88 protein-coding genes, 1 tRNA gene and 1 other RNA gene are annotated in these 95497 nt (G+C 67.7%); 38 read left to right on the top strand and 52 right to left on the bottom strand.

Annotated features, from left to right (window positions below; genetic code table 11):
- The 3 genes from QZ772_RS08125 to QZ772_RS08115 form a co-directional block, all read left to right on the top strand.
- Positions 1-647 (top strand): ABC transporter ATP-binding protein (locus QZ772_RS08125; RefSeq protein WP_295524548.1); only part of this gene is annotated, 647 nt, incomplete at its 5' end.
- An 8-nt stretch (positions 648-655) separates the two neighbouring features.
- Positions 656-1360: an ABC transporter ATP-binding protein gene (locus tag QZ772_RS08120; protein WP_295524557.1), complete on the top strand. Its 705-nt coding sequence runs from the start codon at positions 656-658 to the stop codon at positions 1358-1360.
- Between the two features lie 162 nt (positions 1361-1522).
- Positions 1523-1876 carry an H-NS histone family protein gene (locus QZ772_RS08115; protein WP_295524547.1) on the top strand — a complete coding sequence of 118 codons (354 nt, stop codon included), beginning with the start codon at positions 1523-1525 and terminating at the stop codon, positions 1874-1876.
- An 83-nt stretch (positions 1877-1959) separates the two neighbouring features.
- Here QZ772_RS08115 and QZ772_RS08110 read toward each other — a convergent pair whose 3' ends face one another.
- Complete coding sequence (locus QZ772_RS08110; RefSeq protein WP_295524546.1) at positions 1960-2949, bottom strand: NADPH:quinone oxidoreductase family protein; 990 nt, start codon at positions 2947-2949, stop codon at positions 1960-1962.
- Positions 2950-3066: 117 nt separating this feature from the next.
- On the opposite strand from QZ772_RS08110, the gene surE reads away from it, so the two are divergent.
- Genes surE through rlmD form a run of 4 tightly spaced genes read left to right on the top strand, consistent with a single transcriptional unit; the run spans position 3067 to position 7157 of the window.
- A complete protein-coding gene (gene surE, locus QZ772_RS08105; protein ID WP_295524545.1) occupies positions 3067-3831 on the top strand; it encodes a 5'/3'-nucleotidase SurE in 765 nt (254 codons plus the stop codon).
- Positions 3832-3854: 23 nt separating this feature from the next.
- Positions 3855-4658 (top strand): protein-L-isoaspartate(D-aspartate) O-methyltransferase, encoded by an 804-nt coding sequence (locus QZ772_RS08100; RefSeq protein WP_295524544.1) that lies wholly within the window; start codon positions 3855-3857, stop codon positions 4656-4658.
- Positions 4659-4669: 11 nt separating this feature from the next.
- A complete protein-coding gene (locus QZ772_RS08095) occupies positions 4670-5563 on the top strand; it encodes a peptidoglycan DD-metalloendopeptidase family protein (protein ID WP_295524543.1) in 894 nt (297 codons plus the stop codon).
- A 49-nt stretch (positions 5564-5612) separates the two neighbouring features.
- Complete coding sequence (rlmD, locus tag QZ772_RS08090; RefSeq protein WP_295524542.1) at positions 5613-7157, top strand: 23S rRNA (uracil(1939)-C(5))-methyltransferase RlmD; 1545 nt, start codon at positions 5613-5615, stop codon at positions 7155-7157.
- Between the two features lie 105 nt (positions 7158-7262).
- Here the strand turns inward: rlmD and ltrA are convergent, their stop codons facing one another.
- Both ltrA and QZ772_RS08080 read right to left on the bottom strand, forming a co-directional pair.
- Positions 7263-8648, bottom strand: coding sequence for a group II intron reverse transcriptase/maturase (gene ltrA / locus QZ772_RS08085; protein ID WP_295524541.1), 1386 nt, complete (start codon positions 8646-8648; stop codon positions 7263-7265).
- A gap of 456 nt (positions 8649-9104) precedes the next feature.
- Entirely contained in the window at positions 9105-9806 is a 702-nt protein-coding gene (locus QZ772_RS08080) for a Bax inhibitor-1/YccA family protein (protein WP_295524540.1), read from the bottom strand.
- A gap of 177 nt (positions 9807-9983) precedes the next feature.
- Between QZ772_RS08080 and QZ772_RS08075 the strand changes: the two genes are divergently transcribed.
- On the top strand, positions 9984-10391 hold the full coding sequence (locus QZ772_RS08075) for a heme-binding protein (protein WP_114802402.1): 408 nt from the start codon (positions 9984-9986) through the stop codon (positions 10389-10391).
- Positions 10392-10595: 204 nt separating this feature from the next.
- Here the strand turns inward: QZ772_RS08075 and QZ772_RS08070 are convergent, their stop codons facing one another.
- From QZ772_RS08070 to bfr, 6 genes are all read right to left on the bottom strand, one after another.
- A complete protein-coding gene (locus QZ772_RS08070) occupies positions 10596-10811 on the bottom strand; it encodes a hemin uptake protein HemP (RefSeq protein ID WP_295524539.1) in 216 nt (71 codons plus the stop codon).
- 239 nt (positions 10812-11050) lie between these two features.
- Complete coding sequence (locus QZ772_RS08065; RefSeq protein WP_017758513.1) at positions 11051-11464, bottom strand: biopolymer transporter ExbD; 414 nt, start codon at positions 11462-11464, stop codon at positions 11051-11053.
- Between the two features lie 4 nt (positions 11465-11468).
- Positions 11469-12185 carry a MotA/TolQ/ExbB proton channel family protein gene (locus QZ772_RS08060; RefSeq protein WP_295524538.1) on the bottom strand — a complete coding sequence of 239 codons (717 nt, stop codon included), beginning with the start codon at positions 12183-12185 and terminating at the stop codon, positions 11469-11471.
- 19 nt (positions 12186-12204) lie between these two features.
- Positions 12205-12921, bottom strand: a complete 717-nt coding sequence (locus tag QZ772_RS08055) for a TonB family protein (protein ID WP_366510556.1) — start codon at positions 12919-12921, stop codon at positions 12205-12207.
- A gap of 103 nt (positions 12922-13024) precedes the next feature.
- Entirely contained in the window at positions 13025-13297 is a 273-nt protein-coding gene (locus tag QZ772_RS08050; protein WP_295524536.1) for a (2Fe-2S)-binding protein, read from the bottom strand.
- Positions 13298-13483: 186 nt separating this feature from the next.
- Positions 13484-13960 (bottom strand): bacterioferritin, encoded by a 477-nt coding sequence (gene bfr / locus QZ772_RS08045; protein ID WP_295524534.1) that lies wholly within the window; start codon positions 13958-13960, stop codon positions 13484-13486.
- A gap of 251 nt (positions 13961-14211) precedes the next feature.
- Between bfr and ahpC the strand changes: the two genes are divergently transcribed.
- The 9 genes from ahpC (at position 14212) to QZ772_RS08000 (ending at position 24073) form a co-directional block, all read left to right on the top strand.
- Positions 14212-14775 (top strand): alkyl hydroperoxide reductase subunit C, encoded by a 564-nt coding sequence (ahpC, locus tag QZ772_RS08040; protein ID WP_017762080.1) that lies wholly within the window; start codon positions 14212-14214, stop codon positions 14773-14775.
- A 254-nt stretch (positions 14776-15029) separates the two neighbouring features.
- On the top strand, positions 15030-16592 hold the full coding sequence (gene ahpF / locus QZ772_RS08035; protein ID WP_295524533.1) for an alkyl hydroperoxide reductase subunit F: 1563 nt from the start codon (positions 15030-15032) through the stop codon (positions 16590-16592).
- A gap of 138 nt (positions 16593-16730) precedes the next feature.
- Entirely contained in the window at positions 16731-17828 is a 1098-nt protein-coding gene (locus QZ772_RS08030; protein ID WP_295524532.1) for a BMP family ABC transporter substrate-binding protein, read from the top strand.
- Positions 17829-17957: 129 nt separating this feature from the next.
- Positions 17958-19244, top strand: a complete 1287-nt coding sequence (gene guaD, locus QZ772_RS08025) for a guanine deaminase (protein ID WP_295524530.1) — start codon at positions 17958-17960, stop codon at positions 19242-19244.
- A gap of 78 nt (positions 19245-19322) precedes the next feature.
- Positions 19323-19889: a dCTP deaminase gene (dcd, locus tag QZ772_RS08020; RefSeq protein WP_295524529.1), complete on the top strand. Its 567-nt coding sequence runs from the start codon at positions 19323-19325 to the stop codon at positions 19887-19889.
- Between the two features lie 167 nt (positions 19890-20056).
- The gene (locus tag QZ772_RS08015; RefSeq protein WP_295524528.1) at positions 20057-20323 is read left to right on the top strand and encodes a hypothetical protein; all 267 of its coding nucleotides are present in this window, start codon (positions 20057-20059) and stop codon (positions 20321-20323) included.
- A 58-nt stretch (positions 20324-20381) separates the two neighbouring features.
- Positions 20382-21254 carry a neutral zinc metallopeptidase gene (locus tag QZ772_RS08010; RefSeq protein ID WP_295524527.1) on the top strand — a complete coding sequence of 291 codons (873 nt, stop codon included), beginning with the start codon at positions 20382-20384 and terminating at the stop codon, positions 21252-21254.
- Between the two features lie 81 nt (positions 21255-21335).
- Positions 21336-22808 carry a DEAD/DEAH box helicase gene (locus QZ772_RS08005; protein WP_295524526.1) on the top strand — a complete coding sequence of 491 codons (1473 nt, stop codon included), beginning with the start codon at positions 21336-21338 and terminating at the stop codon, positions 22806-22808.
- Between the two features lie 128 nt (positions 22809-22936).
- Complete coding sequence (locus QZ772_RS08000; RefSeq protein WP_295524525.1) at positions 22937-24073, top strand: aminotransferase class V-fold PLP-dependent enzyme; 1137 nt, start codon at positions 22937-22939, stop codon at positions 24071-24073.
- 31 nt (positions 24074-24104) lie between these two features.
- Here QZ772_RS08000 and QZ772_RS07995 read toward each other — a convergent pair whose 3' ends face one another.
- The gene (locus tag QZ772_RS07995) at positions 24105-24947 is read right to left on the bottom strand and encodes a symmetrical bis(5'-nucleosyl)-tetraphosphatase (protein WP_295524524.1); all 843 of its coding nucleotides are present in this window, start codon (positions 24945-24947) and stop codon (positions 24105-24107) included.
- 26 nt (positions 24948-24973) lie between these two features.
- Here QZ772_RS07995 and QZ772_RS07990 point away from each other — a divergent pair, with 26 nt between their 5' ends.
- Entirely contained in the window at positions 24974-26272 is a 1299-nt protein-coding gene (locus QZ772_RS07990) for a hemolysin family protein (protein WP_295524523.1), read from the top strand.
- 103 nt (positions 26273-26375) lie between these two features.
- On the opposite strand, the gene QZ772_RS07985 is transcribed toward QZ772_RS07990, so the two are convergent.
- The 35 genes from QZ772_RS07985 to gyrA form a co-directional block, all read right to left on the bottom strand.
- Entirely contained in the window at positions 26376-26879 is a 504-nt protein-coding gene (locus QZ772_RS07985; protein WP_295524522.1) for a thermonuclease family protein, read from the bottom strand.
- A 2-nt stretch (positions 26880-26881) separates the two neighbouring features.
- On the bottom strand, positions 26882-27916 hold the full coding sequence (locus QZ772_RS07980; RefSeq protein WP_295524521.1) for an HD domain-containing phosphohydrolase: 1035 nt from the start codon (positions 27914-27916) through the stop codon (positions 26882-26884).
- Positions 27913-31560, bottom strand: a complete 3648-nt coding sequence (locus QZ772_RS07975; RefSeq protein ID WP_295524520.1) for an ATP-binding protein — start codon at positions 31558-31560, stop codon at positions 27913-27915. Before QZ772_RS07975 ends, QZ772_RS07980 begins: the two co-directional genes overlap by 4 nt.
- A 136-nt stretch (positions 31561-31696) precedes the next feature.
- A tRNA-Thr gene (locus QZ772_RS07970) sits at positions 31697-31772 on the bottom strand.
- Between the two features lie 77 nt (positions 31773-31849).
- Positions 31850-32860 (bottom strand): class 1 fructose-bisphosphatase, encoded by a 1011-nt coding sequence (locus QZ772_RS07965; RefSeq protein ID WP_295524519.1) that lies wholly within the window; start codon positions 32858-32860, stop codon positions 31850-31852.
- Positions 32861-32887: 27 nt separating this feature from the next.
- A complete protein-coding gene (gene pepN / locus QZ772_RS07960; RefSeq protein WP_295524518.1) occupies positions 32888-35587 on the bottom strand; it encodes an aminopeptidase N in 2700 nt (899 codons plus the stop codon).
- The gene (locus QZ772_RS07955; protein WP_295524517.1) at positions 35571-36281 is read right to left on the bottom strand and encodes an HAD family phosphatase; all 711 of its coding nucleotides are present in this window, start codon (positions 36279-36281) and stop codon (positions 35571-35573) included. The genes pepN and QZ772_RS07955 overlap by 17 nt, the downstream gene beginning before the upstream one ends.
- Positions 36281-37385 (bottom strand): peptide chain release factor 2 gene (gene prfB, locus QZ772_RS07950; RefSeq protein ID WP_295524516.1). Its coding sequence is split into 2 segments (ribosomal slippage): positions 36281-37303 and positions 37305-37385, totalling 1104 coding nucleotides; the frame shifts between segments, so codons are not numbered across the junction. Before prfB ends, QZ772_RS07955 begins: the two co-directional genes overlap by 1 nt.
- Positions 37386-37431: 46 nt before the next feature.
- Positions 37432-38655, bottom strand: a complete 1224-nt coding sequence (locus QZ772_RS07945) for a hybrid sensor histidine kinase/response regulator (protein ID WP_295524515.1) — start codon at positions 38653-38655, stop codon at positions 37432-37434.
- Positions 38645-39313: a chemotaxis protein CheB gene (locus QZ772_RS07940; protein WP_295524514.1), complete on the bottom strand. Its 669-nt coding sequence runs from the start codon at positions 39311-39313 to the stop codon at positions 38645-38647. The genes QZ772_RS07945 and QZ772_RS07940 overlap by 11 nt, the downstream gene beginning before the upstream one ends.
- A complete protein-coding gene (locus tag QZ772_RS07935; RefSeq protein ID WP_295524556.1) occupies positions 39313-40095 on the bottom strand; it encodes a protein-glutamate O-methyltransferase CheR in 783 nt (260 codons plus the stop codon). Before QZ772_RS07935 ends, QZ772_RS07940 begins: the two co-directional genes overlap by 1 nt.
- A 134-nt stretch (positions 40096-40229) precedes the next feature.
- Positions 40230-43724, bottom strand: a complete 3495-nt coding sequence (locus tag QZ772_RS07930; protein WP_295524513.1) for a response regulator — start codon at positions 43722-43724, stop codon at positions 40230-40232.
- 103 nt (positions 43725-43827) lie between these two features.
- A complete protein-coding gene (locus QZ772_RS07925) occupies positions 43828-44748 on the bottom strand; it encodes an alpha/beta hydrolase (RefSeq protein WP_295524512.1) in 921 nt (306 codons plus the stop codon).
- A 64-nt stretch (positions 44749-44812) separates the two neighbouring features.
- On the bottom strand, positions 44813-45790 hold the full coding sequence (locus QZ772_RS07920; protein WP_295524511.1) for a tripartite tricarboxylate transporter substrate binding protein: 978 nt from the start codon (positions 45788-45790) through the stop codon (positions 44813-44815).
- Positions 45791-45935: 145 nt separating this feature from the next.
- A complete protein-coding gene (mnhG, locus tag QZ772_RS07915; protein WP_295524510.1) occupies positions 45936-46328 on the bottom strand; it encodes a monovalent cation/H(+) antiporter subunit G in 393 nt (130 codons plus the stop codon).
- Entirely contained in the window at positions 46325-46603 is a 279-nt protein-coding gene (locus QZ772_RS07910) for a K+/H+ antiporter subunit F (protein WP_294372460.1), read from the bottom strand. The genes mnhG and QZ772_RS07910 overlap by 4 nt, the downstream gene beginning before the upstream one ends.
- Positions 46600-47091 (bottom strand): Na+/H+ antiporter subunit E, encoded by a 492-nt coding sequence (locus QZ772_RS07905; RefSeq protein WP_295524555.1) that lies wholly within the window; start codon positions 47089-47091, stop codon positions 46600-46602. Before QZ772_RS07905 ends, QZ772_RS07910 begins: the two co-directional genes overlap by 4 nt.
- On the bottom strand, positions 47091-48800 hold the full coding sequence (locus QZ772_RS07900) for a monovalent cation/H+ antiporter subunit D (RefSeq protein ID WP_295524509.1): 1710 nt from the start codon (positions 48798-48800) through the stop codon (positions 47091-47093). Before QZ772_RS07900 ends, QZ772_RS07905 begins: the two co-directional genes overlap by 1 nt.
- Positions 48797-49144, bottom strand: coding sequence for a Na+/H+ antiporter subunit C (locus tag QZ772_RS07895; RefSeq protein ID WP_017761071.1), 348 nt, complete (start codon positions 49142-49144; stop codon positions 48797-48799). The genes QZ772_RS07900 and QZ772_RS07895 overlap by 4 nt, the downstream gene beginning before the upstream one ends.
- 1 nt (position 49145) lies before the next feature.
- Positions 49146-52112: a monovalent cation/H+ antiporter subunit A gene (locus tag QZ772_RS07890; RefSeq protein WP_295524508.1), complete on the bottom strand. Its 2967-nt coding sequence runs from the start codon at positions 52110-52112 to the stop codon at positions 49146-49148.
- Between the two features lie 166 nt (positions 52113-52278).
- The gene (locus tag QZ772_RS07885; protein ID WP_295524507.1) at positions 52279-52680 is read right to left on the bottom strand and encodes a hypothetical protein; all 402 of its coding nucleotides are present in this window, start codon (positions 52678-52680) and stop codon (positions 52279-52281) included.
- 74 nt (positions 52681-52754) lie between these two features.
- Complete coding sequence (locus QZ772_RS07880) at positions 52755-54050, bottom strand: TRAP transporter large permease subunit (RefSeq protein WP_295524506.1); 1296 nt, start codon at positions 54048-54050, stop codon at positions 52755-52757.
- A complete protein-coding gene (locus QZ772_RS07875; RefSeq protein WP_295524505.1) occupies positions 54043-54549 on the bottom strand; it encodes a TRAP transporter small permease in 507 nt (168 codons plus the stop codon). The genes QZ772_RS07880 and QZ772_RS07875 overlap by 8 nt, the downstream gene beginning before the upstream one ends.
- A gap of 15 nt (positions 54550-54564) precedes the next feature.
- Positions 54565-55533 (bottom strand): TRAP transporter substrate-binding protein, encoded by a 969-nt coding sequence (locus QZ772_RS07870; RefSeq protein WP_295524504.1) that lies wholly within the window; start codon positions 55531-55533, stop codon positions 54565-54567.
- Positions 55534-55679: 146 nt separating this feature from the next.
- Positions 55680-55994, bottom strand: a complete 315-nt coding sequence (locus tag QZ772_RS07865; RefSeq protein WP_366510554.1) for a helix-hairpin-helix domain-containing protein — start codon at positions 55992-55994, stop codon at positions 55680-55682.
- 114 nt (positions 55995-56108) lie between these two features.
- Positions 56109-57263, bottom strand: a complete 1155-nt coding sequence (gene lapB / locus QZ772_RS07860) for a lipopolysaccharide assembly protein LapB (RefSeq protein WP_295524502.1) — start codon at positions 57261-57263, stop codon at positions 56109-56111.
- Positions 57253-57570, bottom strand: a complete 318-nt coding sequence (locus QZ772_RS07855; protein WP_295524500.1) for a lipopolysaccharide assembly LapA domain-containing protein — start codon at positions 57568-57570, stop codon at positions 57253-57255. Before QZ772_RS07855 ends, lapB begins: the two co-directional genes overlap by 11 nt.
- A 169-nt stretch (positions 57571-57739) precedes the next feature.
- Positions 57740-58030: an integration host factor subunit beta gene (locus QZ772_RS07850; RefSeq protein ID WP_017761062.1), complete on the bottom strand. Its 291-nt coding sequence runs from the start codon at positions 58028-58030 to the stop codon at positions 57740-57742.
- A gap of 60 nt (positions 58031-58090) precedes the next feature.
- Positions 58091-59800: a 30S ribosomal protein S1 gene (rpsA, locus tag QZ772_RS07845; protein ID WP_295524553.1), complete on the bottom strand. Its 1710-nt coding sequence runs from the start codon at positions 59798-59800 to the stop codon at positions 58091-58093.
- A gap of 185 nt (positions 59801-59985) precedes the next feature.
- Positions 59986-61995: a bifunctional 3-phosphoshikimate 1-carboxyvinyltransferase/cytidylate kinase gene (locus QZ772_RS07840; RefSeq protein ID WP_295524498.1), complete on the bottom strand. Its 2010-nt coding sequence runs from the start codon at positions 61993-61995 to the stop codon at positions 59986-59988.
- A 97-nt stretch (positions 61996-62092) separates the two neighbouring features.
- Positions 62093-62962 (bottom strand): prephenate dehydrogenase/arogenate dehydrogenase family protein, encoded by an 870-nt coding sequence (locus QZ772_RS07835; protein WP_295524497.1) that lies wholly within the window; start codon positions 62960-62962, stop codon positions 62093-62095.
- Positions 62963-62972: 10 nt separating this feature from the next.
- The gene (gene pheA / locus QZ772_RS07830) at positions 62973-64094 is read right to left on the bottom strand and encodes a prephenate dehydratase (protein WP_295524495.1); all 1122 of its coding nucleotides are present in this window, start codon (positions 64092-64094) and stop codon (positions 62973-62975) included.
- Between the two features lie 21 nt (positions 64095-64115).
- On the bottom strand, positions 64116-65237 hold the full coding sequence (gene serC / locus QZ772_RS07825; protein ID WP_295524494.1) for a 3-phosphoserine/phosphohydroxythreonine transaminase: 1122 nt from the start codon (positions 65235-65237) through the stop codon (positions 64116-64118).
- Positions 65238-65300: 63 nt separating this feature from the next.
- Positions 65301-65912: a DUF2059 domain-containing protein gene (locus tag QZ772_RS07820; RefSeq protein WP_295524492.1), complete on the bottom strand. Its 612-nt coding sequence runs from the start codon at positions 65910-65912 to the stop codon at positions 65301-65303.
- The gene (gene gyrA, locus QZ772_RS07815; protein WP_295524490.1) at positions 65912-68557 is read right to left on the bottom strand and encodes a DNA gyrase subunit A; all 2646 of its coding nucleotides are present in this window, start codon (positions 68555-68557) and stop codon (positions 65912-65914) included. The genes QZ772_RS07820 and gyrA overlap by 1 nt, the downstream gene beginning before the upstream one ends.
- A 230-nt stretch (positions 68558-68787) precedes the next feature.
- On the opposite strand from gyrA, the gene ompA reads away from it, so the two are divergent.
- The 4 genes from ompA (at position 68788) to ssrA (ending at position 71348) form a co-directional block, all read left to right on the top strand.
- A complete protein-coding gene (ompA, locus tag QZ772_RS07810; RefSeq protein WP_295524489.1) occupies positions 68788-69447 on the top strand; it encodes an outer membrane protein OmpA in 660 nt (219 codons plus the stop codon).
- A 99-nt stretch (positions 69448-69546) separates the two neighbouring features.
- Entirely contained in the window at positions 69547-70275 is a 729-nt protein-coding gene (gene ubiG / locus QZ772_RS07805) for a bifunctional 2-polyprenyl-6-hydroxyphenol methylase/3-demethylubiquinol 3-O-methyltransferase UbiG (RefSeq protein ID WP_295524488.1), read from the top strand.
- Positions 70272-70949, top strand: a complete 678-nt coding sequence (locus tag QZ772_RS07800; protein WP_295524487.1) for an HAD-IA family hydrolase — start codon at positions 70272-70274, stop codon at positions 70947-70949. The genes ubiG and QZ772_RS07800 overlap by 4 nt, the downstream gene beginning before the upstream one ends.
- Before the next feature lie 13 nt (positions 70950-70962).
- Positions 70963-71348, top strand: a transfer-messenger RNA (tmRNA) gene (gene ssrA / locus QZ772_RS07795).
- A 167-nt stretch (positions 71349-71515) separates the two neighbouring features.
- On the opposite strand, the gene QZ772_RS07790 is transcribed toward ssrA, so the two are convergent.
- Positions 71516-71701 (bottom strand): hypothetical protein, encoded by a 186-nt coding sequence (locus QZ772_RS07790; protein WP_295524486.1) that lies wholly within the window; start codon positions 71699-71701, stop codon positions 71516-71518.
- A 253-nt stretch (positions 71702-71954) separates the two neighbouring features.
- Between QZ772_RS07790 and icd the strand changes: the two genes are divergently transcribed.
- On the top strand, positions 71955-73220 hold the full coding sequence (icd, locus tag QZ772_RS07785) for an NADP-dependent isocitrate dehydrogenase (protein ID WP_295524485.1): 1266 nt from the start codon (positions 71955-71957) through the stop codon (positions 73218-73220).
- A gap of 145 nt (positions 73221-73365) precedes the next feature.
- Positions 73366-73863 (top strand): ferritin-like domain-containing protein, encoded by a 498-nt coding sequence (locus QZ772_RS07780; RefSeq protein ID WP_295524484.1) that lies wholly within the window; start codon positions 73366-73368, stop codon positions 73861-73863.
- A gap of 179 nt (positions 73864-74042) precedes the next feature.
- On the opposite strand, the gene QZ772_RS07775 is transcribed toward QZ772_RS07780, so the two are convergent.
- The 4 genes from QZ772_RS07775 to QZ772_RS07760 form a co-directional block, all read right to left on the bottom strand.
- Positions 74043-75083 carry a VWA domain-containing protein gene (locus tag QZ772_RS07775; protein ID WP_295524552.1) on the bottom strand — a complete coding sequence of 347 codons (1041 nt, stop codon included), beginning with the start codon at positions 75081-75083 and terminating at the stop codon, positions 74043-74045.
- A 14-nt stretch (positions 75084-75097) separates the two neighbouring features.
- Positions 75098-76096, bottom strand: a complete 999-nt coding sequence (locus tag QZ772_RS07770; RefSeq protein WP_295524483.1) for a DUF58 domain-containing protein — start codon at positions 76094-76096, stop codon at positions 75098-75100.
- The gene (locus QZ772_RS07765; protein ID WP_295524482.1) at positions 76097-77113 is read right to left on the bottom strand and encodes a MoxR family ATPase; all 1017 of its coding nucleotides are present in this window, start codon (positions 77111-77113) and stop codon (positions 76097-76099) included.
- A 92-nt stretch (positions 77114-77205) separates the two neighbouring features.
- On the bottom strand, positions 77206-78201 hold the full coding sequence (locus QZ772_RS07760; RefSeq protein ID WP_295524550.1) for a trypsin-like peptidase domain-containing protein: 996 nt from the start codon (positions 78199-78201) through the stop codon (positions 77206-77208).
- Positions 78202-78289: 88 nt separating this feature from the next.
- Here QZ772_RS07760 and QZ772_RS07755 point away from each other — a divergent pair, with 88 nt between their 5' ends.
- The 12 genes from QZ772_RS07755 (at position 78290) to QZ772_RS07700 (ending at position 91054) form a co-directional block, all read left to right on the top strand.
- Positions 78290-79132 carry a TatD family hydrolase gene (locus tag QZ772_RS07755; protein ID WP_295524481.1) on the top strand — a complete coding sequence of 281 codons (843 nt, stop codon included), beginning with the start codon at positions 78290-78292 and terminating at the stop codon, positions 79130-79132.
- A 197-nt stretch (positions 79133-79329) separates the two neighbouring features.
- Positions 79330-79839, top strand: coding sequence for a hypothetical protein (locus QZ772_RS07750; protein ID WP_295524479.1), 510 nt, complete (start codon positions 79330-79332; stop codon positions 79837-79839).
- A gap of 130 nt (positions 79840-79969) precedes the next feature.
- Positions 79970-80500 (top strand): DNA-deoxyinosine glycosylase, encoded by a 531-nt coding sequence (locus tag QZ772_RS07745; RefSeq protein ID WP_295524478.1) that lies wholly within the window; start codon positions 79970-79972, stop codon positions 80498-80500.
- The gene (locus tag QZ772_RS07740; protein ID WP_295524477.1) at positions 80497-81261 is read left to right on the top strand and encodes a spermidine synthase; all 765 of its coding nucleotides are present in this window, start codon (positions 80497-80499) and stop codon (positions 81259-81261) included. The genes QZ772_RS07745 and QZ772_RS07740 overlap by 4 nt, the downstream gene beginning before the upstream one ends.
- A complete protein-coding gene (locus QZ772_RS07735; protein ID WP_295524476.1) occupies positions 81258-83099 on the top strand; it encodes a GspE/PulE family protein in 1842 nt (613 codons plus the stop codon). The genes QZ772_RS07740 and QZ772_RS07735 overlap by 4 nt, the downstream gene beginning before the upstream one ends.
- 115 nt (positions 83100-83214) lie before the next feature.
- The gene (locus QZ772_RS07730; RefSeq protein WP_295524475.1) at positions 83215-83703 is read left to right on the top strand and encodes a tripartite tricarboxylate transporter TctB family protein; all 489 of its coding nucleotides are present in this window, start codon (positions 83215-83217) and stop codon (positions 83701-83703) included.
- Between the two features lie 13 nt (positions 83704-83716).
- Positions 83717-85228, top strand: a complete 1512-nt coding sequence (locus QZ772_RS07725; RefSeq protein ID WP_294378600.1) for a tripartite tricarboxylate transporter permease — start codon at positions 83717-83719, stop codon at positions 85226-85228.
- A 223-nt stretch (positions 85229-85451) separates the two neighbouring features.
- A complete protein-coding gene (locus QZ772_RS07720) occupies positions 85452-86417 on the top strand; it encodes a tripartite tricarboxylate transporter substrate binding protein (protein ID WP_234195050.1) in 966 nt (321 codons plus the stop codon).
- A 43-nt stretch (positions 86418-86460) separates the two neighbouring features.
- On the top strand, positions 86461-88077 hold the full coding sequence (locus QZ772_RS07715) for a gamma-glutamyltransferase family protein (RefSeq protein WP_295524474.1): 1617 nt from the start codon (positions 86461-86463) through the stop codon (positions 88075-88077).
- A 1-nt stretch (position 88078) separates the two neighbouring features.
- Positions 88079-89002 carry a DMT family transporter gene (locus QZ772_RS07710; RefSeq protein WP_295524473.1) on the top strand — a complete coding sequence of 308 codons (924 nt, stop codon included), beginning with the start codon at positions 88079-88081 and terminating at the stop codon, positions 89000-89002.
- A 171-nt stretch (positions 89003-89173) separates the two neighbouring features.
- The gene (locus tag QZ772_RS07705) at positions 89174-89971 is read left to right on the top strand and encodes an SDR family oxidoreductase (protein WP_295524472.1); all 798 of its coding nucleotides are present in this window, start codon (positions 89174-89176) and stop codon (positions 89969-89971) included.
- A gap of 87 nt (positions 89972-90058) precedes the next feature.
- Positions 90059-91054 (top strand): quinone oxidoreductase, encoded by a 996-nt coding sequence (locus QZ772_RS07700; RefSeq protein WP_295524471.1) that lies wholly within the window; start codon positions 90059-90061, stop codon positions 91052-91054.
- Between the two features lie 30 nt (positions 91055-91084).
- Here QZ772_RS07700 and QZ772_RS07695 read toward each other — a convergent pair whose 3' ends face one another.
- Positions 91085-92002, bottom strand: a complete 918-nt coding sequence (locus QZ772_RS07695) for a LysR family transcriptional regulator (RefSeq protein WP_295524470.1) — start codon at positions 92000-92002, stop codon at positions 91085-91087.
- 69 nt (positions 92003-92071) lie between these two features.
- Here QZ772_RS07695 and QZ772_RS07690 point away from each other — a divergent pair, with 69 nt between their 5' ends.
- On the top strand, positions 92072-93085 hold the full coding sequence (locus QZ772_RS07690) for a bile acid:sodium symporter family protein (RefSeq protein ID WP_295524469.1): 1014 nt from the start codon (positions 92072-92074) through the stop codon (positions 93083-93085).
- A gap of 140 nt (positions 93086-93225) precedes the next feature.
- A complete protein-coding gene (locus QZ772_RS07685) occupies positions 93226-93783 on the top strand; it encodes a DUF924 family protein (RefSeq protein ID WP_295524468.1) in 558 nt (185 codons plus the stop codon).
- Positions 93784-93871: 88 nt separating this feature from the next.
- Here QZ772_RS07685 and QZ772_RS07680 read toward each other — a convergent pair whose 3' ends face one another.
- Complete coding sequence (locus QZ772_RS07680; protein ID WP_295524467.1) at positions 93872-94540, bottom strand: NAD(P)H-dependent oxidoreductase; 669 nt, start codon at positions 94538-94540, stop codon at positions 93872-93874.
- Between the last annotated feature and the right edge of the window lie 957 nt (positions 94541-95497).

Genomic DNA, 95497 nt, shown 5'->3' with positions numbered 1-95497 from the left:
GCCCCAATGGCGCCGGCAAGACCACGCTCATCAACCAGCTCACCGGCGTGCTCACGCCCAGCGAAGGCCGCATCCGCCTGCTGGGCGAGGACATCACCCGGCTGGCGCCGCATCGGCGCGTGGCGCGCGGGCTGGTGCGCACCTTCCAGATCAACCAGCTCTTCGACAGCATGACGCCGCTGCAGACGCTGGCGCTGGTGGTGGCGCAGCACCGCGGGCAGGGCGCTCGCTGGTGGCAGCCGCTGGGCCGCGATGCGGCGGTGGCCGAGCGGGCCGGCGAGCTGCTGACCCAGTTCCACCTCGCGGACGTGGCCCATGTGGAGGTGCGCCATCTGGCCTACGGCAAACGCCGTCTGCTCGAGATCGCCATCGCGCTGGCCTGCGAGCCGAAGGTGCTGCTGCTGGACGAGCCGGTCGCCGGCGTGCCCGCCGGCGAGCGCGAGGAGCTGCTGCAGACCGTGGCCGCACTGCCGGCCGATGTCTCCGTCCTGCTGATCGAACACGACATGGATCTCGTCTTCAGCTTTGCCCGCCGCATGACGGTGCTGGTCAACGGCGCTCTGCTCACGGAGGGAACGCCCGAGGAGATCGCGGCCGACCCGCGGGTGCGCGAGGTCTACCTGGGCCAGACGGAGGTGCACGCATGAGTGGCACGATGAACGCGCTGTTGCAGATCGAGGGCCTCAGCGCCGGCTACGGCGAGGCGGTGGTGCTCAACGATGTCTCGCTGTCGCTGGGGGAAGGCGAGACGCTGGCCCTGCTGGGCCGCAACGGCACCGGCAAGACCACGCTGATCAACACCCTGGCCGGCGCCACGCGCCAGCATGGCGGACGCATCCTGCTGGGCGGCCAGCCGCTGCACACGCTGCCGGCTTACCGCCGGGCCGCCGCCGGCATCGGCTGGGTGCCGCAGGAGCGCAACATCTTCAAGTCGCTCACCGTGCACGAGAACCTCACGGCGGTGGCGCGCCCTGGCCGCTGGACGCCGGCGCGCGTGTACGAGATGTTTCCCCGCCTGGCGGAGCGCAAGGGAAACCTGGGCACGCAGCTGTCGGGCGGCGAGCAGCAGATGCTGGCCGTGGGCCGTGCCCTGGTGCTCAACCCGCGCCTGGTTCTGCTGGACGAGCCGCTGGAAGGCCTGGCGCCGATCATCGTGGAGGAATTGCTGCGCGCCATCCGCCGGCTGACCCGCGATGAAGGATTGACCGCCATCATCGTGGAACAGCATCCGCAGGCCATTCTGGCGATTTCGGACCGGGCGGCGGTGCTGGACCACGGTTCGGTCGTACATCGCGGCGCTGCGGCTGAATTGCTGGCGCAGCCCGCCTTGCTGGATCGTCTGTTGGGATTGGCCCGCTGAGAAGGTCAATGGCGGCGCGATGCCGTCGGCATTCGTTATTGACACGCGAATACCCTTGTAGTCCGGGGGTATTCATTTGTCATGCGCCGGCCACGGCTTGCGGCGTTCAATTCTTGAATTAGAATTGCGCCCACTGCTTTCTCAATACAAAGGAATCGAGCAATGGCAACTTTGGCAGAGATCACCGCGCAGATCCAGCAGCGGGACCAGGAAATCGCGGAATTGCGCCGTCAGGCCGAGGAGCTGCGCAGCCATGAGCGCGCCGGCGTGATCGAAGAACTGCGCAAGAAGATCGCCGAATACGGGATTACCGCTGCGGACCTCAAGCTGAATGGTCGCGGTGCCGGTGCTGGCACCAAGCGCAGCGTTTCGGCTGCTCCGGCCAAGGCGGCGGCGGTCGTCAAATACCGCAGCCCCACGGGCGAAACCTGGTCGGGTGGCCGTGGTCGCAAGCCCCGTTGGGTGACCGAGGCGCTGGCGGCTGGCAAATCGCTGGAAGAGTTCGAGGTCAAATAATCAATACACAGCTGCACTTGCTGTAGCATGAACAAACAAAAATCCCGCGCATTGCGCGGGATTTTTGTTGACGGGTACACGCCCTACGAGTTCACCATCACCAGCTTGCCTTTGACCCCTCGCGAGCCCATGTGGGCGTAGGCCGCCTTCAGCTCGCTCATGGGCATCGTGCGGTCGATCACCGGCTTGATCTTGCCTTGGGCATACCAGGTCGCCAGCTCCTGCATCATGCTGGCGTTCGCCTTCGGCTCCCGTCGCGCGAAGTCCCCCCAGAACACGCCGACCAGCGACGCGCCTTTCAGCAGCGTGAGATTCAGTGGCAGTGACGGAATGGGGCCGGAGGCGAATCCGACCACCAGATAGCGGCCACGCCAGGCGATCGAGCGAAATGCGGGTTCCGCGAAATCGCCCCCCACCGGGTCGTAAATCACGTCGGGGCCCTTGCCATCGGTGGCGTCTTTGATCGCGTCACGCAGACCTTGTGGCACCGCATGCTTGCTGTAATTGATCGTCGCATCCGCGCCGACGCTTTTACAGAGTTCGCATTTCTCGTCGGTGGACGCTGCCGCGATCACGCGTGCGCCTGCGGCCTTGGCGATCTGGATCGCGGAAGTTCCGACGCCTCCAGCCGCGCCGAGGACCAGCACGGTTTCACCCGCCTTGAGTGCCGCACGATCGATCAGTGCATGCCACGACGTCGCATAGATCATGATGAAAGCGGCCGCATCCACCATGTCGAATTGCGGCGCCAGGGGCATGCACGTGGCCGCGGGCGCCAGCGTATGCGTGCCGAAGCCGCCGGTGCCTGAAAGACAGGCAATGGGCTGGCCGACCTTCAGGTGGGTCACGCCTTCGCCGACGGCCTGCACAATGCCCGCATATTCCGAACCAGGCACGAAGGGCAGCTTCGGCTTCATCTGGTATTTGTTCTGCACGATCAGCAGGTCGGGAAAGTTCAGGCTGGCCGCCTTGATTTCCACCAGCACTTCACCCGGACCGGGTTCCGGGGTGGGTAATTCCTTCCAGATCAGCGCATCGACGCCCACCGGGTTTTCGCAAAGCCATGCGTGCATGGAATCAGTCTCCGTCGTCATTGAGTCGCAGGCATGATAGGGGGCCGCCTCGCGGCGTTCTTGTCTCTGCGGCGACCCCCTTTCCGAGGGACTTCGCCTCCTAAAATCCCGCCGCCCATGAAGATCCTCATCTCCAATGACGATGGTTACCAGGCCCCCGGCATCGTCGCCCTGCACGACGCGCTGCGCGAGGTGGCCGATGTCGAGGTCATCGCCCCCGAGCACAACAACAGTGCCAAGTCCAACGCCCTGACCCTGGCGGCGCCGTTGTACGTGCACCGTGCCCACAACGGCTTTCGCTACGTCACAGGCACCCCGGCCGACTGCGTCCACATCGCGCTCAAGGGATTGCTTGATTACCGGCCAGACCTGGTCGTCTCCGGCATCAACAACGGCGCCAACATGGGCGACGACACCATCTACTCGGGAACCGTCGGTGCGGCCATGGAAGCCTACCTGTTCGGCATCCCGGCGATCGCCTTCTCGCAGACCGAAAAGGGTTGGGCCCACATCGACGCCGCCGCCCAGGCCGCCCGGCGGCTGGTGGAGCGCATCCAGCGCGAGCGCATGCACGAGCAGCCGGCGTGGCTGCTGAATGTCAACATTCCCAACCTGCCGGCCGAGTCGCTCAAGCCCATCAAGATCTGCCGCCTGGGCCGCCGTCATGCGGCCGAGAAGGTCATCACGCAGCAGAGCCCCCGCGGTGAGACCATGTACTGGATCGCTGGCGCAGGCGGCGCCAAGGACAGTGGTGAAGGCACCGATTTCCACGCGACCGCCGCTGGCCATGTGGCGGTCACGCCGCTGCAGATCGACCTGACCGACCACGCCAGCCTGGACGAGTGGCGCGAGGCCGTGCGCCGGCTCGACGCCAGCGACTGAGCCGGACCGACGCAGGAGTCCCGGTGCCGCAGCCTCCACGTTCCCGCCCCACCTTTCCGGTCACCCTTCAGCGCCCGTCCGTCCCGGCAGCGCCTGCACCGAGCCGGACCAGGGCCGCTGCCTCTGCGCCCCCGTCCCCGCCGCCGCTCAGTGCCACGCCCTCGATGGCCTCGGAAGCCGTACGCCAGCGCATGGTGCAGCGGCTGGCGGCGCAACAGGGCATTGCCGATGAGCGTGTTCTTCGCGCAATGGGCGCCGTGGCGCGCCATGCCTTCGTCGATGGCGCGCTGGCGGCGCAGGCTTATGAGGACACGAGCCTGCCCATCGGGCTGGGTCAAACCATCTCCAAGCCAAGTGTCGTGGCGCGGATGATCGAGCTGCTGCTGGCGGCTCCCGCACTGGCCGACCAGCCGCAGGGCCGACTGGGGCGGGTGCTGGAGATCGGCACCGGCTGTGGCTACCAGGCGGCGGTATTGAGCCATGTCGCCAAGGAGGTCTACAGCATCGAGCGGCTGCGCGGCCTGCACGAGAAGGCGCGCGCCAACCTGCGGCCCCTGCGGTTGGCGACAGTGCATCTGCTGCTCGGCGACGGCATGCAGGGATACCCGGCGGGCGCACCCTATGCCGGCATCATCGCTGCTGCAGGGGGGGCCGACCTGCCTGCGACCTGGCTCGACCAGCTGGCCCCGGGAGGACGCATCGTTGCTCCAGTACAGTCTGGAAATGCGGGCCAAGCACTTGTCATCATTGACAAAACGAACACGGGTGTCGAGCGCCGGTTTCTTGAGGCCGTCAACTTCGTGCCTTTAAAATCGGGAATTGCATGAAGGAAAGACATATGCAGGGTTCTGGTCGCTGGCACAGGCTGGCTTGGGTAAGCGCTGCGGTGACCTGCGTCGTGTTGGCAGGCTGCGCCTCTTCGCGCGGGCCGGCGCCGGTGGAGGATCGCGCCCCTGGGGGTACCACGGGCACGGCGCTCCCGCCGGCCTCCTCGGGGCTCCCCACCACGGACGCCAACGGCAAGCCGCTGCCGGGCATCGAAAACCTCGGCAAGCCCGGCTATTACGCCGTTCGGCCGGGAGACACCGTGCGGCGCATTGCGCTGGATACCGGGCAGAGCTGGCGCGACATCGTCCGCTGGAACAACCTCGAGAACCCCGATCGCATCGAGGTCGGCCAGGTGCTGCGGGTCGTGCCGCCCGTCGCGGGTGGTGCACCTGCTGCGACGGCCCCTGTCGCCGGCGCCACGACGCCGCCGCCGGCTGCGGCTGCGAGCGCGCCTGTGCCTCCGGCTGCGAACGCCGCGGGCGCGACGCCCCCCGCCAAGACCGCCGGCAACCCTCCGGCCGCCAGCGGCGAGGATGATCTGGGTTGGATCTGGCCTGCCCAGGGCGCGCTGATCGCGGGTTTCGACGACGCCAAGAACAAGGGTCTGGACATCGCCGGCCGCGCGGGCGACCCGGTGCTCGCGGCGGCCGATGGCAAGGTGGTGTACGCCGGTGCCGGCCTGCGCGGCTACGGCAACCTGATCATCCTGAAGCACAACAACACCTTCCTCACCGCCTATGCCCACAACCAGACGCTGCTGGTCAAGGAAGACCAGTCCGTCCAGAAGGGCCAGAAGATCGCCGAGATGGGCAACAGCGACGCTGACCGCGTGAAGCTGCACTTCGAGATCCGTCGCCAGGGCAAGCCTGTGGATCCCTCGCGCTACCTGCCGGCCAGGCCCTGAGCGTGCTGCGCTGGCCGTCCGGATTCGGACGGCCGGCGACAATCGGGGGATGATGGATTCCCTCGACAACAAGGACACGCTCCCCACGTCCCTCGCTTCTGCCGACGCCACTCGCCCCGCTGGCGCTTCGGCCACCTCTTCCTCTCCCCTCGACCTTCCCGCGGCTTCCGGCCGCCCGGCCCCCGTCGCCAGCGCGGCGCTCGAGCCGGGCTGGCTGGCGGTCGAGTCGCTCGATCTGGAGGCTCAGGGCGTCGCCCGACGCGAAGATGGCAAGGTCGTCTTCATCGATGGTGCCCTGCCCGGCGAGGTGGTACGGGTCAACGTGCACCGCAAGAAGAACAACTGGGAGCAGGGCCAGCTCACCGACATCCGGCGCGAGTCGCCGCTGCGCGTGAAACCCGGCTGTCCGCACTTCGGCCTGCATGCAGGAGCCTGCGGAGGCTGCAAGATGCAGCACCTGCATGCCTCGGCCCAGGTCGCCGTGAAGCAGCGCGCCCTCGAAGACAACCTGTGGCACCTGGGCAAGGTGCGGCCCGATACGCTGCTGCGCCCGATCGAGGGCCCGGCCTGGCACTACCGCTACCGTGCCCGCCTGTCGGTGCGCTACGTGCAGAAAAAAGGCACGACGCTGATCGGCTTTCATGAGCGAAAGAGCCGCTACGTCGCCGACATGGAAATGTGCCCCGTGCTGCCGAAGACCGTGAGCGACATGCTCATGCCGCTGCGCGCCCTGATCGATTCCATGGATGCGCGCCTGACCTGTCCGCAGATCGAGGTGGCCTGTGGCGATGCCTCCGGAACCACGCAACTGGGGGTGATCGCCCTGGTGCTGCGGCACCTGGAGCCGCTGAGCGAGCCCGATCTCGGTCGCCTGCGTGCCTTTGCCGCCGCCCACCCTGGCGTGCAGTGGTGGCTGCAACCCAAGGGGCCTGACACCGTGCGCCTGATGGACGAGGGCGTCCCTGCTTTGGCCTACGAACTGCCCGAATTCGGCATCACCATGCCCTTCCGGCCCACCGACTTCACCCAGGTCAATCCCCATATCAACCGGGTGCTCGTGACTCGCGCCCTGCGCCTGCTCGACGTTCAGCCCGGGGAGCGCGTGATCGACTGGTTCTGCGGCCTGGGCAATTTCACCTTGCCGCTGGCCACCCAGGCGCGAGAGGTGCTGGGCATCGAAGGCAGCGAGACGCTTGTGGCCCGGGCCCGCGACAACGCAGCGGCCAATCGGCACGTTGCCGTACGGCCCTGGGGTAAGACGGACTTCGTCGCCCGCAACCTGTTCGAGATGACACCGGAGATGCTGGTGGCCGATGGCCGTTCCGACCGCTGGCTGGTCGATCCGCCGCGTGAGGGGGCATTTGCGCTCGTCAAGGCGCTGGCCGATCTGCATCAGCAGCCTGAGTTGCGCAAGGGTGGCTGGCTACCGCCGAAGCGCATCGTCTATGTGAGCTGCAATCCTGCCACGCTGGCGCGGGACGCAGGACTGCTCGTGCATCAGGGTGGCTACCGCTGCAGCTTCGCCGGCGCGGTGAACATGTTTCCGCACACCGCGCACGTCGAGTCGATCGCGGTCTTCGACCTGGCGGAGTGAGCGCCGTCCATCGTCCAATCGGGATAGGGGTCCGTCATTGTCGACGGAGCCCCTCCCACACCACCCGGCATGCGGGTCCGCACCGGGCGGTTCGAGCGCTTGAGGTCATGAGAGACGGGGCAAGCCCAGCCGGTCGAACCAGGAGATCGTGATAGCGGTGTTCAGCGCCTTGGCACTGTTGCGCCACCAGCGACGGCTGTTGGCCGCCACCTGTCGCGCAACGCGAGGCGTCGCCCCCAGCGCCAGCAGTTCGCGATACATCGTCGTGCCCCGCCTCCACTGCTTGAGCTGCAAGGCCCTGAGTCGGTGGCGCAGCCATTCGTCCAGCACGCGCCAGACCTTGGGGGTCTGCGCCAGTGCGAAGTACCCCTTGCAGCCCAGCAGGTAGGGCGTGAGCCCTTGCACCGTCTGCGCCATGCTGCGCCCGTTGGAGCGCCCCGTGAGTTGCCGCATACGCCTCTTGAAGTCGCCCAGGGCCTCCTGAGCCACTGCGTATTTCACTTCTCCTGCCTTGGCCATCCACAGCTCGTAGCCCAGGAACTTGCGCCCCAGGGCGCTGCTCACCGCACTTTTGGCTTCGTTGATCTGAAGCTTCAGCCGGCCGTACAGCTTTCTGAGCCATGCCATCACCCGCTCGCCTGCCTTGTTGCTGCCCACGTAGACGTTGCAGTCGTCGGCATACCGCGCGAAGCTGTAGCCCCGCGCCTCCAGTGCCTTGTCCACTTCGTCGAGCAGCACGTTGGCCAGCAACGGGCTCAGGGGCCCGCCTTGCGGCGTGCCTCGGTCTCGCTCCACCTTGACCCCGCCGTCCATGATGCCGGCATCCAGGTACGCACGGATCAGCCGCAGCACGGCTGTGTCCGCGATGCGTCTGCCGAGCCGCTCCATCAGGATGTCGTGGTTGACCCGGTCGAAGAATTTCGCCAGGTCCACGTCCACCACCACGCGCTTGCCGGATTGGACGTACGCTCGCGCGGCCTTCACCGCATCGTGCGCACGCCTGCCCGGGCGGAACCCATGGCTGTGGTCGCTGAAGGTGGGGTCGATCAGCGGTTGCAGCACCTGCAGCAGTGCCTGCTGGATCAGTCGATCCGTCACCGTCGGGATGCCCAGCTCGCGCTGGCTGCCGTCGGATTTAGGGATCGTGACCCTGCGCACCGGCTGTGGCCGGTACTTACCTGACAGCAACTCCTGGCGGATTTGCAGCCACGTCGTTTGCAGCAGACGGTGGGTCTGCTCGATGTCGAGCCCGTCCACGCCGGCCGCGCCCTTGTTGGACTTGACCCGCTTCCATGCGGCTTGCAGGTTCTCTCTCGTCAGCGCCGCCTCCAGCAGGGTGCCAGCCCCTGTCATCGGCATCGCCGACCCTGTGCCCTGGTGTTGCCGGGACGGGCCGCAAGCTTCGTCGCTGGCAGGCTGCCGGGCGGCTTCACCGCACGCGCTGCCCACCCGCCCGCATCGCTGCGGCATCTGACGCATGGCCTTCGACATTCCCGCAATCCTCGGTCACTCGCTCTCGTTCGGTCCTTTGCCTCTCGCTGGCGGCTTCGGCGGCCCCGCTACCCGGCTACTACGACCTCTGCTGACTTCTCGCTCCGGCACCGCCGTCGCCCTTTCAGGCGCAAGGCGAGATCTCCCCAGGTAAGAACGCACTCCTTCGCTGCACAACCGCCGGATTTACACCGCCTCGCCTTGATCACGAGAGCTTCGTGGCTCTTTGCCCACTCGCCCTGCTCGGCACTGCCTTCTATCCGGTTCTTGTTCATCGGCTCGCAGCTTCGCTCCACGCTTCCTCCCCACACTCGGTCGCCCTCGTGCAGTTGCGCTTCACTTCGTTCGTCGTGATCAACTTACGGCGGGACTTGCGCCCGCAAGAGTGCGCCCATGCTGGGCGCACAAAGCAAAGGGGCCCGAGGGCCCCTTTCTGCTGCACTGCGCTACGCGGCGTCAATCGCGCTCGCCGCCAAAGATGCCCAGAAGGGCCAGCAGGCTCTGGAACACGTTGAACACGTCCAGGTAAAGCGCGAGCGTCGCGCTGATGTAGTTGGTCTCGCCGCCGTCGATGATCTGCTTCAGGTCGTACAGCATGTAGGCCGAGAAGATGCCGATCGCTGCGACCGAGATCGCCATCATGCCGGCGCTGGAGCCGATGAAGACGTTGATGATCGAGCCCACGAAGAGCACCAGCACGCCCACGAACAGGAACTTGCCCATGCCGCTCAGGTCGCGCTTGATCACCGTGGCGAGCGAGGCCATCACGAAGAACACGCCGGCCGTGCCGGCGAAGGCGGTCATTACCAGCTCGGAGCCGTTCTTGAAGCCCAGCACCATCGCGATCAGGCGGGACAGCATCAGGCCCATGAAGAAGGTGAAGCCCAGCAGCACCGGCACGCCGGCGGCGGAATTCTTGGTCTTCTCGATGGCAAACATGAAGCCGAAGGCACCTGCCAGGAAGACTACGAGGCCGAGGCCGCCGGTGAGCGCAGCCGTGATGCCGGTGGCCACGCCCAGCCACGCGCCCAGCACGGTGGGCACCATGCTCAGTGCGAGCAGCCAGTAGGTATTGCGCAGAACGCGGTGGCGCTCTGCCTGGGGCAGCACCTGACCGTAGCCGGCCGGTGTGTCGAAGGTGGGGGCTCTGTCGTTCATGGCAAAACTCCTGAAAGGGTTGAGGGGACTGCTTGACGGGCAGTTGCAGGTCATTCTAGGAAAGATCAAGGGCCGCGCCGGCATATCCGGATGGCGCGTCGCCCTTTGGAACCATGGGGTTTTGGCTGCAGACAAGGGTGCGCGACACACGGAACGCATCCTGTATTCTTCGCCCCCATGAAGACCAAGCACTTTCTCGAACTCGAAGACGTCAAGAAGATCGCCGCCGCTGCCGAAGCGGAGGCCGTCAAGAATCAGTGGGCCGTGACCATCGCGATCTGCGACGACGGCGGCCATCTGCTGTGGCTCCAGCGCCTGGATGGCGCCGCGCCCGTGTCGGCGCACATCGGCCCGGCCAAGGCGCGCACGGCCGCGCTCGGTCGTCGCGAGAGCAAGGTCTATGAAGACATCATCAACGGTGGTCGCACCGCCTTCCTGTCGGCGCCCACGGTGGACGGACTGCTCGAAGGCGGCGTGCCGATCGTCAAGGACGGCCAGGTGATCGGCGCGGTGGGCGTCAGTGGGGTGAAGTCCAACGAGGACGCGCAGATCGCCAAGGCAGGCATCGCGGCCATCGGCCTGTAACAAAGACGCCGGGCGGCCGTCGCCGCCTGCCAATGAAAAGCGCCCCGTCGGTCATACCGACGGGGCGCTTTCGTCTGGACGTCAAGACGCGTTCAGCGCAAAAAAAGGCGTGGCTGGTCGAACACTGGCTGGCCAAAAAACGACCCTTGGAGAGTCAGATCTCCTCGAGTCGCCCCACGATGAACGGTCGGGGCAGGGGCTGCATCACTTGGTGAGGATGAGCTTGCCGAGCTTGGTGGCCTGCAGGCGATAGAGCGCGCCGTTGTGCAGGATGCCAATGGTCTTCTGGCCCTTGAGCAGTTCACTGCTCTGCAGGAGTTGTGCCGGGGAGAGTGTGCCCTGTGTCGAAGCGCCGCTTCCGCCCTGGTCGAGCGAAGGATGGCTGAGCACTTTCTGTGAATGCGAGGAGTGGGCTTGCACGGTGTGGTCCTTTCGAATCGGATCGGTGAAGCAGATGAGCAAATGATAACTATTCGCAATCTTAAAATCAATCGTCGCCATCAGTTTTTTTGGGAGGGAATGCTCATGTCTGCCGACCGAGCCCGATGCGTTTCTGTGTCCGTCGGCCGTGGCATCGCCTTTGCCAACGTGCCAAAGAAAAAGCCGGCTGTCGCCGGCTCGTAGGGGATAGGTGCGCGCTCAGAACGCCTTCGAGACGGCTATTGGGGTGTCGGATCCGTGATGAAACCGATCTTGCGCACGCCGGCCTTCTGGGCTGCGGCCATCGCCGTGGCTACACGCTCGTAGCGCACGTCCTTGTCGCCGCGGATGTGCAATTCGGGCTGCGGATCGCGCGCGCCTTCGGCCGCCAGGCGCGACACCATCGTCGCGTCGTCGATCTTCTCCTGGTTCCAGAAGTAGCTGCCATCGGCGGCCACGCTCAGCTGGATGGTCTGCGGCTTGGTTTCCTCGCGCTCGTTGGTGGCACGCGGCAGGTCGATGTTCACGGCATGCTTCATCACCGGCACCGTGATGATGAAGATGATGAGCAGTACCAGCATGACGTCCACCAGGGGCGTCATGTTGATCTCGTTCATGACGTCGTCGGCTTCGTCCTGGGTTCCGAAGGCCATGGCATCAGCCCTTCTTCAGCGGGAGGATGGTGGCGGCTTCGCCATTGGCATGCACCCGGCCGCCGGTCACGAAGTAGGCATGCAGGTCGTGGGCGAAGCTGTTGAGCTTGTTCAGCACGAACTTGTTGCCGCGCACCAGCGCGTTGTAGCCCAGCACGGCTGGAATGGCCACGGCCAGCCCGAGCGCCGTCATGATCAGCGCCTCGCCGATCGGGCCGGCCACCTTGTCGATGGTGGCCTGGCCCGCGGTGCCGATGCCCAGCAGCGCGTGGTAGATCCCCCAGACGGTGCCGAACAGGCCGATGAAGGGCGCCGTGGAGCCCACCGACGCCAGGATGGCCAGGCCGCCCTGCAGGCGCGCTGTGAATTCGTCGATGGCATTGCGCAGGCAGCGCGTGATCCAGTCGCTCACGTCGAGCGCGTCGTGAAGGTGCGCCTTGGTATTGCGATGGTGGGCGGCGGCCTCGCGGCCTTCGAGCGCGAGTACGCGGAAGGGGTTGCTGTCGTCCTTGCCCAGCTTGTCCAGCGCCGCGGCGAAATCCTCGCTGTGCCAGAAGTTGCCGGACTGCCGTGCCATGCGCTTGTAGCGCACGATGTCGATCGCCTTGACGAGGATGACGATCCACGATGCGAGGGACATGCCCAGCAGCAGCAGGGCCACGGCCTTGGTGACGAAGTCGCCCTGCGTCCAGACGTGCATCAGGCCAAATTGGGAATCCATAAATACTCCAGCGAAAAGATCAGTTCAGGACGAAGTTGAAGGGGGCCCGCAACAGATAGACGGTCTGGGCGTCGCCCCCGCCCAGTTGCCGGAAGGGGGTGACCTGCGCGCTCATGGCCGCATTGAGCGCAGCCTGGTCCAGCCGCTCGTAGCCGCTGGACTTGGCGATCTCGGCGCGCTTGGCCGTGCCGTCGGCGTTGAAATAGACGGCCACCACCACCGTGCCCGTCTCGCCCAGCTTGCGGCTTATGGTCGGGTAGGTCACGCGCGGTTCGCGAACGTAGGTGGTCTGTCCCTGGCTGATCTCGACCAGCCGAGGCGCCGGCGGTGCGACCGGTGCGGGCGGCGCGACCGGGGCGGCGGGTGCCGGCGGTGCGGGAGGCATGGGCGCGGGGGCGGTGACCGGTGGTGGCTCCACCACGCCGGTGGGTGCATTGGGCGCCGGCACGGGCTTGGGCTCCCGGATCGCAACCGGCCGCGGCGGCGGCTTGGGTGCCTGCTTCTGCGGCGGAGCGGGCGGCGGCGGGGGTGGCGGGGGTGGTGGAGCCGGCCTAGGGGGCTCGATGATCTGCGCCAGGATCTCCACCGGCACGATCACTTCGGCGGCCTTGCGGATGAGCCCGCTCTGCAGCGCCCACAGCGCCGCGGCATGGAAGAGCACTACGCCACCGACGATCAACGTCGTGCGGGAGACGCCGAGGGGAGAAGAAGGAGGAGATGAAAAGCGGCTCGACACGGTCAACCCAGAAACACAGCCCGGCCTGGATGCAGGGCCGGTGAGCGTAGATCAGAAAAGGGGATCTAGCGGCGCAGGACCCACCAGACCGAGCCGGCGAAGATCAGGCTGCCGACAAGGGCGGCGACGAATTCCATGCTTTGCTCTCCGTGATGGCAGTGGCAAGCTGGATCGCGCGGGGTTCGATGTCGCTGTGGAGAGCGGCAACCGGATGCGACGCACTGCATTGCGCCACCACGTCGCGGGCACAGGTTTCGCAGCGGCCGCACTGGGTGGCCACGCCGAGTTCGAATTGGATCTCGTCGAAACTCATGCCTGCACGGGCATGCCGCACGATCTCGCGGTCCGACACTCGGCGGCATACACAGACGATCATGGCGGTGGCTGCAGTTGGCTGGCTGTGAAGAAGAAGTGCGAAGATTATAAATACGAATTTCTCGCATTCGCAATTTCTATCCGCGCTTGCAACAGGGTTGGCCCACCAAGGCGCCAAAAACGAAGGGCCCCGATGGGGCCCTTTCTGAGGTAGCGTCGGTTTCGGGGCACCGCGCCGCTGAGCGGCTCAGTCGGCGTCGCCCATCTGCGACTGCAGATAGTTCTGCAGGCCCACCTTGCCGACCAGATCGATCTGCGTCTCCAGGAAGTCGATCTGCTCTTCCGTGTCTTCGAGGATGTCCTCCAGCAGGTCGCGCGAGACGAAGTCGCGAACCGATTCGCTGTAGGCGATGCCCGCCTTGAGCGTGGATTGCGCGCCCTGCTCGGTGCGCAGATCGCAGTCGAGGATCTCGGGCACGTCCTCGCCCACGTTGAGCTTGCCCAGGTCCTGGAGGTTGGGCAGGCCATCCAGCATGAAGATACGGTCCATCAGCTTGTCCGCGTGCTTCATCGCTTCGATGGATTCGGAATATTCCTTCTTCGCCAGCCTGTCGAAGCCCCAATGCTTGAGCATCCGGTAGTGGAGGAAGTATTGGTTGATGGCGGTCAGCTCGATCTTGAGCTGGGCCTGGAGATGATCGATGACTTGGGGATCGCCTTGCATGTTCTCGTCCTCGGACCGGAGGGTCCCGAAGCGGCGGATTGTGCGGGCGCACCCCAGTGCCCACAAGCCAAAACCCGCCCGCTCTGGTCTGCATGCGTTTGATCGTGAGAGGCGTTCGTATCGATCGGGGCGCGCCACCCACTTCCCATAGCCACCGGATTCCTGATTGATAGTGTTTATCTATCAATTTCCTGTAGCTCATGCATATACTAGAGCCTCGCAAGTTTTTTCGACCTCAAGAGGAACCGCACATGTCCGTGATCAACACCGAAATCAAGCCCTTCAAGGCCACCGCTTACAAGGATGGCAAGTTCGTCGACATCTCCAGCGACGACATCAAGGGCAAGTGGGCCGTCTTCTTCTTCTACCCGGCCGACTTCACCTTCGTCTGCCCGACCGAGCTGGGCGACGTGGCCGACCACTATGCCGAGTTCCAGAAGCTGGGCGTGGAGATCTACTCGGTCTCGACCGACACCCACTTCACCCACAAGGCCTGGCACGACTCGTCCGAGACCATCGGCAAGATCAAGTACACGATGATCGGCGACCCCACGCTGGCCATCAGCCGCAACTTCGAAGTGCTGCGTGAAGACCAGGGCCTGGCCAACCGCGGCACCTTCATCGTCGACCCGCAAGGCGTGATCCAGGCCCTGGAAATCACCGCTGAAGGCATCGGCCGTGACGCGAAGGATCTGCTGCGCAAGGTCAAGGCCGCCCAGTACGTGGCCTCGCATCCTGGTGAAGTCTGCCCCGCCAAGTGGGAAGAAGGCGCCGCCACCCTGAAGCCTTCCTTCGACCTGGTCGGCAAGATCTGAGCATGCCCTTCGCCCGGCTGGCGTCAGGCGCCGCGCACCGTGTCCGGTCCCTTGAGAAAGGGTGGACGGCGCACGCCTGAACCTGCCTGCCGGGTGGCTGCGCAGCAGCTGCCCCCGAGCCCGGGGCACCGACGTGACCCGGGCTTTTTTTATTGCCGGCCCGTCCCTAGATGTTGGAGACGAGCCCGTGCCGCCGGGCCAGCGCCCCGAGGCCCATCTCCCATTGAAGAACCGAACGCCTGAAAGACACCACCATGCTTGACGCCGCCACCAAAGCCCAGCTTTCCAGCTACCTGGAGCGCATTTCCCAGCCCATCGAGATCGTGGCTGCGCTGGACGACTCGCCGGCGTCGGGACAGACGCGCGAGTTGCTCCAGGACATCGCAACGACCTCGAAGCTGGTCACGGTGATCGACCGCGCCGAGAGCAACGACCGCAAGCCCTCTTTCTCGATCAACAAGCCCGGCCAGACTGACGGCCCGCGCTTCGCTGGCCTGCCGATGGGCCACGAATTCACCTCGCTCATCCTGGCCATGCTGCAGCAGGGCGGCTATCCGCCCAAGGTCGAGCAGGCCATCCTCGACCAGATCAAGCAGATCGACGGCGACTTCGAGTTCGAGGTCTACGTCTCCCTGACCTGCCACAACTGCCCGGACGTGGTGCAGGCGCTGAACCTGATGGCGGTGCAGAACCCCCGCATCAAGACCACCATGATCGAAGGCGGCACCTTCCAGAAGGAAATCGAGGACCGCCAGATCATGGGCGTGCCCACGGTCTTCATGAACGGCCAGATGTTCGGCTCGGGTCGCATGAGTCTGGAAGAGATCCTGGCCAAGATCGACACCAGCGGCGTCGAGCGCGAGGCCAAGAAGCTCAGCGCCAAGGAGGCCTTCGACGTGCTGATCGTCGGCGGTGGCCCGGCTGGCGCTGCGGCCGCGGTGTACGCGGCCCGCAAGGGCATCCGCACCGGCGTGGCGGCCGAGCGTTTCGGCGGTCAGGTGCTGGACACGCTGGGCATCGAAAACTTCATTTCCGTCAAGGAGACGCAAGGCCCGCATTTCGCGCTGGCGCTGGACGAGCATGTCCGTCATTACGACGTGGACGTGATGAACCTGCAGCGTGCATCGGCGCTGGTGCCGGGCAATGACCTGATCGAAGTGCGCATGGAAAGCGGCGCCACGCTCAAGGCCAAGACCGTGATCCTGTCGACGGGCGCGCGCTGGCGCAACATCAACGTGCCGGGTGAGCAGGAGTTCAAGAACAAGGGCGTGGCCTACTGCCCGCACTGCGACGGCCCGCTGTTCAAGGGCAAGCGCGTGGCGGTGATCGGCGGCGGCAACTCCGGCGTCGAGGCGGCCATCGACCTGGCCGGCATCGTCGGCCACGTCACGCTGATCGAGTTCGACACCCAGTTGCGCGCCGATGCCGTGCTCCAGCGCAAGCTCACCAGCCTGCCCAACGTGACGGTGCTGACCAACGCGCAGACCACGTCGATCACCGGCACCGACAAGGTGAATGGCCTGACCTACAAGGACCGCGCGACCGGCGAGGAGCAGCGCGTGGACCTGGAAGGCGTGTTCATCCAGATCGGCCTGGTGCCCAACACCGACTGGCTCATGGGCACGGTCGAGCTGTCGCGCCATGGCGAGATCATCGTGGACGCCAAGGGCCAGACCTCGGTGCCGGGGGTGTTCGCTGCGGGCGACTGCACCACGGTGCCGTACAAGCAGATCATCATTGCCGCGGGCGAGGGCGCGAAGGCAGCGCTCAGCGCCTTCGATCACCTGATCCGCACCAGCGCGCCCGTGGCCGCCTGAGCGCAGGCGGCGAGCCCGAGGCGGGTGCTGCGGAGCCCGCCCGCCGGGGCAAGAATCGGTCGCTCATTACAATCCGCCCGCCGCGCAGCCGCCCCGCTGCGCGGCGTTTTCGTTTCTGGGGCCATGTCGAGGAACACCATGTACAAAAACCTCGCAGCCGCGCTCGCGGCCGCCTGCTGTTTTCTTTCTTCTCCCTTCAGCCATGCCCAGCCGGCGCCATCGCAGGCGCCGCTGAAGATCGGCATCGTCTACGTCGCACCGCTGGGCGACGCCGGCTGGGTGCACCAGCATGAGCTGGGCCGCCAGGCCGTCGAGGCGGCGCTGCCCGGCAAGGTGAAGACCACCTATGTCGAGAACGTGGCCGAAGGGCCCGACGCCGAGCGGGTGATCCGCGATCTGGCACGCCAGGGCAACCAGCTCATCATCACGCCCAGCTTCGGCTACATGGCGCCGACGATGCGCGTGGCGCGCGAGTTTCCGCAGGTGCGTTTCGAGTCCATCACCGGCTATCAGCGTGCCGAGAACGTGGCGACGGCCAATGCGCGCTATTACGAAGGCCGTTACCTGGCTGGCGTGGCGGCAGGTCGCATGAGCAAGTCGCACGTCGCGGGCTATGTGGCCGGATTCCCGATTCCCGAGGTGCTGCAGGGAATCAATGCCTTCACGCTCGGCATGCGTTCGGTCGACCCTGCCGCGCAGGTCAAGGTCGTGTGGCTCAACCAGTGGTTCGATCCGGCGCTGGAGCGCGACGCCGCCATGCGGCTGATGGACCAGGGCGCGGATGTGCTGGCCTTCCACACCGGCTCCACCGCCGTTATGAAAGCGGCGCAGGACCGTGGCCGGATGGCAGTGGCCTACCACTCCGACATGCGCCAGGTGGCGCCCGATGCGCAGATCGTCGCCGTCACACATCGCTGGGGCGACTACTACGTGCAGCGCGCCAAGGCGTTGCTCGATGGCAATTGGAAGAGCACCGACACCTGGGGCGGCGTCAAGGACGGGATGATCCGTGTCGGCGACTTCGGTCCCAAGGTGCCCAAGGCGGTGCAGGACGAGGTGCTGGCGCGCCAGCAGGACATCGCGGCCGGCCGGCTGCTGCCCTTCCGTGCCGTGGCGGCCGATGTGCGCGACAACCAGGGACGTGTGGTGATCGCCCGCGGCCAGGCACTGGACGACGGCCAGATCCTCAAGATGAACTGGCTCGTCGAGGGCGTGCAGGGCCGCATCGAGCCCTGACTTGCGCTGCCGCGCGGCATATAGCCGCTATAAGCCGAGCGGCAGCCGGGGCACTTCGGCTTCCAGTACGCTCCGTCGAAGTCCCTGCCGCGGCTGGCGCCGCAGCGTCCTTCCCCCGATCCCCGAACGATGAAAAAAGCCTACCGCGCCTCGCTGCTGCGTTTCGACGACGCCGGCCGACCCCTGTTCGACACCGACGGCCTCCTGGTCGTCGCTCCCGATGACCAGGGCCGCGAGCGCGTGGTCGACGCCGGCAGCCATGGCGCGGTGCAGCCTCGCCATCCTGACGTCGAGCCCGAGCATCTGCCGGGCCGCATCCTGGCGCCAGGCTTCGTGGACATGCACATCCACTTTCCGCAGACGGACATCATCGGCGCGCCCGCCGATGGCCTGCTGCCCTGGCTGGAGAACTACACCTTCCCGGCCGAAACCCGTTTCGCCGAGCCTGCCCATTCCGCCGAGGTGGCCGAGGTCTTCCTGGACGAGCTCCTGCGCCATGGCGTGACCACCGCGCTCACCTTCGCGACCTCGCATCCGGCCTCCGTCGATGCGCTGTTCTCGGCCGCGCGGCGCCGGCAGATGCGCCTGATCACCGGCAAGGTGCTGCAGGACCGCCATTCGCCCGACGGCGTGCGCGACTACACCGAACGCAGCCTGGCCGACACCGAAGACCTGATCCGCCGCTGGCATGGTGTGGACCGGCTCGGCTACGCCATCACGCCCCGCTTCGCGCCGACCAGCACCGAGGCCCAGTTGCGCGGCGCGGGCGAACTGGCGGCCCGTTACGGCGACACCTGGATCCAGTCGCACGTGGCCGAGAACAAGGACGAGGTGAAGTGGGCACGCGAACTGTTTCCGGCCTCGCGTTCGTACCTCGGCATCTACGACGACTTCGGCCTGATGCGCGAGCGCGCGGTGTACGCCCACTGCATCCATTTCGACGACGACGACCGTCAGCTGATGCGCACCACCCGCACGGCAGCCGCCGTCAGCCCGACCAGCAACCTGTTCCTTGGCAGCGGCTTCTTCGATTTCGAGGGTGCACAGCGGGTGGACTATCTGCACGGGTTCGCCAGCGACGTGGGGGCCGGCACCAGCTTCAGCCCCTTCCACACCATGCTGGCCGCCTATTACGTCGGTCGCGAAGGGCAGACCAAGCCGGGCCAGAGCCTGGCGCCCTCGCGCCTATGGTGGCTGCACACCGCGGGCGCTGCGCAGGCGCTCGGTCTGGCGGGCATCATCGGCAACCTGCAGCCGGGCTGCGAGGCCGACTTCCTGGTGCTGAACCCGGCAGCGACGCCCCTTCTGGCGCGCAAGTCGGCCCACGCGGCCTCGCTGGAGGAACTCCTCTTCGCCCTGATCGTGCTCGGTGACGACCGGGTGGTCGAGCGTACGATGATCGGCCGGGCCGGCTGAGGTTCACCCGGGCATGCGTGCCACAATGCGGGCCCTCTTTTCCGACGCGTGCCCCGGCACGCCAGCGCGAGTCTTCCCATGAGCATCAAGAGCGACCAATGGATCCGGCGCATGGCCGAGCAGCACGGCATGATCGAGCCTTTCGAGCCCGGCCAGGTGCGCCAGCAGGACGGTCGCAAGCTCATCAGCTACGGCACCAGCAGCTACGGCTACGACATCCGCTGCGCGCCTGAATTCAAGGTCTTCACCAACATCCACAGCACGGTGGTGGACCCGAAAAACTTCGACGAAAAGAGCTTCGTCGACATCGAGGCCGACGTCTGCATCATCCCGCCCAACAGTTTCGCGCTGGCGCGCACGGTGGAGTACTTCCGCATTCCCCGCAACGTGCTGACGATCTGCCTGGGCAAGAGCACCTACGCCCGCTGCGGGATCATCGTCAACGTGACGCCCTTCGAGCCGGAATGGGAAGGCTACGTGACGCTGGAGTTCTCCAACACCACGCCGCTGCCGGCCAAGATCTACGCGGGCGAGGGCTGCGCGCAGGTGCTGTTCTTCGAAAGCGACGAGGTCTGCGAGGTCAGCTACAAGGACCGCGGCGGCAAGTACCAGGGGCAGCACGGCGTGACGCTGCCCAAGGCCTGAGCGCGGTCCTGACGCCGGCCCCCAGGGCTGATGGGTCGTTGCCCGGCGCGGCTGACAGCCGTCGCTTGGCGCCGCCTACAAGCACCTGAGTAGCCCACCGCCATGCCTCAAACTGCTCGGTAGAGATGCTCCGGCACCGGCACGGATGGACCGTGCAGGAGCCGCCGATGCATCAACACCTCGCCCCCCGTACTTCCTTCCTTTCGCCCTTCCAGTGGCTGCTCGTCGGTTCGCTCGCCGTAGTGGCGCTGTTCCTTCTGGCGGCGATCTACCAGGTGGCGCGTGGCCAGGTGCAGGCCGCCCAACTGCGTGATGCACAGGCGCGGATCGCGGTCCAGACCGCCGAAGAGGCCCGCGTCCAGCGGGCCCGGCTGACCGCCGCCTTCGAGCAGCCCGCGGGCATACAGTCCGTGAGCTATACCCTCGCCCGCTGACGACAACGCGGCGCATCGTCGCGCTGCTGGCCGGTCGGGGTGATTCGAAAGGAATGCGATGCGCTGGGAAGGCAACGAACAATCGGACAACGTCGAAGACCGCCGCGGCATGGGTGGCGGTGGCGGATTTCCCATTGGCGGTCGCAGCATCGGCCTCGGCACCGTGGCCGTGGCGGTGGTGGCAGGCTGGCTGTTCGGGATCAATCCTCTCACCCTGCTCGGTTTGCTCAGTGGTGGCGGCAGCCCGGTGGTCCAGCAACAGCAGGCGCCTTCGCATGCGCCACGCAGCGATAGGGAAACCGCCTTCGTGCGGACAGTTCTGCGCAACACGGAGGTGGTCTGGAGCGAGGTGTTCCGCGAAGGCGGTGCGCAGTACCGTCCGCCCACGCTCGTGCTCTTCGACAACAGCACGCCGACGGCCTGCGGCACCGGTCAGAGCGCCATGGGCCCCTTCTATTGCCCCGGGGACAGCAAGGTCTATATCGACCTGCACTTCTACGACACGCTGCGTGACCGGCTGGGGGCCCCCGGCGAGTTCGCTCAGGCCTACGTGATCGCCCACGAGGTCGGCCACCATGTGCAGCATCTGCTCGGCGTGACGGACAAGGTCGACGCCATGCGCCGACGCCAGAGCGAGACGCAGGCCAACGCCCTCAGCGTCCGGGTCGAACTCCAAGCCGACTGCTTCGCCGGCGTGTGGGCGCAACGCTCGCAGGAGTCCAAGCAGTGGCTGGACCCGTCGGACATCGCGTCGGCCATGAACGCCGCCGAAAAGATCGGTGACGACGCCTTGCAACGTTCGGCAGGGCGCGCGGTGGTGCCCGACAGCTTCACCCATGGCAGCAGTGCGCAGCGGCAGCGCTGGTTCATGAATGGCTACCGAAGCGGCCAAGTCAAGGCTTGCGACACCTTCAACGCGCCGACGCTCTGACGCGCGCCGGCCCGCCCGACAACGCCGTCACCCCGCTCTCACTGCCGTTTTTTGCGGCAATGCGACAATCGCGGACTTCCTATGAGTACTCTCTATTCCGACCTCGCGCTGGCGGACCCGTTGAAGCGCGCCGTGGCCGACATGGGCTACGAACACATGACGCCGATCCAGGCGCAGGCGATTCCGGTGGTGCTGTCCGGCCAGGACGTGATGGGTGCCGCCCAGACCGGCACCGGCAAGACCGCCGCTTTCTCGCTGCCTCTGCTGCATCGCCTGCTTAAGCATGAGAACGCCTCGACCTCGCCGGCCCGGCACCCGGTTCGTGCGCTGGTGCTGCTGCCCACGCGCGAACTGGCCGACCAGGTGGCCCAGCAGGTCAAGCTCTACGCCAAGTACACCCAACTGCGCAGCGCGGTGGTGTTCGGCGGCATCGACATGAAGCCGCAGACCGCCGAGCTGAAGAAGGGGGTGGAGGTGCTGGTGGCCACGCCCGGCCGGCTGCTGGACCACATCGAAGCCAAGAATGCCGTGCTGAACCAGGTCGAGTACGTGGTGCTCGACGAGGCCGACCGCATGCTCGACATCGGCTTCCTGCCCGACCTGCAGCGCATCCTGTCGTACTTGCCCAAGCAGCGCACCACGCTGCTGTTCTCGGCCACCTTCTCGCCCGAGATCAAGCGGCTGGCCTCCAGCTATTTGCAGGACCCGATCACCATCGAGGTGGCCCGGCCCAACGAGACGGCCTCCACCGTCGAGCAGGTGTTCTATGGTGTCCATGAAGACGACAAGCGGCGCGCGCTCAAGCAGATCGTTCGTCAGCGCGGCATCACCCAGGCTTTCGTTTTCGTGAACAGCAAGCTGGGCTGCGCCCGGCTGGCCCGCTCGCTGGAGCGCGAGGGCCTGCGCTGCACCGCCCTGCACGGCGACAAGAGCCAGGACGAACGCCTGAAGGCGCTGGCCGCCTTCAAGGCCGGAGAAGTCGACCTGCTGGTGTGCACCGACGTCGCGGCCCGCGGCCTGGACATCAAGGACGTGCCCGCCGTCTTCAACTACGACGTGCCCTTCAACGCCGAGGACTACGTGCACCGCATCGGTCGCACCGGCCGTGCAGGCGCCTCGGGCCTGGCCGTGAGCTTTGCCGGCGGCGGCAATGACGCCCGTCTGGTGGCCGACATCGAGAAGCTGATCAAGAAGAGGATCGAGCTGCAGCCGCTGGAGATGGACGACGAGCGTCCGCGCGGCCGCATGAACGACGGTCGCCGCCGTTGGCGCGAGGACGGCGAGACGGGCGATGCCCGCGACGCGCTCGACCGACCCCGCAGCAGCGCCCCCGCGTCGGCCGAGGGCTACCGCGCCCCGCGCCCGCAGCGCACCCACGCACCGCGTGATCCTTTCTTCGACAAGCCCTACGAGGCCGCTGGCGGTGACGAGGCACCCGCCTGGGAGCAGACCGCCAAGGCGCCGGCGCCCAAGCAGCCAGGATCGGGCAACATCCGCACCAAGCGCAAGGTGGCCGCGCTGTTCAAGTCGGCGGAGCCGCAGCAGCAGAATTGAGTGCCGCTGCGCGACCGGCCCTCGCGGGTCGGGCCGCTGCGATGGTCCCCAGGGCTGGCACGCGTGCCAGCCTTTGTTTTTCTGCCGGTCGCTGGCCGGTACCCTGCATCCACAAAAAGGAGACTCCCATGCCCGGCCTGTTGCCCCACGTCGATCCCGACGGCCTGCTCGAGTTCTCGGTCGTCTACACCGACCGCGCCCTCAACCACATGTCCAAGCGCTTCACCGGCGTGATGCAGGACATCCTGGCGACGCTGAAAGAGGTCTATCACGCGCGCACCGCGGTGCTGGTGCCGGGCAGTGGCACCTTCGGCATGGAGGCGGTGGCCCGCCAGTTCGCCAACCGCGAGAAGGTGCTGATCGTGCGCAACGGCTGGTTCAGCTACCGCTGGAGCCAGATCTTCGACGCTGGCGGCCTGGGTGGTGGCGCGGTGGTCTGCCAGGCCCGCCAGCAGGGCGAGGGGCCGCAGGCGCCCTGGGCACCCTGCCCGGCGGAAGAGGTGGCCGCCATCATCCGCGCCGAAAAGCCCAAGGTCATCTTCGCGCCGCATGTGGAGACCGCCAGCGGCATCCTGCTGCCCGACGATTACCTGCGCACCGTGAGCGCCGCTGCCCGCGAGGTGGGCGCCCTGTTCGTGCTGGACTGCGTGGCGTCCGGCGCCGTCTGGGTCGACATGCAGGCCACCGGCGTGGACGTGCTGATCAGCGCGCCCCAAAAGGGCTGGAGCGGCTCGCCCTGCTGCGCCATGGTGATGCTGGGCGAGCGCGCCCGCGAAGCCATCGATGGCACGACCAGCAGCAGCTTCTCCTGCGACCTCAAGAAGTGGATGCAGATCGCCGAGGGCTACGAGCGCGGCCAGCATGCGTATCACACCACCATGCCCACCGACGCACTGGTGCTGCTGCGCGACGTGATGAGGGAGACGCGCGACTGGGGCTTCGAAGCGGCGCGCCAGGCGCAGTTCGAACTGGGCGACAAGGTGCGTACGCTGCTCGAGTCCCGCGGCCTGCCCAGCGTGGCCGCCGAAGGCTTCAAGGCGCCGGGCGTGGTGGTGAGCTACACCACCGACCCTGGCATCCAGAGCGCGAAGAAGTTCATCGAGGCCGGCCTGCAGACCGCCTCCGGCGTGCCGCTGCAGTGTGGCGAGGGGCCGGACTTCATGACCTTCCGCATCGGGCTGTTCGGCCTGGAGAAGTGGCGCAATGTCGACCGCAGCGTGGGCCACCTGAAGGCCGGCCTGGACAAGGTGCTCGGCACGGCCTGAGCCGCCTCTGCCGCTGCGTGAGGGCGCGCGCTCAGCTCGGCGCCTGCGCCTGGGAGCAGCGCACCTCGATCCGCTCGCGCTCATCCAGTGTGGCGCCGAGGCGTACGGCCGTCAGGCAACCGCCCCATACGCAGCCTGTGTCGGTCGACAGCAGGTCCGGCCGTGAGAGCCAGCCCAGCGTCGACCAGTGGCCGAAGGCAACCACGGCCTCGGCCGTACGCCGGCCGGGCACATCGAACCAGGGCAGATAGCCCACCGGGGCCTCGGCCGCGCTGTCCTTGGCCTCGAATTCCATCGTTCCTTCCGGGCTGCAGAAGCGCAGGCGGGTGAGCGTGTTGACGATCACCCGCAGGCGCGCACTGCCCGCGAGATCGTCGGACCAGGCAGCCGGCTCGTTGCCGTACATCTCCGTGAGGAATTGGCCCAGATGCGGGCTGCGCAGTACGACCTCCAGCTCGTGCGCCCGGGCCATCGAGTCGGCCACGGTCCAGGCGGGCAGCACGCCTGCATGCACCATGAGCAGGTCGCGCCCGCCGATGCGCTCGTGCAGCGCCATCGCGCGGTGGCGTAGCCAGTCCAGCAGGGCCGCGCGATCGGGTGCGTCCAGGATGGGCGCGAGCGTGTCGCGCCGTCCGGGCTTGCGCACGCCATGGGCCACGCCGAGCAGATGAAGGTCGTGGTTGCCCAGCAGGCTGCGGGCCGCGTCGCCCAGTGCCCGCACCCGGCGCAGCACGCCCAGGGAGTCGGGGCCGCGGTTGATCAGGTCGCCGAGCAGCACCAGCCGGTCCCGGCTGGGCGAGAAGTCCAGGGTGTCGAGCAGGCGGCCCAGCGCCTCGTCGCAGCCCTGCACATCACCGATGAGATAGAGTGCCATGCCCTCATTCTCCCCTTGACCTCTCGATGGATATCCTTCTGCTGGCCTTGCTGACGACGTGCAATGCGTTGTTCGCGATGTCCGAAATGGCCCTGGCCACCTCGCGCCGAGCCCGCCTGGCGGCACTGGCGGAGACGGGCGATCCGGGGGCGGCCGCAGCGCTCAAGCTGATGGACATGCCGACGCAGTTCCTGTCGACGGTGCAGATCGGCATCACCTCCATCGGCATGCTCAGCGGCATCGTGGGCGAATCGGCCTTCGCGGGTCCGCTGGCCATCCGGATGCAGGAATGGGGGATGGGCGAAGGCCCGGCCAGCATCCTGTCCACCGCGCTGGTGGTGACCGGCATCACCTTCTTCACGATCATCTTCGGCGAGCTCGTGCCCAAGCGAATCGGCCAGCTGTATCCCGAGCCGGTGGCGCGCTGGGTGTCGCGCCCGATGCGTGCGCTGGCCAAGGGCACCAAGCCCTTCGTCTACCTGCTCTCCGGCACCACGGCGGCCACGCTGCGGCTGCTGCGCATCGATGCCACGGCGGCGCGCGCAGTGACCGAGGAGGAGATTTCCGCCAGCCTGGAGGAGGGCGTGGACGCAGGCGTCATCGAGCGTCACGAGCACCAGATGGTGCGCAACGTCTTCCACCTGGACGATCGCCGCCTGTCCTCGCTGATGGTGCCGCGCAGCGACATCGAGTGGATGCCCGCCAACCTGACGGTAGCCGAAGCCCTGCAGAAGGTGGCCGCAGCCGGCGCCATCAACCTGATGCATTCCTGGTATCCCGTCTGCCGAAATTCGCTGGACGACGTGGTGGGCGTCGTGAGCGTGGCGCAGCTGCTCAAGCTTGGGCCGTCGCACGAGGGGGCGCTGGGCACGCTGGCGCAGCCGGCGTCCTTCGTGCCGGAGACGCTGACCGGCCTGGAGCTGCTGGAGCAGTTCCGCGCCCAGGCAGGGCGGATGGTGCTGGTGGTGGACGAATACGGCGTGGTGCAGGGCCTGCTGACGCCGCGCGATCTGCTGGAGGCCATCACCGGCGAGCTGCACCCCCATGTGCCGGCGGACGCCTGGGCGATGCCTCAGGCCGACGGCAGCTGGACGCTCGATGGCCTGATGCCGGTCTCGGAGCTGCGGGCCCGGCTGGCCATCCGCGAACTGCCGGACGAGGAGCGTGGCCGCTACAACACCGTGGCCGGGCTGCTGATGTCCGTCTCGGGGCACCTGCCGGCCGTGGGCGAGCAGATCGAATGCGCAGGCTGGGGCTTCGAGGTGCTCGCGCTGGAAGGGCGGCGCATCGACCGCGTGCAAGCGCGTCCGCTGCCAGCCGCCTAGGTCCGCTGGCTTCGGCGCCTTCCTTTCAGTCGGCCGATGAAGTTGCGGGCTGCTTGGGAGGAGCACTGCCAGGTCGTGCAGGTTTCGCGCTGCGGCGCTGCGTTCAATGCCCCCGTTCTGCGTCGTCAGTATCGAGTTCTCGTTGCTCGCGGCGCCATTGCCAGGGCGGGGTCGGGTTCGCTGCCTTCCACAGTCCGACCCGTGCCCGCCGCGCCCGCGCTTCGGCGGCGGCATAGCGGCGCCGGGCGGAGGGCGTCTGCGCTTCGGCGTACTGGCGATACCACCACGCCATGCCTGCCTCCAGCATGGCTTCTCCGGCATCCACGCTGGGGGGCGCGTCCGGATCTTCCGGCGGCGGCACCTGCACGGCGCAGACCGCCCGGCCGTAGCGGTCGCGGTCCATGCAGTGCAGCGCTACCTCGCGGTGCAGCGCCAGTCGCGCCATCAGACGCCGCGCATTGCGGCCGTGGGGTTGGCCGGATTCGGGGGCATCGATGGCGTGCACGCGCACCGTCAGCGCCTCGCCGTCATCGCACTCGGCGCGCAGGGTGTCGCCATCGCTCACGGCCGTGACAAGGCACAGCAGCAGGGCCGCAGCGAAAGCCACGGTCAGTGGTCTTCCGGATCGAGCAGCATGATGTCGGCTGCGTCGTCGCCGAACTGGGCCTTGATCTCGAGGATGCGTGGCATGTTCTGCTGCAGCAGGTCCACCAGCGTGGGGTCGAAGTGGCTGCCGCTCTGGCTGCGGATCCAGGCCATGGCTTCTTCGACGGGCCACGCCGGCTTGTAGGGGCGCACGCTGGTGAGGGCGTCGAAGACATCAGCAAGCGCGACGATCCGACCCACCAGCGGAATGTCCGCGCCGGCCAGGCCGTGGGGGTAGCCGCTCCCATCCCATTTCTCGTGGTGGGTCAGCGCGACGGTGCCCGCCAGCTGGAACAGGCGCGACGGATGATTGCCGAGGATGTCGGCGCCGATGATCGGGTGGGTCATCATCACCGCGCGTTCTTCGGGGGTCAGGGGCCCGGGTTTCTGGAGGATGGCGTCGGGAATGCCGATCTTCCCGATGTCGTGCATGGGCGCGGCGTGCAGCAGGTCGTCTGCTTCGGCCGGGCCGTAGCCCGAGGCCAGCCCCAGCAGGTGCGCATAGTGGCTCATGCGCACGACATGCATGCCGGTCTCGTTGTCCTTGTATTCGGCGGCGGCGCCCAGACAGCGGATGGCTTGCAACCGCGTGGCCTGCAGTTCCTCCATGCGCACCAGCGACAGGTGGGTGCGGATGCGGGCGCGCAGGATGCCGGCGTTGAGCGGCTTGACCACGTAATCGACGGCGCCGCAGGCCAGGCCCAGCTCCTCGTTGGCCTCGTCGGCCAGTGCGGTGGCGAAGATGACCGGCACGTAACGCGTGAGTTCGTGGCTCTTGAGTTCGCGGCAGACTTCGTAGCCGGTCATGCCCGGCATCATCACGTCCAGCAGCACCAGGTCGGGGGCCGCGGCGGAGGCCAGCGCCAGCGCGCTTCGGCCGTCCTTGGCGAAGACCAGGCGATAGTCCGCGTGCAGCATGCTGCGTACCACCTGGAGGTTCAGGGGTTCGTCGTCGACGACGAGCACGGTAGGCCGCTGGATCGCGGAGAGGTCGGTCATGGGTGGGAAGCCTTCTCGCCTGCCAGGGCCGCATCGGGCGGCAACCGGTCGATCAGCGATTCTAGGAGCCGGGCGGCGGTGCCGAACTCGAAACTGTCCAGGGCCTGCCGCAATGCGTCCGCAGTCGCGCCTTCTTCCATGACGGCCAGCGTGGCGGCCAGGGCCGGCCAGTCCTCATCGCCGGCCATTTCGTTGCGGCAGATGGCGCGCAGCAGTTCTCCCAAGGCGGCGCGCAGGCGCTCGAGGTCCAGGAGGACGCGTGCGCTGTCCGGCGTGGGGCGCGGCGGGGGACGGCTGTCCAGGGCGGCCTGCACGGCGTCGAATTCGGCACTCAAGGTGGGAATGGCCTGGCGTGCCGTATCCGTTTCGCCCTGGGCCAGCGCCAGTTCGATGCGTGTGGCGGCGGCAGACAGGCCGTCGCAGGCGAGGTTGCCGGCCAGGCCGCGCAAACGGTGGGCGATCTGGCGGGCGTCGTCGAGCCGCCCGTGCTCGACCTTTTCGGCGATGGCGGCTGCGGCCGCGCCATGCTCGGCCAGCATCTTGTCCAGCGCCCGGCGCAGCGCGGATTCGTCGGTCCAGGTGCGGATCCCGCGGGCCCAGTCGATGCCGGACTGCGGGGTCACGCTGGCGGGTCGGTCCTGCGGCATCGGCAGGGCGAGCTCACCGCCGCTGCGCTGCAGGCCGGTGACGCGCGCCATCTCGGCCAGCAATTGGGCGGCTTCGAAAGGCTTGGGGACGAAGCCTTCCATGCCGGCGGCGCGCGCGGCCTGCCGGTCGGCGGGCAGCACGCTCGCGCTGAGGGCGATCAGCGGTGTGAGTGGCAGGCTCAGGGAGGCCTCGTAGTCACGGATGCGGCGGGCGGCTTCCAGACCATCGATGCCCGGCATGTGCACGTCCAGCAGAACCACGTGGAAGCGGTGCTTCATCAGCAACGCCAGCGCCTCGGACGCGTCGGCGGCGATGCTCACCTGGTGGCCCCGCTGTCCAAGTGCCAGACGGACCAGATCGCGGTTTTCGGGCACGTCGTCCACGGCCAGCACCGACAGCGGTGGCGGCTCCGCCGTGGGTTGCACCTGCATGCCCGGGTGCGTCGGGGCAGAGGCCACCTTCAGCGGCAGCAGCACGCGGAAGAGGCTGCCTTGCCCCGGCGTGCTCTGCACTTCGATACGCCCGCCCATGAGCTCGGTGAGCTGGCGCGCGATGGTGGTGCCCAGGCCGGTCCCGCCGAAGCGCCGGCTGGTGGACGCATCCGCCTGTGCAAAGGGGTCGAAGATGGCGGTCAGCCGATCGGACGGGATGCCGATGCCCGTGTCCTGCACCGACAGTTCGACCAGGTCGCCTGCGCGGCGCGCGGCGAGGCGCACCTCACCGCGCTCGGTGAACTTGATGGCGTTGCCCAGCAGGTTGGTCAGCACCTGGCGGATCCGGACGGCATCGGCGCGGAAATGCGTGTCCAGTGCCTCGTCCCAGTGCACCTGCAGGACCAGGCCCTTGCGCTCGGCCTCCAGCCCCAGGGAGGCGGCGGTCTGTTCCAGCAACTCGCGCAGGCAGACGTCGGACAGCTCCAGCTCCAGTGCGCCGCGGTCGAGCTTGGCCGTGTCCAGGATGCCGTTGAGCAGACCCAGCAGGCTCTGGGCCGACTGGCGCACGGTCTGCAGGTGGCGACGCTGCTCGACCGCCAACGGGCCTTCGAGGAGCAGCTCGGTGAAGCCGAGGATCGCGTTCATCGGCGTGCGGATCTCGTGGCTCATGTTGGCCAGGAACATGGTGCGCGCCGCCGCGGCCTGCTCGGCGCGGGCCTTGGCCTCGCGCAGGGCGCCCTCCATCTGGCGGCGGGGGTTGATGTCCTGCGCCAGGAGCACCACGCGCACCACGATGCCGTCGGCGTCGAAGATGGGGTTGTACGAGCCCTGCAGCCAGAACTCCTGGCCCTGCCGGGTCATGCGGCGGTATTCGCCGACCTCGAATTCTCCGCGGCGCAGGCGCTGCCAGAGCGCGTCGAAGGCGGTCTGGCGGCCAGCGGCGGCATCCACCAGGTCGTGGTGGTGGCGGGCGGTGAACTCTTCGAGCGTGTAGCCCATCCAGCCGAGCATGCGGTCGTTGGCCCACTCGATGCGGCCGTCCATGGCGAATACCGCCACGCCCATCACCCGCTGGACAGCCTCGGCCGTGCCGCCCTGCATCCAGTGGTGGCGCCGGGTCTCGGTGATGTCGAGCAGCACACCGTCGAGGCGTGGAGCTCCGCCCTCGCGCGGATGGGTCACCTGGCCGGTGAACCAGACCCAGCGCTCGGCGTCGCTGCGATGCAGCAGCCGGAACTCGGCCGTCACCGGCCCACCTTCGGCCAGGCCGGCCGCCAGAACCAGGGCCTGCTGGATGCGCTGCCGGTCGGAGGGATGGATCAGGTGCGCCAGGCTCCGCCTCCCCGAGGTGAAGTCGGAGGCAGGCCAGCCGGTCAGGGCGTCCACGCTGGGGCTGACGAAGAGCGTCGTGTGCGCGTCGTCGAGCAGGTGGCTGAAGGAGACCCCGGGGATGTTGTCGATGAGGGCGCGGTAGCGACGCTCACGCTGCCGGATCGCTTCTTCCTCGGCATGCTGCACGCTGATGTCGGCCAGCGCGACGATGCGCCCCGTCTCGCGCCCCGATGCGTCGTGGCCGAGGGCCGAGCGGGTGAGCCGGAGTGCCAGACTGCCGCCACTCGGCAGGGGACGCAACGCCCGGCGCTCGCCCGGGCCGGCCGGGCTGTTTGCCGGATCCTTGAGCCACTCGGAGAGGTCGGTGCCGGCAGCATCGAGCAGGGCCGGAAGCGCTTTGCCGGTCACGTCGGTTGCGCTCAGGTCCAGTAGCCGCAGCGCCTCCGCGTTCGCAGCGGTGATGTGGTGATCGCGGTCGAGAACCAGCAGCCCATCGGGCGCCAGATCGAATCGCTGCTGCAGCGCGTTCAGCCGCGCCGCCTGGGCCCGCGACTGCCGGATGCCGCACATGCCGATGTACAGAAGTGCCAGGGCACACAGTCCGAACCACTGCTGGGGCCAGGGCAGACCGTGCCAGTCGGGCAATGCCGGCTCGGTCAGGGGATCGGTCAGCGTGCCGATGGCGGCCATGGTTGCGGCCACCGGCGGCGCAGCGAGAGCCCAGACTGCAGGGTGCCATGGCCGCTGGGCCTTTGGCATCCGGGGCGCTCGCATCAGTGCATAGGCCAGCAGCATGGCCAGCGCGGCGGCGGCCAGCATCACGCTCATGAAGCCAAGGGGCGAAGAGCCTTTTCCGATGAAAAGCGCCGTGCCGACCAGTCCGACCATGGCCGCAGCGCCCGCGCGCCAGCGGGAGGATGCCTTGACGCTGGCCGCCAGTGCGGCCGCGGCTGCCGCGCCGGGCAGCAGGGGCCAGCCCCAGGCGGCCTCTTCACCGCTCATCCCATGCAGGCCGAGTCCGGCTCCGGCACGGACCGAGAGCGTCAGCCCCATGGTCCAGAGCACCGTGGCGAGCAACGCGGCCCCGCAGCGGTCGATTCGTTGGGGGACGGTGCGGCTGGCCTTGAGTGCATGCCAGCCGCACAGCAGGGCAGCAGCAGCGGCCAGCCACATGCCCGCCGCTGGCCTCAGGTGTGCGAGGGTGCCGAGCCAGTCGGTCTGCGTGGGCATTGTGCGGTCTGGGGGAAGGGGGAGGAGCTTACTGTGTCGTACAACGCGCGGCCTCGACTTGCCGCGGACGCGGCACGGCGCCTGAGTGCGTCAGCCAACAAAAAAGCCCGCAAGCATCAGCTTGCGGGCTTTGAGATGGTGCCGGCGACCGGAATCGAACTGGTGACCTACGCGTTACGAGTGCGTTGCTCTACCAACTGAGCTACGCCGGCGAAAAATTTATTCTAAAGCAGGAAGGCACTGTGGTGAGTGCCTTTGTAAGCAGCCCGAGAGTATAGCGCCTAAAAGCTCACGCCTCCAAATGGTACTTCGTCACGCGCTCGACCTCGTTCCTGGAGCCGAGGATCACCGACACGCGCTCGTGCAGCTTCTGGGGCTGGATGTCGAGGATGCGCTCGCGGCCGTTGGTGGCCGCACCGCCGGCCTGCTCGACGAGCCAGGCCATCGGATTGGCCTCGTACATCAGGCGCAGCTTGCCCGGCTTCTCGGGCTCGCGCTTGTCCCAGGGGTACATGAACACGCCGCCGCGGGTGAGGATGCGGTGCACGTCGGTCACCATGCTGGCGATCCAGCGCATGTTGAAGTCCTTGCCGCGCGGGCCGTCCTTGCCGGCCAGGCATTCGTCGATGTAGCGCTTCACCGGAGCGTCCCAGTGGCGCATGTTGCTCATGTTGATCGCGAATTCCTTGGTGTCGGCCGGGATCTCCATCTTGTCCTGCGTGAGGATGAAGCTGCCCTGCTCGCGGTCCAGCGTGAACATGGCCACGCCATCGCCCACGGTGAGCACGAGCACCGTCTGCGGGCCATAGAGGCAGTAGCCGGCGGCCACCTGCTTGCAGCCCGCCTGCAGGAAATCGCCTTCCTGCACGCCCGGGTGATCGTCCGGCTTCTTGAGCACGCTGAAGATGGTGCCGATGCTGACGTTGACGTCGATGTTGCTGGAGCCGTCGAGCGGGTCGAACATCAGCAGGTATTCGCCCTGCGGGTAGCGGTTGGGCACCACGTAGATGCTGTCCATCTCCTCGCTGGCCATTGCGGCGAGGTGCCCGCCCCATTCATTGGCCTCGATCAGCACCTCGTTGGCAATGATGTCCAGCTTTTTCTGAACCTCGCCTTGCACGTTCTCGCTGCCGGCGGTTCCGAGCACGCCGCCCAGGGCGCCCTTGTTGACCGACAGGCTGATGCGCTTGCAGGCGCGGGCCACCACCTCCAGCAGCAGGCGCAGCTGGCCCGGAATGAGGCCATCGACGCGCTGCTGCTCGACCAGGTAGCGGGTGAGTGAAATGTTCTGAGAGGCCATGGGGTCTCCTGGGAGGGTTTCAAAAAATCAGGGGGCGAGGGCGCGGCTGACGACCTCGAGCGTGTCCTTGCTCAGGCCCGGGCGGGCCGCCACGCGGGCAATGGCTTCGCGCGCGGCGCCCCGGTAGGGCTCGGCCAGCTTGTTCCAGCGGTCCAGCGCACGGGCCAGCCGGGCGGCAACCTGCGGGTTGATCTCGTCGAGCTCGATCACCCGCTCGCTCCACCACACGTAGCCGGCGGCGTCCAGGCGATGGAAGGCGCCGGGGTTCGCGCTGCAGTAGCTGAAGATCACGCTGCGCGCGCGGTTCGGGTTCTTGATGGAGAAGTCCGCATGCCGCGTGAGCTGCTTGACCAGCGGCAGCACGTCGCCGCCGCGGTCGGGCGCGCCGGCCTGCAGGCTGAACCACTTGTCGATGACCAACGCCTCGTCCTTGAACATGGCGTGGAAGCGCGCCAGGGCCTGCGCCGCCAGCGGATGACCCGCCACGACCAGCGCCGTCAGCGCATTGAAGCGGTCGGTCATGTTCGACGCGTCCTTGAAGCGCTGCAGCGTCTTGCCGGGCCAGACGGCGTCGCCCGACTCGCGTGCGGCGATGCACAGGTGCGCCAGCGCCATGCCGGCCAGCGCACGGCGGCCGGCCGAGACCGGCTCGGGCCGGTACGCGCCGGTGTCCTTGTTGTCCTCGTAGGCCTGCTGCCATTCGGCGAACAGGGCGGTGGCCAGCTGGGTGCGCATGGCCTCGCGCACGCGGTGCACGCGCTGCGGATCGACCACGTCCAGCTGCTCGGCGATGTAGACCTCCGAGGGCAGCGTCAGCACCAGTTCCTTGAAGGCGGCATCCAGCGCGCCATTGCGCAGCACCTGGCGCATGGCGCCGATGAAGGCCTCGTCCAGCACCGGTGCGTCGGGCTGGCGGCTGTCGTCGCCGATGGCGGCGAGCGCGGCACCGAGCGCCAGGCGCTGTCCGGCCTCCCAGCGGTTGAAGGGATCGCTGTCGTGGGCCAGCAGGGTCAGCAGCTGGTCGCGCGTGTAGTCGAACTGCAGCACCACCGGCGCGCTGAAGCCGCGCAGGATGGAGGGCACCGGCGCCTCGTCCAGGCCGGTGAAGGTGAAGCACTGCTCGGCCTCGTGCAGCACCAGCGTGAGCGATTCGCCGGCGGGCTGGGCCTCGCCTTCCAGCTGCAGCGGCAGTGCGCGGCCATCCGCGCCCAACAGGCCCACGGCCACCGGGATGACGAAGGGCTCCTTCACGGGCTGGCCGGGCGTGGGTGGGCAGCTCTGCGATAAGGCCAGCGTGTACGTGCGGGCCTCCGCGTCGTAGTTGCCGGTGGCGGCCAGACGCGGCGTGCCGGCCTGGCTGTACCAGCGCTTGAACTGCGGCAGACGGCGGGCCAGCTCACTCTCGGGATTGGCGTCGGCGATGGCCTGGGCGAAGTCGTCGCAGGTCACGGCCTGGCCGTCGTGGCGTTCGAAGTACAGCGTCATGCCGCGCGCGAAGCCTTCGCGGCCCACCAGCGTCTGCATCATGCGGACGACTTCGGCGCCCTTCTCGTAGATGGTGACGGTGTAGAAGTTGCTGATCTCGATGTAGCTGTCGGGCCGCACCGGATGGGCCATCGGCCCCGCGTCCTCGGGGAACTGCGCCGTGCGCAGCACCCGTACGTCCTCGATGCGCTTGACCGCGCGCGCCGACGGCTCGGCGCACAGGTCCATGCTGAACTCCTGGTCGCGGAAGACCGTCAGCCCCTCCTTGAGCGAGAGCTGGAACCAGTCGCGGCAGGTGACGCGATCACCGCTCCAGTTGTGGAAGTACTCGTGACCCACCACGCTCTCGATGTTGGCGTAGTCGGCATCGGTGGCCGTGGCCTGGCTGGCGAGGACGTACTTCGTGTTGAAGATGTTCAGGCCCTTGTTCTCCATGGCGCCCATATTGAAGTCGCTGGTGGCGACGATCATGAAGCGGTCCAGGTCCAGCGGCAGGCCGAAGCGGGCCTCATCCCACAGCACCGAGTGGATCAGCGAGTTCATCGCATGCTCGGTCTTGTCCAGGTCGCCGGCGCGCACGTAGACCTGCAGCAGGTGCTCGCGGCCGTTGCGGGCCTTGATGCGCTGCTCGCGCGCCACCAGCTTGCCGGCCACCAGGGCGAACAGGTAGGCCGGCTTCTTGAAGGGGTCCACCCACTTGGCGAAGTGGCGGCCCTCGGGCAGCTCGCCTTCCTCCACCAGGTTGCCGTTGGACAGCAGCACCGGGTAGGCCGCCTTGTCGGCGCGCAGGGTGACGGTGTAGCTGGCCATCACGTCCGGACGGTCCAGGAAGTAGGTGATGCGGCGGAAGCCCTCGGCCTCGCACTGGGTGAAGAAGGTGTTCTGGCTGACGAACAGGCCCATCAGCTTGGTGTTCTTCGCCGGGCAGCAGGTGGTGAAGATCTCGAGCTCGAACTCATCGGGCAGGCCGTCCATCACCAGCTGGCTGCCTTCCATGCGGAAGGCGGCGCCCTGGCCATTGACCAGCACGCGCGCCAGGTTGAGCTCGTCGCCGTCCAGCCGCAGCGGCTGGGCCGCCACGTCCGGGTTGCGCCGCAGCTTCATGCGGTTGAGCACGCGCGTCTTGGCCGGGTCGAGGTCGAAACACAGGTCGACGGTGTCGATCCAGTAGGCCGGCGGCGAATAGTCCTCGCGCTGGATGGCGACGGGCTGGGGCGATTGGGCATCACGAGAGAGCAACATCGAGCGTCTCCAGAAAATTTGAGCGGAGGAGAAAGTGGTAGTCGCGCACGGTCGCGATCACATGCGGACCGGCGAGTTCGTCGGCGCGGTGGGTGCTGCACACGGCCACCGCATGCATGCCGGCGCGGCGCGCGGCCTCGATGCCGAAGGGCGCGTCCTCGAAGACGATGCAGCGCGCGGGATCGGCGTCGATGCGGCGGGCCGCTTCGAGAAAGATGTCGGGTTCGGGCTTGCCGCGCAGGCCCTCGTCGCCGCCGACGATGGCCAGCGGCGGCGGGTCCATCTTCAGGCGTTCAAGGGCGAAGGCGATGTTGTGCCGGTCGCCGGCGGTGCCGACGGCGATCTTCAACTCGCGGGCTGCGGCCTGCCGCGCGAAGGCGGTGAAGCCCGCGACCTCGGCGAAGGGACCGTCGAAAAGTTCGCGGTAGATCGCTTCCTTCTCGTTGACCAGCGCCAGGCATTCGTCCGGTGGCAGCTCGCGCTCGAAGACCTCGCGCATGCACTCGGTGCCGGTGCGGCCCGTGGTGCGGCGCAGGATCTCCTCGGCCGGCATGGTGATGCCATGCCGCTGGGCAAAGGCCACCCACGACTTCGCATGCCAGGGCATGGAGTCGATCATGGTGCCGTCCATGTCGAAGATGAGGGCTTGCACGGACAGGGCGGCACCCTCGGGACGCGGGCTGCGGTCGGGCATCAGACGCCCTGTTTCAGCGAGGCTTCGATGAACGGATCCAGGTCGCCGTCGAGCACCTTCTGCGTGGCCGAGATCTCGACGCCGGTGCGCAGGTCCTTGATGCGGCTGTTGTCCAGCACGTAGCTGCGGATCTGGTGGCCCCAGCCGACGTCGGTCTTGCTGTCCTCCAGCTTCTGCTGCTCCTCGAGGCGCTTGCGCATCTCGAAGTCGTACAGACGCGAGCGCAGCCGCTTCCAGGCCACGTCGCGGTTGCTGTGCTGGCTGCGGCCGTCCTGGCACTGCACCACGATGCCGGTCGGCAAGTGCGTCAGGCGCACCGCCGAGTCGGTCTTGTTGATGTGCTGGCCGCCAGCGCCGCTGGCGCGGTAGGTGTCCACACGCACATCCGAGGGGTTGATCTCGATCTCGATGGAGTCGTCGATTTCCGGATAGACGAACAGCGAGGCGAAACTGGTGTGGCGCCCCCCCGACGAGTCGAAGGGCGACTTGCGCACCAGGCGGTGCACGCCGGTCTCGGTGCGCAGCAGGCCGAAGGCGTACTCGCCCTCCACCTTGATCGTGGCGCTCTTGATGCCCGCGGTTTCACCGGGGGATTCGTCCTCGACCGTGGTCTTGAAGCCCTTGCGCTCGGCGTACTTGAGGTACTGGCGCAGCAGCATGCTGGCCCAGTCCTGCGCCTCAGTACCGCCGGCACCGGCCTGGATGTCGACGAAGCAGTTGTTGGGGTCGGCCGGGTTGTTGAACATGCGGCGGAACTCGAGCTGCTCAATCTCCTTGCGCAGCTCCTCGGCATCGTCGGCGATGGCCTTCAGGCCCGCCTCGTCGCCTTCTTCCTTGCTCATCTCGTAGAGCTCGGTGTTGTCGGCCAGCTCGCGCTCCAGGCGCTGGATGACCAGCACCACGCCGTCCAGCGCCTTCTTTTCCTTGCCCAGCTCCTGGGCCTTCTTGGGGTCGTTCCAGACCGACGGGTCCTCCAGCGAGGCGTTGACGGTCCTCAGGCGTTCGGCTTTGGCATCGAAGTCAAAGATACCTCCGCAAGTCGGCCGTCCGGGTGCTCAGGTCGGCCAGGGTGGTGCCAATGAGGTTGATCTGTTCTGCGTCCATGGTTCGATCCTGTTCTTGCGGGTATTCGGGGAAACGCGGGATTTTCTCACGCGGCGTCTTCGGCCGAGGGCGGCTCGAAGGGCAACACCACATGGAAGGCGGAGCCTTGGCCCGGTGCGCTCTCCAGTTCGATGCGGCCGCCGTGGCCCTGCACGATCTGCTGCGTGATGAACAGACCCAGACCCAGGCCGCTGGCCACCTCGCGGCGACCCGATTCGGCGCGCTCGAACTGCTGGAAGATGCGGGCCTGGTCCTCGGGCGCGATGCCGATGCCGCGATCGCGCACGCTCATCACCGCCTCTTCGCCGCGCAGCCCGACGTGCACGTCCACCGGCTTGCCGCCGCCATAACGCAGGGCGTTGGTCAGCAGGTTGGTCAGCACCTGCTCCAGGCGGAACTCGTCCCACACGCCGGTCAGCGGCTCGGCCGCCTCCAAATGGATGGTGGTGCCCGCCGCCTCCGCCTGCTGTGCGAGCGCGGCGACCACACGGCGGGCCATGGCGCTCAGGTCGAAGGCCTGAGGGCTCATCGACAGGCGTCCGTTGCGCATGCGGGTGACGTCCAGCAGGTCGTCGATCAGGCGGACCATGGCCTGGATCTGGCGCTGGTCGCGCTCGGCCGTCTCCTTCAGCCGCTCGGGCGTGAAGAAGAACATGTGGCCGCGCGCCAGGTGCATCTTGCGCACCTGCGTTTCCAGGTAGAGCGTGTTAAGCGGCGTGCGCAGTTCGTGCGAGACCATGGACATGAAGTCGTCGCGCATGCGCACCGCGCGCTCCAGGTCGGCGCGCGCCTCGCGCAACTCGGCCACCAGCGCCTGCTGCTCGCGGTGCAGCGTGGCCAGCGCGTCCATCTCGCGCTTGAGCGCCATGCGGCCGTGGTAGAGCTCGACGAAGACGCTGACCTTGCTGCGCACCATGTGCGCGTCCAGCGGTTTGTGCAGGAAGTCGACGGCGCCGCTCTCGTAACCCTGGAAGGCGTAGTTGAGCTCGCGGCCGGCGGCGCTGACGAAGATGATCGGGATGGTGCGCGTGCGCTCGGTGCCGCGCATCAGCTCGGCCAGCTCGAAGCCGTTCATGCCGGGCATCTGCACATCCAGCACCGCCAGGGCGAACTCGTGCTCCAGCATCAGCGCGAGCGCCTCGTCGCCCGAGCGCGCCTGGAACACGCGGCGCCCCGGGTCACGGATCAGCGCTTCGAGCGCGATCAGGTTCTCCTGCAGGTCGTCGACGATCAGCAGCTTGGTTTCGATCTCGGACGGGTCAGTGGGCATGGTGCTGGGCGTCGAGCAGGATCAGCAGCCGGCGCAGGTGGGCCAAGGGAAGGACGAAATCGGGCTGGCACAGGGCCAGGGCGGATCGGGGCATCTGGGGCGCCATGGCTTCGCTCGGCGACTGTACGGCGGTGAGGCCGCCCGCCAGGCCGATGTCCGCCAGGCCGCGCGCGCCATCCTCGTTCGCACCCGTGAGCAGCAGGCCCGCCACCCGGGGCCCGTAGGCGTCGGCCGCGGAACTCATCAGGAGGTCGATCGACGGTCGGGAGAAATGCACAGGCGGCTCGCAGCTCAGCGAGAAGTGGTGGTCTGTCTCGATGAAGAGGTGATAGCCGGGCGGCGCGAAGTGCAATGTGCCGGCGGCGACCGCCGCCTTGTCCCGCGCTTCGCACACGGCCATGGGCAGGCGGTGGGCAAAGATGTCCGCCAGGCGACTTTCGCGGTCCTGCGGCAGGTGGAGAACCGCCACCAGCGGCAGGTGCCAGGGCGTGGGCAGCGCGGCAGTCAGGCGCAGCAGGGCATCGACGCCGCCGGCGGAAGCACCCACCACCACGGCGTCCACGCGCCGCAACGCGCCCGGATCGACTTCGCCGTCCTCGAGCAGGCCGCGGTCCGGTTCGGTGCCGCGCACGGTGGGCGGGTGGCGAGGCGCGGACATCAGGCGGCCTTGCGGAAGATGCGTTCCGCCCGCGCCACCGGCGCGAAGCGCTCGGCAAAGGCGGAGAAATCCACACTCTCCTTCGAGCCCAGGCCGAGGAAGCCGCGGTGGCACAGCGAGTCGTGGAACAGGCCCAGCGCGCGGTCCTGCAGCCGGCGGTTGAAGTAGATCAGCACGTTGCGGCAGGAGACGAGGTGCGTCTCGGCGAACACGCTGTCGGTGGCCAGGCTGTGGTCGGCAAAGATCACGTTGGTCCGCAGAGCGGGGTCGAAGCGCGCGCCGCCATAGGCCGCGGTGTAGTAGTCGGAAAAGGACTTGCGACCACCGGCGCGCTGGTAGTTGGCCGTGTACTCGCGCACTGCATCGGCCGGGAAGATCCCCTGGCGCGCCTTCTCCAGCGACTGCGGATTGATGTCGGTGGCGTAGATCAGCGAGCGCTCCAGCAGCCCTTCTTCGCGCAGCAGGATGGCCAGGGAGTAGACCTCCTCGCCCGTGCTGCAGCCGGCCACCCAGACCTTGATCGACGGATAGGTGTGCAGCACCGGCACCACCTGCTGGCGCAGCGCGAGGAAGTAGTCCGGGTCGCGGAACATCTCGCTGACCGGCACGGTGAGGTACTGCAGCAGTCGGCCGAAGACCTGGTCGTCGCGAAGCACCTGCTCCTGCAGCGCCGAGATGCTGCGATAGCCCATCTGCTCCAGCGCGTAGTGCACGCGCCGCTTCTGCGATGCGCCGGTGTAGTCGCGGAAGTCGTGGCTGTAGCGCAGGTAGATGGCCTCCATCAGCAGGCGCAGTTCGATGTCCGATGCGCTGGGCGGCGGCGGCGCGGGGCGGGTGGCGTCGGCTGCGGTCCCGGTGACGTCCGACGAGCGCAGACCCGTCCGACCCCCGTCGGCTTCGCCTGTGGTGTGGGCGCTCACAGTCGCTCCATGTGCGGCATCCACACCCGCAGCAGCGAGAACAGTCGGTCGAGATCGATGGGCTTGGCCAGGTAGTCGCTGGCACCCGCGGCGAGGCACTGTTCCTGATCGTCCTTCATGGCCTTGGCCGTGACGGTGATGACCGGCAGCTTGCGGAAGCGCGGATCGCTGCGCAGGCGGCGCGTGGCCTCCAGCCCGTCCATCTCCGGCATCATCACGTCCATCAGCACCAGGTCGATGTCGGGCACGGCGTCGAGCTTGTGCAGCGCCTCGCGGCCGTTGCGCGCGACCTCGATCTTGGCGCCGCGCTGCTCCAGCGCGCTGGTGAGGGCGAAGATGTTGCGCACATCGTCGTCCACCAGCAGGATGCGCCGGCCTTCGAACACGCGGTCGCGCTCGCGGGCCGTGCGCAGCATGCTCTGGCGCTCGGCCGACAGCTGCGACTCCACCTTGTGCAGGAACAGCGTCACTTCGTCCAGCAGCCGCTCGGGCGAACGGGCGCCCTTGATGATGATCGAGCGCGAATAGCGCAGCAGCTCGGCCTCCTCGTCGCGCGTGAGGTTGCGGCCGGTGTAGACGATGACGGGCGGGAAGGAGCAGATCTCTTCCGACGACATCCGCTGCAGCAGTTCGCCGCCCTGCATGTCGGGCAGGCGCAGGTCGGTGATCATGCAGTCGAAGACCCGTTCGCGCAGCAGCGCCAGGGCCTCCTCGCCGGTGCCGACGGCGGTGATGGCCACGTCGTCGTCGCCGATCAGGTGCACCACGCTTTCGCGCTGCACGTCGTCGTCTTCCACCAGCAGCACCTGCTTGACCTTCTGCGCCAGGCGCGCCTCCAGCCGCGAGAACACGGCCTGCAGCTGCTCGCGCGTGGTGGGCTTGAGCGCATAGCCCACGGCGCCCATGTGCAGTGCCGCCTCGGCCTGGTCCTGCGCCGAGACCACGTGCACCGGGATGTGGCGGGTGCCCGCGTCGTCCTTGAGCTGCTGCAGCACGGCAAGGCCTGAGCTATCGGGCAGGCGCATGTCCAGCAGGATGGCGTGCGGCTGCAGCTCCTGCGCCAGCGCGAAGCCGTCGGCGGCGCCGTGGGCCACCAGGCAGCGCCAGCCGTATTCGTGCGCCAGGTCGTACAGGATGCGGGCGAACTGCGGTTCGTCCTCGATCACCAGCACGCGCCGGACGTCGTCCTCCAGCTGGCCGCGGTCATCGGCGAAGGTCGGGGCCGGTGCCGGCTGCGGTGTGGGCGGTGCGGCCTGGGCAGGGACGGGCAGCGGCGCCAGGGCCACTGGCGCTGGCGCCGCGGTGCTGCTGCGCGGCAGCGGTGCGGCGTCGTCGCCCTCCAGGCGCTGCGCGACGTCGGCCGGCAGGCTCAGCGTGAAGGTGCTGCCCTGGCCCAGTTCGCTGCTGACGGTGAGGGTGCCGCCGAGCAGGCGCGTCAGGTCACGCGAGATCGACAGCCCCAGCCCCGTGCCGCCGTACTTGCGGCTGGTGGTGCCGTCGGCCTGGTGGAAGGCCTCGAAGATCAGCGCCTGCTGGTCCGGGGCGATGCCGATGCCGGAGTCGCGCACGTCGAAGCGCACGCCGCCCTGCGGACCGGGCTGCACGCTCAGCAGCACCTCGCCCCGGTCGGTGAACTTGATGGCGTTGGAAAGCAGGTTCTTGAGGATCTGCTCCACCCGCTGCCGGTCGGAGATGAGGTGGGCCGGCGCGTCCGGCGAGACCTCGATGCGCAGCGCCAGCGACTTGTTCTGTGCCAGCGGCGTGAAGGTGGATTGCAGCGAGTCCACCAACCGCGCCACGGGCAGGAATTCGGCATGGATGTCCAGCCGGCCGGCCTCGACCTTGGCGATGTCCAGCACGTCGTTGATCAGCGTGAGTAGGTCGTTGCCCGAGTCGTGGATCGAGCGCGCGAAGCGCACCTGCTCCTCGCTCAGGTTGCCCTGGCTGTTGTCGGCCAGCAGCTTGGAAAGGATCAGTACACTGTTCAGCGGCGTGCGCAACTCGTGCGACATGTTGGCCAGGAACTCCGACTTGTAGCGGCTGGCGCGCGCCAGGGCGTCGGCGCGTTCTTCCAGGTCGGACTGGGCGCGGCGCAGCGCCGCGTTGCGCTGGTCGAGCTGCTCGGTGCGCTCGGCCAGCTGGCTGTTGATCTGCTCCAGCTCGGCCTGCTGGTTCTCGAGGTTGACCTGGCTTTCGGTGAGGGCGCGGGACTGCTCCTCGAGCTCCTCGTTGGCCGTGCGCAGCTCTTCCTGCTGCACCTGGAGCTCCTCGTTGAGCTGCTGGGTCTCGGCCAGCACCTGCTGCAGGCGCTCGCGGTAGCGGGCGGCAGCCATGGAGCTGCCTGCGTCTTCGGCCACGTTTCGCAGCAGTTCCAGCTCGCGCGCAGAGGGCGAGGTGAGCAAACCCAGTTCGACGACGCCGTTGACTTGGCCTTCGTGCGCGATCGGCAGCAACAGCACGGTGTGCGGTGGGGCCTCGCCCAGGCCCGAGCTCACGCGCAGGTAGCCGGGTGGCACCGGCGTGACGTCCATCAGCTCGCCGCGCGCCGCCGCCTGGCCCACCAGGCCTTCGCCCGGCAGGAAGCTCTGCGACGCGGCTTCGGCCTCGCGCGAGAAGCCGTAGCTGGCCACGCGGCGCAGGCTGCCGTCGGTGTCGTGCACGTAGACCGCGCCGACGGCGCTGCGCAGGTGCTGGGCGCAGAACTCCAGCACCTGTCGCCCCAGGTGCTGCGCCGTGAGCTGACCCACCGTGCGGCTGGCCAGCTCGTTCTGGGCACCCCGCAGCCAGGCCTGCGCCTCCATGCGTTCGCCGTGTTCCGCCTGCTCGGCAAGGGCGCGGCCGTAGCGGTCGGACAACTGAAGCATCTGGCGCCGGCCCAGGATGGCGAGCACCACGCTGATGAGGGCGCTGAGCAGCAGATAGCCGGCGACCACGCCGATGGCGGCACGGTTGGCACTTCGGTTGCGCTCCGCACGCAGGATCTGCTCGGTGCCCAGGAAGGCGTCCAGCGTGGCGCGGGATTCGTCGGCCAGGCGTTTGCCGCGGCCGGACTGCAGGCGGTCGCCGATCTCTTCGCCGCGCTGCTTGGCCTCCACGATTTCGTCGGCGTAGCTTTCCCACGCGCGCTGCAGCTCGTCGAGCTTGGTGGCGCGCTGCACCTGCTGGGGGTTGTCCGAGACCAGAACGCGCAACTCGCCCAGCAGGGAATGGGCGCGGTTGCGTGCGGCGTCGGTGGGCTGAAGAAAGGCGCCGTTGCCGGTCAGCAGGTAGCCGCGCACGGCGGCCTGCATGTCGGCCTGCAGCAACTGGGTCTCGGTGGCAGTGCGGGTGACGCGGTCGGTGTGCTCCACCCAGCTGATGACCGACAGCAGGTAGCCGATGAGCGCGACGAAGACGACGGCGCCCAGCCCGCCCAGGAGCAGAGGCAACTTGACGTTGCGGCTGAGCAGGCGGCGGAACTCATCGTTGGCGATGGCGGGGCGTCGGTCCATGGGCGGTGCGTGATCGGAGCAAAACCGGTCGAGTCTGCCCGAGGATGTGCACGCCGACTGTCGGAAAACGCCGCTTGTCCCGCCCCGGCCCGGCGGGCGGGATCTAGCCCGCGGCGAAGAACGCTTCGATCAGCGACGCCACCTGTTCGGGCTGGTCGTGATGCAGCATGTGGCCGGCGTCTTCCACGCGTGCCTCGTGCCATTCGCGCAGCGCGCGAAGACGCTGGTGGAACTCGTCCAGGGTGTAGCGACCCTTCCACCAGCCATGCAGGCTGTCGTCGCTGGCCACCACGGCCAGCACCGGCGCTGTGATGGCGGCATAGAGCGCCAGGGTCTCGTCGACGCGGAAGAGGTTGGCGTTGATCACCTTGTGCGCGGCGTCTCCCTGGATTTCCCAGCGTTCGCTGCCGTCGTCCTGCCGAACCGGGCGTGCCCACTGCCGCGCGAGCCAGTCGGCCTTGTCCTGTGACAGCCGAGGGTTGGTCTTGATCAGCCGGCGGGCCACGCCATCGGGCGCGCTGTAGCCCGAGAGGCGCATGCCGCCTTCGTGCAGCCGCTTGTTCTCGTCGATCCAGCGGGCGTAGCGCTTGGGGGCCTCCTCTGGCGAATAGGCGGGCATGCCGAAGCCTTCGAGGTTGACCAAGCGCCGGATGCGCTCCGGACGCACGCCGGCATAGTGCATCGCGACATTGCCACCCATGCTGTGGCCCACCAGATCCACCGGATGGTCGCCCGCATAGTGGTCGAGCAGCCAGTCGAGGTCGGCCAGGTAGTCCGGCATCCAGTAGTTGTCGACGCCGCCGCCCTCTGTCTGGCCGAAGCCGCGCCAGTCGGGGGCGACCACGAAGCGCTCCTGCGCCAGGGCGTCGATGACGAACTGCCAGGAGGCCGCCACGTCCATCCAGCCGTGCAGCAGCACCAGCGGCGGGCGCGTGGACGACGGCGTGCCCCAGGTGAGCACGTGGTAGCGCAGGTTGCGCACGGGAACGAAGTGGGACTGCGGCAGGCGACGGGGGGCGTACATGGACGGCGATCATAGAAAGACCGCCGCCGCCGGGCAGTCCGCCACCGGACAGGCACCGGCCGCCTCAGGCCGCCTTGATGCCCCGCATCAGGATCACGCCACCCAGCGTGGTGGTGTCGCTGCGGATGCGGCGGGCCAGCGCCTCGGGCGTGCCGCCGCGGGCCTGCCAGCCGGCCTTGAGCAGGGCCTCGCTCACCTCGGGGGTGCGCAACACGGTCTGCAGCGCGCCGTTCAGCCGTGCGATCGCGGCCGGCGACTGGCTGGCCGGCGCGGCCAGCGCCGTCCAGATTTCAAGGTCGGCGCCGCGCACATCGGCTTCGCGCAGCGTGGGCATGTCGCCCGTGAGCGGGCTGCGCTCCGGCGCCGTGATGCCGATGGCCTTGAGGCGACCCTGGCGGATGTGCGGCAGCGCCAGCCCCGGCGGCAGCAGTGCCAGCTGGATCTGGTTGGCGAGCATGGCCTCGATCACCTGCGGATTACCGGCGAAGCCCTGGTGCTGCGCGCGGATGCTGGTGCGCATCTTCAGCAGCTCCATGCCCAGATGGCCGACGGTGCCGTTGCCGGGCGTGCCATAGCGCGAATCGGTGCCGAGGTTGCGAGCCCACAGCAGCAGCTCTTCAGGGCGGTTGCCCTGGGCCTGCGCCATGGCGGCGAGCACCAGCGGCGCGGTGCCGATCAGGCCCACCGGCGCGAAATCGGTCTCAGGATCGAAGGGCACGGCCGCGTCCAGCAGCCGGGCGATGGTGAGGTTGCCGTTGATCAGTGCGCCGAAGGTGTGGTCGTCGCGGGCCTTGGCCACGGCGTTGGCCGCGATGTTGCCGCTGGCGCCTGCCTTGTTCTCCACGCCGACGCTCTGGCCGAGCAGCCGGGCCAGCGGTTCCGCCACGATGCGTGCCGCCGTGTCCGGCGATGAATTGGGGGGAAAGCCCACCAGCAGCTTCAGCGGACGCGTGGGCCAGCCGCCGGATTGCGCCCATGCCGGCAGGCAAGCGCTGGCCGCCAGGGCGGCGCAGGAATGGAGCAGACGGCGCTTGTCGACCATGAACGTGTCCGGGATTGACGAAAGTTACAAGACGTTAAAGGACTCGCCGCCGCCGCGCAAGGCGGGCTTGCCGGGCTGGCGCGCAAGTGCGGAGGGTGGCGAGGCGTCTGCACAACGCGTGGCGCCGCACCGGCGCCGACGCGGGTCAGTCCGGCGTCTTGTCGAGCTGGACGGTGACCGGGCCGTCGTCTTCACCGCGCGTGGCGGCGGGCGGCGGCACGTCTCCCCCCTTCTGGCGCTCCCGGAACAGCGCGGCGCGTGTGAGGAAGATGGTGGTGATCGGCGCCGTCAGCGCCACGAACATCGCGATCAGCGCCGCGTGCAGGAAGAGGTTCGAGCCCTGGGCCGAGAAGTACACCGCCGTGGCCAGCGAGACCGACCACACCCCGGCCGTGGCACCCAGCGTGGGCGTGTGGATGCGGCGGAAGAAGCTGGGCATGCGCACCAGGCCGAAGGAGCCGATGGCGGCAAAGCCGGCGCCCACCAGCACCAGCAGGGCGGTGAGCGCCTCGGACCACCAGGGCAGCGTGCCGCTCATTCGATCACCTCGCCGCGCAGCAGGAACTTGGCCAGCGCCGTGGTACCGACAAAACCGAACAGCGCGATCAGCATCGCCGCCTCGAAGTAGACGGCGCTCGAATAGACGATGCCCAGCGTCAGCATCATCAGCATGCCGTTGATGTAGAGGCAGTCGAGCGCCATCACCCGGTCCTGCGCCGTCGGGCCCATCAGCAGCCGCGCCAGCGCGCAGAGCATGGCGACAGCCAGGAGGAACAGCGCGCCCTTGAGCGCCCAGAACAAGAGTGGCGTCATGACTCGAAGATCTCCATCAGCACGGTCTCGTAGCGCAGCTTGATGCGCTCGATCAGGTCGCTTTCGTCGTCCACGTCGAAGACATGCAGCAGCAGCTGGCTGCGGTCGACCGCCAGCTCGGCCCAGGCCGTGCCGGGCGTGAGACACAGGATCATCGCCAGGACGGCCAGCCCGTTGGGATCGCGCAGATCCAGCGGCACGCGCACGAAGGCCGAGTGGATCTGCGGCGTCCGGCGGGTGAGCAGGGCGCGCGCGACGCCGAGTGCCGACACCAGCAGGTCGGCCATCACCAGGCGCAGGAGGCGCAGCGCCGCCAGCGGGCGGCGCATGCGCACCGTGGCCGGTCGCAGGCCCTTGGTGAGCAGGGGCACCACGACCGCCAGCAGCGCGCCCAGCAGCATGGTGGCCGGATGCAGCGACTGGTTCAGCAACAGCCACACCACCCAGAGCGCGATGGTGAGCGGGGGCGAGGGAATCAGGCGCCGCATCATGGCCGGACCTCCGCCCGCTTGGCTGTCGTGGGACCAGCCTTCTGGGTCGCCGCGAACACCGCTGCACGGTAGTCGCGGGTGTCGGCCAAGTTGGCGGCGGTGGCCTGGGCATGCAGCAACACCGGCCCGGCGCCCACGGCCAGTGCCATGCAGGCGGCCAGCAGGCCGGCCACCGGCAGCACCTCCAGCGCTCGCAGCGCCGGCAGCGAACCTTGCGTGTGGGTCCAGAAATGCCGGATGCCGCTGCGCGAGAAGGCCACCAGGGTCAGAAAGCCCGAGAGCAGCAGCAGCCCCATGAAGACCCAGCCCCAGCGGCTGACCTGCTGCGCGTCCAGCAGGCCCGAGAGCATCGCGAACTTGCCGATGAAGCCGGGCAGTGGCGGCAGGCCGGCCAGCAGCAGCACGCAGCAGACGAAGGCCAGACCCAGGAAGGCCACGCCCGCCGGAATGGCGCGGCCATAGAGCGCCTGCGCCTCGTCGTCGAGATTGACGTCGTCCAGGGCCTGCAGGTCCTCGGTGAGGAAGGGCGTGGTCGCTGCCGATTCGTGCGGCGCGATGCTGTGGCCGGCGTTGCGCCAGCGCTCGATCATGTCGATGAGCAGGAAGAGGGCGCTGGCCGCCAGCGTGGAGCCGAGCAGGTAATAGAGCGCCCCGGCCCAGACGCCTTCCTGCGCCAGCCCGACGGCCGCCAGAAGCGTGCCGGCCGACACCAGCACGGCGAAGCTCGCCAGGTTGGACAGCCGCTGCGATCCGAGCAGACCCAGCGAGCCCACCGTCAGCGTGGCCAGCCCCAGGCCGATGATCACCGGCTGGCCATACAGCGCCGAGTCACCCGCGTCGGGACCGAAGAACAGTGTCCAGGTGCGCAGCACCACGTAGACGCCCAGCTTGGTCAGCAGCGCGAAGACGGCGCTCACGGGGGACACCGCGGCGCTGTAGCCGGGCACCAGCCAGAAGTTCAGCGGCCAGGCACCGGCCTTGGCGAAGAAGGCGGCGGCCAGGATGGCCACGCCGGCATGCAGCAGCCCGCGGTCGGCCGGCGCCACCTCGGCAATGCGCTGGCTGAGGTCGGCCAGGTTGAGCGTGCCGGTCACGCCGTACAGCATGGCCGCGCCGATCAGGAACAGCGACGAGGCCGCCAGGTTGATGGCGATGTAGTGCAGCCCTGCGCGCACGCGCAGGGCGCCGGAGCCATGCAGCAGCAGCCCGTACGACGCCGCCAGCATGACCTCGAAGAAGACGAACAGGTTGAACAGGTCGCCCGTGAGGAAGGCACCGTTCAGGCCCATCAGCTGCAGCTGCAGCAGCGGGTGGAAATGCACGCCGGCGCGGTCCCAGCGAGAGGTGGAATAGATCGAGGCCGCGAAGGCCACCACGCCCGTCAGCGCCACCATCATGGACGAGAGACGGTCGGCCACCAGCACGATGCCGAAGGGGGCGGCCCAATTGCCGGGCAGGTAGACGCCGATGGAGCCCGGGCCGCCACCCGTGTCCGGCGTGTTCACCCAGCGCAGCAGCGCGAGCGCCACCAGCAGGCCGAACAGGCCGGAGATGACGGTCAGCGCGGACTTGGCGCGCCGGCGCTGCTCGCCCATCAGCAGCATCAGCGCGGCGGTGAGCAGCGGCAGCAGGATGGGCGCCGCCACCAGGTGCGGCATGGTGGCGTCGAGCAGCCGGTCGAGCAGCGAGAGGATTTCGTTGCTCATGTCTCCTCCCGCTCCTGGCCGTCCACATGGTCGGTGTCCGAGATGCCGCGCGAGGCCAGCATCACCACCAGGAAGAGCGCCGTCATCGCGAAGCCGATCACGATGGCGGTCAGCACCAGGGCCTGGGGCATGGGGTCGGCCGTGTTCTGCAGCGTGGCCTCCACGCCCTTGCGCAGCACCGGCTCGCTGTCCACCTTGAGCCTGCCCATGCTGAAGATGAACAGGTTGACGGCATACGAGATGAGCGTCAGTCCCATGATCACCTGGAAGGTCCGGGGGCGCACCAGCAGGTACACGCCCGACCCGGTGAGCACGCCGATGGCGATGGCGAGAACGGCTTCCATGTCAGACCGCTCCGCCGGTGATGCGGATCGCCTCGGCGTTCGCGGCTTCCAGTGCGGCCTTGGCGGCGGCCTTCTCTTCCTGTTCCTCCGCCCAGCGGTGGCTGCGGATGGACTGGTGCGCCAGGGCGGTGAGGATCAGCAGCGTGGCGCCGAGCACCAGGGCGAACACGCCGATGTCGAAGAACATGGCGCTGGGCACGTGCAGCTCGCCCAGCACCGGCAGCGTGAAATGGGCGGTGTGCGTCGTCAGGAAGGGATAGCCCATCACGATGGCGCCGGCCCCCGTGGCCAATGCGATGAGCAGGCCCAGCGCGATCCAGCGCCGCGGATAGATGCGCAGGTGCTCCTCCGTCCAGGCCGCGCCCGAGACGATGAACTGCAGCATCAGCGCGGCCGACATCACCAGCCCGGCCACGAAGCCGCCGCCCGGCTGGTTGTGGCCGCGCATGAAGAAGTACACCGACACCATGGCCGCCAGCGGCAGCAGCAGGCGCACCAGCACGGCCGGCACCATCAGGTAGCCGATCGCCGTGTCCGTGGCGCGGCGCGGATTGACGAGGTCGGTCCCGCCCTGATCCTGCTGTACCTGTTGTTGCGGCGGCAGCGCCATCGCCTCGGCGGCGGGACGGAAGCGGCGCAGCAGCGCATAGACCGTCAGCGCCACGATGCCCAGCACGGTGATCTCGCCGAAGGTGTCGAAGCCGCGGAAGTCGACCAGCATCACGTTGACCACATTGGTGCCGCCGCCCTCGGGCAGCGCGCGTTCCAGGAAGAAGGGCGAGATGCTCTGCGGAAAGGGGCGGGTCATCATGTACCAGGCCAGCGCCGCCATGCCGCAGCCGGCCACGGCGGCCACCAGCAGGTCGCGTCCGCGGCGGCCCCAGGGGCGCAGGCGCTCCTGCGGACGCTGCACTTCGGCCTTGCGCATCGGCAGCCAGCGCAGGCCCAGCAGGATGAGCAGGGTGGTCACGGTCTCGACCACCAGTTGCGTCAGCGCGAGGTCGGGCGCCGAGAACCAGATGTAGGTGATGCAGCTCACCAGCCCCGCGCCCGAGGCCAGCATCAGCGAGGCCAGCCGGTGGAACTTGGCCTGCCAGGCGGCGGCCACCGCGCAGGTGCAGCCGATCACCCAGGTCATCAGGAACATGGGCGAGAACGGCAGGCGCTGGCGGCTGCCCGTGTCGGCCGGTGCCAGCCACAGCGAGGCGCCTGCGCCGAGCACCGCCACCATCACCAGCAGGAGCAACTGCGGCTGCAGCCGGTTGGTCGAGAGCACGCGCCGGCCATTGCGTCCGAGCTGGGACAGGCGCGCCAGCAGGTTCTCGAAGATGCGCTGGCCATCGAACATCCAGATCACCGGCGTGCGGTTCAGGCCGCCATGCGCACGGCTGCGGCGCTGCATCAGGTAGATGGCTGCGCCGCCCGCCAGCGCCACGACGCTCATGGCCAGGGGCAGGTTGAAGCCGTGCCAGACCGCGAGGCTGTATTCGGGCAGCGTGCCGCCGACCACCGGCGCCGCGGCCGTCGCCAGGAAGGCGCCCACCGACCAGGCCGGCACGATGCCCACGACAAGGCACAGCAGCACAAGGAGCTCGACCGGCACCCGCATCCAGTGCGGGGGCTCGTGCGGTGGCTTGGGCACCTCGGTGTCGCAGCGCGGGCCGAAGAAGACGTCGAAGACGAAGCGTGCCGAATAGGCCACGCTGAAGGCGCCGGCGAGGGTGGCGAGCACCGGCAGCGCGATCTCCAGCCAGGGCGCGCCGTCCAGGAACACCGTTTCGGCGAAGAACATCTCCTTCGACAGGAAGCCGTTGAGCAGCGGCACGCCGGCCATCGAGGCGCTGGCGATGATGGCCAGCGCTCCGGTGATGGGCATGGACTTGAGCAGCCCGCTCAGCCGGCCGATGTCGCGGGTGCCGGTCTCGTGGTCGATGATGCCGGCGGCCATGAACAGCGACGCCTTGAAGGTGGCATGGTTCATCACATGGAAGACCGCCGCCACGGCGGCCAGCGGGCTGTTCATGCCCAGCAGCAGGGTGATGAGGCCCAGGTGCGAGATGGTCGAGTAGGCCAGCAGCGCCTTCAGGTCGCGCTGGAACATGGCGACATAGCCACCCAGCAGCAGCGTGACGGCGCCCGCACCGCCCACCAGCCAGAACCACAGGTCGGTGCCCGACAGCACCGGCCACAGGCGCGCCATGAGGAACACACCCAGCTTCACCATGGTGGCCGAATGCAGGTAGGCCGACACCGGCGTGGGCGCCGCCATGGCGCGCGGCAGCCAGAAGTGGAAGGGAAACTGCGCGCTCTTGGTGAAGGCGCCCAGCAGCAGCAACACCAGCGCCAGGGGATAGAGCGGATCGGCCCGCACCACGTCGCCCGAGTTCAGCACCACGTCCAGTTCGTAGCTGCCGGCGATCCGGCCCAGCAGCAGCACCCCCGCCAGCAGGCACAGGCCCCCGGCGCCTGTCACCGTGAGCGCCATGCGGGCGCCGCGCCGTGCGTCGCGACGGTGATGCCAGTAGCCGATCAGCAGAAAGGAAAACAGGCTGGTCAGCTCCCAGAACAGCACCAGCTGGATCAGGTTGCCCGACAGCACCACACCCACCATCGCGCCCATGAAAGCGAGGAAGAAGGCGAAGAAGCGGGGCACCGGGTCCGAGGAGGACATGTAGTAGCGCCCGTAGAGCACCACCAGCGCGCCGATGCCGAGCACCAGCATGCAGAACAGCCAGGCCAGACCGTCCATGCGCCAGGACAGGTCGACGCCGAGGGTGGGTATCCAGCGGTGGCCCTCCTGCAGCACCTCGCCCGCCGCAAGGGCGGGGAACTGCAAGGCAGTGAAGACCGCGCAGCCCAGGGCCGTGAATCCCGCGATGGCCGCCCCTCGGTTTCGGGCGCCGGACGGCATCATGGCCGCCAGCGCACTGGCCAGAAAGGGGAGGAGGACGAGGGCGACCAGGGGCATCTCAATCGATTCTATCGACCGACCTTCTCACCTCCATTGCAAAAACCTCTGCATGACGGCCGGTCTTTGGAGGACACAACCCTGCGTCGCCGTAGGACGCCGACAGCCCTCACGGCTGCCCTGTTTTCCAGGTGCCCGGCTGGCGGGACTCTGCGGGCCTTCCGGCTCAGCGGCCGCTGTCGAACCAGGCCTTCCACTGCGGCACGGCCGTGGCGAAGGTGCCCCGGTGCGTGGTCTTGCCGGTGGAGACGGCCTCGACCATCGGATTGCCGGCGCCCAGCGCCTGCGCATACGTTTGGGCCATGCGGCCCACGCCCACTGTGATCGCCTCGTCGGTTTCGCCGTAGTAGTTGCGCACCGGGGACTTGATCACCCAGCGGTACGACTGCGTGGCGGCGATGAGCTTGCCGAAGGCGGAGTCCGCGAAGTAGTGCGGATCGAAGTACTCGGCCTTTAGCAGCTTGTGCAGCTCGCTGGGGATGTCGGCTGCGTTGAACGGTTGGCGCTCGTAGGCCTTGCGGGCGGCGTCGTAGTAGGGCTCGTTGATCAGCGAACGCGCGTAGTCCAAGCATGGCGTGCCATCAAGGCGGTCGGCGCATGCTGCGGCGAAGTCGCAACAGGCGCTCCATCCGCCGGCCCGATCTACATCTGGCGAGGCAGCCAGGTGACCAGCGCCGGGAGGGCATAGATGATGAACACCGCCAGCACCATGAGCAGGAACATCGGCAGGGTGACGCGCGCGATGTAGAGCAGGTCCCTGCCGGTCATGCCCTGCAGCACGAACAGATTGAAGCCCACCGGCGGCGTGATCTGCGCCATCTCCACCACCAGCACGATGAAGATGCCGAACCAGATCGGATCGATGCCGGCCGCCGTCACCGTGGGCATGATCACGCCCATGGTCAGCACCACCATCGAGATGCCGTCGAGGAAGCAGCCGAGCACGATATAGAACACGGCCAGCATCAGCACCAGCTGGAAGCGGCTGAGGCCGAGCGAGCCGATCCATTCCGCCAGGTGGCGCGGCAGGCCCACGTAGCCCATGGCCAGCGTCAGGAAGGCGGCACCGGCCAGGATCAGCGCCATCATGCAGTACAGGCGGGTCGCGCCCAGCAGCGAATCCCTGAAGGTCCGCCAGCTGAGCGAGCCCTGGGCGGCGGAGATGGCCAGCGCGCCCACCACGCCGACGGCGGCCGCCTCGGTCGCGGTGGCGATGCCCGCGTAGATCGAGCCCAGCACGGCAAGGATGAGCAGCGTCACCGGGATCAGGCTGCGCGATGCAGCCAGCTTCTCGGCGAAGCGCATCCGGCCGTCTGGCGCGGGCACCTGGTCCGGATGCAGCAGGGCCCAGACCGCGATGTAGCCCGAAAACAGCAGCGCCAGCAGCACGCCCGGTACGACGCCGGCGATGAACAGGCGGGCGATCGACACATCCGCCGCCACCCCGTAGACGATCATGATGATCGAAGGCGGGATCAGCAGCCCCAGCGTGCCGGCGCCGGCGAGCGTGCCGATGACCATGTCCTGCGGGTAGCCGCGGCGGCCCAGCTCCGGCAGGGTCATCTTGCCGATGGTGGCGCAGGTGGCGGCGCTGGAGCCCGAGACGGCCGCGAAGATCGCGCAGCCCACCACGTTGGTGTGCAGCAGCCGGCCCGGCAGGCGCTGCATCCACGGCGACAGGCCCTTGAACATGTCCTGCGACAGTCGCGTGCGGAAGAGGATCTCGCCCATCCAGACGAACAGCGGCAGCGCGGTGAGCGTCCAGCTCGACGCAGAGCCCCAGATCGTCACGGCCATGGCGTCTCCGGCCGGCCTGGAGGTAAACAGCTGCATGGCGATCCAGGCCACGCCCGAGAGCGTGAGCCCGATCCAGACACTGCTGCCCAGGATGAGGAACAGCGCCAGGATCAGCAGTCCGGCAATGCCGAGATCACTCATGGCGCAGCATCTCCCCGTCGGTCGCGCGCACGCGGCCGCGCCATTCCAGCACGCATTCGTCGAGCGCCGCGATGGCGAAGGTGACGGTGCCGATCGCCATCGACAGCTGCGGCAGCCACAGCGGCGTGGCGTCGTTCGAGGTGGACATGTCGTTGAACTCGTACGACTGAAGGGCCAGCCGCACGCTGTAGAAGGCGAAGAGGGCGGCGAGCGCCGCGCTGGCCAGTGCCGCCCACCGCTCCAGCCAGCGCCGCGGCGTGATGCCCAGCGCAGTCAGCACGAGCGTCACGCGGATGTGCTCGCCTTTCTTCAGCGTGTGGGCCAGCGCCAGGAAGCCGGTGCCGGCCATGAGATAGCCGGCGTAGGCGTCGATGCCCGGCACGTTGAAGTGCAGCTGCCGGGCAAGGATGGAGGTGAGCACCGCGAGCAGCAGGCCCACCATGGAAAGCGCCGCCAGACCGGCGGCGGCGTCGTAGAGGGCGTCCAGGGCCTTTCGCATCGCCGGCGCCAGGCTTCACATCTTGCGGTAGGCGTCGAGGACGGCCTGGCCGTCCGCCCCGGCTTTTTCCGACCACTCCTTGATCATCGTGTCGCCGACCTTCTTCATGTCGGCCTTGAGCTGGGCGGAGGGTACGTGGATGGCCATGCCGTTCTTCTTGAGCAGGTCGAGGTATTCCTGCGTCTTGGCCTTGGAGACCTCCCAGCCGCGTTTCTCCGCGTCGGCGCCGGCCTTGAGTACTGCGTCCTGGCTCGGCTTGTCCAGCGCATCGAAGGCCTTCTTGTTCACCAATACCGCGTTCTTGGGCAGCCAGGCCTGCGTGTCGTAGAAGTTCTTGATGTACTCGTAGGTCTTGGTGTCGTAGCCCGTGGAGCCTGAGGACATGTACGACTCCACCACGCCCGTGGCCATGGCCTGCGACAGCTCGGCCTGCTGCACCGTCACCGGCTGGGCGCCCACCAGCTCCGCGATGCGCGCGGTGGCCGGGCTGTAGGCGCGCCACTTCACGCCCTTGAGATCGGCGGCCGAGGCGATGGGCTTGTTGATGAAGATGCCCTGCGGCGGCCAGGGCACGGTGTAGAGCAGCACGATGCCCTGTTCCGCGAGCTTCTTGGAGAGCACCGGCTTCTGCGCCTGGTACAGCTTCCAGGCGGCGTCGTAGCTGTCGGCCAGGAAGGGGATGCCATCCACGCCGAAGACCTGCCATTCGTTCTGGAAGTTCACCAGCAGGATCTCGCCCATCTGCGCCTGGCCGCCCTGCACCGCGCGCTTGATCTCGGGCGCCTTGAACAGCGAGGCGTTGGAGTGCACGGTGATCTTGAGCTTGCCGCCGGTGGCCTGGTCCACCTCGCCCGCGAACTTGGCCAGGTTCTCCGTGTGGAAGTTGCTCGGCGGATAGGCCGTGGGCAGATCCCACTTGACCTGGGCGGACGCGGCGGTCGCGAGAACCACTGTGGCCAGTGCAAGGCTGGACTTGAACTTCATGAATGAACGCTCCGACTGTTGTTGAAGATCTGGAAATCCAGGATACGTGCAAATATCAGGCCATCGGCTGGGGGTTTGTCTGGCCGTCTGCGGCCGCGGAAACGACAAGGCCGCCGGAAGGCGGCCCTGGCTTGCTGGCGTCGGCTTTATTTCTTCTTGCCGGCGGCTTCCTTGGCGGGGGCATTGGCACCATCGAAGGGCTTGCCGCCCACCGTCATGCCAGCCGCCGACAGCTTGGCGGCGGACTTGGCCTTGATGCCCTTCACGCGGGCCATGAGGTCCGGCCAGTCCTTGAACTCGCCTTGCTTGCGCGCATCGACGATGCGCTGCGACATCGCCGGACCGACGCCCGGCAGCGCGTCGAGTTCAGCGGCGCTGCCCTTGTTGACGTCGACGGCGGCGAAGGCGCCCAGTGCCGACAGGCCCAGCACCAATGCGGCGGCGAGCTTCTTGATCATCATGAATTTCCTCCTGAATGTGATTGGAATATGCCGCGCATTGCGCGCAGCACAGCCATCAGAATTCAGGCGGCCGGAGGCTGTCAATCCATCCAGTTCCGGCGCGCGTGAAGCGCGTCACAGTTCCTCGACTCGGCGCGGCGGATAGCTGTCCCAGGCCTGGCAGCCCGGGCAATGCCAGAAGTATTGGTGCGCCTCGAAGCCGCAGGCAGCGCAGCGGTAGCGCATCTGCGGGCGGGCCACTTGGTCCAGCGCGCGTTGCACGGGCGGGTGCGTGCGCGCATCGTCGCGCAGGGTTTCGCCTGCCAGCCAACGTGAGGCTGCGAGCAGCGAGCCCGGCTGGCGGGCGAGGTGGTCCAGATAGCGGTCGCGCGGCGCTTCGCCGCCCGTCGGCTCCAGCGCCATGAGGGCCTCGAGCACATCGATGGAAGGCTCCGCCTCGTAGCGCGCGCGCAGCAGGTCGGCCGCCGCCGCCTGCTTGCCCGCCGCCTGTGCCGCCTGCTGCAGTGCTGCCGCATAGAGCGGCAGGGCCAGCGGCGCCGTGCGGCTGAGTTCCGACAGCGTGATCCAGGCTTCCATGGCCCGGCCCTGACGCAGTTGAAGCGCCGCGGTGTCGATGGCCGGTCGGGGCGCCTCGGGTGCGAGCTGCGCCGCCTGCTGCAGCAGGCGCAATGCCGCGTCCGCATCGCCGCGGGCGCTCTGCTCCGCCGCCTGCTCGCACAGATGGTGCGCACGGCGCGCGGCATAGCTGGCCTGGTCGGAGGCGTCGAGCTTGGTGGCCACGGCCTCGGCCTGCGCCCATTCGCGTGATCGTTCGTAGATGGCGAGCAGTGCCAGCCGCGCCTCGTTTTCGTAGCGTGTGCCTTCCAGCTTCTGCAATGCGGTCTCGGCGCGATCGAGCAGGCCGGCGCTCAGGAAGTCCTGCGCCAGCGCATGCTGGGCGCGGTCGCGGTCGGCGCGGTTGAGATCTGCTCGCGACAGCAGGTGCTCGTGCACGCGCACGGCGCGCTGGTACTCGCCGCGGCGGCGGAACAGGTTGCCGAGGGCAAAGTGCAGTTCCTGGGTGTCCGGGTCGTTCTGGACAGCCTCGATGAAGGCGTCGATGGCCTGGTCCTGCTGCTCGTTGAGCAGGAAGTTCAGGCCGCGGAAGTAGGCCTTGGGCGCCTGCCGGTTTTCGAAGCGCAGTTGGCGCAGGTCCAGGCGCGAGGCCAGCCAGCCCAGCACGAAGGCCAGCGGCAGGCCCAGCAGCAGCCAGCTCAGGTCAAAGTCCATGGCGTCGGGCGTGGGAAGGTTCCGCCACGGGGGGCGGGGTCAGCGGCGCATCTGCCACATCTTCCGAGGGGGCCGTCGGCTGGCGCAACGCAGCGGCTGCCGAGCGATGGCGCCACCAGCCGGGCAGCATGCCGAGCGCACCGACCACCAGGCCCGCAGCGAAGGCCGCGAGCACCACGAGCACCAGCGGCCCGCGCCAGGAGGTGCCGAAGAAGAAGTGCACGGTGGCCTCGTGCTGGTTGTTCAGCGCGAAGGCGAACAGGGTAAAAAAAATGGCTGCCTTGAGCAGCCACAGGAGGTATTTCATCGCCGTGCCGCTCCGATGTGCGCCGCAGTCCCCGAAGGGCGCAGCGACCACGCGGAGCGCGCAGCGTGAAGGCGTTGTCTTGTCATGCAGGTCCCGGTGGCGGGACGATTCTAAGTAGGAGGCCCCAGGGGCATCCGGCCAGAAGATGGACGAATGGCCGGGGCCTGACTCATGCCTCGCTCGAACGGTCCACGGCTTCGCGCAGGGCCTTGCCCGGCTTGAAGTGCGGCACGCGTTTTTCGGGGATCTGCACGCTTTCGCCCGAGCGCGGATTGCGGCCCAGGCGCGGCGGCCTGCGGCTCACCGAAAAGCTGCCGAAGCCGCGGATCTCGATGCGATGCCCACGCACCAGCGCGTCGCTCATGGCGTCAAGAATGGTCTTGACGGCCTGTTCGGCGTCGCGGTGCGTTAGCTGCGCAAAGCGGGCGGCGAGTTCTTCGACCAGATCGGAACGTGTCATTGCTGGCACACGACCGCCGAGGGTGATTGCCCACCCTCGGCGTGCCGCGATCCGGGTCGATTACTTGTCGCTGCCGTCCAGCTTGGCGCGCAGCAGGGCGCCCAGGCTGGTGGTGCCGGCGTTCTCGCGGGCCGACTGCTGGTTCAGGCTGGCCATGGCTTCCTGCTGGTCGACCATGTCCTTCTGGCGGATCGACAGCTGGATGCTGCGGTTCTTGCGGTCCACGTTGGTGACCACGGCCGTGACTTCGTCGCCTTCCTTGAGCACGTTGCGGGCATCTTCCACGCGGTCGCGGGAGATTTCCGAAGCGCGCAGGTAGCCGACGACGTCGCCGCCCAGGTCGATCTCGGCGCCACGGGCGTCCACGGTCTTGACCTTGCCGGTCACGATCTGGCCCTTGTCATTGACGGACGAGAAGGTGGTGAACGGGTCGCCGTCCAGCTGCTTGATGCCCAGGCTGATGCGCTCGCGGTCCACATCGACGGCCAGCACGATGGCTTCGACTTCCTGGCCCTTCTTGTAGTTGCGAACGGCGGTCTCGCCGGCTTCGTTCCACGACAGGTCGGACAGGTGCACCAGGCCGTCGATGCCGGCAGCCAGGCCCACGAACACGCCGAAGTCGGTGATCGACTTGATCGGGCCCTTGACGCGGTCGCCGCGCTTGGTGTTTTGCGCGAACTCTTGCCACGGGTTGGCCTTGCACTGCTTCATGCCCAGGCTGATGCGGCGCTTGTCCTCGTCGATTTCCAGGACCATGACTTCCACTTCGTCGCCCATGGAGACGATCTTGTTGGGGGCCACGTTCTTGTTGGTCCAGTCCATCTCGGACACGTGCACCAGGCCTTCGATGCCCGGCTCGAGTTCGACAAACGCGCCGTAGTCGGCGATGTTCGTGACCTTGCCGAACAGGCGCGTGCCTTGCGGGTAGCGGCGCGACACGCCCAGCCACGGGTCGTCGCCCATCTGCTTGAGGCCCAGCGAGACGCGGTTCTTCTCGGTGTCGAACTTGAGGATCTTGGCGGTGATTTCCTGGCCGGCCTGAACGACTTCGCTCGGGTGGCGGACACGGCGCCAGGCCATGTCGGTGATGTGCAGCAGGCCGTCGATGCCGCCGAGGTCGACGAAGGCACCGTATTCGGTGATGTTCTTGACCACGCCGCGGACGATGGCGCCTTCCTTCAGCGTCTCCATCAGCTTGGCGCGCTCTTCGCCCATCGAGGCCTCGACCACGGCACGGCGCGACAGCACGACGTTGTTGCGCTTGCGGTCGAGCTTGATGACCTTGAACTCCATCGTCTTGTTTTCGAAGGGAGTCAGGTCCTTGATCGGACGGGTGTCGATCAGCGAGCCCGGCAGGAAGGCGCGGATGCCGTTGACCAGCACCGTGAGGCCGCCCTTGACCTTGCCGCTGGTCGTGCCGGTGACGAATTCACCGGATTCCAGGGCCTTCTCGAGCGCCAGCCACGAAGCCAGACGCTTGGCCGTGTCGCGCGAGAGGATGGTGTCGCCGTAGCCGTTCTCGACGGAGCCGATGGCCACGGAGACGAAGTCGCCGGCCTGGACTTCGAGTTCGCCCTTGTCGTTCTTGAATTCGTCGATCGGCACGTAGGCTTCGGACTTCAGGCCGGCATTGACCACGACGTGGTTGTGCTCGACGCGGACCACCTCGGCGGTGATCACTTCGCCCGCGCGCATTTCGGAACGCTTCAGGGACTCTTCAAAGAGGGCGGCAAAAGATTCGGACATTGAATTTCCTTCCGGTCTCTCCAGGTTTCCAGCCGCCCATGCAACATTGCGTGCGGCTGTTTCTATGACTGGAACCGGTGGTTTGGGCCGTGAAGCCCGGGGGGGTGAGGTTGAACAACCAGCAGGCCGGTGCGCTGACGCGCGAGGGGAGCCTGGCTGGAGCGATAGGCGCACCCGGCAGGGCCGGGGCGCCGAGCCCGACGATGGCGTTAATGCCTGTCGAAGGGCTGCACCTGCCGCCACCAGTCCAATACCTGCTCGACCGACTGATCGATGCTGAGAAAGGAGTTGTCCAGGAGGCGGGCGTCCTGCGCGGGTTTGAGCGGGGCGACGCTGCGGTTCGAATCGCGGGCGTCGCGTGCTTCCAGGTCCGCGCGAAGGTCGGCGAGTATAGCGGGAATTCCTTTGGAAATCAACTGCTTATGCCGCCGCTCGGCCCGGTGCTCGGCACTGGCCGTGAGGTAGACCTTGAGTGGTGCGTCGGGAAAGATCACCGTGCCCATGTCACGGCCGTCCGCCACCAGGCCGGGCAGCCTGCGGAAGCTGTGCTGGAGTTCGGTGAGCGCCGTGCGGACGGCGGGCAGGGCCGACACGCGCGAGGCATCCATGCCCGCCGCCTCGGTGCGGATGCCGTCCGTCACGTCCTCGTCGGCGAGCAGCACACGGCCGGCGTCGAAGCGCAGCGGCAGCGCGCGGGCGATGGCGGCGATGGCCGCCTCGTGTGCCGGCTCCGGCTCCAGGCCGGCCCGGCGGGTCGCGAGACCGGCCACGCGGTACAGCGTGCCTGAGTCCAGGTAGTGGTAGCCCAGCCGCAGCGCCAGCTCGGCCGCCAGCGTGCCCTTGCCCGAGGCGGTGGGGCCGTCGACGCAGAGCACCGGCACCTCGTCCGCCGCGACCACCGAGAACAGCGTCTCGAAATAGTCGGGGAAGGTCTTGGCCACGCATTTCGGATCGAGGATGCGCACCGGCCGGCGGTCCGGGTTGAAGGCCGCCAGAGAGAAGCACATGGCGACGCGGTGGTCGTCGTAGGTGTGGATGGCGGCCGGCTTCCAGCCGCCCGCGGGCAGCGGATGCACGACGATGAAGTCCGGCCCCGATTCGACGGTGGCGCCCAGCTTGCGCAGCTCCGCCTCCATGGCGTCGATACGGTCGGTCTCTTTCACGCGCCAGCTGGCGATGTTGCGCAGCCGGCAGGGTCCGTCGGCATAGAGCGCCATCACGGCCAGCGTCATGGCGGCGTCCGGAATCGCGTTGCAGTCCAGGTCGATGGCCTTGAGCGGCCAGGCGCCGCGGCGCACCTCCAGCCAGTTGGGGCCGCTGTCCACCTGCGCGCCCATCTGGCGGGCGGCGTCGATGAAACGGATGTCGCCCTGGATCGAGTCGGCGCCCACGCCTTCGATGCGGATGCCGTTGCGCCCCGGCAGCGGTGCGGCGAGTGCGCCCAGGCCGATGAAGTAGCTGGCCGAGGATGCATCCGCCTCGACATGGATGCGCCCGGGCGTGCGGTAGCGGCTGCCCTGCGGGATGGTGAAGCGGCGCCAGTCCTCGCGCTGCACCTGGATGCCGAAGCGTGCGAGCAGGTTGAGCGTGATCTCGATGTAGGGCTTGGAGATCAGCTCGCCCACCACCTCGATCACCACATCGCGGCTGCCGGCGGCCAGCGGCAGGGCCAGCAGCAGCGCGGTGAGGAACTGGCTCGACACGTCGCCCCGCACGCGGATCGGTGCATCGAGCTGCAGGGCCGAGACCTGGGCCGGGCGGATGCGCAGCGGCGGATAGCCGGGGTTGCCCAGGTAGTCGATGGGGCAGCCCAGCTGCACCAGGGCGTCGACCAGATCGCCGATCGGCCGCTCGTGCATGCGCGGCACGCCGCGCAGTTGGAAGTCGCCACCCAGCAGCGCCAACGCCGCCGTCAGTGGCCGCATCGCCGTGCCGGCGTTGCCCAGGAACAGGTCGGCCTGCTGCTGCTTCACCTTCCCGCCCAGGCCCTCGATGCGCAGCACCGTACCGTCACGCGTGAGAGTGCAGCCCAACTGGGTCAACGCCTCCAGCATCACGCGGGTGTCGTCCGAATCCAGCAGGTCGTGGATCTCGGTCGTGCCGGTGGCCAGCGCCGCCAGAAGGAGCACGCGGTTGGAGATGCTCTTGGAGCCGGGCAGCCGCACGGCGCCGCCAGCGCCGGACAGCGCGGGAAGGTCGAGGAACTCGGTGGCGTACATGGAAGAAGGAAAAGAAAGATGGGCCGCTAGATCGGAGACTCAGCGCTGGAATATGGGGGCGGAAAAGATCACCATCGGCCGACGCGCGCGTGGGCGCTCAATGGGAGAAGGCGGGCTTCAGGGCGGCGCGGGCACGGCTGGCCCGTCCGATGGCGTCGCCGAGGCCGGTCGCGTCGCCCGCGGCAATCTGCGCCTCGAAACTCACGAGCGCTTCACGGAAGGCCCGCGACTGACGCAGGACTTCCTCCCGGTTGGCCAGCAGGATGTCGCGCCAGACGGTCGGATCGCCAGCAGCGATGCGCGAGAAGTCGCGAAAGCCAGGCCCCGCCAGTTCGAGCCAGCGCGCGCCGTCGGGCTGCTGCGCGACGGACTGCATGAAGGCGAAGGCCAGCAGGTGGGGCAGATGACTCACAGCGGCCAGGGCGGCGTCATGGGTGGCGGCGTCCATCGTCAGGACGCGGGCGCCGATGCGACTCCAGACCTCGATGGCGCGCTGCACCTGCTCGGCGCGCGAGCGCTCGGTGGGCGTAAGGATGACGTGCCGGCCCACGAACAGCGAGCCCTCGGCGTGCTCGATGCCCGCGACTTCCTTGCCGGCGATGGGATGGGCCGGCACAAAGTTGCCCGCCTGGTGCTGAAGCGCACGAAGGCCGGCCTGCACCACGTCGCCCTTGGTCGAGCCCACGTCCATCAGGAGCGTCTGCTCGCCCAGGCCGTGGCGGATAGCGCTCAGCGTGGACTCGGTCGCGGCCACCGGCACCGCCAGCACCACGAGGTCGGCGCCCGCGACAGCCTGGAGGGCGGAAGGCGCCTCGGTGTCGATCACGCCCAGTTGGCGTGCGCGCTCGGTGGTGGAGGGGGACTTGCTGTAGCCGATGACCCGACGCACCAGCCCCGCCTGGCGCAGTGCCAGCGCAAAGGAGCCGCCGATGAGGCCACAGCCGATCAGGCCGAGTTGCTGGAACATGCCCGCAGCCTCAGGCCTTGACCGGATAGGCGCCGATGATCTTGAAGAACGCGCACAGGCCGCGCAGTTCGGCCAGGGCCGCGGCGACGTTCGGCTGGCTGGGATGGCCGTCCAGGTCGATGTAGAAGTAGTACTCCCACTGGCCGGTGCGGGCGGGGCGCGACTCGAAGCGCGTCATCGAGACCTTATGCTCCTTCAGCGGCACGAGCAGGTCGTGCACGGCACCGGGCTTATTGGGCACCGAGACGACGAGGCTGGTCATGTCGCGCCCCGAGGCCGGTGGCATGGCGAGCGTGTGCGGCAGGCAGATGACGGCGAAGCGCGTGCGGTTGTACGGATCGTCCTGGATGGCGTGGGCGACGATATGGAGGCCGAACTGCGTGGCCGCACGCTCGCCGGCGATTCCGGCCCAGGCCGGGTTGGTGGCCGCCAGGCGGGCGCCCTCGGCATTGCTGGAGACGGCGCGCCGCTCGGCCGTCGGCAGGTGCTTGGACAGCCAGCCGTGGCATTGCGCCAGCGCCTGCGGGTGGGCCATCACGACTTCGATGTCGTCCAGCGAGTTGCGGCTGCACAGCAGGTTGTGACGCACCAGTAGGCTGACCTCGCCGACCACATGGGCGGGCGAATGCAGGAACAGGTCGAGCGAACGGGCGACGGCGCCTTCGGTGGAGTTTTCGACACCGACCACGCCGTATTGCGCGCTGCCGGCGGCCGTCGCATGAAAGACCTCGTCGAAGGTGGCGCAGTACACCAGGTCGGCCGCGCCGCCGAAATACTCGATGGCGGCCTGTTCGCAGAAGGTGCCCTCCGGACCCAGCACGGCCACCCGTTGCGGGGACTCCAGCGCCAGGCAGGCGGACATGATCTCGCGCCAAATGGCTTCGACATGGGCGCCCTTGAGCGGCCCGGGGTTGTTGCGCTTGACCTTCTCGATGACCTGCGCGACACGGTCAGGCCGGAAGTAGGGCGTGCCTTCGCGCTTCTTCACCTCGCCCACCAGTTCTGCCACATGGGCGCGCTGGTTCAGCAGGTCGAGCAATTGGGCGTCCAGCGCATCGATGCGCTCGCGCAGAGGCGCGAGGCTGTCGGCGGCGGAGGAGGATGAGGGGGGAGGGGATTGGTCAGCGGTCATCGAGCGGACTCACGCCTGTGGTCAGGCGTGCAGGCGCTCGAATTCTCTCATGTAGGACACAAGTGCCCGAACGCCTTCCAGCGGCATGGCGTTGTAGATGCTGGCCCGCATGCCGCCGACCGACTTGTGGCCCTTGAGCTGCAGCAGCCCGGCGGACTTCGCGCCTGTCAGGAAGGCCTCGTTGCGCGACTCGTCGGCCAGCAGGAATGGCACATTCATGCGCGAACGGCAGGCTGGATCGACCTTGCTGACATAGAAGGAGGACGCATCGATGAAGTCGTACAGCAGTTTCGCCTTGGCGATGTTGCGCGCCTCCATGGCGGCAACGCCGGTGAGCTCGCCTTCCTTCTGCTGGAGCAGCCACTGGAAGGTCAGACCCGCCATGTAGATGCCCCAGGTGGGCGGTGTGTTGTACATCGAGTCGTTCTCGGCCACGAGCTTGTAGCTGAAAGCGCTCGGGCAGATGGGCAGGGCACGGTCCAGCAGGTCTTCGCGGACCACCACCAAAGTCAGGCCGGCGGGGCCGAGGTTCTTCTGGGCACCGCCGAAGGCCAGGCCCACGCGCTGCCAATCCACCGACCGCGATGCGACGTGGGAGGAGAAGTCGATGACCAGCGGTGCGTCGCAGCCAAGGGCCTTGAGATCAGGCAGTTCCTGGAACTCGATGCCGTTGATCGTCTCGTTGGAGCACAGGTGCACATAGGCGGCGTCCGGGCTCAGCGACCATTGCGCCGCATCCGGAATTGCCACATGCCCCCCTTCTGCGTTAGACGCCGCGGCGCGCGCCTTGCAGTAGCGGCCCGCCTCCTTGAGCGACTTCGTGCTCCAACTGCCCGTGACCACGAAGTCCACCGCCCCTCCGCGCGAGAGATTGAGGGGCACGATGGCATTTTCGCCCAGTCCACCGCCCTGCATGAACAGGATGCGGAAGTTGGAGGGCACTGCCAGAAGCTTGCGGAAATCAGCTTCCGCCTGGCCGATGATCTCGCCGAACTCCTTGCCGCGGTGGCTCATCTCCATGACGCCCATGCCGCTGCCGTGCCAGTCGAGCATCTCCGCTGCTGCGCGGGACAGCACGGCCTCCGGCATTGCCGCCGGGCCGGCCGAGAAGTTGTAGGGGCGGCGGACTGCAGATGTGGTCATTCGGCGATCACGGGGCGGAAGAGCGGATGGCGGGCCGGGCGCGTAGGCCCGGCGGTGGAGTGCTTACTTCTTGGCAGGAGCCTTAGGCGCGGCGCTAGTGCCGCCGCCGCTTCCGTTGCTGCTGCTCTTGGCTGCGCCCCCATCCGTCGGCGCGCCCAGCGCCTTGGCAACGCTGGTATCGAGGGCGCGCAGCTTGGGCTCCACCGAGGCGCGGGTTTCGGCCACCAGCTTTTCCGTCAGCGCGTTCTGCAGCTGCGGGTTGAGCTCCTGGTACTTCTTGCTCACCGGCGAGCTGACCCAGGCCACCAGCTGGCGCATTTCTTCTTCGTTGAAGTTCTGGTCCAGCACCGGCGTCAGGGCCGACGGTGCCAGTTGCACGGCCTTGTCGCGCACCAGCGGGTAGGCATCGTCGAAGTACTTCTTCAGCTCGGCGTCGGCGGCCTTGCCGGCTGCTTCGCGCTTGGCCTCCGGCACCTGGGTCTGCAGGTAGCCGGCCCCCGCGCGGGCGATGGGAAGGCTCGATTCCTCGACCAGGCCGCGCGCCAGCGCTTCCACGCCCGGACGCTGCAATTCGATGAACTGCTTGATGAGGGCAGCCTTGTCCTGTGCCCAGGCGCCGGAGACGGCTGCAGCGAGCGTGGCGCCGATCAGCGCGGTCTTGATGTGTTTGTTCATTAGGGGTTCTCCTGGGATGGGTTGGCGCTGTCGTCGGCTTCCTCTGCCTCGACGGCGGCGTTGGCGTCGTTCTCGACGATGCGCTGCAAGCCACTGAGCTGGGCGCCTTCGTCGAGATTGATGAGCGTGACACCTTGGGTGGCGCGTCCAAGTTCGCGAATTTCCGATACGCGTGTACGAACCAGCACACCCTTGTCGGTGATGAGCATGATTTCGTCATCGACATGCACCAACGTTGCGGCCACGACTTTGCCGTTGCGCTCGCTTTGTTGAATCGCGATCATGCCTTTGGTTCCCCGGCCGTGGCGGGTGTACTCGGTGATGCTGGTGCGCTTGCCGTAGCCGTTTTCGGTGGCGGTGAGCACGCTCTGCGTCTCGTCCTCGGCGACCAGCATGGCGATCACGCCCTGGCCATCCTCCAGCATCATGCCGCGCACGCCGCGGGCGTTGCGGCCCATGGGTCGAACGTCGTTCTCGTCGAAGCGCACCGCCTTGCCGCCGTCGGAGAACAGCATCACGTCGTGCTTGCCGTCGGTGAGCGCCGCGCCGATCAGGTAGTCACCCTCGTCCAGGTCGACGGCAATGATCCCGGCCTTGCGCGGGTTGCTGAATTCGTCGAGCGCAGTCTTCTTGACCGTGCCCATCGAGGTGCCCATGAAGATGTAGCGGTCGGACGGGAAGTTGCGCGTCTCGCCCGTCAGCGGCAGCACCACGGTGATCTTCTCGCCCTCGGCCAGCGGGAACATGTTGACGATCGGCCGTCCGCGTGAGTTGCGCGAGCCCGAGGGCACTTCCCACACCTTGAGCCAGTACAGCCGTCCGCGGTTGGAGAAGCACAGGATGTAGTCATGCGTGTTGGCGATGAAGAGCTGGTCGATCCAGTCGTCGTCCTTGGTGGCTGCAGCCTGCTTGCCGCGGCCGCCACGCTTCTGCGCCCGGTACTCGGACAGTGGCTGGCTCTTGATGTAGCCGCTGTGCGAAAGCGTGACCACCATGTCGGTGGGCGTGATCAGGTCTTCGGTCGAGAGGTCCTGCGCGCTGTATTCGATCTCGCTGCGACGCGCGCCCAGCTTGGTCTGGCCGAACTCCTGCTTCAGGGCGCCGAGCTCGTCGCCGATGATGACCGACACGCGCTCCGGCTTGGACAGAATGTCGAGCAGGTCATCGATCTCGGCCATCACTTCCTTGTACTCGGCGACGATCTTGTCCTGCTCCAGGCCCGTCAGGCGCTGCAGGCGCATCTGCAGGATTTCCTGGGCCTGTGTTTCGGACAGGCGATACAGGCCATCGCCCATCAGGCCGTAGATGCGTTCCAGGCCTTCTGGCCGATAGTCGTCCGCGTTGATCGTGCCGCCGTCGGCACGGGCGCGGGTGAGCATCTCGCGCACCAGCTTGCTGTCCCACGAGCGCGTCATCAACTCGGCCTTGGCCACCGGCGGCGTGGGCGACTCGCGGATGATGCGGATGAACTCGTCGATATTGGCCAACGCCACCGCCAGACCTTCGAGCACATGGCCGCGCTCGCGCGCCTTGCGCAGATTGAACACCGTGCGGCGTGTCACCACCTCGCGGCGGTGCTGCAGGAAGACCTGGACCAGGTCCTTCAGGTTGCACAGCTTGGGCTGGCCATCGACCAGCGCCACCATGTTGATGCCGAAGGTGTCCTGCAGCTGCGTCTGCTTGTAGAGGTTGTTGAGCACCACCTCCGGCACTTCGCCGCGCTTGAGTTCGATCACCAAGCGCATGCCCGACTTGTCGGACTCGTCCTGAATGTGGCTGATGCCTTCGAGCTTCTTCTCGTGCACCAGCTCGGCCATGCGCTCCTGCAGCGTCTTCTTGTTCACCTGGTAAGGCAACTCGTCGACGATGATGGCCTGTCGCTGGCCGCGGTCGATGTCCTCGAAATGGCACTTGGCGCGCATCACCACCTTGCCGCGACCGGTGCGATAGCCCTCCTTGACGCCGTTGATGCCGTAGATGATCCCGGCCGTGGGAAAGTCGGGCGCAGGCACGATCTCCATCAGGTCGTCGATGCTCGCCTCAGGGTGGCGAAGCAGATGGAGGCAGGCGTCCACCACCTCGTTCAGGTTGTGAGGCGGAATGTTGGTGGCCATGCCGACGGCGATGCCGCCGGAGCCATTGACCAGCAGATTGGGCAGCCGACTGGGTAATACCAATGGCTCTTTTTCGCTGCCGTCGTAATTGGGGCCGAAATCGACGGTTTCCTTGTCGATATCCGCCAGCATTTCGTGGGCGATTTTTGCGAGGCGAATTTCCGTATATCGCATCGCCGCCGCGCTGTCGCCATCGACTGAACCGAAATTGCCCTGGCCGTCGACCAGCATGTGGCGCATGGAAAAGTCTTGCGCCAGCCGCACGATCGTGTCGTAGACCGACTGGTCGCCGTGGGGGTGGTACTTGCCGATGACGTCGCCGACGATACGTGCCGACTTCTTGTACGGCCGGTTCCAGTCGTTGTTGAGCTCGTGCATCGCAAACAGCACGCGCCGATGCACCGGCTTGAGACCGTCCCGCGCGTCGGGCAGGGCACGGCCGACAATCACGCTCATCGCGTAATCGAGATAGCTGCGCCGCATCTCCTCCTCGAGGCTGATGGGCAGGGTTTCCTTGGCGAACGATGTCATGGGCGGGCAGCGGGGCGGCGGGCGAAACGCGAGATTTTACGTTGCCGGCGGTGTCGCGAGACAGCAACACAACTGCGGCTTTCCGTTGCAGTCCTACGCCGGGCGGTGCGGGGGCGCCCGGTTTGAGAAAGACCCTATGGCACAATGAACTCCAGCGTTTTGGGTGGTGGTCACTTGAGACGTCCTTGTTTCGCGGCTGCGGCTGCGGCTTTTTCCCCAAGAGGAGAACCATGAAGAAACTGAATAAAGTGGCGATGATGTTTGCAGTCGCTGCGCTCGCCACGGCCGCCGGCGCGCAGACCAAGGTCACCGCTGCGAACGGTGGTCCGGTGATCGACAACTGGCAGAACGGCACCGGCGAGCTGGTCTGGAAGAACGGCACCAACGAGCTGTGCTGGCGCGATGCCAACTGGACCCCCGCCACGGCCGCCGTGGGTTGCGATGGTGCTCTGGTTGCTGCGCCTGCTGCTCCCGTTGCCGCGCCCCCGGCCGCTGTGACGCCGCCCGCGCCTCCCGCTCCCCCGGCCGTCGCTGCTTCGAAGGTCACCTTCGCTGCCGATGCCTTCTTCGACTTCGACAAGTCGGTCCTGAAGCCCGAAGGTCGCGCCAAGCTGGACGATCTGGTCTCGAAGATCAAGGGCATCAACCTGGAAGTCATCATCGCCGTGGGTCACACCGACTCCATCGGTACCGATGCCTACAACCAGAAGCTGTCGGTGCGTCGTGCTGAAGCCGTGAAGGCCTACCTGGTCTCCAAGGGCATCGAGCGCAATCGCGTTTACACCGAAGGCAAGGGCGAGAAGCAACCCGTCGCCGACAACCGCACCAAGGAAGGCCGCGCTAAGAACCGTCGCGTGGAAATCGAAGTGGTCGGCACCCGCGCCAACTGATTTCGGTCGGCCCGCTGAAAACCCCGCCTCGGCGGGGTTTTTTTATGGCCTTTCTTGGCGTCCAGCGGGAAGCTGGGTCACGAACTTGATAATTCACCGATGACGGCAACTCATCCCAATGCAGATCCGGCCGAACTGGCCAAGTTTTCTGAACTGGCTCACCGCTGGTGGGACAAGGACAGTGAATTTCGCCCCCTGCACGAGATCAATCCGCTGCGGCTCGAGTGGATCGAGGGGCAAGTGCCTCTTGCTGGCAAGCGCGTGCTGGACGTGGGCTGTGGCGGCGGCATCCTGTCGGATGCCATGGCGCGCCGCGGCGCTGACGTGCTGGGCATCGACCTGGCGGGCAAGGCACTCAAGGTTGCGCAGTTGCACGCCCTCGACGCCGGAACGCCCGGCGTGCGTTACCGTGAGGTGGCGGTGGAGGCGCTTGCCGAAGAGGCGCCCGGAAGCTTCGATGTCGTCACCTGCATGGAAATGTTGGAGCATGTTCCGCAGCCGGCGTCCGTGGTGCAGGCCTGCGCCAAGCTGGTCAAACCCGGTGGGTGGGTGTTCTTTTCCACCATCAATCGCAATGCCAAGGCGTTCATGCTGGCGATCGTCGGCGCCGAATACGTGCTGAACCTGCTGCCGCGGGGCACGCATGAATACGCCAAGCTGATCCGTCCCGCGGAACTCGCCGCGCACTGCCGGGTGGCGTCGCTGACGCTCGATCATTCGCGAGGGCTCCAGTACAACCCGCTGACTCGTCGCTACTGGCTGAACGACGATGTGAGCGTCAACTACATGATCGCAACGCGGCGCACGGCCGAGATGGCAGGCGCATGAACAAGGCGCCTTGGCCGGACGTTCAGGCCGTCCTGTTCGATCTCGACGGCACACTCATCGACAGCGCGCCCGAGCTGGGAGCCGCCGCCGACCGGATGCGAATCGAACGCGGCATGGCCTCGCTCCCGCTGAGTGCCTATCGGTCCATGGCCGGGGCCGGTGCGCGGGGCATGCTCGGCGTGGCGTTCGGACTACGGCCCGAGGACGCGCAGTTCGCGGAACTGAGGGAGGAGTTCTTCAAAAACTATGAAGCACTCATGCTCGACGGTTCCCATGTCTTCGAAGGAATCGAAGCGCTCATCGCCCAACTCGGGGCTCGTCGCTTGCCCTGGGGCGTGGTCACCAACAAGGCGAGTCGCTTCACGGTGCCGCTGACCGCGAACATGCCGTTGTTCCGCGCAGCGGGTGCCATCATCAGTGGAGACACCACGCCGCATGCGAAGCCTCATCCGGCGCCGCTGCTCGAGGCGGCACGACGCATGGGCGTCGATCCGGCCCGCTGTGTCTACGTGGGTGATGATCAGCGGGACATCATCGCCGGCCGGGCCGCCGGCATGAGAACCGTCGCCGTCGCTTACGGCTACCTCGGTGCCGAGGCGGACGTGACCCTGTGGGAGGCCGACGCGGTGATTTCTTTGCCCCTCGACCTCTTGCAATGCCTGCCGCCGGCCTAAAATACACGGTTCTGGGGCTGCATTGGTTTCGACGTGGGTTCGGGATCGCAGTGGTGCATGTCGAGCTGAATGTGCTCGTAAAACAGATTCAAACAAACTAACTGCAAACGACGAACGTTTCGCACTCGCAGCCTAATCGCTGCGAGCCTTGCAACAGTCGGCCGATGGGCTGGGCAAGGGGGCGTTAGAGCAATCTGACGCCTCCCGGCTGCAAGGTTAATTACATTGGCTGGCAGCGGCCCGGGTACCTTGGGCCGTTGCGAGATCTAAGGGTGCTGGCTGTCGGCAAAGCGTGCGTCTGCGCGTTGCCGGTGGTGAGATCCAAAACAGAGCGCTAAACATGTAGATCTGCGCGGCGAAGGCTTGCGGACGGGGGTTCAAATCCCCCCAGCTCCACCACACATCAGCGCTGATACCTCCAGCGCCCACTATGAGCCCGGACTGGCCTGCCAGTCGCGGGCTCTTTTCTTGCCGCGTGCCCACTGTGCTGCGTGGACGCACGGTGGTGGGGTGAGGCCATGAAAAAGGCCCGGCAGAGCCGGGCCTTCATGCATGCGCTGAGACGATCAGGCGGCCTTGACGCTCTTCTTGGCCTTGGCCTTGTGCACGACCTTGTGCTTGGTGGCCTTCTTGGTGTGCTTGGCCGAGGCGGCCTTCACGGCAGGCGCGTCGGTCGGTGCGGCGGCGGGGGCTTGTGCGAAGGCGCCGGTGGCGATCAGACCGGCGGTGGCGAAAGCGAGAAGCTTCTTCATAAGAACATCCTTTGGGATTGACGGTTTTTGGGACTGCCTTGATGAGCACTCAGCCATACACGGGATCGTGGCCGGCTGCTTGTAAAACGGCGCAGACGCGATCCGGTTGACGTGCCCGCGAACATCGCTTGAGTTGCCCTGCGCGCCCTGTCGCCTGGAGGCCGCCGTCTAGAATTCCCTGCCTATCCGGCCATCCGCGGCCGCGTCGACCGTCGTCGTACGAGGTGGCGCCTTTTCCCACCCAAGCTCATCCATGTCCAGCTACCAGCACATCCAAGTTCCGGCGGAGGGCCGGAAGATCACCGTCAATGCCGACCACACGCTCGACGTGCCGGACCAGGTGATCATCCCCTTCATCGAGGGCGACGGCGTCGGCCGCGACGTGACGCCGGTGATGCTCAAGGTGGTGGATGCGGCGGTGGCCCAGGCCTACGGCGGCGCCCGCAAGATCCACTGGATGGAGATCTATGCCGGCGGCAAGTCCACCCAGCTCTACGGTCCCGACATCTGGCTGCCTGACGAAACACTGGCCGCTGTGCGCGACTACGTCGTGTCGATCAAGGGGCCGCTGACGACGCCGGTCGGGGGCGGCATTCGCAGCCTGAACGTGGCGTTGCGACAGCAGCTCGACCTGTACGTCTGCCTGCGGCCGGTGCGCTACTTCAACGGTGTGCCCTCGCCGCTGCGCGAGCCGAGCAAGACCGACATGGCCATCTTCCGTGAGAACTCGGAGGACATCTACGCTGGCATCGAGTACGAGGCCCGCTCCGAGAAGGCACAGAAGCTGATCCGCTTCCTGGTGGACGAGCTGGGTGCCAAGACCATCCGTTTTCCCGAGACCTCCGCCATCGGCCTCAAGCCCGTGTCGATCGAAGGCACCGAGCGTCTGGTGCGCAAGGCCATCCAGTACGCCATCGACAACGACAAGCCCAGCGTCACGCTCGTGCACAAGGGCAACATCATGAAGTTCACCGAAGGCGGCTTCCGCGAATGGGGCTACGCTCTGGCGGCACGCGAGTTCGGCGGGCAGCCCATCGATGGCGGGCCATGGCTGCAGGTCAAGAATCCAAGGACCGGCAAGGACATCATCATCAAGGACGTGATCGCCGACGCCTTCCTGCAGCAGATCCTTCTACGCCCTGCCGAGTACTCGGTCATCGCCACGCTCAACCTCAACGGCGACTACATCTCCGATGCGCTGGCAGCGCAGGTCGGCGGCATCGGCATCGCGCCGGGCGCCAACATGTCCGACACCGTGGCCATGTTCGAGGCGACGCACGGCACGGCGCCCAAGTATGCGGGCAAGGACTATGTCAATCCGGGCTCCAGCATCCTCTCGGCCGAGATGATGCTGCGTCATATGGGCTGGAAGGAAGCGGCCGACCTGATCATCCGTGCAATGGAGTCGGCGATCCAGAGCAAGCGGGTCACCTATGACTTCGCGCGGCTGATGGATGGCGCGACGCAGGTGAGCTGCTCTGGCTTCGGCCAGGTGATGATCGACGCCATGTCGGAATGAGGGTCGCGGCCCGATGCGCCGCACGTTGCTGCGGCGCGTACGGCCTTCATCGCGCGTGGCGCACGCCTCCTCGCGACGCTTCCTACAGCGGTCCTGGATCGGCATGACAGGGTAGGAGCTCCATTGTTTGTCTAGGAGCCTCCCCATGCCCATTAAGACCGTCCAGGACCTGTTCGTCCACGACCTGTCCGACACGTACAGCGCCGAGAAGCAGATGACCCGTTCGCTGCCGAAGATGGCACGCGCGGCGACCAACCCCGACTTGCAGGCCGCCTTCGAAGCCCACCTGGAAGAGACACGCGCGCAGGTCGAACGCATCGAGCAGGTCGCCGAGCAGTGTGGCTTCAAGCTCAAGCGCATCAAGTGCGAGGGCATGGAAGGCCTCATCGAGGAGGCAACCTCGCTCATCGACCAGATCGAAGCCGGCCCGGTGCTCGACGCGGCGCTCATCGCCTCGGCGCAGAAGGCAGAGCACTACGAAATCGCCGGCTACACCTCGCTGTGCCTGGTGGCGCAGAAACTGGGCTTGCAGGAGGCGGTCTCGCTGCTCAAGGAGACTTTGGGCGAGGAGCAGGCCACGGACCAGCGGCTGGGCACTTTGGCGGAGGCGATGCAGATCGACGATGCGCAGGCGGCCGCCTGAGCCGGCGCCGATCCGCGTATTGATGCCTGCCGCGTGCCCTGATACGGAAGGGCGCATCTGCGCCCTCCGTCAGGCTCGGGAACGAGACCCCGTGAGCGCGGGGTTTCGTGCTTTCTCCCGGGGGCCTGCAAGTGACTCCGCGCTGACCAGGCCACTCGGCCGGCGCGCCGCTGGCAGGCTTACAGAATCCGGTTGAACCACAGCAATGACAGGCCCGCTGCCAGCAGCGAGAGGGCGGCCGCTGCGATGGCGAACAGTGCGGAGACCTCGGTTTCCTTCTTTTCGACCGTCAGGCGCGAGCTGAGGGTTTCGTAGACCTTGTGCAAGTCCTGCGCGGTGCCGGCATAGAAGTACTCAGCGGCCGTCCGGTTGGCGACCGCCTTCAGCGTCTCCTCATCCAGGCGCACGCGCATCGACCAGCCTTCGAAGCCGATGGTTTCGCCATCCACCGTACCCACCCCAACGGTATAGACGCGCACCCCCCGATCGGCCGCAGCCTTGGCGGCGTCCAGGGGATCGACGCCGGTAGTGCGCTGGCCGTCGGTCAACATGATGATCGCGGCCGACGAGTATGAGCCGGGTGCGACCGGCTTGAACGGCTCGGCCGGCTTGCGACCGGCGCGGTCCAGCGAGATACCCTGCTGCCGGCTCTGTGGCCCGAAGTCCGCGATGTCGATGCCGGCGTCCGGGAACAGCGTGGCCAGCGACACCACGATGGCATTGCCCGTGGCCGTGGCGCGCTGGAGCTGGAACGAATCGATGGCCGCCACCAGCTCGTCGCGGCTGGTGGTGGGCAATTGCGCGACATTGGCGCTGCCTGCAAACGCCACGACGCCCACCTTGACGTTGCGCGGCAGGTCCTTGATGAAGGCCTTGGCTGCGTCCTGCGCCGCCACGAGCCGGTTGGGCTTGACGTCCTCGGCCCGCATGCTGCCCGACACGTCCATCGCGAGGATGATGGTCTGCTGGTTCGAAGGCAGTGTGATCACTGCCAGCGGACGGGCCGCCGCGATCAGCATGGCGGTGATCGACAGCAGGAAGAGCGCGGGCGGCAGGTGCCGGCGCAGCGACTGCCGTGCGCCCAGTGCCTCGCGCACGATGGACAGGCTGGCGTAGCGGACGGCAAGCTTCTTCTTTCGACGGATCAGCCACACATACAGCAGCACCAGGGCCGGTATCAGCAACAGCAGCCACAGGAACTGCGGCCAGAGGAAGGTCAGGGGCAGCGTGGCATTCATCGCAGTTCTCCAGCCCGTCGTGGCGGCGCGCCGGTCGCGCGTACCCGCCGACGGCGCATGTCGGCAAATCGGACGATGGCTTCGACCAGATCGTCGGCGGTGGAGAGTTCCAGCGCATCGACGCCGGCGTGGGCCAGGGCCTCGCGCAGGGCGTCTTCGCGTTCGGCCGCGAGCTTGGCGAAGCGGCGGCGGAAGGCCGCGTCGTGGGTGTCGACCCAGACCTGCTCGCCGGTCTCGGCGTCGGCCAGCGGCACCAGGCCCAGGTCGGGCAGCTCGCGCTCCAGTGGGTCGAACAGGCGCACAGCGACCACTTCATGGCGCTGCGCCAGGCGTGCGAGCGGCTTTTCCCACCCCGGCTCGGTGAGGAAGTCGGAGACGACGAAGACGGTGCTTCGCCGTGGCATGAGACCGGCCGCGGACTGCAGCATGTCAGCCAGTCGGGTCATGCCGCGATGCGGCGACTTGGTGTCCGTGGCCGCGTGCGCGCGGCGCTCGATCTCATGCAACAGCCGCAGCACATGGGTGCGGCTGCTGCGTGGTGGCAGCACGGCTTCGAGGTCGTGGCCGTAGACCAGCGCACCGACGCGGTTGCCGTGGCGCGTGAGCAGCCGCGCGAGCACGCCGACGAAGCCGGCCGAGATCTCGCGCTTGGCCCGGGGGCCGGAGCCGAAGTCCACCGAGCGGCTGAGGTCGAGCACGAACCACGCGGCCATCTCGCGGTCTTCGGTGAAGACGCGCACATGCGGCACCTGCTGGCGCGCCGTGACGTTCCAATCGATGTGGCGCACATCGTCGTGCATCTGGTATTCGCGCAGGTCGGCCAGATCCAGGCCGGTGCCGCGCATCAGCGTGCGGTAGTCGCCCTGGAGCAGGCCGTCGAGGCGACGGATGACGGTCCATTCCAGCCGGCGCAGCAGGCGATCGGCTGCGCCAGCCTCGGGAGCCGGGTCGTTGGCCGCCGGCGGGGCGGGGGCCTTGCGGCGCCACAGCTTCATTCAGGCCACCAGCTTGTCGTGCTCGAGCGGGCGCGGCGGCGCGGGCACGGCTCGCATGATCTTCTCGATCAGTAGATCGGGCGTGAGGCCTTCGGACAGGCCCTCGTACGACAGGGTTACCCGGTGGCGCAGCACATCGGGCACGAGGTCGCTCATGTCCTCGGGAAGCACATAGGCGCGGCCCCGCAGCATCGCCAGCGCACGCGCACCCTCCGCCAGGCCGATGGTGGCGCGCGGGCTGGCGCCGAAGGTGATGAAGCGGCGCGTGTCCTTGAGGCCGAACTTCTCGGGGTTGCGCGTGGCGGAGATCAGCTTGACCGCGTACTGGATCAGCGACGGGTCGACATACACCTGCCGCGACTGCGCCTGTAGAGTGGCCAGCTGCTCGATGGTGGCGACCGGCGCGGCCTCCAGCTTTTCGCCGATCACGCGCTGGACGATGACGAATTCCTCGTCGTCGCTGGGGTAGTCGACGAGCACCTTCATCATGAAGCGGTCCACCTGCGCCTCGGGCAATGGATAGGTGCCCTCGGTCTCGATGGGGTTCTGCGTGGCCATGACCAGGAAGGGGCGCGGCACGCGATGCGTCTCGCCGGCGATGGTCACCTGGCGCTCCTGCATCACCTCCAGCAGGGCGCTCTGCACCTTAGCGGGCGCACGGTTGATTTCGTCGGCCAGCAAGAGGTTGGCAAACACCGGACCGAGCGAGGTGGAGAAGTCTCCGGTCTTCTGGTTGTAGATGCGTGTGCCCACCAGATCGGCCGGCACCAGGTCGGGGGTGAACTGGATGCGCTTGAAGCTGCCGCGCATGGTGTCGGCCAGCGTCTTGACGGTGAGCGTCTTGGCGAGGCCGGGCACGCCTTCGACGAGCAGGTGGCCACCCGCGAGCATGGCGACCATCACCCGTTCCAGAAAGCGGTCCTGGCCCACGACCACGCGCTTGACCTGGTAGAGGATCTGTTCCATCAGCTCGGCGGTGGTCGCGGCGGTGTCGGGCAGGGCGGTCGATGTGGTCATGGGTCTTCCGGTGGACGGTCGGTCGGCGGCGGTCTGCCGATCGGTCAATCACGATGCCAGCCACATGGCTGGCGCGGGGTGCGCACAGCGCGTCAGAAGGGCGGCGAGCCCACCGCGGACGCGGCGTTCTCGATAGGCACCGCGAAGCCGATGCCGATGAAGGTGCGTTGCTGCGTCGGGTTGAGGATGGCGGTCACGATGCCCAGGACCTCGCCGTCCATGTTGATCAGCGGGCCGCCGGAGTTGCCGGGATTGGCGGCGGCATCGAACTGGATCAGGTTGGACAGCTCCTGCTTGCCCTCGGGCGACTGGAACGACCGCTTGAGCCCCGACACCACGCCCGCGGAGACGGATGGCCCGATCCCGAAAGGGAAGCCCACCGCGGCCACCTGATCGCCAGGGCGCAGATCGGCGGTCGATTTCATGGTCGCGGCCACGAGGTCATCGGGAATCTTCTGGGCCTGCAGGACGGCGAGGTCGTTCTCGGGCTGCACACCGGTCACGGTGGCGATGGACTCCAGGCCATCGAAGAACGTCACCTTGATCTTCTGGGCGCCAGCGACGACGTGCAGGTTGGTCAGTATCACCCCCTTGTCGACGATGACCACCCCGGTGCCAATGCCACGCTCGACCTCGCCGGGAGGACCCGCGGGCGCCTCCGGCGGCTTGCCGCGTGCCATGTTGCGCCCGCGCTTCTCGGTGCGGGCTGCGGGCGTTTCCTTTTCTTCGCCATAGCTGACGACCCGGACCACCGAGGGGCGGATCGTGTCCGCCGCACGCGTCGCCTGCGAAGGCAGCGTCTGCGTCTGCAGCGTCTTGAGCACGGCAGCGTCGATGTCCTTCTGCGTGAGTTGCAGGCCACCGGTCGGGCGTTGCCAGAGCCACGCGCTCGTGCCAGCCAGTGCCGCCACGGCCAGCATGAGCACGGCGAAGGCACGACGGCCAGGCTGCCACGCCGCGGGGGGCGAAGAAGGCGAGGGGGCAGGGGCGTCACCTTCCATTGCCGCGGGCTGCGACGGAGGGGACATCGCGTCGTCCTCGGCGATGGGACGACGGGGCGACGGGCTGTAGCGGGCGGGCCTGCGCATCGATGCACCTCCGGGAAAGTGATGCAGGGGTGGGGTCACCCTAGCACGCTTTGTACCGCTTTGCAGCCCCTGCGGCATGATTCCCCGCATGGCGGTCTTCATCGATACACACTGTCACCTGGATGCGCCCGAATTCGGTGCGCAGGCAGCGCAGGTGCATGCACGTTCCCGGCAGGCCGGCGTGGCCCTGTGTCTGATCCCGGCCGTCTCCGCGTCCAATTTCGACGCCGTGCGGATGTTGGCGCACGCACAGCAGGATGCCTATGCGCTCGGCATCCATCCGCTGTGCAGCGCAGAGGCTGGCGATCCGGCGCTCGCGACGCTGGAAGACGCGCTGGATCGCCACGCCCACGATCCGCGTCTGGTGGCGGTGGGCGAGATCGGGCTGGACTATTTCGTGCCTGAACTCGACGGCCCCACGCAGGAGCGGCTGTTCCGGCGTCAGTTGCAGATGGCATGGCAGCGCGAACTGCCCGTGCTGCTGCATGTGCGCCGTTCGGTCGACAAGGTGCTGCGCCAGTTGCGTGAGGTGGGCGGGGGGCGGCCCTGGCGTGGCATTGCCCACGCCTTTGTCGGCAGCAGACAGCAGGCCGAGGAATGCCTGGCGCTGGGGCTCAAGCTTGGATTGGGCGGCGCGATGACCTTCGAGCGGGCGACGCGGTTGCGCGACCTTGCGGCCCAGTTGCCGCTGGAATCCTTCGTCCTCGAAACCGATGCGCCAGACATTCCGCCCAGCTGGCTCTACCAGACCCGCGAGGCGCGAGAGGCCGGTCTGCCGCAGGGGCGCAACGAACCGGCGGAAGTGCCCCGCATCGCGCAGGTGCTGGCGGAGTTGCGCGGCCTGACGGTTGCTGCCGTGGCCGAGGCGACGACGCGCAACGCGCTCGCAGCGGTGCCTCGGCTGGCCGCGTTGATGCCCTCCGCGGGATGAAGGACTTGCCGGCCTGTCGGACATGGCCGATGGGCGTCCGTAGGCCGAGGTCGCAACATGTCGTTCCAGCGATTGCAAGGCGTTCTTCGGTGTCATCCTTCGACTGCGGCCTGCCGTTGCAGGCCATACGGGGCACCACCCCGTGTGTCCCAAACCGGGGCTGCCCAAGGCGGCCCGCATCCAAAGGAGCGATTCCGATGACAACGTACAACCTCCGTGCCCTTCCTGCTGCGCTGATCGTGGTCCTGGCCTCCATCGGTCTGCCCGCCATGGCGCAGACCAGCGCCACGACCACGACCACCACCACCGCGACGACGCCGGCCATGCCTGCGACGGCGCAGCCCACGCTGACCGAGCGCGCCAAGGAAACCGGCAAGGAAGCGGTCGACGCCACCGAGCGTGGTGCGAAGAAGGCCTACCGCGCCACCAAGAACACCGCCGAGAAGGCCGCCGATGCCACCGAGCGCGGTACGAAGAAGGCCTATCGCAAGACCAAGGAAGTCGGCGGCGAGGCGGTCGATGCCACCGAAAGCGGCGCCAAGAAGGCCTACAACGCCACCAAGCGCGGCGTCCACAAGGCTGGCGACGCCACCGCCAACGTGGCCCACAAGACGGCCGATGGCATGCGCACTGCCGGCAACAAGATCGGCGAGAAGATCCCCGGCACCGAGCAGAACGAAGCCGCGAAGGCAGCTGGCAAGCAGTGACCGTGTGAGTGCCGCCTGGCGCCGCATCCAGCGGGACAGGCGATAGCGCAGGGTCTTCGGCAAGGAGCCCGCTTCGGCGGGCTATTTGCTGGGCGGCCCGGACGTCGGTCCAGGCGGCGATGATGGCGTCATGCAGCAGTCGCCTTATCCGCCGACCCCAGAGCCGCCACTGCTGGAGGGGCTGGCTCCCGTGGTGGCCACGCACACCCGGCTGCTGATCCTGGGCAGCTTCCCGAGCCGTATCTCGCTCGAGAGGCGGCAGTATTATGCGAACCCCCGCAACCAGCTCTGGACCCTCTTGCAAGCCCTCTGGCCCGAGCAGCCGCTTCCCCATTCTCACGACTATGCCGGGCGCTGCCGGTGGATCCTCGACCGAGGCCTGGGACTGTGGGACGTGTATGCGCGTTGCCGCCGTGTCGGCAGCCTGGATGCGGCCATCCGCAACGCAGAGCGCAACGACCTGCATCGGCTCGATCTTCCCCGTCTTGAAGCGATCGCCCACAACGGCGCCGCCAGCCATGCCCAGGCCGCGCGCCTGGCCGTGAACGGCCTGCCCGTCTACCGTCTTCCTTCCACCAGCCCGGCCCATGCGGCCTGGAGCCTGGCGCGCAAGATCGAGGCCTGGCGCGAGGTCTTCGCACGACATGGGCTCTGCACATGAAGCCCCGCCGCAGCAAGCCGCAGGAACTGCCCGAGGTCAACTTCTCGGACTGGGGCGACATCCGTTACCTGCACCTGGGCACCGAATGGGTCCAGGGCTCCATGCGCATCGACGCACCCTTCGAAATCGAGCTGGAGTACGTGCAGCGCATGATGGCCTGGTTGCTCTTCGTCGAGCCTGCCGAGGTCGCCAAGCGCCACGCCATGCAGCTGGGCCTGGGCGCGGCGTCGTTGACCAAGTTCTGCCGCAAGCAGCTGCGCATGCGCACCACGGCCGTCGAGCTGAATCCTGCCGTGGTGGCCGCCTGCCGCGGCTGGTTCAAGCTGCCGCCCGATGACACCAAGCTGCAGGTCGTGATCGCCGATGCGGCCGAGGAGGTGCGCAATCCGAAGTGGCAGGGCGGCGTGCATGCGCTGCAGGTGGATCTTTACGACCACGAGGCCGCGGCGCCGGTGCTCGACAGCGCCGAGTTCTATGCCGACTGCCGCGGCGTGCTGACCGAAGACGGCTGCATGACCGTCAACCTTTTCGGCCGTTCTTCCAGCTACGACCGCAGCGTGGAGAAGATCGCCGAGGCCTTCGGTGCCGATGCGATGTGGGCCTTCAAGCCCACGCGCGAAGGCAACACCATCGTGCTGGCCCAGCGCACGCCATCGCGTCCCAAGCGAGACCGGCTGGCTCAGCAGGCCGAGGCGGTTGCGGCGCGCTGGGGCCTGCCGGCGCCCAAGTGGCTGCGCGTGTTCAAGCCCCTGCAACCATGACCCGACCCGCCCCCACCAGCCCGCCTCCCGCCTACCAGGGCCCACTGGTGCTGCGCACGCTGGTGGAATGGATGGCGCAGGACGGGGTCATCAGCCGCGAAGAGGCCGACCGCACCATCGCCCGCTGCGCCCAGGCCGAGAGCAGCCAGCATCCACTGGCGCGCCTGGCCAATGTGGCCGTCACCGCTGCCGCCGATGGCCGCCCGCTCGATCTGGAGACGCTCACCCAGTGGCTGGCCGGCCGCGCGGGCCTTCCCTACCTGCGCATCGACCCGCTCAAGGTGGACGTGGGCAAGGTGGCAGACGTGATGAGCGCGGCCTATGCCGAGCGCCACAAGGTGCTGCCGGTGCAGGTCGGGCCCACCGAGGTCATCGTCGCGACGGCGGAGCCCTTCATCGCCGACTGGGTGGCCGAGGTGGAGCGCCAGTCGCGCCGGCAGGTGCGGCGCGTGGTGGCCAACCCGGTCGAAATCCATCGCTACACGGCCGAGTTCTTCGCCCTCGCGCGCTCCGTGCGCGCGGCGCAGAAGGCCGGCGGCCAGGCGGCCGCCACCAGCTTCGAGCAACTGGTCGAGCTGGGCCGCAGCAACCGCCAGCTCGACGCCAACGACCAGAGCATCGTGCAGGTCGTGGACTGGCTATGGCAGTACGCATTCGATCAGCGCGCCTCCGACATCCACCTGGAGCCGCGGCGTGAGCAGGGCGTGATCCGCTTCCGCATCGATGGGGTGCTGCATCCGGCCTACCAGATGCCGCTCACGGTGATGAGCGCCATGATCGCCCGCATCAAGCTGCTGGGCCGCATGGACGTGGTCGAGAAACGCCGCCCGCTGGACGGCCGCATCAAGACCCGTCGCCTGCGCCCGGCGCTGCCCGGTGCAGAGGCCGCCGGCAGCGGCACGGCGGCGCACGAGGAGGTGGAGATGCGCCTCTCCACATTGCCCACGGCTTTCGGCGAGAAGATGGTGATGCGCATCTTCGACCCCGACACAGTGGTCAAGGATCTGGACGCGCTGGGCTTCTCGGCCCACGACGCGGCACGCTGGAAGTCGCTCGTCGCGCATCCGCACGGCATCATCCTCGTGACCGGCCCGACCGGCTCGGGCAAGACCACCACGCTGTACTCGACCCTGCGGCGCGTGGCCACCGAGGAGGTCAACGTCAGCACCATCGAGGACCCGATCGAGATGATCGAGCCCTCGTTCAACCAGACCCAGGTGCAGCACCAGCTGGACTTCGGCTTCACCGAGGGCCTGCGCGCCCTCATGCGGCAGGACCCGGACATCATCATGGTGGGCGAGATCCGTGACCTGGACACCGCCGAGATGGCTGTCCAGGCCGCGCTCACCGGCCACCTGGTGTTCAGCACCCTTCACACCAACGATGCGCCCAGCGCCATCTCGCGCCTGATGGAACTGGGCGTGCCGGCCTACTTGGTCAACGCCACGCTGCTGGGCGTGATGGCCCAGCGCCTGGTGCGAACGCTGTGCCCGCACTGCAAGCAGCCCGACGACGAGGTGACGCGCGAGACGCTCGATGAGCTGGCCGCGCCCTGGCGCGTGAGCGGCGGCACCGTGCGGGCCTACAAGCCCGTCGGCTGCATCGAATGCCGCATGACCGGCTACCGGGGCCGCACCGGTCTCTATGAGCTGATGACGGTGAGCGAGAGCTTCCGCGGCCTGCTGGGCCAGGCGCCCGACATCGGTGCGCTGCGTCGGCAGGCGGTGGCCGACGGCATGCGGCCGCTGCGTCTGGCGGGTCTGCTGCGCGTTGCCGAAGGGCTGACCACGGTGCCCGAAGTGCTGTCGGCCACGCCCCCGCTGCAGGAAAAGATCTGAGCGCGACCGGGGCAACCCCGGGCTAACCCTGAACTCAGGTTAGGTGGAATCCACATCGAAGCTGACTGGTGGCTGACCAAAAATCCGCCCACTCTTTTTTGTGTGGAGACTGTTCGTGAAGATCAAAAGTCAGAAGGACTTTTTCGCGGGCCTCATGTTCACGCTGGTCGGTGCCGGGTTCGCCTGGGGCGCCACGACCTACACCGTGGGCAGCGGGGCGCGCATGGGTCCGGGGTATTTCCCCCTCATGCTGGGCATCGTCCTGGCCGTCCTGGGCCTCGTGGTCGTCTTCGGTTCGCTGACCGTGGAGACTGTGGACGGCGAGCCCATCGGCAAGATCGCGTGGAAGCCGCTGGTGTTCATCATCGCGGCCAACCTCGTATTCGGCGTGCTGCTGGGCGGCCTGCCCAGCATCGGCCTGCCGGCCATGGGCCTGATCATCGGCATCTATGCGCTGGTGATCATTGCCGCCCTGGCTGGCGCCGAGTTCTCGCTCAAGCTGGCGCTGATCCTCGGCACCATCCTCGCGGTGGGCAGCTATCTCGCATTCATCGTCGGCCTGAAGCTGCAGTTCCAGGTCTGGCCCACGTTCATCACCGGCTGATCGGCGCAATCCCATGGATCTGATTACCAACCTTTCGATCGGCTTCGGCGCGGCCTTCACGCTGCAGAACCTGATCTATGCCTTCGTCGGCTGCCTGCTGGGCACGCTGATCGGCGTGCTGCCCGGCATCGGCCCGGTGGCGACCATCGCCATGCTGCTGCCGGCGACCTACGCACTTCCGCCGGTGGCGGCGCTGATCATGCTGGCCGGCATCTACTACGGCTCGCAGTACGGCGGTTCGACCACCGCCATCCTGGTGAACCTGCCAGGGGAATCGGCCTCGGTGGTGACCGTGATCGACGGGCATGCCATGGCCAAGGCGGGACGAGGCGGGCCAGCCCTCGCGGCCGCCGGCCTGGGCTCCTTCTTCGCCGGCTGCGTGGGCACGCTGATCCTGGCGGCCTTCGCGCCACCGCTGACCGAACTGGCCTTCAAGTTCGGCCCCGCCGAGTACTTCAGCCTGATGATCCTGGGCCTGATCGGTGCGGTGGTGCTGGCCTCCGGCTCGCTGCTCAAGGCCATCTGCATGATCGTGCTGGGCCTGCTGCTGGGACTGGTGGGCACGGACGTGAACTCGGGCGTGGCCCGCTACAGCTTCGACATTCCGGAACTGACCGACGGCATCGGCTTCATCGCCATCGCCATGGGCGTGTTCGGCTACGGCGAGATCATCTCCAACCTGGCCAAGCCCGAGGAAGACCGCGAGATCTTCACCGCGAAGCTGCAGGGCCTGTGGCCCACCAAGGAAGACTTCAAGCGCATGACGCCCGCCGTGCTGCGCGGCACCGCGCTGGGTTCGGCCCTGGGCATCCTGCCGGGCGGCGGCGCGCTGCTGTCGTCCTTCGCGTCGTACACGCTGGAGAAGAAGCTCAAGCCGCGTCCGGGCGAAGTCCCGTTCGGCAAGGGCAACATCCGCGGCGTGGCCGGCCCCGAGTCGGCCAACAACGCCGGTGCGCAGACCTCCTTCATTCCGCTGCTGACGCTGGGCATTCCGCCCAACCCGGTGATGGCGCTGATGGTCGGTGCCATGACCATCCACAACATCCAGCCCGGCCCGCAGGTGATGACCAGCAACCCGGAACTGTTCTGGGGCCTGATCGCCTCGATGTGGATCGGCAACCTGATGCTGATCATCCTGAACCTGCCGCTGATCGGCATGTGGATCAAGCTGCTGTCGATTCCGTACAAGTGGCTGTTCCCGGCGATCGTGCTGTTCTGCGCCATCGGCGTGTACTCGACCAACAACAACACCTTCGACGTGTGGATGGTCGCCATCTTCGGTGTGGTGGGCTATGCCTTCATCAAGATGGGCTGCGAGCCGGCGCCGCTGCTGCTGGGCTTCATCCTGGGGCCGATGATGGAAGAGAACCTTCGGCGTGCGCTGCTGCTGTCGCGCGGCGAATGGAGCGTGCTGGTCACGCGGCCCATCTCGGCCGGCCTGCTGCTGATGGCGGTGCTGCTGCTGGTGATCGTGCTGCTGCCCTCGGTCAAGTCCAAGCGCGAGGAAGCCTTCGTCGAAGAATGACGGGGCGGGGCGGGTCGCTTGCGGCACGCCCCTTGCACGAACGAACGGCACCTTCGGGTGCCGTTTTTCTTTGGGCGGGCCAGCGCGGCGAGATTCATAGGTCGGCTGCATGAATTCATCAACCAAATCCATTTCCTCATCAGTGCGGAAAGCGTTCCAATCGGCGCCGCACGGCCGCCGGGCCGACCGCCACCCACCATTTCCCTCTTCTTCGCCCTTGACGATGCAACGCAGACATTTCCTGCAGGCCGCCTCGGCCTCGCTGCTTCCCGCCGGCGCCGCGCTGGCGCAGAGCTATCCGTCCAAGCCCATCCGGTTGATCGTGCCCTTTCCGGCCGGCGGCGCCACCGACCTGTTCGCCCGCACCCTGTCCCAGAAGATGGGCGAGAAGCTCGGCAATGCCCTGGTGGTGGACAACAAGCCCGGCGCTGGCGGCGCCATCGGCTCCGATCTGGCGGCCAAGGCGCCGGCCGACGGCTACACGCTGCTGTTGGCCACCACCAGCACCCATTCGGTGGGTCCGTCGATCAACCCCAAGCTGCCCTACGACACGGTGCGCGACTTCACGCCCATCGCCCACGTCGGCAACGCGCCCAGCATCATGCTGGTGCCCAACAGCTCGCCCGCGCGCAGCGTCAAGGAATGGATCGAGCTCGCTCGCAAGAACCCCGGCAAGTTCAACTACGCCTCGAGCGGCAACGGCACCGTGGTGCAACTGACGGCAGAGCTGTTCAAGTCGATGGCCGGCGTGTTCGTCACGCACATCCCGTACAAGGGCACGGCCCTGGCCATGCCCGACCTGATGAGCGGCAAGGTGGACCTGCTGTTCGATTCGCTGCCCACGGGCCTGCCCTTCGTGCGCGACGGGCGTCTGCGCGCGCTGGCCGTCACCTCGCTCAAGCGCAGTCCGCTGGTGCCCGACCTGCCGCCGGTGGCCGACACACTGCCGGGCTTCGAATCGGTGACCTGGTTCGGCCTGTACGGCCCCAAGGGCCTGCCTGCCGACCTGGTGGCACGCGTCAACACTGCGGCGGCACAGGCCATCACCGATCCCGAGGTGCGCGAGAAGCTCGACAAGCTGGGCATCGAGCCCACCACCAGCACGCCGGCCCAGTTCGCAGCCATGGTGGCGCAGGACGCCGCCAAGTGGAAGAAGATCATCGTCGAACGCAAGATCACCAACGACTGATCGCCTTCGACCCCAGACACACAGGACCTTGCAGGAGAGACCCATGAAGCGCTTCGACTACGGCAATCCCTACCCCTCCACCCGCATCCCCGTCTTCGCCCGCAACGTGGTGTCGACCTCGCACCCGCTGGCCGCACAGGCCGGCCTGCGCATGCTGCACCAGGGTGGCAATGCGGTGGACGCCGCCATCGCCACCGCGGCCGTCATGACGCTGGTGGAGCCGGTGAGCAACGGCCTGGGCAGCGATGCCTTCTGCATCCTGTGGGACGGACAGCAGCTGCACGGCCTGAACAGCTCGGGCTGCGCCCCTTCGGCATGGACGCCCGAGTACTTCCGCCGCAAGCACGGCGCCGATGGCGCCACGCCGCCCATGCGCGGCATGGACTCGGTCACCGTGCCGGGTGCCGTGGGCGCCTGGGCGGCGCTGTCGGAGCGCTTCGGCAAGCTGCCCTTCGCCGACCTCATGGGTCCGGCCATCGAGGTGGCCGAGCGCGGCTACCTGATCCCGCCCGTAGTGCAGCAAAAGTGGGCCGCAGCCACGCCCATCCTGCACAACCAGCCGGGCTTCGCGCAGAGCTTCATGCCCTGGGGTCGTGCGCCCGAGGTGGGCGAGCTCTTCCGCTTTCCGGCCGCGGCCCGTGCCCTGCGCGCCATCGGCCAGACGCGCGGCGAGGCGTTCTACCGCGGCGAGATCGCCGAGGCCCTGGCCCGCTTCTCGGCGGCCAACGGCGGCAGCCTGACGACGGCAGACCTGGCCAGCTGGAAGCCCGAGTGGGTCAAGCCGGTGAGCAAGGACTACCGCGGCTACACGCTGCACGAGATCCCGCCCAACGGCCAGGGCATCGCGGCGCTGATCGCGCTGGGCATCCTGTCGAACTTCGACATCGCCGACATGGCCATCGACTCGGCCCAGGCCCAGCATCTGCAGATCGAGGCCATGAAGCTGGCCTTCGCCGACGTCTACCGCTATGTGTCCGAGCCATCGTCGATGACGGTGACCCCCGAGCAAATGCTCGATGACGCCTATCTGGCGAGCCGTGCCAAACTCATCGACATGCACCGTGCACAGGACTTCCAGGCCGGCAACCCGGTCAAGGGCGGCACCATTTACCTCACGGCCGCCGACGAGAGCGGCATGATGGTGAGCTTCATCCAGAGCAACTACATGGGCTTCGGCTCGGGTTGCGTGGAGCCGGAGTTCGGCATCAGCCTGCAGAACCGCGGACACGGCTTCAGCCTGAAGGACGGGAGCCCGAATCAGGTGGCGCCGGGCAAGCGGCCCTTCCACACCATCATCCCCGGCTTCCTCACCCAAGGCGGCCAGCCGGTGATGAGCTTCGGCGTGATGGGCGGCAACATGCAGCCCCAAGGCCACATGCAGACGCTGGTGCGCATGATCGACCACCACCAGAACCCGCAGGCCGCCTGCGATGCACCGCGCTGGCGCTTCAATGCCGGGCTGAACATCAACGTGGAGTCGGCCATGGCGCCCGGCGTGGTCGAGGGCCTGCGCGGCATGGGCCACGAGATCGATGTCATCAACGACTCGTACCAGGACTTCGGCGCTGGCCAGTTCATCTGGCGCATGGGCGATCCGAAGACCGAGGGCTATGTGATCGCCAGCGATCCGCGGCGCGACGGCCTCGCCGCCGGTTGGTGAGATGAGCAGCGGCGCGGCGTCTTCCTCCGTTTCTCACAAGGCCCGCGCCGGCATGGGCACCGGCCTGCTGCTGGCGGTGTTCGGTGCCATCGCGTTCAGCGGCAAGGCCATCATCGTCAAGCTGGCCTACCGGCATGGTGTGGATGCCGTCACGCTCATCATGCTGCGCATGCTCTTCGCGCTGCCGCTGTTCGCGGTGATGGCGTGGTGGGCGGGGCGGGGCAAACCGCCGCTGACGCGCCGCGACTGGCTGGGCGTGTTAGGGCTGGGGCTCACGGGCTACTACCTGGCGAGCTTCCTGGACTTTGCCGGGCTGGCCTACATCTCGGCCAGCCTGGAGCGGCTGATCCTGTACCTCAATCCCACGCTGGTGATGGTGTTCGGCTGGGCCGTGTACCGCCGCGAGGTACGTGGCAAGCAACTGCTGGGCGCGGCGATCAGCTATGCGGGGGTGATGCTTGTCTTCGGCCACGAACTGGGCCTGGGACAGGGCAGTGCGACGGCCTGGGGGGCCTTCCTGGTCTTCCTGAGCGCCATCAGCTATGCCGTCTACCTCGTGTGGAGCGGCGAGTTCGTCAAACGACTGGGCTCGCTGCGGCTGGTGGGGCTGGCGACGACCGTGGCCTGCCTGCTGTGCATTGCGCAGTACGTGGTGCTTCGGCCCATCGGCACAGTGCTGGAGGTGGCGCCCCAGGTGGTCTGGCTGTCGGTGCTCAATGCCACGCTGTGCACGGCCGTGCCAGTGCTGGCGGTCATGATGGCCATCGAGCGCATCGGTCCCGCTGTGGCGGCCCAGACCGGCATGATCGGCCCCATGTCCACGCTGCTGATGGGCGTGGTGCTGCTGGGCGAGCCCTTCACCATCTGGATTGCCGCGGGCACAGCGCTGGTGCTCGCAGGCATCTTCGTCTTCACGCGCCCCTGAGCGGGCGGGGTGTTGTGTGCGGCGCGCGGGCGCGTGCCGCGACGCCTGTCGGTCCCGCAGGCCGTACAGGCACTCCCCTCGGCCGAGCACGGATCGCCCGGCTCCGCTACCCTTGCGCCCCATCGCGGTCCGGCGGGGCCGGCGCGGCAATCACTTAGGAGTCTTCTTCACATGGATCTGGGAATCGCAGGAAAAACGGCGCTGGTGTGCGGCGCGAGCAAGGGTTTGGGCTTCGGCTGCGCGCAGGCGCTGCGGCGCGAGGGCGTCAACGTGGTGATCGTGGCGCGCGGCGCCGAGGCGCTGCAGGCCGCCGCGGCCCGGCTGGAGGCCGAGCGCCCGGCCAGCGGCGATGTCCCCTTCGTCAAATGGGTGGCGGCCGACATCACCACCGCCGAGGGCCGCGCCCAGGCTTTCGCCGCCCATGCCGACTACGACATCGTCGTCACCAACGCCGGCGGCCCGCCGCCCGGTGACTTCCGCGACTGGGACCGCGAGGCCTGGATCAAGGCCGTGGACGCCAACATGCTCACGCCCATCGAGCTGATCAAGGCGACCGTGGACGGCATGGCTGCCCGAGGCTTCGGCCGCATCGTCAACATCACCTCCAGCTCAGTGAAGGCGCCCATCGACATCCTGGGCTTGTCCAACGGCGCACGCAGCGGCCTGACGGGCTTCGTGGCCGGTGTGGCGCGCACCGGCCTCGCGGCGAAGGGCGTGACGGTCAACAACCTGCTGCCCGGCAGCTTCGACACCGACCGGCTGCAGGGCACCGCCGCCGCCGCGGCCAAGAAGACCGGCCAGAGCGTGGATGCCATCCACGAGGCACGCAAGAAGACTATTCCCGCGCGCCGCTTCGGCACGCCCGAGGAATTCGGCGCCATCTGCGCCTTCCTGTGCAGCATGCATGCGGCCTATGTCACCGGCCAGAACTGGCTGGCGGACGGCGGCGCCTACCCGGGCACCTACTGACACGCAGCGACCTGCGCGTTTGCAGGGGCGCTTGGCCCGCCCTCGCACCGGTTTCGATTCCGAACGACAACCCAAGGAGATGAACCCATGAGCCAGAAGAGCAGAGCCATCCGCATCGACCGCCAGGGCGGTCCCGAGGAACTGAAGCTGGTGGAGGTCGAGGTCGGCGAGCCCGGCGCCGGCGAGATCCGCGTGCGCCACCATGCCGTGGGCCTGAACTTCATCGACATCTACCAGCGCAACGGGCTCTACCCTTTCCCGATGCCGCTGCAACTGGGCATGGAGGCGGCCGGCGTGGTCGAGGCGGTGGGCGAGGGCGTGACCCACCTGGCCGTGGGCGACCGCGTGGCCTATGCCAGCCAGCCGCCCGGCGCCTACTGCGAGCGCCGCGTGATGCCGGCGCGCTGCGTGTGCCGGCTGCCCGACGCCATCTCCTTCGAAACCGGCGCGGCCATGATGCTCAAGGGCCTGACGGCGCAGTACCTGCTCAAGAAGACGCTGCCTGCCGAGAGTCTGCAGCCGGGTGATTTCGTGCTCTTCCACGCAGCGGCCGGCGGCGTCGGCCTGATCGCCTGCCAATGGGCCAAGGCACTGGGCCTGCAACTGATCGGCACCGCCGGCAGTGACGCCAAGTGCGAGCTGGCGCTGGCCCATGGCGCGGCCCACTGCATCAACTACAGCCGCGAGGACTTCGCCGAGCGGGTCAGGCAGATCACCGGCGGCAAGGGCGTGAAGGTGGTGTACGACTCGGTGGGCAAGGACACCTTCGAGGGTTCGTTGAACAGCCTGCGGCCCTTCGGCCTGCTGGCCAGCTTCGGCAATGGCTCGGGGGCGGTGCCGCCGGTCAACATCGGCCAGCTGGGCGCCAAGGGCTCGCTCTACATCACGCGGCCGACGCTGTTCACCCACATCGCCACGCGCGAGAGCACCCAGTCCATGGCCGACGACCTGTTCGCCGTGGTGCAGAGCGGCGCGGTCAAGATCCCGGTGGAGCAGCGCTACCGCCTGGAGGACGTGCAGCAGGCGCACCGCGACCTGGAAGCGCGCAAGACCACCGGCTGCACCGTGCTCACGCTGGACTGACCGCCGCTGCCTCGTCTTGCGCGGGGCACCTCAGGCGGAGGGAACGGCGCCCTGCGCTTCGCGCTCGCGCGCGGTGGCGCGCACCAGCTCCCACACGCGCAACGCCAGCGGCGAAGGCTGGCGGTTGCGCCGGTGCACCAGCACGATGGCCCGCTCCACCTTGGGCGTCAGCGGCCGCACCTGCAGGCCGTTCAGGCCGCCCGGCGGCAGGCCCAGGGCCGGCATCACGCTGATGCCCAGGCCGGCCACCACCATCTGGAAGACCGTGGTCGGATGGCCGAGCTCCTGCGACACCGGACATTGCGCGCCATGCCGCGCCAGCGCCTCATCGATCAGCCGCCGGCTGCCCGAGGCATGGTCCAGCAGCACCAGCGGCTCGCCGTCCAGCGCGGACCAGGGCACTGCCGACTTGCGCGCCAGCCGGTGCCCCTGCGGCAGGACCAGCACGAACGGGTCGCGCATGATCGCCTCGGAATGCAGGTCCTCGTCGGCCGAGGGCTCGATCACCACGCCGAAGTCCACCTCGCCGGCCCGCACGCTCGTCAGCACGTCCTGCTGGATGCGGTCGAGCAGCAGCAGCTGGATGTCGGGCTCCTCGCGCACGCAGGCGGCGATGCAGGCCGGCATCAGGTAGGCCGACAGCGTGGGGCTGCTGGCCACCCGTACCTTGCCGCGGCGCAGGCGGCCCAGGTCGCGCACTTCGGCGAGGGACTGGTCCAGCTCGTCCAGCACGCGCGCCAGCTTGAGCGCGAGGGCCCGGCCCGCTTCGGTCAGCGCAACTTCGCGCGTGGTTCGGTCCAGCAGCTTCAGGCCCAGCTGCGACTCCAGCTCGTGGATGGCTCGGCTCACGGCAGGCTGGGTCAGCCCCACCTCCTGCCCGGCGCGGCTGAAGTTGCGCAGCTGTGCCACGGCAAGGAAGACGCGAAGCTGGCGCAGGGAGACATTCATGCGACGGGATCATAAAACCATCAGATAAATCCATTTCCCTTTGATGGCGCCGAGGCGTCCAATCGCGGCATGAAATCGCTCGCCCGCTTCCTGCCCGATCGCTTCACGCTGATGCTGATCGGCACCGTGACCCTGGCCAGCCTGCTGCCCGCGCAGGGACGCGTCGCCGCCGGCATGGAAACCCTCACCACGGCCGCCATCGCGGCGCTGTTCTTCCTGCACGGCGCGCGGCTGTCGCGCGAGGCCGTGCTGGCCGGCGCGGGCCACTGGCGGCTGCACCTGCTGGTGCTGGCCAGCACCTTCGTGCTGTTTCCGCTGCTGGGGCTGGTGCTCAAGCCGCTGCTGCAGCCGCTGGTCACGCCGACCCTCTACACCGGCGTGCTGTACCTGTGCGTGCTGCCCTCGACGGTGCAGTCGTCCATCGCGCTCACGGCCATGGCCCGGGGCAACGTGCCGGCCGCGGTGTGCAGCGCCTCGGCCTCGACCCTGCTGGGCGTGCTGCTGACGCCGGTGCTGGTCAACCTGCTGGTGGTGCCCGGCCACCATGCCGATGCCTCGCTGGACGCCATCGGCCGCATCCTGCTGCAGCTGATGGTGCCTTTCGTGGCCGGTCACCTGCTGCGTCCCTGGGTCGGCAGCTTCGTGCAGCGCAATGCCAAGATGCTGAAGTGGGTGGACCAGGGCTCGATCCTGCTGGTGGTCTACACGGCCTTCAGCGCCGCGGTGATGAAGGGCCTGTGGCACCAGCTGCCCCTGTCTGCCCTGATCGCCGTGGCGTTGGTGAGTGCGCTGCTGCTCGCCCTGGCACTGGGCGTCACCAACGCCATTGCAAAGCGCCTGGGCTTTTCCATCGAGGACCGCATCGCCATCGTGTTCTGCGGCTCCAAGAAGAGCGTGGCCAGCGGCGTGCCCATGGCCAACGTGCTGTTTCCTGCCTCGGCGGTGGGGCCGATCGTGCTGCCGGTGATGCTGTACCACCAGATCCAGCTGATGGTGTGCGCGGTGCTGGCGCAGCGCTATGCGCGCCGGGCCGAGCCGGCGCTGGCCGACGGCGCGGCAGCGGCTGCGTCCCATACGGCCTGAGTGGCCGCGCTGCCCACCATCCCTGTCGCCGTCGCCCCCATCGGTCGCCGGCTCTTGCGCGCATTCGAACGCCGGCGCGGACGGTGGCTGGCATCATGTCGCCATCTTCCTGATGCGGCCGGCCCGGTCGCCGTCTGCCGATGACCTCGACGCCCGACCTCGCCTCGCCCGAAGCCGCCGCCCTGGTGGACTTCTGGCGCGCCGCCCAGCCGAACTGGTTCCGCAAAAGCGAGGCCTTCGACGCCCAGTTTTTCGACCGCTGCCTGCCGCAGCATCTGGCCGCCGCACGCGGTGAACTCGACGGCTGGGCTGCCACGCCCATCGGCGCGCTGGCGCTGTTGATCCTGCTGGACCAGTTTCCGCGCAATGCCTTTCGTGGGACGGCCCACATGTATGCGACCGATCCGCGCGCCCGCGCCATTGCACGCGAGGCGCTGGCGCAGGGCCATGAGATGGCTGTCGACGCCCCGTTGCGGCTCTTCTTCTGCCTGCCCTTCGCGCATTCGGAAGAGCTGGCCGACCAGCAGCGCTCGGTCGAGCTCTACCGGCGCCTGGCGCCCGACGCGCTGCGCCACGGCGAACAGCACCGCGACATCGTGCAGCGCTTCGGACGCTTTCCGCACCGCAATGCGATCCTCCTGCGTGTCAGCACGCCGGAAGAGGAGGCGTTCCTGGCCGAGGGCGGCTTCGCGGGCTGAGCAGCGGTCGCCGCTGACGACGCGCCATCCAACACGGATGCAGGCCCCGCAGCGCTGCGCCAAGGGGCGCCGCGGAGGCCTGTCGCGATCAGCGCACTTCGGTGATGAACTGCTCGCGCGGGCGGCGCACCTTCTTCAGGTTCACCAGCCAGTCGCCGTCGGCCTGGCGGTAGCCCAGCGGCAGGATCGCGACGCTGCGCAGGCCACGCGCGCGCAGTTGCAGGATCTCGTCCAGCGCGGCGGGGTCGAAGCCTTCCATGGGCGTGCTGTCGACCTGCTCGAAGGCGGCAGCGATGACGGCGGCGCCGAGGCCGATGTAGGCCTGGCGGGCGGCATGCTCGAAGTTCTGTTCGGCGGGCCGGCCCGGGTAGGCGGCCAGCAGCTTCTGGCGATAGGCCTCCCAGCCTTCGTTGCGGAAGCCGCGTTCCTCGTTCACCAGGTCGAACATGTGGTTGATGCGCTCGGCCGTGTAGTGGTCCCAGGCGGCGAAGACCAGTAGGTGGGAGCCTTCGGTGACCTGTGCCTGGTTCCAGGCGATGGCCTGGATGCGCTCGCGCACTTCGGGGTTGGTGACGACGATCACTTCGAAGGGCTGCAGGCCGCTGGAGGTGGGCGCGAGGCGGATCGCTTCCAGGATGCGCTCGACCTTGTCGGCCGGCACGGCCTGGGCCGGGTCCATCTTCTTGGTGGCATAGCGCCACTGGAGCTTGTCCAGCAGGCCGGTGGCGTCTTGGTGCGTGTGGGTCATGTCGTTCATGGCGGGCCTTCTCCCAGGCGTGGTTTTCAGGGGGCGCCGATCATCGTGCCGGTGCGTGGATGTCAGCCTTGAGTCAGCCCAATATCCCGAGCGAGGTGGGTGGTCTGTGTGACGGCGAGCGGCGGTGCGGCGAATGGTGTACGCGCGGTGGGGCTTGGTGGATCAGGCGCGCGGGGTGACCTGGGCGGTTCGCTTTGCCCGGTTGGCTGCGGCGCTGCTTGGTGGTGGATGGGCTGTTTGAGTTGGGCGGATTCAGTGGCGATGGGAGCGAGCGAGGGAGAACCCAGCTGGGGCGAGGGTCGGGCGGGCGCGCGAGGAACGGCCCGGCGTGGGCTCATGGCGAGGCGGTCGGCACTGCGTGCCGACTCCGCTGCGATGCTCGCGAACCCGGCCCGCGGCAGAACTCGCTGCGCTGCCTGCGGCAGCTCCGCTCAAACAACTGCCGCGAATCAGATCACGAAGCGTGCCTGTCCTTCGGCAGGCCCGCGGCCGGGCCCGCTGCGCTTCTCGCCACCTCGCAAATCGCCCACGCCGGGCCATTCCTCGCGCGCGGACACCGGGCGCTCGATCGACCGGCATGAAGGCTGTGAGCTCTGTGGTGCGCTGCGAGGTCATCGCCGAAGTCATGCCGTGCAGCAACGATGCTTGAGGTGTGCCTTGCTCTTTCAGGGCTGGGCAGGGCTTCGACAAGCTCAGCCTGAACGGTTGGGGGCGGTGATACAGATGCTTCTTCGCCTCTTCGCTCTTTGCCTCTTTGCGTCCTGCCGTCCTTGCGTCCTGCCGTCGATGCGTCGTTGCCTCGTTGCCTCGTTGGGTCCTCGCGTCGTTGCGGGCCTGAGGCACCGGCGGTCAATTCCGGTCCGGGCGGGGGCGGGCACCGTGGCGTGCGCCTGTGAGGCGCCGAGAAGCGCAGTGTGCCCGGCCGCAGGCCTGCCGAAGGACAGGCCTGCTTCGTGA

It is taken from the genome of uncultured Pseudacidovorax sp. (assembly GCF_913773995.1).
Classification (GTDB): domain Bacteria; phylum Pseudomonadota; class Gammaproteobacteria; order Burkholderiales; family Burkholderiaceae_C; genus Xenophilus.
The sequence above is the reverse complement of the archived record's forward strand: the minus strand, read 5'-3'. Positions and strand labels throughout refer to the sequence as shown.

Coding starts and splice junctions, on each gene's coding strand:
- QZ772_RS08120 (WP_295524557.1), top strand. CDS start 656: ATGAACGCGCTGTTGCAGATCGAGGGCCTCAGCGCCGGCTACGGCGAG.
- QZ772_RS08115 (WP_295524547.1), top strand. CDS start 1,523: ATGGCAACTTTGGCAGAGATCACCGCGCAGATCCAGCAGCGGGACCAG.
- QZ772_RS08110 (WP_295524546.1), bottom strand. CDS start 2,949: ATGCACGCATGGCTTTGCGAAAACCCGGTGGGCGTCGATGCGCTGATC.
- surE (WP_295524545.1), top strand. CDS start 3,067: ATGAAGATCCTCATCTCCAATGACGATGGTTACCAGGCCCCCGGCATC.
- QZ772_RS08095 (WP_295524543.1), top strand. CDS start 4,670: ATGCAGGGTTCTGGTCGCTGGCACAGGCTGGCTTGGGTAAGCGCTGCG.
- rlmD (WP_295524542.1), top strand. CDS start 5,613: ATGATGGATTCCCTCGACAACAAGGACACGCTCCCCACGTCCCTCGCT.
- ltrA (WP_295524541.1), bottom strand. CDS start 8,648: ATGTCGAAGGCCATGCGTCAGATGCCGCAGCGATGCGGGCGGGTGGGC.
- QZ772_RS08080 (WP_295524540.1), bottom strand. CDS start 9,806: ATGAACGACAGAGCCCCCACCTTCGACACACCGGCCGGCTACGGTCAG.
- QZ772_RS08075 (WP_114802402.1), top strand. CDS start 9,984: ATGAAGACCAAGCACTTTCTCGAACTCGAAGACGTCAAGAAGATCGCC.
- QZ772_RS08065 (WP_017758513.1), bottom strand. CDS start 11,464: ATGGCCTTCGGAACCCAGGACGAAGCCGACGACGTCATGAACGAGATC.
- QZ772_RS08060 (WP_295524538.1), bottom strand. CDS start 12,185: ATGGATTCCCAATTTGGCCTGATGCACGTCTGGACGCAGGGCGACTTC.
- QZ772_RS08050 (WP_295524536.1), bottom strand. CDS start 13,297: ATGATCGTCTGTGTATGCCGCCGAGTGTCGGACCGCGAGATCGTGCGG.
- bfr (WP_295524534.1), bottom strand. CDS start 13,960: ATGCAAGGCGATCCCCAAGTCATCGATCATCTCCAGGCCCAGCTCAAG.
- ahpC (WP_017762080.1), top strand. CDS start 14,212: ATGTCCGTGATCAACACCGAAATCAAGCCCTTCAAGGCCACCGCTTAC.
- ahpF (WP_295524533.1), top strand. CDS start 15,030: ATGCTTGACGCCGCCACCAAAGCCCAGCTTTCCAGCTACCTGGAGCGC.
- QZ772_RS08030 (WP_295524532.1), top strand. CDS start 16,731: ATGTACAAAAACCTCGCAGCCGCGCTCGCGGCCGCCTGCTGTTTTCTT.
- guaD (WP_295524530.1), top strand. CDS start 17,958: ATGAAAAAAGCCTACCGCGCCTCGCTGCTGCGTTTCGACGACGCCGGC.
- dcd (WP_295524529.1), top strand. CDS start 19,323: ATGAGCATCAAGAGCGACCAATGGATCCGGCGCATGGCCGAGCAGCAC.
- QZ772_RS08015 (WP_295524528.1), top strand. CDS start 20,057: ATGCATCAACACCTCGCCCCCCGTACTTCCTTCCTTTCGCCCTTCCAG.
- QZ772_RS08010 (WP_295524527.1), top strand. CDS start 20,382: ATGCGCTGGGAAGGCAACGAACAATCGGACAACGTCGAAGACCGCCGC.
- QZ772_RS08005 (WP_295524526.1), top strand. CDS start 21,336: ATGAGTACTCTCTATTCCGACCTCGCGCTGGCGGACCCGTTGAAGCGC.
- QZ772_RS08000 (WP_295524525.1), top strand. CDS start 22,937: ATGCCCGGCCTGTTGCCCCACGTCGATCCCGACGGCCTGCTCGAGTTC.
- QZ772_RS07995 (WP_295524524.1), bottom strand. CDS start 24,947: ATGGCACTCTATCTCATCGGTGATGTGCAGGGCTGCGACGAGGCGCTG.
- QZ772_RS07990 (WP_295524523.1), top strand. CDS start 24,974: ATGGATATCCTTCTGCTGGCCTTGCTGACGACGTGCAATGCGTTGTTC.
- QZ772_RS07980 (WP_295524521.1), bottom strand. CDS start 27,916: ATGACCGACCTCTCCGCGATCCAGCGGCCTACCGTGCTCGTCGTCGAC.
- QZ772_RS07975 (WP_295524520.1), bottom strand. CDS start 31,560: ATGCCCACGCAGACCGACTGGCTCGGCACCCTCGCACACCTGAGGCCA.
- QZ772_RS07965 (WP_295524519.1), bottom strand. CDS start 32,860: ATGGCCTCTCAGAACATTTCACTCACCCGCTACCTGGTCGAGCAGCAG.
- pepN (WP_295524518.1), bottom strand. CDS start 35,587: ATGTTGCTCTCTCGTGATGCCCAATCGCCCCAGCCCGTCGCCATCCAG.
- QZ772_RS07955 (WP_295524517.1), bottom strand. CDS start 36,281: ATGCCCGACCGCAGCCCGCGTCCCGAGGGTGCCGCCCTGTCCGTGCAA.
- QZ772_RS07945 (WP_295524515.1), bottom strand. CDS start 38,655: ATGCCCACTGACCCGTCCGAGATCGAAACCAAGCTGCTGATCGTCGAC.
- QZ772_RS07940 (WP_295524514.1), bottom strand. CDS start 39,313: ATGTCCGCGCCTCGCCACCCGCCCACCGTGCGCGGCACCGAACCGGAC.
- QZ772_RS07935 (WP_295524556.1), bottom strand. CDS start 40,095: ATGGAGGCCATCTACCTGCGCTACAGCCACGACTTCCGCGACTACACC.
- QZ772_RS07930 (WP_295524513.1), bottom strand. CDS start 43,724: ATGGACCGACGCCCCGCCATCGCCAACGATGAGTTCCGCCGCCTGCTC.
- QZ772_RS07925 (WP_295524512.1), bottom strand. CDS start 44,748: ATGTACGCCCCCCGTCGCCTGCCGCAGTCCCACTTCGTTCCCGTGCGC.
- QZ772_RS07920 (WP_295524511.1), bottom strand. CDS start 45,790: ATGGTCGACAAGCGCCGTCTGCTCCATTCCTGCGCCGCCCTGGCGGCC.
- mnhG (WP_295524510.1), bottom strand. CDS start 46,328: ATGAGCGGCACGCTGCCCTGGTGGTCCGAGGCGCTCACCGCCCTGCTG.
- QZ772_RS07910 (WP_294372460.1), bottom strand. CDS start 46,603: ATGACGCCACTCTTGTTCTGGGCGCTCAAGGGCGCGCTGTTCCTCCTG.
- QZ772_RS07905 (WP_295524555.1), bottom strand. CDS start 47,091: ATGCGGCGCCTGATTCCCTCGCCCCCGCTCACCATCGCGCTCTGGGTG.
- QZ772_RS07900 (WP_295524509.1), bottom strand. CDS start 48,800: ATGAGCAACGAAATCCTCTCGCTGCTCGACCGGCTGCTCGACGCCACC.
- QZ772_RS07895 (WP_017761071.1), bottom strand. CDS start 49,144: ATGGAAGCCGTTCTCGCCATCGCCATCGGCGTGCTCACCGGGTCGGGC.
- QZ772_RS07890 (WP_295524508.1), bottom strand. CDS start 52,112: ATGCCCCTGGTCGCCCTCGTCCTCCTCCCCTTTCTGGCCAGTGCGCTG.
- QZ772_RS07880 (WP_295524506.1), bottom strand. CDS start 54,050: ATGAGTGATCTCGGCATTGCCGGACTGCTGATCCTGGCGCTGTTCCTC.
- QZ772_RS07875 (WP_295524505.1), bottom strand. CDS start 54,549: ATGCGAAAGGCCCTGGACGCCCTCTACGACGCCGCCGCCGGTCTGGCG.
- QZ772_RS07870 (WP_295524504.1), bottom strand. CDS start 55,533: ATGAAGTTCAAGTCCAGCCTTGCACTGGCCACAGTGGTTCTCGCGACC.
- QZ772_RS07865 (WP_366510554.1), bottom strand. CDS start 55,994: ATGATGATCAAGAAGCTCGCCGCCGCATTGGTGCTGGGCCTGTCGGCA.
- lapB (WP_295524502.1), bottom strand. CDS start 57,263: ATGGACTTTGACCTGAGCTGGCTGCTGCTGGGCCTGCCGCTGGCCTTC.
- QZ772_RS07855 (WP_295524500.1), bottom strand. CDS start 57,570: ATGAAATACCTCCTGTGGCTGCTCAAGGCAGCCATTTTTTTTACCCTG.
- QZ772_RS07850 (WP_017761062.1), bottom strand. CDS start 58,030: ATGACACGTTCCGATCTGGTCGAAGAACTCGCCGCCCGCTTTGCGCAG.
- QZ772_RS07840 (WP_295524498.1), bottom strand. CDS start 61,995: ATGTACGCCACCGAGTTCCTCGACCTTCCCGCGCTGTCCGGCGCTGGC.
- QZ772_RS07835 (WP_295524497.1), bottom strand. CDS start 62,962: ATGTTCCAGCAACTCGGCCTGATCGGCTGTGGCCTCATCGGCGGCTCC.
- pheA (WP_295524495.1), bottom strand. CDS start 64,094: ATGACCGCTGACCAATCCCCTCCCCCCTCATCCTCCTCCGCCGCCGAC.
- serC (WP_295524494.1), bottom strand. CDS start 65,237: ATGACCACATCTGCAGTCCGCCGCCCCTACAACTTCTCGGCCGGCCCG.
- QZ772_RS07820 (WP_295524492.1), bottom strand. CDS start 65,912: ATGAACAAACACATCAAGACCGCGCTGATCGGCGCCACGCTCGCTGCA.
- gyrA (WP_295524490.1), bottom strand. CDS start 68,557: ATGACATCGTTCGCCAAGGAAACCCTGCCCATCAGCCTCGAGGAGGAG.
- ompA (WP_295524489.1), top strand. CDS start 68,788: ATGAAGAAACTGAATAAAGTGGCGATGATGTTTGCAGTCGCTGCGCTC.
- ubiG (WP_295524488.1), top strand. CDS start 69,547: ATGACGGCAACTCATCCCAATGCAGATCCGGCCGAACTGGCCAAGTTT.
- QZ772_RS07800 (WP_295524487.1), top strand. CDS start 70,272: ATGAACAAGGCGCCTTGGCCGGACGTTCAGGCCGTCCTGTTCGATCTC.
- QZ772_RS07790 (WP_295524486.1), bottom strand. CDS start 71,701: ATGAAGAAGCTTCTCGCTTTCGCCACCGCCGGTCTGATCGCCACCGGC.
- icd (WP_295524485.1), top strand. CDS start 71,955: ATGTCCAGCTACCAGCACATCCAAGTTCCGGCGGAGGGCCGGAAGATC.
- QZ772_RS07780 (WP_295524484.1), top strand. CDS start 73,366: ATGCCCATTAAGACCGTCCAGGACCTGTTCGTCCACGACCTGTCCGAC.
- QZ772_RS07770 (WP_295524483.1), bottom strand. CDS start 76,096: ATGAAGCTGTGGCGCCGCAAGGCCCCCGCCCCGCCGGCGGCCAACGAC.
- QZ772_RS07765 (WP_295524482.1), bottom strand. CDS start 77,113: ATGACCACATCGACCGCCCTGCCCGACACCGCCGCGACCACCGCCGAG.
- QZ772_RS07760 (WP_295524550.1), bottom strand. CDS start 78,201: ATGCGCAGGCCCGCCCGCTACAGCCCGTCGCCCCGTCGTCCCATCGCC.
- QZ772_RS07755 (WP_295524481.1), top strand. CDS start 78,290: ATGGCGGTCTTCATCGATACACACTGTCACCTGGATGCGCCCGAATTC.
- QZ772_RS07750 (WP_295524479.1), top strand. CDS start 79,330: ATGACAACGTACAACCTCCGTGCCCTTCCTGCTGCGCTGATCGTGGTC.
- QZ772_RS07745 (WP_295524478.1), top strand. CDS start 79,970: ATGCAGCAGTCGCCTTATCCGCCGACCCCAGAGCCGCCACTGCTGGAG.
- QZ772_RS07740 (WP_295524477.1), top strand. CDS start 80,497: ATGAAGCCCCGCCGCAGCAAGCCGCAGGAACTGCCCGAGGTCAACTTC.
- QZ772_RS07735 (WP_295524476.1), top strand. CDS start 81,258: ATGACCCGACCCGCCCCCACCAGCCCGCCTCCCGCCTACCAGGGCCCA.
- QZ772_RS07725 (WP_294378600.1), top strand. CDS start 83,717: ATGGATCTGATTACCAACCTTTCGATCGGCTTCGGCGCGGCCTTCACG.
- QZ772_RS07720 (WP_234195050.1), top strand. CDS start 85,452: ATGCAACGCAGACATTTCCTGCAGGCCGCCTCGGCCTCGCTGCTTCCC.
- QZ772_RS07715 (WP_295524474.1), top strand. CDS start 86,461: ATGAAGCGCTTCGACTACGGCAATCCCTACCCCTCCACCCGCATCCCC.
- QZ772_RS07710 (WP_295524473.1), top strand. CDS start 88,079: ATGAGCAGCGGCGCGGCGTCTTCCTCCGTTTCTCACAAGGCCCGCGCC.
- QZ772_RS07705 (WP_295524472.1), top strand. CDS start 89,174: ATGGATCTGGGAATCGCAGGAAAAACGGCGCTGGTGTGCGGCGCGAGC.
- QZ772_RS07700 (WP_295524471.1), top strand. CDS start 90,059: ATGAGCCAGAAGAGCAGAGCCATCCGCATCGACCGCCAGGGCGGTCCC.
- QZ772_RS07695 (WP_295524470.1), bottom strand. CDS start 92,002: ATGAATGTCTCCCTGCGCCAGCTTCGCGTCTTCCTTGCCGTGGCACAG.
- QZ772_RS07690 (WP_295524469.1), top strand. CDS start 92,072: ATGAAATCGCTCGCCCGCTTCCTGCCCGATCGCTTCACGCTGATGCTG.
- QZ772_RS07685 (WP_295524468.1), top strand. CDS start 93,226: ATGACCTCGACGCCCGACCTCGCCTCGCCCGAAGCCGCCGCCCTGGTG.
- QZ772_RS07680 (WP_295524467.1), bottom strand. CDS start 94,540: ATGAACGACATGACCCACACGCACCAAGACGCCACCGGCCTGCTGGAC.